The following is a 115,343-nucleotide window of genomic DNA, read 5'->3' as shown; positions in this document are numbered from 1 at the left end:
GTCGACGTAGATCTCGCGGCGGCGGATTGCCTCCCGCAGCGCCACCAGGACGCACAGCTCGTACGGGATCCGCTCGACCTTGCCCTTCTCGTCGACGACGGTCTCGCGCCAGTCCTTGCGTACGACGCCGTCCATCGGCACCACGTCGCCGGCGTCGTAGAAGCGCGTCTTGCCGTCGACGCCGGCGTACTTCTCCAGCAGCGCGAGCGCGTCCATCACCGGCCGGTAGGCGGTGTTATTGCACTTGAAGCCCAGCGTCTTCAGCAGCGGCGGCAGCATCTGCCGGTAGTACGAGCTGTAGGAGGAGCGCAGGGTGGTGCGGACCTTGGCCTTGAAGACCTTCTTCGCCTTGGCCTCCGCCACCAGGTCGCGCAGCGTCTTCTCCCCGATCACCGGGTACAGCGCCGTACGCACGATCTCGTCCGGCTTACCGATCGCCGCGTCGGCAAGCCTGAAGAGGATGCCCTCCTTGCCCCGCACCTTCTTCAGCTCCGCCGTCAGCTGCCTCTCCACCCGCCGCTCGGCACGCCCGTTGCGGGGCGCCCGTTTCACCGGGGCCCCGCGAGGTGTGGCGTCCTCGGACGCCGTGACACACGTCGACCGGGAGCACACACCGAGGCACCACCGCCCCGAACACCGGGGAATCCGCGCCGCGTCGGGGGACCGGGCCACCGCTCACCGGGCGCGTCCGGGGCCGGGCAAACTCACCCGGCCCCGGACGCGCCCGGCCCGCGGCAGCGGGCGGTCACCGCCCGGTCAGCCGGCAACGGCCGACCGGGCGGGAGCGGGTTGCGGTCCGCCCGGCGCGGCGACCTGTCCGGCCTTTGCGAACACGGCGGCCGGCATCTCCTCGACCAGGAGGCGCGGCGGGCGTCCCGCGGCGGGCGGCGCGGTGGCGACGGGGAGGGAGAACCACACGACCTTGCCGGACTCACCGTCCGGCCGGGCGCCCCAGCTCTCGCTCATCGCGGCCACCATGGACAGGCCGCGCCCGCAGGTCGCGAGCGGCTCGGCGTCGTCCACGACGGGCAGATGCGGATCGTGGTCGCGCACCGAGACCGTGAGACGGTCCAGGAGCAGCTCCAGCTCCACGGTGCACGTCTTGTCGGGTGTGGCGTGCAGATGGACGTTGGTCAGCAACTCCGTCACGCCGAGCGCCGCCCGGTCGATCAGGGAGTCCATATGCCAGTAGCGCAATTGCGCAGATACGATTCTGCGGACCTGGCCGATCCGCGACGGCAGGGCTTGGAGCTCCACCGCGCAGTGTCTGCTTGGGTGACTGATCACGGCTGCGACTCCCCGACATAGAGGTCCGGAAGAACACGGAGTTCGGATCCAGCAGGGCGCACGCGGCGCATCGCCGCCTGCTGTCATGGCCGGCGGGCTGGTTCGCAGCGTTATCGCCGGTAAACCCAGAGTGACGTGAGACCAGAGTGGCGCAAGGGGTGGAGTGACGCAAGTCACGGACATCTCAGCCGCTGCGCCCCGCCGCCCTGCGCACCGCTTCGACGAAACGGCGTGCCGCGGACGGGCCCGGCTCGCCGGGAGCGGTGTCGCCCCCGCCGAGGGTCAGCAGATACCGCGTGCCGTCGAGGTCGGCGAGCGCCCGGCCCCCGGACACGAACCAGGGGCGGGAGGCGCGCACCACCTGTACCGGCGCGCTGTCTATCTCGGTGCCGTGACTGGTGAGCAACTCCAGCCGGCCGCCGCTGATCCGGACCTGACCGGCCCGGGTGAGCGACCGCAGCCGTCTGCCGATCCGCACCCCCGTGGCCCTGAACTCCGGCTCCGCCATGCCGTCGCCCCCTCGTGCGCGTCGGTGAGCCGGATCATGGCACCGCGAAGAGCCCGGTACCGGCTCGTGTCGTGCTCCAGTGTGCGCCCCGGCGGGGACCTGGGGTCCCGCCGGGTGAAGTCTGCCCGCACCCGGCGCCGAGCACCAGTACGCGCCGTCCCTTTCCCGGGCCGCCCGGAGCACTCGCGCGAATGCGCCCCCACGGGTCCACAACCCGCCCCCCAGGGCGGCTTTGAGGCGGCCAAAGACGTGTTTATGCAGGTGAGAAGCGTGCGGCAGGTGCTTATGATCGGTGTTGCCGACCGCGCCGGGCGCCGTCGGCGCGCAGCCTAAGGAGCCCCTTTCGTGAGCAGCCCCCAGCAGGACCGGACCGGCGTCACCCTCGACGTCGACCACAGCGACGCCGACTACCGGGCCTGGCTGAAAGAAGCCGTGCGCAAGGTCCAGGCCGACGCCAACCGGTCCGCCGACACCCACCTGCTCCTCTTCCCGCTGCCCGAGCGGTGGGGCATCGACCTCTATCTGAAGGACGAGTCGACCCACCCGACCGGCAGCCTCAAGCACCGGCTCGCCCGTTCGCTGTTCCTCTACGGCCTGTGCAACGGCTGGATCAGGCCGGACAGGCCCGTGATCGAGGCGTCCAGCGGCTCGACGGCCGTCTCCGAGGCGTACTTCGCGAAGCTGATCGGCGTCCCCTTCATCGCCGTGATGCCGCGCACGACCAGCGCCGAGAAGATCCGCCTGATCGAGTTCCACGGCGGACGCTGTCACTTCGTGGACGACCCGCGCACCATGTACGAGGAGTCGGCCCGCCTCGCGGCCGAGACCGGCGGCCACTACATGGACCAGTTCACCTACGCGGAACGGGCCACCGACTGGCGCGGCAACAACAACATCGCCGAGTCGATCTTCCGGCAGCTGCGGCTGGAGCGCTTCCCCGAGCCCGCGTGGATCGTCGCCACCGCCGGCACCGGCGGCACCTCGGCGACCCTCGCGCGCTACGTGCACTACATGCAGTACGACACCCGGATCTGCGTCGCCGACCCGGAGAACTCCTGCTTCTTCGACGGCTGGACCACCGGCGACCCGGACGTCACCTGCGACTGCGGATCCCGCATCGAGGGCATCGGCCGGCCCCGCATGGAACCGAGCTTCGTGCCCGGCGCGATCGACCGCATGATGAAGGTGCCCGACGCGGCGAGCGTCGCGGCCGTACGCGCCCTGGAGCGGGCCATCGGCCGCAAGGCCGGCGGCTCCACGGGCACCGGACTGTGGAGCGCCCTGAAGATCGTCGCCGAGATGGTGGCCGAGGGACGCCAGGGCAGCGTGGTGACGCTGCTGTGCGACCCGGGCGACCGCTACCTCGACAAGTACTACTCGGACACGTGGCTCGCCGGACAGGGCCTGGACATCGCGCCGTACACCGCGGCGATCGACACCCTGCTGCGCACCGGCGCCTGGCCCGGCTGACCGGCGACGGGGGCCGGGTCACGTCCCGGCCGGCCGCCGGTCCGGCGACAGGACCGCGCCGGGGAAGGCCCGCCCCCGGCCCCGGGCGGGCCGGGCGCACGGTGTCGCACCGTCAGTCGGTGCCCTCCGGCTCGCCCGCCACCACCAGCCGCAGATGCTCCGCGATCTCCGCCCGCGCCTCCTCCGGCAGACCGCCGTCGGTCACCAGCGTGTCGACCTGCTCCAGCGTCGCGAACGAACTCAGGCCCACCACACCCCACTTGGTGTGGTCGGCGATCACCACGACACGCCGCGCCGACTGCACCAGCCGCCGGTTGGTCTCGGCCTCCGCGAGATTCGGTGTCGACAGCCCCGCCTCGGCCGATATGCCGTGCACACCGAGGAACAGCACGTCGAAGTGGAGCTCCGAGATCGCCCGGTCGGCGACGGGCCCCACCAGTGAGTCGGAGGGAGTGCGCACACCCCCGGTCAGTACCACCGTGGCCGCGCCCTGCCGCACGCCCGAAGTGCGCTGCGCCACGTGGAACACGTCGGCCACCCGCACCGAGTTGGTCACCACGGTGAGGTCCGGCACGTCCACCAGCCGGTGCGCCAGCGCGTACGTCGTCGTACCGCCCGACAGCGCGATCGCCGCGCCCGGCGCGACCAGTTCGGCCGCGGCCCGCGCGATGTCCTCCTTGGCGGTCGGCTCCAGCCCCGACTTGGCCTCGAACCCCGGTTCGTGCGTGCTCGCCTCGACCACCGGCACGGCCCCGCCGTGCACCTTCTCCAGCACGCCCTGCCGGGCCAGCGCGTCGAGGTCGCGGCGGACCGTCATGTCCGACACGCCGAGCTTGCGCGTCAGCTCGTTGACCCGGACACCGCCCCGCCGGCGCACCTCGTCGAGGATCAGGGCGCGCCGCTGCTCCGCGAGGAGGTTCGCGTTCTCACTCACGTACGCCTCGGTCCTTTCGCCGCAAAACCGTCCGACACGCCCCGCCCAGCCGCTCCGACCTGGGACTCTCGCCGTCACCGCGCAGGGCGTCCCATCCTCGCACGCCCCGCCGCGCGACGCGCCACCGCCCGCGGAACGCGCACCCCGCCCCGGCTCCGGGGCCCCGCGTCACACGGTTCGGGGAGATTCCGTACCGAGGGGTGTGCGCCGCCCGCGAAGCGGCGATCCTGGTGCTCGCACGGTCACAGCGGACGACGCGTCACGGGGGAGCACGGACAGTGGAACAGGCGCAGGAACGGACCGGAGCCGACGACGGTCCCGGTGCCCGCGGCCCCGCGGGCCGGGAGACCGGGACCGCTCTGGAACTCCTGGTGCACGGCGTGGGCGGCACGACCCCCGCCGAGATGCTGGACGACCCGCGCACCGTGCGGATCACCGGCGACCACGTCGCGGCCGTCTTCCGGCGCGCCGAGGACGCCGACGCGGAGTCCCGGCCCGAGGACTACCGGGGCCGCCCGGTGCCCGAGGCCTACGTCTGGTGCAACCTCACCTCCGGCAACGGCACCCGTGCCCTGTGGCTGCTGCTCCTGCCGTTCATGGTGGTCAACCTCGCGCACTGGATGCGGCCCGGCGCGCGGGGCCGCGTCCGGACGGTCAGGTTCTACGGGCTGCTGGTCCGGCTCACGGGACTGTCCCTCACCGTGCTGCTGACCGCCGCGGCCTGCGAGGTCGCCCTCGACCTCGTGGCCTGGCAGTGCGCCGGCACCCCCGCGTGCGCCGCGCGGCACTCCTGGCTGGACTTCCTGTCACCGGCGGAACCCGACGCCGGCTGGTGGAGCCGGCCCGGCCGCAGACTCGCCCTCGCCGCCGCCCTGCCCGCGGCCCTCACCGGCCTGCTCTGGTACCTGTCCCTGCGCACCTGGCGGGCGTACGAGTCGCAGCAGCCGATGGACCGCGGCACCGACCCGGCCGAGGACACCGGACGCGCCCCCCTGAACCGCCCCGGATTCTGGTACGGGCGGCGCCTGGTGGCCCGGCTGCGCGCCGCGCACACCGCCGCGGGCCTGCTGACCGTCGCCGCCGCCGTCACCGTGCCCGCGGCCCGCTTCGACCGGGCGCCCGGCGGCCCCGTGCTCCTCGACGTGCTCGGCCGGCTCCTGGAGGCCGCGCTCGCCGCCCTCGCGGTCACGGCGGTGGCCGTGACCTGCCGCCGGGGACGCAGCGAGAACCGCCTCGACCGCGAACTGGACGAGCACGTCGTACGCCGTCTCCCGCTCGCCGCCCTCGGCCTGCTCGCCCTCGCCCTGGTGCACGCCGGCTGGTCGCGTCCCGGCTGGACGTCGGCCGGACGGCTGCCCGGCGACCTGACCTTCGGCGGCATCACCCTGGTCCAGGGCCTGCTGGTCGTCGCCCTCGGCGTGGCCGCCCACACGCTGCACCGCACTCTGCCCGTCCCGCGCACCGCGGTCCGCGGCCTCGGCGGGCCCGCCGTCGCCATGCTGGCCTGCGCCCTGGGCGGCGTGATGTCCGGCGGGGTCGCCCAGCGCGTCTCCGACTGGCTGGACGGCACCGGAACGTCCATCGACGGCCCGCCCGTCCTGCTGACCTGGCAGGCGTCCGTCATCCCGCCGCTGCTGGCGGCCGTCCTGCTGCTGTGCGCCGCGCTCGCCCGGCACACCTGGCGCCTGGCACGGGCCGAACGCGCCGCCGTGGAGGCCGAGTACCTGGGGGAGCCGGGGGACGAGGCCCGCACCCGCCGCATCGCCCTCACCCGCGCGATGGCCGCCCTCACCGACCGGGCGCCCCTCGTCGTCGCCCTCGTCTCCGCCGCCACCCTGCTGCTGGGCGCGGTCGCCCTGGTGGGCGCCCTGACCACCGGCCGGACACCGGCCGAGGCCACGCGCGGCACGTACGCCGTGGTGCACGGCGCCGCCCAGACCGCGCAGGCACTCGGCTCCTGGCTGATCGGTCTCGGCTTCCTCCTCTTCGTCACCTGGGGCCGGCGCGCCTACAAGGACGCCTCCGCGCGCCGCACCATCGGCATCCTGTGGGACGTCGGCACCTTCTGGCCGCGCGCTGCCCACCCCTTCGCGCCGCCCTGCTACGCGGAGCGCGCGGTGCCCGACCTGACCTGGCGCATGGCGACCTGGACCCGTGCCACCGGCGGACGGCTGGTCATCTCGGGGCATTCGCAGGGCAGCGTGCTGGCCGCCGCCGCGGCCTGGCAACTGGCGCCCTCCGCCCGCAGACGGGTCGCCCTGCTGACCTACGGCTCCCCGCTGGAACGCCTCTACGGCCGCTGGTTCCCCGCCCACTTCGGCCCCGACGCGCTCGCCTCCCTGCACCGGGACGTCGACTGCTGGCGCAACCTCCACCGGCGCACCGACCCCATCGGCGGCCCGGTGCGCCTGCCCGGCGACCGCGGCCCCGCCGTGGACCGCGAACCCCTCAAGGACCCGCTGACGTACGGCCGCACCGAACCGCACCCGCTGCCCGCGCCGATCCTCGGCCACTCCGACTACCAGGCCGACCCGGCCTTCGCCGAGGAACGCCGGCGGCTGCTGGACCGGCTGCGCCCGGAGGTGCCCGCACCGCGCCGGACCGGCCAGGAACCGCCCGTCCCGAGCGCCGACGGGGGCCGTGCCGACTGCTGACGCCGGCCCGGCCTCACCGGGGCTGCTCGGGGAGGTCCTCCACGAAGAGCAGGGTCAGGTCGTCCGTGTCCGGGTCCGCCAGCTGGGCGACGCGGCTCGCGTGCCGCTCCACCATCGCCTCGAAGGTCTGGCGCGCGGTGCGGCCGTTGCCGAAGGCCGGACCCTTGGGGAGCCGGGCGAAGTACCGCGTCAGCGCCTCGGGCACGCCCGGCGCCAGCCGGTACTCGTGCTCCTCGGCCTGCTGCTCCACGATCCGCAGCAGCTCCTCGGGCCCGTAGTCGCCGAAGGTGATGACCCGTGAGAAGCGGGACGCCACGCCGGGGTTGACCGACAGGAACCGCTCCATCTCCGCGGTGTAGCCCGCGACGATCACCACCACCGCGTCCCGCTGGTCCTCCATCAGCTTCACCAGCGTGTCGATGGCCTCCTTGCCGAAGTCCCGGCCCGCGTCCTCGGGGGACAGCGCGTACGCCTCGTCGATGAACAGCACACCCCCGTGCGCCCGCTGGAAGGCCTCCTGGGTGCGGATCGCGGTCGAGCCGATGTGCTCGCCGACCAGGTCGACGCGGGAGACCTCGACGAGGTGGCCCTTCTCCAGGACGCCCAGCGAGGCGAGGATCTCGCCGTAGAGCCGGGCGACCGTCGTCTTGCCGGTGCCGGGAGAGCCGGTGAAGACGAGGTGCCGCTTGACCGACGCCGCCTTCAGCCCCGCCCGCTGCCGGCGCCGCCCCACCTCGATCATGTCGGTCAGGGCCCGGACCTCGCGCTTGACGCTCTCCAGGCCGACCAGCGCGTCCAGTTCGCCGAGGACCTCCTTCGCCGACCGCGCCGGCCCCTCGGGTCCGGGGCCGGCTCCGGGACCGGCGATCAGCGGTTCCTGCTCGACGCCGCGCCGGCCGGGGATCGAGCCCAGCAGGCCGCCGGAGGAGCGGCCCGCCGTCTGCACGGCGGGCTCCCGCGCCGGGGGCGGCGCCAGACCGCCACCGCTCTCGTCGCTGGCGCAGTCCTCGACGAGCGGTCCCGCGCCGGACGCGTCCGGGCCGCCGTCCGCGAATGCGAAACCGCCGCGCGCGCACCGCTCCGTGCGGCACTTGCGCAGCGTCGTCCGGCAGCCGTCGATCACGTGGAAGCCGTAGCCGGCGCTGTCCGTCACCCGGCAGTCCAGGAAGCTGCCGCGGCCGCCCGCCGACACGTACACCCCGGCCTCCGAGGGGGAGTCGACCGTGCAGCGTTCGATGGTGGGGTCGGCGCCCTTGGTGACGATCACGCCGGTGCGGTTGCCGTCCAGGGCGCAGTTGTTCAGGGTGCCGCCGCTGCCGTGGTCGCGGAACCAGGCGCCCGTCGCCGCGTCCCGGATGCGGCAGTCGTCGAGCTGCGCGGTGGCGCCGTCGCTCACCGACACCGCCGTGTTGCGCACCTGGGACAGGTCGCTGTCGACGACGTCCACGCGTGAGCCGCGGTCCAGCACGAACAGCGCGTCCGGCACGTCGTGCACCCGGCAGGAGTCGAGGACGGCGGTGGCGCCGTCGCTGACCCAGACCGCCGGGTAGTCGCCCGTGCTGTCGAAGATCTCGCACTGGTTGGCGTCCACCCGGGTACCCGGGTCCCACACCGACAGGCCGTTGCGCCCGAACTGCCGCACGCTGGTGCGGGTCAGGGTGAGCACGGAGCGGGAGCGCAGGTCGACCGCGTTCTCCGGGATGTCGTGGATGCGGCAGTCGGCCAGGGTGAGCACGGCGTCGGTGTCGAGGGTGATCCCGTCGGCGGTGGTGCGGTGCACGTCGCAGTCGGTCAGATGCGCGGTGGCCCGGCCCGAGACCTGGACGCCGCTGCCCCGCACCTCGTAGACCTCGCAGCCCACCGCCTCCAGCGCCGAGTGCTCGCCGGTCGCCGTCAGGCCCGAGCCCGCCGCGTGGTGGACGCGGCAGCGCTCCAGCCGGGGGTGTGCGCCGGAGCGCACGGCGACCCCGGCCTGGCCGGCCGAGACGACCTCGCACTCCTCGAACACCCCGCCCCCGCCGTCGAGGACCGCGATGCCGACGCCCGCCGGATTGTCGACGGTGCAGCGCCGCACCGTCGGCCGCGCGCCGCCGCGCACCTCGATGCCGGACGCGGACCGTGTGACCACGCGTATGTCGAGCAGCTCCGGGGTGCCCTCCTCGACGAGGACGGCGGGCGCCGCCGCGTCCTGCCCCTCTATGTACAGGTCCTGGACGACGGCCGGGGCGCGCACCGTCAGCGGCACCCCGTCGACGGGCGCGATCCGCACCGAGCCCAGGGCCCCCTCGGGCCCGCGCAGGGTCACCGCCCGCCGGACGACGAGGTTCTCCCGGTAGGTCCCGGGGGCGACGGTGAGGACGTCACCGTCGGCCGCGGCCTCCAGGGCGGCGGCGAGCGATGCGTACTCACCCGTGCGGCGCCGCCACCGCGAGGTGCCGGTGTGCGTCACCTGGACCGTGCCCTGTGCCATGGCGTTGCTCTGCCCCCACCTCGTCGTACTGATCGCCCGGTCACCGCCGGACGCGGCGGCCGGGGCCGGGAGAACGGCCGTGCCGGTCCCGCGGACCCGCACGCAGGCGTTCCGTCCCCGCACCGGCGCGTGCCTGCGGTTTCCTCGCGCGCGGGTTGTCGCCGATCGGTTCGGCCGGTCCACCGTAGCGTGCGTGCGCGGGGTGGGTTGACCAGAGGCGGAAGCCGGCCGCATGCCGGCGCCGGTCCGGGCCCGGCCGTTCCCCTCCCCGCTCCCGGCGGTCGTGGTGGCGGCCTGGAGGGGGAAGGGGAACGGCCTCGGACCATGCCTGTGCACACCCGGGCGGGGAGGAGCGCCGGCGTCCCTCGGCCTTCGTCCTACGGTGTCCAACGCCCGCGCCACGGACCGGGTTCCCGGCCGCGGACCCGGACGCGCGGGCCCGTGGGCGCGGACTTACGGGTGCGGGCACGTCACCCGACGACCGTCACCGGGTCGCCGACCCGGACCGTGCCCGGTCCGAGCGGCACCAGATTCTGTCCGAAGACCAGCTTGCGGCCGATGCGGCGGTGCCGTCCGAGCGTGTGCAGAGGTTCCCGGCCGCGCTCGGCGGAGTGCTGGTCGGTGGTCGTCACCACGCAGCGCCCGGACGGCTTGGCGACCCGGAAGCGGACCTCTCCCACGGTGACGTGCGACCAGCCGTCCTCGGCCCACGCGCCGGTGCCGGCGACGACGAGGTTCGGCCGGAAACGGTTCATGGGCAGCGGCCCCTCCACCGCGTGCTCCCCTTCGGCGATCAGGGAGTTGAGGGCGTCCAGCGAGCCCGTCGTCGTGAGCAGCAGCGGGTAGCCGTCGGCGAAGGAGACGGTCTCGCCCGGCAGCGCGTACGCGGGGTCGACGGGCCGGCGCGTGGCGGGATCGTCCAGGTGCACCATCCGTACGTCCGCCCCGAGGAAGGCGCTGCACCAGGCGTGCGCGGCGTCGTCGGCCAAGGCCGCCTCGGTCCTGTCGCGGAAGATCCGCACCGGGACCGTGTCCGCCGGGTGCGGCACCGGCACCGTGAGCGGCGGGCGGTCGGGCGCGGACAGCCGGACGCCGCCGGGCAGGAGCTCGGCGGCGGCCAGGGCCAGGCGCGGCTGTTCCCGCTGGGTGACGACCTTTCCCCCGTCGTCGATCAGCATCCAGCGGCGGTCTCCGGCCAGCCCCCAGGGCTCCACGACGGCCTCCCGGGGCGCGAGGCCCCGGAACGCCTTGACCGGATGGACGTGTATCGACTGCAGTCGCGCGTTCCCCATGGGGTCATGGTGCCAGGCGGCACCGGTACCCCGGCGAACGGCTCAGTAGCCGCGGTACTGCTGGTTGTTGTACGGGTCCTGGTAGGGCGCCGGAGCGGGCCGCGGGGCCGCGGGCCGCATCGCCTCGTACCCCGCGGGGCCGGGAGCGGCCGGACGCGGCGGCTGCGGCTGCTGCTGGGGCCCGGGGTACCCGCGCGGGGCGCTCGCCTGCTGCGGGATGTACGCGGTGGGCGCCTGCTGCAGCGGCGCGGGCTGCTGCATCTGCTGCACCGGCTGCATCTGCTGCGGGTAGCCGCCGTAGGCGGGCTGGGCGGGGGCTGCCGGGAGGGCGGGCAGGGCCGACGGGAGCGCCGGAAGGTGGCCGGACGGGGCGTCGTACGCGGCCGGGACCCGGATCGGGGCGATCTGCGGGGTGCCCCGCTCGGCGACGAGCGAGTCGTAGATCGGGGTGTCCGGGAAGGAGGCGGAGTAGTAGCCGCCGCCATAACTGGAGCGGGGGGAGGTCATGGCCATAAGTTAAGCCCACGATGTGCTGGTTGGGGAGACCGATAAGAGGGTTGTTTTCCGTGCCTGCGGTGACGGGGGATCACCAATCCGAGCGAACTTGGTGAAAAAGGGCGGCGCGGAACAAGATTTTCATGTAAGTGCCGACTTCTGGTCAGGTTACCGGTGGTCCACCGGCCGTGTCCGCGCTCTTCCGAAGGCGGCCGGACCGCAGCGGACCCCGGCCGCGCCCCCGGCCGGGGCGTGACCGGGGGACCGGGCCCCAAACGCGGCTCCGTGACCGGACGTTGTCAGCCCTCGTCGGGCACGGCACCGGGCCGGGCGTAGGTGCGGCCCTTCCACGCGGCGCCCCGCCCCCGGTAGTGCTGCACCGCCGAGTCGACCGTCATCAGCAGGTACAGGAACGCGGTGAACGGCAGCAGCGGGGCGAGCCACAGCGGCTGCCGGTAGTACCGCAGCATCGGCACGTACGTCCCCGCCATCACCAGCCACGCGGCGCCCGCGCACCCCGCGGCCGCCGCGTTCCCGGCGGCCGCGCCCGCCACCGCCGCCACCGGCGGCACCAGATACACCAGCGCCAGCCCGGCGACCGTGCCGGCGAGCAGCAGCGGACTGTGCCGCAACTGGGCGTAGGCGCTGCGCGAGACCATCCGCCACAGATCGCGCAGCCGCGGGTAGGGACGCACACTGTCCACCCCGTCGGCGAGCCCCAGCCACACCCGGCCGCCGCTGCCCTTGACCGCGCGGGCGAGGGCCACGTCGTCGATGACCGCGTGCCGGATCGCGTCCGGGATCCGCGCCCGCGCGGCGGCGTCCGCGCGCAGCAGCACACAGCCCCCCGCGGCGGCGGCCGTCCCCTTCCTCCCGGCCCGCCTCCCGCCGATCCACCGGAACGGGTAGAGCTGCGCGAAGAAGTAGACGAACGCCGGCACCACGAGCCGTTCCCAGACGCTCTCGGCCCGCAGCCGGGCCATCTGGGAGACCACGTCGAAACCACCGGTGCGGGCCGCCGCCACCAGCCGCCGCAGACTGTCCGGCGCGTGCGCGATGTCGGCGTCCGTCAGCAGCAGGTACTCGGGATCCCGCGCGCGTGCCAGCGCGATGCCGTGCCGCACCGCCCAGAGCTTGCCCGTCCACCCGGCCGGCGGCTCACCGGGCGAGGCCACGGTGAGCGGCAGTCCCGCCCGGCGCCGGCCCAGCTCGCGCGCCAGGTCACCGGTGCCGTCCGTACTTCCGTCGTCGACCAGGAAGACCTCCGCCCGCCCCGGATAGTCCTGGGCCAGCAGCGAGGGCAGACTCGCCGGCAGGACCGCCGCCTCGTCGCGCGCCGGCACGACGACGCACACGTGCGGCCAGCTCTCCGGTTCCCGGCGGCCGGGCAGTCCTACGTCCGTACGCCAGAAGAAACCCCGGGCGAGCAGCAGCCACAGCCAGGCGGCCAGTGACAGGGCGGATACGACGGTCGGGGCGGACGTCCACACATCGGCGCTCACCTGCGCAGTGTGCCCCACGACGCGGCACGCGGCGGCCCATCGACTATCGTGGCCGGGTGAAGATCGCGCTCATGGACTCCGGAATCGGTCTGCTGGCGGCCACCGCAGCGGTACGGCGCCTGCGACCGGACGCCGATCTCATCCTCTCCCTGGACCCCGACGGCATGCCCTGGGGACCGCGGACCCCCGAGGACCTGACCCGGCGGGCCCTGGCCGTCGCCGAGGCGGCCGCCGCCCACCGGCCGGACGCCCTGATCGTCGGCTGCAACACCGCCTCCGTCCACGCGCTGCCCACGCTGCGCGCCCGCTTCGAACCGGACCTGCCGGTCATCGGCACCGTCCCGGCGATCAAGCCCGCCGCGGCCGGCGGCGGACCGGTGGCCATCTGGGCGACGCCCGCCACCACCGGCAGCCCCTACCAGCGTGGGCTCATCGAGCGGTTCGCCGCCGGCGCGAGGGTCACCGAGGTCCCCTGCCACGGTCTCGCCGAGGCGGTCGAGCACGCGGACGAGAGCGCGATCACCGCCGCCGTGTCCGCCGCGGCCGCGCTGACGCCCGAGGACGTGACGACCGTCGTCCTGGGCTGTACCCACTACGAGCTCGTCGCCGAACGCATCCGCGCCGCCGTGCAGCGCCCCGGCGCCCCGCGCCTGGCCCTGCACGGCTCCGCCGGCGCCGTCGCCGCCCAGGCACTGCGCCGGATCGGCGCGCCCCCCGAGCCGGGAGCCCCGGCCGAGGGCACGCTCACCGTGCTGCTGAGCGGACGCGAGGGCTCCCTGCCGGCGCCGGCGCTGGCCTACGAGGAGGGCCGCCTGCTGCGGACGGCCACGCCCGCCCGCTGAGCGGCCCGCCGTCCACTCGGACCGGTCACCCTGCGCGACGAGGTAGCCGCGCAGCGAAACGTGAGTAACCTCATATCCATGAGGCATCGCCCCGGCGAGAGCACCCCCGTACCGGACGTCTGGACGGGCCGTGCCACCAACCGCGTCCAGTGGCTGCTGGCGCTCATCGGTGTCGCCTGCGTGGCACTCGGCATCGCGCTGGCCGTCGATCCGGCCTGGGAGTCCGGCATCGCCCCGCTCACCATGGCCGTCGTCGGCTGCATCACGGCCGGGCTGCTCGTGCTCTTCGGCACGCTGGCCTTCGTGCACGTCGCGCTCAGAGTCGACGAGGAGTGCCTCGAGGTGCGCTGCGGCCACATCGGCCTGCCTCGCCGCCGCATCCCGCTGTCGCACGTCGCCGGCGCCGAGTTCACCCCGCACGTCACCCCCCGGCACTGGGGCGGCTGGGGCTACCGCTGGCGGCCGGAGAAGGGCACCGCCGTCGTCGTACGGCGCGGCGAGGGCGTCGTCCTGCGGCTGTGGGACGGCCACACGTTCACCGTCACCGTGGACGACGCGGAGGCGGCCGTCCAGGTGATCAGGGACCGTCTGCGGCCGAAGGCACCCGGCCCGGCGCACTGAGGGCCGGAGCGCGGCAGCCCTCCGCGGCCGCCCGGAGGACCGCGGAGGGACGCGCCGTACACTCCGGGGGTGACCGTCACCGCAACCCCCGTAGGCGAGCCGGACCGGCTGAAGTCGCAGGCCACACCCGCCTCGCGCCTGGCCGCACGGCTCACGCGCCTGTTCCCGGCCGCCGCTGCCGCGCTCTGCGGCGTGCTGCTCTACGTCAGCTTCCCGCCGCGCACCCTGTGGTGGCTGGCGCTGCCCGCCTTCGCCGTCCTCGGCGGGGTGCTGCGCGGCCGTTCCTGGAAGGCGGGCCTCGGCCTCGGCTACCTCTTCGGCCTCGGCTTCCTGCTGCCCCTGCTGGTGTGGACCGGTGTGGAGGTCGGCCCCGGCCCCTGGCTCGCCCTGGCCGCCGTCGAGGCGGTCTTCGTCGCTCTGGCCGGGGCGGGCATCGCCGCGGTGTCGCGGCTGCCGGCCTGGCCGGTGTGGGCGGCGGCGGTGTGGATCGCCGCGGAGGCGGCACGCGCGCGTGTGCCCTTCCACGGCTTCCCCTGGGGCAAGATCGCCTTCGGGCAGGCGGACGGCGTCTTCCTCCCGCTCGCCGCGGCCGGCGGCACGCCGGTGGTGGGCTTCGCGGTCGTCCTGTGCGGCTTCGGCCTGTACGAGGCCGCACGCCTGGCCGTCCGGGCCCGCCGCACCGGCACCCTCCGGCGGGGCGCGGCAGCGGCGGCCCTGCTCACGGTGGCCGTCCCCGTCGCCGGCGCCGTGGCCGCACGGCCGCTGGTCAGCGACGACGCCGAGGACGGCACGGCCACCGTCGCCGTCGTCCAGGGCAACGTGCCGCGCGCCGGCCTCGACTTCAACGCCCAGCGCCGGGCCGTGCTCGACCACCACGCGCGGGAGACGCGACGCCTGGCCGCCGAGGTGAGGGCCGGCCGGATCGCCCGGCCCGACTTCGTGCTCTGGCCGGAGAACTCCTCCGACATCGACCCTTTCACCAACCCCGACGCGCGCGAGGTCATCGACCGGGCCGTCGAGGCGATCGGTGTGCCCGTCTCCGTCGGCGGCGTCGTGGACCGCGACGGCAGACTGCTCAACGAGCAGATCCTGTGGGACCCCGACAAGGGACCGGTGGACACCTACGACAAGCGGCAGATCCAGCCCTTCGGCGAGTACCTGCCGCTGCGCTCGCTCGTCGGGGCGATCAACGAGGACTGGACCGCCATGGTCGCCCGGGACTTCAGCCGCGGCACCGAGCCCGGCGTCTTCACCATGGCCGGCACCCGGGTCGGCCTCGTCACCTGCTACGAGGCGGCCTTCGACTGGGCGGTGCGCTCCGAGGTCGCCGACGGCGCCCAGATGATCTCCGTGCCCAGCAACAACGCGACGTTCGGCCGCAGTGAGATGACCTACCAGCAGCTCGCCATGTCCCGCATCCGCGCCGTCGAGCACAGCCGGACGGTCACGGTGCCGGTGACCAGCGGCGTCAGTGCGATCATCATGCCGGACGGCCGGGTCACCCAGAAGACCGGCATGTTCGTGGCGGACTCGCTCGTCCAGGAGGTGCCGCTGCGGTCCTCCGAGACGCCCGCCACCCGGCTCGGCGTATGGCCCGAGGCGGCCCTGGTGCTGGTCGCGGCCGGCGGGATCGGCTGGGCCGTCGGCGCCGGAGTGCGCGGCCGACGCGCCCGCAGCGCGTAGATCCCGTACGCCGGGCGCGCTCCGCGGTGCGGGTCCGTACGCCGGGTGTACGCCCCACGCTGCGATTCTGCGCGCCGGGCGCGCGCCCCGTGCTGTGGTCCCGTACGCCGGGGGCATGCTTCGCGATGACGTCGGGAGGGGCCCGGCCGGCCGGTTAGGGTCGGGCGCATGGCTACTCCCGACTTCATCCGCGACCTGCGCGTTTCCGCCGGACACCAGCTCCTGTGGCTCCCCGGAGTCACCGCCGTCGTCTTCGACGAGGAGGGGAGGGTGCTGCTGGGCCGGCGGGCCGACAACCGGCGCTGGTCCCTGATCGGCGGCATCCCGGAACCGGGTGAGCAGCCCGCCGCCTGCGCCGTGCGCGAGGTGGAGGAGGAGACCGCGGTGCGGTGCGTCGTCGAGCGGCTCGTCGTCGTCCAGGCACTGGACCCGGTCACCTACGAGAACGGCGACGTCTGCCAGTTCATGGACATCACCTTCCGCTGCCGGGCAGTGGGCGGCGAGGCCCGCGTCAACGACGACGAGTCGCTGGACGTGGGCTGGTTCGAGGTGGACGCCCTGCCGGACCTGAAGGAGTGGGGACGGTTCCGGATCAAGCAGGCGATGTCCGACGGCCCCACATGGTTCGACCCCACTGAACCCGCCTGAACTGTATGGCGTGCCCACATGGGGCATGGGACGGGCGCTGCCTAGGGTCGCAGACATGACCTCGCCCAGCGTCCTCCCGCCCCCGCACGCCGCGCCGCTCGACCTCGGCGGCCGCACCGCCCTCGTCACCGGCGCCGCAGGCGGCATCGGCAGCGCCTGCGCGCTGCGGCTGGCCGCCGCGGGAGCCGAGGTCAGAGCGGTCGACCGGGACGCCGCGGGGCTCGACGCGCTCGCCGAACGGGCCGCGGACCTCGCGGGCGGCGTCACACCGCACGTCCTGGACCTGACCGACCTGGACGCCGCCGAGGAGGCGGCCGCCGGCACCGACGTCCTGGTCAACAACGCCGGACTGCAGATGGTGCGGCCCCTGGAGGAGTTCCCGCCGGACGTCTTCCACACGGTCCTCACCGTCATGCTGGAGGCGCCCTTCCGCCTCATCCGCGGCGCCCTGCCCCACATGTACGGACAGGGCTGGGGCCGCATCGTCAACATCTCCTCCGTGCACGGCCTGCGCGCCTCCGCCTACAAGGCGGCCTACGTGTCCGCCAAGCACGGGCTGGAGGGACTGTCCAAGACCGCCGCCCTCGAGGGGGCCGCCCACGGCGTCACCTCCAACTGCGTGAACCCCGCCTACGTACGCACCCCGCTGGTGGAGAAGCAGATCGCCGACCAGGCCCGCGCGCACGGCATCAGCGAGGAGCGGGTCCTCTCCGAGGTGCTGCTGCGGGACAGCGCGGTACGCCGGCTCATCGAACCGGACGAGGTCGCGGAGGCCGTGGCGTACCTGTGCGCCCCGCAGGCGTCCTTCGTCACGGGAACCTCCCTCGTCCTGGACGGCGGCTGGACCGCCCACTGACCGCGGTGGCGTCCCGCGGACCGGCGGGGAGGACCCTGTGCACCGGCAAGGAGCCGACGAGGACAGCTCCGCATCCTGATCCTGGCAAGGAAAGGACACGCGCAGCCGCCGGGCGCCGGTGCCTCCGGTGGCCCGGGTCGTCCACAGGGCTGCCGCGACGACCGGACGATGGGTGATCCTGTGAGCATGTCCCGCGATCACGCGCAGTCCGCCGAACACCTCGCCCACGACGCCGGGGCGCCGGTCCGGCACGCCGCGGCCGAGACGCCCTTCCTGGAACTGCTGGCCCGGGACGCCTCCGCCGACGCCTACGAGCAGCCCGTGCTGCTCGCCCGCGCGGCGGGCGCACCGGCCGAGCGGATCGCCGCGCTGGAGCGGGCCAAGCTCCTCGCCCTGCGCGTGCGCTCCGAGCTGGAGGGCCGGCGCCGCCGCGAGGCCGAGCTGTCCGCCCTGTTCGAGACGGCCCACGACCTCGCCGGGCTGCGCGACCTGGACGCCGTACTGCGCGCGATCGTGCAGCGGGCCCGCTCCCTCCTCGGGACGGACGTGGCCTACCTCAGCCTCAACGACCCCGTCCGGGGCGACACCTACATGCGCGTCACCGAGGGCTCGGTCGCGGCCCGCTTCCAGCAGCTGCGGCTCGGCATGGGGGAGGGGCTCGGCGGACTCGTCGCCCAGACCGCCCGGCCCTACGTCACCGAGGACTACTTCGAGGACGACCGTTTCCGGCACACCCGCGCCATCGACACGGGCGTCCGGGACGAGGGCCTCGTCGCCATCCTCGGCGTACCCCTGATGCTCGGGCCCCACGTCATCGGCGTGCTCTTCGCGGCGGACCGGCGGGCCCGGGTCTTCGAACGGGAGCAGATCGCCCTGCTCGGCTCCTTCGCCGCCCTCGCCGCGGCGGCCATCGACACCGCCAACCTCCTCGCGGAGACCCGCTCGGCCCTCGCCGGACTGGAACGGGCCAACGAGATCATCCGGGACCGCAGCGCCGTCATCGAACGCGCCTCCGACGTCCACGACCGGCTCACCGAACTGGTCCTGCGCGGCGGCGGAGTCCACGACGTGGCCGCCGCCGTCTCCCAGGTCCTGGACGGCACCGTCGAGTTCACCGAGGCCGGCACGGCACCCGCGAAGGCCCTCCAGTCCTCCCGCGCGGAAGGACACGCGGTCCGGCACGAGGACGACTGGATCGCCGCGGTCGCCGCCGGCGGCGAACTGCTCGGCGCACTCGTCCTGCGCGGCCACCCCGGACTCGACCCCGTCGACCAGCTCACCCTGGAACGCGCCGCGATGGTCACCTCCCTGCTGCTGCTCGCCCGGCGCTCCGCCGCCGAGGCCGAACAGCGCGTGCGCGGCGAACTGCTGGACGACCTGCTCGACGCCCGCGACCGCGACCCGCGCCTGCTGCGCGACCGTGCCCGGCGGCTGCACGCCGACCTCGACGCCACACACGTCGTCCTCGTCGCCCGCCTCGACGCCACCGCGCAGGACGCCGACCGGGAGGCGGACGCCCGCCGGCGCCTGTGGGCCGCCGCCTCCCACCTCGCCGCGACCCGGCACGGCCTGGCCGCCGCCCGCGACGGCGGCACCGTCCTGCTGCTGCCCCTCGCCACCCCCGACGGCGCCACGGACCTGGCCCGCCGCACCGCACGGGACCTCGCCTCGGCCGTCCACGAGGCCGTCACCGTCGGCGCCTCGGCCCCGGTCGAAGATCTCGCCGCCCGGCCCGAGAGCGTGGCCGCCGCCTACACCGAGGCCGGACGCTGCCTGGACGCGCTGCGGCTGCTGGGCCGCTCCGGGGACGGCGCCGCCGCCGACGACTTCGGCTTCCTCGGCCTGCTCCTGGCCGGCGACCGGGACGTCGCCGGCTTCGTCGACCGCACCATCGGCCGGGTCGTCGCCTACGACGAGCGGCGCGGCACCGAGCTGCTGCGCACCCTCGACGCCTACTTCGCCTGCGGCATGAGCCCCGCCCGCACCAAGGACGCCCTCCACGTGCACGTGAACACGGTCGCCCAGCGACTGGAGCGCGTCGGCCGCCTCCTCGGTGACGACTGGCAGAGCCCCTCCCGCGCACTGGAGATACAACTGGCCCTCCGGCTCCGCCGGTTGTCGGCCCCCGCGCAACGCTGACCCCCGCACGCGGGGAGCGTACGGGGGCAGGGGCGCGCTGCGGGTCAGGCGGTACGGCGGGTCAGGCGGTGCGCGCTTCCGCGGCGGGGGAACCGCCCGGCTCCGCAGAGTCCCGGCCTGTGGGCGTGACCTCGGAGAGGTCCCGGTGCCGGGTCTCCTTGGCCATCCACACGGCGACGAGCGTCAGCAGAGCCGCGGCGATGACGTAGAGGGAGATCGGCGTCGAGCTGTCGTACTCGGACAGCAGCGCCGTCGCGATCAGCGGTGCCGGGGCGCCCGCCGCGACCGACGCGAACTGGGCGCCGATGGAAGCGCCGGAGTAGCGCATCCGGGTCGCGAACATCTCGGAGAAGAAGGCCGCCTGGGGCGCGTACATCGCGCCGTGCAGCACCAGGCCGACGGTCACCGCGAGAAGGAGGCTGCCGAAGTCCCCCGTGTCGATCAGCATGAAGAAGGGGAACATCCACAGCCCGACCCCGGCGGCCCCCAGCAGGTACACGGGGCGGCGGCCGATCCGGTCCGACAGCGCGCCCCATACCGGGATGACCGCGAAGTGCACGGCCGAGGCGATCAGCACCGCGTTGAGCGCGGTCTGCTTGGACACGTCCGCCGCGGTGGTGGCGTACACGAGGATGAACGCCGTGATGACGTAGTAGCTGATGTTCTCCGCCATCCGCGCGCCCATGGCGATCAGCACGTCGCGCCAGTGGTGCCGCAGCACGGAGACCAGCGGCAGCGCCTCGGCCTCCGTGCCGCGCGCCTCCGCCTCGCGGGCCTCGGCCTTGCGCGCCTCGGCCTGTGCCAACGCCTGCTTGAAGACGGGGGATTCATCGACGGACAGACGGATCCACAGACCGACGATCACCAGAACTCCGGAGAGCAGGAACGGGATCCGCCACCCCCAGCCGGTGAACGCGGCGTCCGGCAGCACGGCCGTCAGCAGCGACAGCACCCCGGTCGCCAGCAACTGCCCCGCCGGCGCGCCGGTCTGCGGCCACGATGCCCAGAACCCACGGCGCCGCGCGTCCCCGTGCTCGGACACCAGCAGCACGGCACCGCCCCACTCGCCGCCGAGCGCGAAGCCCTGCACGAGCCGCAGCACGGTCAGCAGCACGGGAGCGGCCGTGCCGATGGTCGCGTGCGTGGGCAGCAGCCCGATCGCGAAGGTCGCCCCGCCCATCAGCAGCAGGCTCAGCACCAGCAGCTTCTTGCGCCCGAGCCGGTCCCCGTAGTGCCCGAAGACCAGCGCGCCCAGCGGACGCGCGGCGAATCCGACGGCGTAGGTCAGGAAGGACAGCAGGGTGCCGACCAGGGGGTCGGAGTCCGGGAAGAACAGCTCGTTGAAGACGAGGGCGGCGGCGGAACCGTAGAGGAAGAAGTCGTACCACTCGATGGTGGTGCCGATGAGGGACGCGGCGACGATGCGCTTGAGATTGTCCGGAGCGGGCGGAGCGGCTGCGGGTGACGACATCGGCACCACTTCCTGAGGTGTGACGGGGACGTTTGCGTGTCGCCACACCGTAGGAATCCGCAGGTCAGGCGCACATGTGGCGGGGCAACACAGTTCGGGGGCCGGCTATGCGCGCGGCCACCATGCCGGCTCATGGAAAGACGTCTCAGGGGATCGACGGTGGCCGGAACGAGTGCCGTCCGGGACGCGTATTTCAGGGTGATTTGACGGTGCCGTGCTGACTCCCGTGCTGGTTTGGTGCTGACTAAAATCCCACGTCATCCCCCGTCCTCACCTGTCCCGTGCTGACTTGGTGCTGACTACGCTCCGTTGAACTCGGGCATCAGGGATTGATCGACTCAGAGTCGTTGCGCGGCAGGTGACCGGACTGAGAGACCGAGTCCGGCCTTGCCGCTCAGCCGCCGTCGGCACGGGCAAAGCAGTGTGTCTGGGCGTGGTGCACGTTGGTCCCAGGAGGTTCTTCGTCTGCTGGTGGTACATCATGAGCAGCAGCGTGAAAAGACCGAACTGGCTACTTTCCGCGAGCACGCCGACAACCTGATCGTTGCCATCGCCGACGTTGGAGCCTCCACAGACCTCAATCACCGTCTGTGGGATCGCCCATGGGAGAAGGCGCGGCGGCTTTTTCTGTTCGTCTTCGCTGCGGCCGGAGAAGGCGCCCGGATGCACGTCCGAGGTGGCTCTGAGTGGCAGACCTTCGCCGCCGGCGTGGCCCGGCCTGCGTGAAGATCACGCCAGCAAGACAGTCCTCGCAACACTACGTGAGCCCATAATGCGAGTCCACGCAGCAGCTTCGTTCCGGTGCCACCCAGACGAGCGCATCGTCGAGACGACGAACGAACTGCTTGCGGCCGTCGGTGACATCAAGAACACCACCCGGCTCGAGGCGGCCCTCGAAGCATTCGGGCAAGCCGGCGTAGCGGTATTCCAGCCCCGCCCATCCATATGGGCGCGCCTCCGCGGTCGGGCCCGACGAGGTGGGCGAAAGGGCCCGGTACCGACGGGGGATGCAGTACCGGGCTCCTCGACTACCGTAGCCGCGCGGAGGGCACGGGGCGGCCGTTCCTGCGTACTACTCCTCGGCCGCGACCGTCGGATCGTGCACCGGAACCCGCTGGAAGACATCCCGGTTGGCGTCCCGGGCCGGGCGTACGTACCGCTCACGGGGGGGATGGGTGAGCCCTTCTTCCACCGGCCGGCCTCCCAGAGTTCCTCGTCTGTCGCGCCGCTCGCTCCGAGGCCGGTGGCGCCGCCGGCGCGAAGGCCGTGGGAGGAGACGGGGCGGCCATCGCTCTTGAGGCCGGCTGCCGTGAACCACAGCTTCACCCGGTCGTTGACCGTCTGCGGGCGTAGGTAGTTGCCGCGCTTTGTGGCCCCACCCCCTTTCGTGGCCCGGGTCTCCGGTGTCGCGACCTTCCCGCTCCGCAGAACCTCCCGGAACAGAGGGCCGGTTGTGACGCCCTGCTGCTCTAGGTAGCCGACCCAACGGCGGAGCCGGAACACCAGGTTGAGGTCCGGTCGGTCATGCCGAGGGATCGTCTGTTCCTCGCCCTTGTGGGTCTTATCCTCGGCGAGCCACACCAGCACCCGGTCGTCGAGGATCGTCACGTCCTCCAGGTCCAAGCCGACGTCCTCGGCGCTGCATCGAGAGCCACCAGAAGGCACAGGAGGTCGAGCGGAACCACGAGGAACTCGACTCGACGCGGACCTGAGCCGTGGGCGCGGGCGGCCGGGCACGCCGGTGACCAGCCGGTCCGCAACTGTGGGATCGACCGGGCCGCGCCCCGGGACGGCCCGGCGGAGACCCCCGTTCTTCCGCGGCACCCTCAGGCGCCGGGGCCCGGGTGGCCGAGGGGCCATCCGGTGTACGCCTCGGCGAGGTAGGCGCGGCCGGCCTCCGACTCGACGACCGTGCGCAGTTCGCCGATCTGACGCAGCCGGTCGAAGTCGCTCGCCCCGGGCTGGACGTGCAGCATGCGCGTCATCCACCAGGAGAAGTGCTGCGCCTTCCAGATGCGCTTGCGGGCGGTGTCGGGGAAGGCGTCGAGCAGGGTCTCGTCCCGCTCGGCGAACAGCGCGCGCAGGGCGTCGGCCAGCAGGACGACATCGGCGACGGCCAGGTTCATGCCCTTGGCGCCGGTGGGCGGCACGGTGTGGGCGGCGTCGCCGACGATGACCACCCGGCCGCGGCGCATCTCGTGGGCGACGAAACTCCGGAAGCGCAGCACGTCGCGCTGGAAGATCGGACCCTCCACGAGGGTCGTGCCGGGGACCCGGGACTGCAGGATGTCCCACAGCTGCGCCTCGGAGTACGCCCCGGGGTCCGCTTCCGGAGGGCACTGGAAGTACATCCGCTGCACGTCGGGGCTGCGCCGGCTGATGAGGGCGAAGCCGTCGGGCGAGTGGCTGTAGATGAGTTCCTCCGCGCTGGGCGGCGCCTCGCACAGGATGCCGAACCAGGCGAAGGGGTACTCCCGGAAGTAGCCGCCGTAGGTACCGGTGACGGCCTCACGGGCCACGCTGCGCGAGCCGTCGGCGCCGACCACGACCTCGGCCTCGATCTCGATCCGGTGACCGTCGGCGTCCTTGGCGATGATCCGCGGCCGGTCGGTCCCGGCGTCCTCGACGCGTTCGGCGGTCACCTGGAAACGCAGGTCCTGGCCGGCGGCGAGGCGGGCGGCGACCAGGTCCTTGAGGACCTCGTGCTGGGGGTAGAGCCACACGGCCCGGCCGACGGAGCCGGTGAAGTCGACGCGGTGCCCCTCGCCCTCGAAGCGCAGCTCGATGCCCTCGTGCTTCTGCCCGACCGTGCCCACCCGGTCGGAGGCGCCGGTCTCGGTGAGGATCTCGACGGTGCCCTGCTCCAGGATGCCGGCCCGGATGGTGGTCTCGATCTCCTCGCGGCTGCGGGAGTCGATGACGACCGACTCGATGCCCTGCAGATCGAGCAGGTGGGACAGGAGCAGGCCGGCGGGGCCTGCGCCGATGACGGCGACGCGAGTGCGTACGGACATGTCGTCTCCTTCGACGGCCGCGGGAATGGCCAGGAGTCTGGCGCCGACCGGAGGACTTGACGACGGGGGTTCCCATTGAACGGGAATCGGGTTCCGGCCGGGCTCAGGGGCGCCGGTCGCCGAGCACCGCAGAGATGCCAGCCGCCGCGGCACGCAGTTCCTTCACCGCGCTCCCGGTGGGCCTGTCACGGGGGAGGACGACCGACAGCGCGGCGATCACCTCGCCACGGCCCTCGCGCACCGGTACGGCCACCCCCGTGGAGACCGCCTCGACCGTCCCCGGGGCCACGACGGCACCGTCGCGGCGGATGCCGGCCAGGAGGCGCCGCAGCCGCGCCGGGTCGGTCACGGTCCCCGGCGACACCGCGTCGAGCGGCCCGGCCAGGATCCGTTCCCGCAGCTGCTCGGGAGCGTGGGCGAGCAGCACCAGACCCGACGAGGAGGCGTGCAGGGGCAGCCGTCCGGCGATCCGGGTGATGTTGGCGCCCGCGTGCGGGTGGGACAGCCGCTCGATGAAGAGCGTCTCGTCGTTCTCCAGCACCGCGAGCTGGGTGTGCTCCCGGACCCGGGCCTGCACGCGTTCCATGAAGGGCAGCGCCGCCTGCCGCAGCCGCAGGGCACGGGAGCCGCGCAGCGCCAGCTCCCACAACCGCATGCCCAGACGCACCCGGTGCTCCTCGTCCCGCTCCAGCAGCCCGCACTCCACCAGTTCGGCCACCATCCGGTGCGCCGTGGACGACGGGAGATCCGCCCGCCGTCCGATCTCGGCGGCCGTCTGCACCGTGCGGTCGGTGCCGAACGTCTCCAGGACACGGACGATCCGCTCGGTGACCGTCTCCCCGGACCGTGAGTTCGCCATCGCACGCCTTTCGCTCCGTGGGCCGCGTGGAGGACCGCCCGGCGGTCGCCCGGCCGGCCCGGGGGCCGCGTCCGCCGTGTCCGGGCGGCTGCCCGCCGCTCGCCCGAAGGCACGCTCCGCCCCACCGGCCTCACCGGAGCACCCTTTCAGGCAGCGTTTCGTCCCGGCAAGGCCGTGTGGCTCCGAGCGCGCGGGCCGGACCGGTACGGGGCCCTCCGGACGGACGGGGCCCTCCGGACGGACGGGGCGGACGCGTCTGACGCGGGCGAGGGGTTCGTGTCGTCGTCCGGAGACCCGCTTCGCTCCGCTCGCTTCCGGCCGATGCCGATTCGCCTCCGTCCGTCGCACGGCTGATGGCCCTCCACGGGATGCGCGTCCGCTCGTGCGGGCGGCGCACGCATCAGTTCGCCGTTCTTCGCGAGCGCGACGGTTTCCCGCCGGCGTGGAGAACGGGCATGCGAGAAGTGACCGGCATGTGCGGGAGGGCAGGGGCGGAGACCGGCACCCGGAAGCCTTCCGCAGCCTCGGGAAGAACCGCAGATCAGAAGGTCGGGTGACCCGCGAGGGCAACGTCGGGTCGGTGCGGGCCCCTTGTGGCGGAGGTGTTGACACTCGTGGCGCGAGGGTCGACCATCGCGTCTACGAATGCCCGACTGAATCGATTCAAGCACTTCGTCCACCGTTCGATGCCGGACGCTGCCCCCTTCCGCCCCGCACAGCGAAAGCAGGAGCCCGCATGAACCGTGTAACGCGCCGAACCGCCCTGCGTTCGGCCATAGCCGTGGCCCTCGCCCCCACCCTGGGTTCCCTCGCCCTTCCCGGGCTCGCCCCGGCGGCGTCCGCCGCGGTGCCCTGGTCCGCGAAGTGGATCTGGGCACCGACCGGTACGGCGAACCAGTGGGTGGCGTTCCGCAGATCGTTCACCCTGGGTTCGGCTCCGGCGAAGGCGGTCACGCGGATCGCCGTGGACTCGAAGTACTGGCTGTGGGTGAACGGCACGCTGGTGGTCTTCGAGGGCGGGCTCAAACGGGGCCCCAACCGTACGGACACCTACTACGACGAGATCGACCTCGCCCCCTACCTGCGCGGCGGCGGCAACACGGTGGTGCTGCTGGTGTGGTACTTCGGCAAGCAGGGCTTCTCGCACCACGGCAGCGGCAAGGGCGGGCTGCTCTTCCAGGCCGACATCACGACCGGCTCCACCACGGCCCGGATCGTCAGCGACGCCGGCTGGAAGCACACCGTCCACCCGGGCTACTCGAACGACACGAGCGGCACCCAGGCCAACTTCCGCCTGCCGGAGTCGAACGTCCACTACGACGCCCGTGACGCCACCGGTATGGCCGGCTGGCGCTCCCCCGGCTTCGACGACAGTTCCTGGAGCGCACCGGCCGAACTCGGAACCGCGGGCGCGGCGCCCTGGAACGCCCTGGTCGTGCGACCGATCCCGCAGTTCCGCCACTCAGCTCTGAAGTCCTACACGAATGCCTCCTCGCTCCCGTCCACGGGTCAGGGGGCGGTGGCCGTCCAGGCCGCTCTGCCCTCCAACCTCCAGGTCACCCCGTACCTGAAGGTGGACGCCCCCGCCGGCGCGGTGATCGATGTCCGGACCGACCACTACGACGACGGCGCGAACCTGACCGGGATCGAACCCGGGACCGGCTACAACGTGCGCGCCACCTACGTCTGCACGGGCGGGGTGCAGGAGTTCGAGTGCCTGGCGTGGATGAGCGGCACCGCGGTCCGCTACACGATCCCCGCAGGGGTCAGGATCCTGGACCTGAAGTACCGCGAGTCCGGTTACGACACCGACTTCGCGGGATCGTTCGCCAGCAGCGACGCCTTCCTCGACACGCTGTGGACCAAGGCGGCCCGCACGATGTACGTCAACATGCGGGACAACTACATGGACTGCCCCACCCGCGAGCGTGCCCAGTGGTGGGGCGACGTGGTGAACCAGCTCAAGGAGGGCTTCTACACCTTCGACACCCGCTCGCACGCCCTGGGCAAGAAGGCCATCGCCCAGCTGACGTCCTGGCAGGAGCAGGGGGGCGTGCTGTACTCACCGATGCCGAGCGTGATCTGGACCAGCGAGCTTCCCCTGCAGATGCTGGCCTCGGTGTGGTCGTTCTGGACGTACTACCTCTACACGGGCGACGCGAGCACCGTCATCGGCGCCTACCCGGCGGTGAGGAAGTACCTGGAACTGTGGAGCCTGGACGGCGACGGTCTCGTCGGCCACCGGAGGGGGGACTGGGACTGGGCGGACTGGGGCGGCAACATCGACGTCCGGGTCCTGGACAACTGCTGGTACCACCTGGCCCTGGGCACCGCCGCCAGGCTCGCCGCCCTCAGCGGGAACACCGCCGACGTGGCGGACTGGGAGGCCCGGCGCGCGAGCATCGGGGCCAACTTCGACCGCGTCCTGTGGAACTCCTCGAAGAACGAGTACCGCTCGCCCGGCTACACCAAGGACACCGACGACCGCGCCAACGCCCTCGCCGTCGTCGCGGGCCTGGCCCCGGCCTCCCGCCACCGGGCGGTCACGGAGGTGCTGCGCACCCATCTCAACGCCAGTCCCTACATGGAGTTCTACGTGCTCGAGGCGCTGTACCTCATGGGCGCGGCCACCGTCGCCGAGGAACGGATGCGCAACCGCTTCGCCGCCCAGGTCGCCGATCCCGTCTGCCACACCCTGTGGGAGCTGTGGACCAAGGCCGACGGCACCGACAACCACGCCTGGAACGGCGGCCCGCTGTACGCCCTGTCCGCCTACGCCGCCGGGATCCGCCCCACGGAACCGGGCTGGAGGACGTACGAGGTGATCCCGCAGACCGGCACCCTCACGAAGATCGACGCTGTGACGCCGACCGGCCGGGGGGACATCCGCTTCGGCATCGTCCGCGACGGAACGAGGGTCACGCTGACGCTCACGTCACCGGGCGGCACGACGGCCCGGGTCGGCGTGCCCACGTACGGCAGCGCGCGGCCCGTCGTCAGGGCGAACGGCACCACCGTCTTCACCGGAGGCGCGCCCGCCGGCGGCGTCGGCGGTCTGAGATACGACGGCAAGGACGCCGCGTACCTGTACTTCGTCGTGGGGCCGGGCAGGTGGACGTTCACCGCCACCGGCGTGGGCCGTCTGGACGACCTGGCCCTGGGACGGCCGGTCACCAGCAACAACAGCCTGGAGAACGGCGACTGGGGCCGCGACAGGATCACCGACGGCACGCTCACCGGCGCGCCCGGCGCCAAGGGCTACACCAGCAACGACTTCCCCTCCGCCGGCATCGGCGCGAACCCCGTCTGGGTGGAGATCGACCTCGGCGCAGACACCGACATCGACGCCGTACGCCTCTTCCCCCGCACCGACACCCCCGCGGCCGGTGGCGGCACGGCGGGCTTCCCGGTCGACTTCACCCTGCAGGCCCGCGCCGACGGCGCCGCCTCCCACACCACCGTCCGCACCGTCACCGGCGAGCCCGACCCGGGCGGCCTCGTCCAGACATACGGGTTCAGGACCACCACCGCCCGTTACCTGCGCCTGCAGGCCACCAGGCTCGGCAAGTCCGCTTCCGACGAGCCCGCCAGGCACCGGCTCCAGCTCGCCGAACTCACCGTCCCGACCGCCGGGACCACCGTCACCGCCAACTACACGCTGGAGAACGGCGACTGGGGCAAGACCCGCCTCCTGGACGGTGTCCTCACCGGCGTGCCCGGTGCCAAGGGCTTCACCAGCATCGACTTCCCCTCCGCAGATGTCGGCGGCACGCCCGTCCGGATCGAGATCGACCTCGGCGCGGACCGGCCCATCGGGTCGGTCAGCCTCTTCCCCCGCACCGACACCCCCGCGGCCGGCGGCGGCACGGCGGGCTTCCCGGTCGACTTCTCGTTCCAGACCCGGGCCGACGGCTCCACGGCCTGGACGACGGTGCGTACCGTCACCGGCCAGGCCGATCCCCGAGGAGCGGCCCAGACCTACAGCCTCGCCTCCGCAACCGGACGTCACCTCCGGCTGAGCGCGACCAGGCTCGGCGCGCCGGCTTCTGACGAGGCCGGCAGGTACCGCCTGCAGTTGGCGGAGATCCGCGTCAGGTGACGTCCGCGCGGCGGCGCGAGAAAGGCCGAAGAGGTGGGGGAGTGATTGTGAATCGATTCAATATCTTGCGGAAGATAGTGGCTCGTCGTATTCACGTCAAGCGTTGGCGCAACCCCCGCGTCCGGCGTTATCCAATCGTGCCGTAAGGCGGGTAATGGGTCGCCTTCTTGCCTCTTCCTGCACTCCAGCGGCATGTTGTGAGGGACGGACGGGTGCGGGATGTCGTCTGCGGATTGATTTCCGTCCGCCCCCTTGACCTGGGTGATGGGCGGGGCTAGCTTCCCGTCAGCTCATTGAAACAATTCATCACAGGTCGGCAGTGCGGACAGCGCCCATGCGCCCGGTTCCTTTCTCGGCGCACACCTTCGGCACACCATGGAGACACGCAATGACGCACCCTGAACCGGAGTCCCCTCCGGTGCTCGCACTGGAGGGGGTGAGCAAGTCCTTCGGTGCCGTGCGCGCGCTTCGCGACGTCAGCCTGCGCCTGTACGCCGGGGAGGCACACGCTCTGGCCGGTGAGAACGGCGCGGGCAAGTCGACCCTGATCAAGATCCTCGCCGGCGTGCACCGCCCCGACACGGGCCGGATCCTGCTGGACGGCGCCCCGGTCGTCCTCCACGGTCCCGCCGACGCCCGGAACGCCGGCGTCGCCGTCATCTACCAGGAGCCCACGCTCTTCCCGGACCTGTCGGTGGCCGAGAACATCTTCGTGGGCCGCCAGCCGACCCGCTCCCTGGGCCGGGTCGATCACCGAGCGGTCGAGCAGGCCGCCGCGGACCTGTTCCGGCGTCTCGGCGTCGCCCTCGACCCCGGGCAGCCGGCCCGCGGCCTGTCCATCGCCGACCAGCAGCTCGTCGAGATCGCCAAGGCGCTCTCCTTCGACGCCCGCGTGCTGATCATGGACGAGCCGACCGCCGCCCTGACCGGCAGCGAGGTCGCCCGCCTGTTCGGCGTCGTACGCGCCCTGCGCGACCAGGGCGCGGCCGTCCTCTTCATCTCCCACCGCCTGGAGGAGATCTTCGAGCTGTGCCGGCGCGTCACCACGCTGCGCGACGGCGCCCTGATCGGCAGCGAGCCCCTGGAGGGACTCACCGAGGACGACCTGGTGCGCCGGATGGTCGGCCGGGACCTGGAGGAGCTCTACCCCAAGCAGACCACGCGGATCGGGGACGTCGCCCTCGGCGTGCGGCGGCTGACCCGCGAGGGCGTCTTCACGGACGTCTCCTTCGAGGTGCGGCACGGTGAGATCGTCGGCCTGGCCGGACTGGTCGGGGCGGGCCGCAGCGAGGTCGCGCGCGCCGTGTTCGGCGTCGACCGCTTCGACGGCGGCGAGGTCGAGGTCCTCGGCAGGAAGCTCAGGCCCGGAGCGCCCAGCGTGGCCATGAGGGCGGGCCTCGCCCTGGTCCCGGAGGACCGCAGGGCCCAGGGACTGGTGATGGACATGTCCATCGAACGCAACATCAACCTGACGGGCTTCGGCGACACCGTCCGCGGCGGACTGATGAGCCGCAGGGCCGAGCGCAGCCGTGCCGTCGACTGGTCCGTCAGGCTCCAGGTGAAGTACGCCCGTCTCGCCGACCTCGTCGGCACCCTGTCCGGCGGCAACCAGCAGAAGGTCGTCCTCGCCAAGTGGCTCGCCACCCGGCCGCAGGTGCTGATCGTGGACGAGCCCACCCGCGGCATCGACGTCGGCACCAAGGCCGAGGTGCACCGGCTGCTGTCGTCGCTGGCCGCGGAGGGGGTCGCGGTCCTGATGATCTCCTCCGACCTGCCCGAGATCCTCGGCATGGCCGACCGCGTGCTCGTCATGCACGAGGGCCGGCTGACCGCGGAACTCACCCGCGCCGAGGCGACCGAGGAAACCGTGATGGCGGCGGCCACCGGCCGGACGGACCGAGGGGGGAAGGCGGCATGAGCGTGACCGCTCCGCCGGTGCGCGAAGAGGCACCGACCGGCCCCGCCGCGGGACGGCGTCTGATCGACAAGGTGTTCAAGGCCCGTGAGCTGGCCGTGGCCGCCGTGCTCGTGCTGATGCTCCTGGCGACGCAGGTGTCCAACTCCGCGTTCCTGTCCGAGCAGGGCGTCAAGGACCTGCTGCTCAACGCCACCATCCTGGTACTGGTGGCCACCGGCCAGGCCGTCGTCGTGATCACCCGCAACGTCGACCTCTCCGTCGGCTCCGTCCTCGGCATCAGCGCCTTCGCCGCCGGCGACCACCTGCAGCACGGCGGCGGCCCGCTGACCGCCGTACTGCTCGCCGTCGCCCTCGGCGCCCTCTTCGGCCTCCTCAACGGTTCCCTGGTCAGCTTCGGCAAGGTCCCGGCACTGGTCGTCACCCTCGGCACCCTGTACGTCGTCCGCGGCATCGACTCCCTCTGGGTCGGCTCCCGGCAGATCACCGCCGACGCCCTGCCCGACGGCTTCGTCGACTTCGGCTCCGGCGGCATCCTGTTCGTCCCCCATCTCGCGCTGCTCGCCGCGGCCGTCCTCCTCGCCGTCGGCTACTACCTGCGCAGTTACCGCAGCGGCCGTGACATGTACGCCCTCGGCTCCAGCCCCGAGGCGGCCGCACTCGCCGGCATCCCCGTCCGCAGGAGGATCATGACGGCGTACGTGCTGTGCGGCGCCCTCGCCGGGCTGGCCGGAGCGCTCTACCTGGCCCGCTTCGGCAACGTCGACTCCGCCACGGGCAGCGGCTACGAACTGACCGTCGTCAGCGCCGTCGTGGTCGGCGGCGTCGCCTTCACCGGAGGCTCCGGCAGCGTCTACGGCGCCGCGCTCGGCGCGCTGCTGCTGACCTCCGTCAACAGCGTCCTGCCCGCCCTCGGCGTCAGCTCCGTCTGGGTCACCGCCATCAACGGGACCCTCCTGCTGCTGGCCATCGCCGTCGACCGGATCCTCGCCCTGCGCGTCGCCTCGGTGCTGCGCAGGCAGGCCGCACAGTTGAGGAGCGCCCGCCATGCCTGACCCCACGACCGCCAAGGCCGCCCCCCTGGCACGGCTGAGCGGCGCGCTCCGCTGGGACACCGTGGTCGGCGCGCTGCTCCTGACCCTGCTGATCTGCTCCTTCTCCTTCATCGACAACTTCGGCAACACGCTGAACCTGTCGTTCCTCATCGGCAACACCCTCCCCATCGCGCTGATCGCCCTGCCGATGACCATGCTGGTCGTCTCCGGCGAGGTCGACCTGTCGGTGGGCTCCACCGCGGGACTCTCCGGCGCGGTGATGGGCGCGCTGTGGAACCAGGGCATGGCGATCGAGACGATCATCGTGCTGTGCGCGCTGCTGGGCGTGGTCTGCGGACTCGTCAACGGCCTGCTGGTCACCCGCCTCGGACTGTCCTCCCTCGCCGTGACCATCGGCACCATGGCCGCCTACCGCGGCATCGCCCAGATCGTCCTGGGCTCCGACTCGGTCACCGACTTCCCGATGCGGTACCTGGACTTCGGCGCCGGCCGCATCGGCGACTCGTTCGTGCCCAAGGCCGCGATCCCCTTCGTCGTCCTGTTCGCGATCGCCGCCGTGCTCCTGCACGCCACGTCCGTCGGCCGCTGCCTGTTCGCCGTCGGCGCGAACGAGGAGGCGGCGCGGTTCGCCGGCATCCGCGTCAAGCGGCTCAAGCTGGCCATGTTCGTCGGCACCGGCGTCCTGTCGTCCCTCACCGGCGTCTTCTGGGTCCTGCACTACGCCAGCGCCCGCTACGACAACGCCCTGGGGCTGGAACTGTCCGTCATCGCCGCCGTGCTGCTGGGCGGCATCGACTTCGACGGCGGCAAGGGCACCCTCGGCGGCGCGATCGCCGGCGTCTTCCTGCTCGGCACGCTGCAGAACGTGATGAGCCTGCAGGACGTCTCCGCGCAGTCGCAGATCGTCGTCACCGGCGTGCTGCTCGTCCTGTCCGTGCTCGCCCCGCGCACCGGCCGGGAGATCGCGCGCTCCAGGGCACGCAGGAAGGCTGCCGCCGCCCCCTCGGCACCACCGACCGTCACCCCCTGACCCCCGCCCCACGCCCCAGTGCCCGCCCTCCCGTACCGAAGGAACCAGGACTCGCCATGTCTCTTGCCCCGTCCGGAGCCCGCCGGCTGACCGCCGCCCTCTCCGTCACCGTCGCCCTGGCCCTCGGCGCCACCGCCTGCGGCGGCACCACCAAGGAGGACGCCGCGAAGGAGGGCGCCGGCAACGCCGCGGCGGGCAAGGCGGACCCGAACGCCGCGACCAGGAAGGGCCTGACCGTCGGCTTCCTGCCGAAGCAGGTCAACAACCCGTACTTCACCATCGCCGACAAGGGCGGGGAGAAGGCCCTGAAGGAACTGGGCTCCGACTACAAGGAGGTCGGCCCCTCCAGCGGCACCGACACCTCCGGCCAGGTCTCCTACGTCAACACCCTCACCCAGCAGCAGGTCGACGCCATCGCGGTCTCCGCACAGGATCCCGGCGCCCTGTGCACCGCCCTCAAGCAGGCCATGACCAACGGCATCAGCGTCGTCACCTACGACTCGGACACCAGGCCCGAGTGCCGCAACGTCTTCGTCTCCCAGGCCTCCGGCGAGGACCTCGGCCGCACCGAGGTGCAGCTGCTCGCCGAACAGATCGGCTACAAGGGCGAGATCGCGATCCTGTCCGCCGCGCAGACCGCGACCAACCAGAACGCCTGGATCGAGTACATGAAGGAGGAGCTGAAGGACCCGAAGTACAAGGACATCGAGCTGGTCGAGATCGCCTACGGGGACGACGACGCCCAGAAGTCCTTCCAGCAGACCCAGGGACTGCTCCAGGAGTACCCGGACCTGAAGGGGATCATCTCCCCGACCACCGTCGGCATCAAGGCCGCCGCCCAGTACCTGTCCGGCTCCAAGTACAAGGGCAAGGTCAAGCTGACCGGCCTCGGCACCCCCAACGACATGCGCAAGTACGTCAAGAACGGCACCGTCGAGGCGTTCGAGCTGTGGGACCCGGCCAAGCTCGGCGAACTCGCCGCGCGCACCGCCGTCGCCCTGGAGTCGGGCCAGATCACCGGCAAGGAGGGCGAGACCTTCAAGGCCGACGCCATGGGCGAATACACCATCGGCAAGGACGGCGTGATCACCCTCGGCAAGCCGACCGTGTTCAACGCCGGGAACATCGACCAGTTCGATTTCTAGACCGGGAAGCACCGATGCGGTGCTTCTGTGTCCCGCCTCGCGGTCAGGCTCGGCCAGGCCCGGTCCGCTCGCAGGGCGACAGGAGGCGCACGCGGTCCACCTGTCGCCCCTCGATCCTGGAGGTCTCTGCCCGATGGTCCCTTCGGTGGGTATCAAGGACGTCGCCCGTGCGGCCGGAGTATCCGTGGGCACGGTCTCCAACGTCATCAACCGTCCGGAGACGGTCGCGGCCGGGACGCGGGCGCGGGTGCTGGCCGCGATCGACCGGCTGGGGTATGTGCGCAGCGAGTCCGCGCGTCAGCTGCGGGCGGGCCGCAGCCGGATCATGGGGCTGCTCGTGCTGGACATGGGCAATCCCTTCTTCGTGGACGTGGCGCGGGGTGCCGAGCGGGCGGCGCGGGAGGCGGGGCTGGGAGTGATGGTGTGCAACAGCGCGCAGAGTGCGGCGGAGGAGGCGGAGTATCTTGCGCTCTTCGCCGAGCAGCGGGTGCGGGGGGTGCTGCTGACCCCGGCCGACGCCACCGGCCGCAACATCGAGGGGTTCCGGCGGCACGGTATTCCCTTCGTGCTGGTGGACCGGGTCGCCGAGGGGGCCGCCGAGTGCTCGGTCTCGGTGGACGACGTGGCGGGGGGTGCGCTGGCGGTGCGGCATCTGCTGGACGCCGGGCACCGCTGTCTGGCCTATGTCAGTGGTCCGCCGGGTCTGCATCAGGTCCGTGACCGGCGTACGGGGGCGTTGGGTGCGCTGGTGGAGGCGGGGCTGGGGGCGGGAGCGCTGCGGGAGCTGCCCACCGAGCGTCTGGACGTGGCCGCGGGGCGTGACGCGGGTGCGCGTCTGCTGGGTCTGGCCGACCGGCCCACCGCGGTCTTCTGTGCCAACGACCTGCTGGCGCTGGGGCTGTTGCAGGCCATGTACGCGGCGGGTGTCCGGGTGCCGGAGGATCTGGCCATCGTGGGGTACGACGACATCGAGTTCGCCGCCGCGGCGGCCGTCCCGCTCACCTCGGTCCGCCAGCCCGCCGTCACCATGGGCGCACTCGCCGCCGAACTCCTGCTGGAGGACACCGAGTCGCAGGACCGAGGGCAGACCCATGACCACCGGCAGGTCGTGCTCCAGCCCGAACTGGTCGTCAGGCGTTCCAGCCTGCCCGGGCACTGAGGAGTTCCCTCCGCCCGGAACGGTGATCACGGCTGTCTCCGGTCACCGTGAAGACCACCTCGCCGAAGGCGTCAGCCCGGCACCGTGCGGGCCGGCAGGGACCTCACGTCTCAGGCCGGCCCGCGGGACCGGGTCCAGGACCTGCGCCGGCCGCACCGCATTGTCCGACTGCGGCCGGACGGGCGTGCGGCCGGGCCGACGGAAGGGGGCTTCCGGAATAGCTACTTTGACATACCTATAGTCCTATAGGTAGATTCTCGGTCATGCCCGAGAACAGTCCGTCCGCGCAGGACATCGACCATGTGGCCGCAGGGCTCGTGGCGTGTCTGCCGGCGCTGTCCCGGGCTCTGGACCGGCGGGTCGGTCAGGACTTCCCGTACCCCAAGCCCCCCGAGGCCCAGCTCGCACTGCTCCGGCACGTGCACACCCACGACGGGACCACCGTGCGTGCGGCGGCGGACGCGCTGCTCATGAAGCCGAACAACGTCAGCGCCCTGGTGACCCAGCTCACCGAGCAGGGACTGCTGGAGCGACGGCCCGACCCCGCCGACAAGCGGGTCGTGCATCTGCACCTCACGCCGACCGCACGGCAGCGGCTGACCGAGGCCGAGCGCGTGATGGCCGCCCAGATCGCCCGCGCGCTGCGCGCGATGACCGACGGTGAGCGTGCGGCGCTCGGCTCGGCGCTGGGCGCGCTCTCGGCGCTCGGCCGGCACCTCCACGACCGCGACTGACCCCGGACCCTCCGACAGGCCGGGGTCCTGTTACGGCGGGGCCGGAAGAGCCCCTCCGTACCCTTTCCGCGCTCCGCCCCTCCAGGGGGCGGCAGCCGTTTCCCCCCTCCGCGCGGAGGGGGAGCCGCCGCTGTGCCGCTGCTCCTTCCCGCCCGTGACCCCCACCCCCGAAACGTGAAAGAGGACCGGCACACCCATGCCTTCCGCCATCTCCGACCCCTCCACCGCGCGCACCCACGCCCCGCCCGCCGAGCGGCCGGGCGGCCGGCGCGCGAACCCCTGGCTGACGCTGATCGCCGTCGCCTTCGGGCTGTTCATGGTCGGCCTCGACGGCTCCGTCGTCTCCATCGCCAACCCGGAGATCGGCCGGGACCTGAACGCCTCCACCACCGATCTCCAGTGGGTCACCAACGCCTACCTGCTGGCCCTGGCCGCCGCGCTCATCCTCGGCGGCAAGCTCGGCGACCGGTTCGGACGCCGCACCTTCTACCTGATCGGCGTCGCGGGCTTCACCGTCGCGTCCGTCGCCATCGGCCTCGCCGGATCCATCGAGGGCGTCATCGCCTTCCGCGCGGTACAGGGATTCTTCGGTGCGCTGCTGATGCCCAACACCCTCGGCATGCTGCGGGCCGTCTTCCCGCCGAAGAAGTTCGGCATGGCGGTCGGCATCTGGGCCATGGTCTCCTCGGTCTCCACCGCGCTGGGCCCCATCGTCGGCGGACTGCTCGTGCAGCACGTCAACTGGGAGTCCGTCTTCTACATCAACGCCCCGATCGGCGTCCTGGCCCTGGTCTTCAGCACGATCGTGCTGCCGCAGACCAGGAGCGGCGGCGCGGCGGACGAGAAGTTCGACCTGCCCGGGGTCATCCTGCTGGCGCTCGGTCTGCTCGCCGTCGTCTTCGGCGTCGTCAAGGGCGAGACCTGGGGCTGGACCTCGGGCGGCACCCTCGGCGCCATCGGGGCCGGCCTGGTGATCCTGCTCGCCTTCGGCTTCCACGAGACGCGGGTGGCGGCCCCGCTGCTGCCCATGCGCCTGTTCCGCAACCCGGCACTCACCATCGGCACGGTCATCACCGCGCTGAACTTCTTCGTACTGCTCGGCGTGATCTTCTTCGTCATGCTCTACCTCCAGAACGTGCGCGGCTTCACGCCCGTGGAGGCCGGCGTGCGCACGCTGCCGCTGAGCCTGGCCTCGGTCCTCGCCTCCCCGCTCGGCGCGGCGCTCACCGACCGGTTCGGGCCGCGGCTCACCATGCCGCTCGGCATGGCCCTCCAGGGCGTCGCCTGCTTCGCCATGCTCGGCTGGAGCGTCGACTCGTCGTACGCCACGATGTGGCCGCCGTTCATCGCGCTCGGCCTGGGCGTGGGCATGGTGATGTCGTCCTCCTCCGACGCCATCGTCGGCAACGCGCCCGTCAAGGACGGCGGCGTGGCGGGCGGCCTGCAGGCGACCGCCCTGCAGATCGGCGGCGCCCTCGGCACGTCCGTGCTCGTCTCGCTCATCAGCAGCCGCGTCGGTTCCACTCTCACCGGCGAACTGACCTCCGCCGGTGCGCCCGCCCAGGCCGCCGCCGGTCTGAGCGAGGCCAAGGACGCCGTGGCGATGGGCGTCGCACCCGTCTCCGACGCGATGCCCGCCCAGCTCAAGGCCGCCGTCATCGACGGCAGCCACCAGGCGTTCATGAACGGCGTGCACACCGCCGCCCTGGTCGCCGGAGTGCTGTGCGTCCTCGGCGCCGTGACGGCCGCCGCCGGTGTGCGCCGCAGGCCCGACACGGCCGGCCACTGACGCCGGAGGCGATCCGTCACCGACGCGCGCAGACCCCGGGGCCCGGCCGGACCGAGCGGGACCTCCGTGAGAACGGGGGTTCCCGCACCGGCCGGACCCGGGGCCTCGCCCGTACCACGAACGGGAATCCGGCGGCACGAGGAGCGCCCCTGCGGCCAGCGCTCCGGTAGGTATGCGCCTCGCCGTGAACGGGAGCGTACGAACGATCACCAGGGCGCCAACTCCCCGTGCGTGGAGTCGAGTCCAAGGCGGAAGCACCCGGCCCGCGCGGGCCGGGTGCTTCCGCCTTCCGCGTCAGCCGGGTGTGAACCGCACCGGTGTCCCGGCCGGCGCCTGGGCCGCCGCCGCGAGGGCGGATTCGGCGACGACGGCGATCACCGGGTAGCCGCCGGTCGTCGGATGGTCGTGGAGGAACACCACGGGACGCCCGTCCGGCGGGACCTGGACCGCGCCCAGCACCATGCCCTCGCTGGGCAGTTCGGCCGTCGACGCGTGTGCGAGCGCGGGCCCCTCGGTGCGCAGGCCGACGCGGTTGCTGTGCGGGGAGACGCGGTACGCCGCCGAGGTGAAGGTGCGCAGCGCGGCCGGGGTGAACCGGTCGGCCCGGGGGCCGGGGCTGACCGGGAGGACCAGCTCGGCGGGCGGTCCCGGCCAGGGAACGGCGACCGCCGGCGCCGCCCGCCCCGCCGGGGCGCCCAGCGGAAGGACGTCCCCGTCGCGCAGGGGTTTTGGGCCGAGCCCGGAGAGCAGGTCGGTGGAGCGGCTGCCGAGGACCGGCTCGACGGCGATGCCTCCGGCGACCGCGACGTACGTGCGCACACCCGCACTCACCGCCCCCACGTCCAGGACGGCACCCGCGGGCACCCGCACGGGGGCGCCCCAGGGCGCCGGACGCCCGTCCACCGTCACCGGGCACGGCGCGCCGCCGGCCACCACGGTGACGGCGCGGTCGGGCCGCAGGGCGCAGCCGGTCAGGGTGGTCTCCAGGACGGCGGCACCGGGATCGTTGCCGAGCAGGCGGTTGGCGAGCCGCATCGCCCCCGCGTCCAGGGCGCCGGAGCGGGGGACGCCCAGGTGGGCGTGGCCGCGCCGGCCCGCGTCCTGCACCGTGGTGAGGGCACCGGCCCGCACCGTCGTCAGCGCGCCGCTCACACCCCACCGTCCGTACCGTCCGCCGGGACGAAACGCACCCGGGTGCCCGGGGTGAGGAGCGCCGCCGGCTCCCGCGCGGGGTCCCACAGACGGCCTGGGTCCGGCATGCTGCCGATCAGCCGCCAGCCGCCCGGGGTGGAGCGCGGATAGACGGCGCTGTAGGGGCCGGCCACCGCGACCGCCCCGGCCGGGACCCGCGTGCGGGGCGTGGCGCGGCGAGGCACGTGCAGATGCGGCGGGAGCCCGGTGAGATAGCCGAAGCCCGGCGCGAAACCGCAGAACGCGACGCGGTGCACGAAGGAGGAGTGGAGCCCGGCGACCTCCCCGGGCGCCACCCGCCACAGGGCCGCCACCTCCGCGAGGTCCGGCCCGTCGTAGCGCACGGCGATGTCCACGGCCTCCCCGTCGTCCGCCTCCCCGGGCGTGACCTCCCAGCCGGCGAGCAGACGGGCCAGCGCGTCCGGGTCCCGCACCCCGTCCAGGAGCACGGTCCGCGCCCCCGGCACGATCTCCTCGACCGGCGGCAGCGCCCCGGCCGCGCGCCGCCGCAGCAGCTCGGCGTGGAAGGCCGCGGTGTGCTCGGCGTCGGGCAGCTCGACGAGGAGGGCGTGCCGCCCGGCGGGGCGGACCGTCGGGAGCGGGGCCGGGCTCATGCGAACGCCCCGACCCCGACCCCCGCCGTCTCCAGCGCCTCACGCACCCGCGCCGCGGTCCGGGCCGCGCCCGGGGTGTCGCCGTGCACGCACAGGGAACGGGCGGCGACCGCGACCGTCGTACCGTCCACCGCCTCGACCGCGCCGTCCACCGCGAACGCCACCGCGCGCCGTACGACCGCGTCCCCGTCCGTCACCACCGAGCCCGGCTCGCGGCGCGGGACGAGGGTGCCCTCGGGGGTGTAGGCGCGGTCGGCGAAGGCCTCCGGCACGGCGGCGAGACCGGCCTCCCGCGCGGCGGCCAGGAGCCGCGACCCGGGCAGGCCCAGCACCGGCAGGCCCCCGCCCGCGAGCCGCACGCCCGCCACCACGGCACCGGCCTGCCCGGCGTCGTGGACGGTGCGGTTGTAGAGCGCGCCGTGCGGCTTCACATAGGCCACCCGGGCCCCGGCCGCCTCCGCGAAGACCCTGAGCGCGCCGATCTGGTAGGCCACCTCGGCCGCGAGCTCACCGGCGGGCACGTCCATCGCCCGCCGCCCGAAACCGGCCAGGTCCCGGTAGGACACCTGGGCGCCGATGCGCACCCCGCGCTCGGCGGCGAGGTCGCAGACGCGCCGCATCACGGAAGGGTCGCCGGCGTGGAAACCGCAGGCGACGTTGGCACTGGTGACGACGGAGAGCAGGGCGTCGTCGTCGGTGAGGGTCCAGCGGCCGAAACCTTCACCGAGGTCCGCGTTGAGGTCGATCACCTTCTTCACCTCCCGAACGTAAGGGATCATCGAGCGGTCCGACAAGGTTTCCCCGGCACGGCCGGAATGCGCCACAACGACGGACAGTTGAAATCGAAAACACGATGACGACGGGAAGTGCCTCTCCGTGAGCAATGCCGAGAAGAACCCCGGGGAAGTCCGCTGCGCGGCGGCGGACGACGCCGAGCGGCCGGACGCGCCGCGGGTCGAGGTGCTCACCCCGCGCGACGTGCCGCTGGGCGGCCCCCGCGCCATGACGGTCCGGCGCACGCTGCCGCAGCGCACCCGGTCCATGATCGGAGCCTGGTGCTTCGCCGACCACTACGGCCCCGACGACGTCACCCTCACCGGGGGCATGGACGTCGCCCCGCACCCGCACACCGGACTGCAGACGGTGAGCTGGCTGTTCAGCGGCGAGATCGAGCACCGGGACAGCCTCGGCACCCACGCCCTGGTACGCCCCGGCGAGCTGAACCTCATGACCGGCGGGCACGGCATCAGCCACTCGGAGGTCTCCACCCCGCGGACCACGGTCCTGCACGGCGTACAGCTGTGGGTGGCCCTCCCGGACGAACACCGGCACACCGCGAGCGACTTCCGGCACCACGTGCCCGAGCCCGTACGGACCGACGGCGCCGAGACCAGGGTCTTCCTGGGCCGGCTGGCCGGCTCCGTCTCACCCGTGCCGACCTTCACCCCCCTCCTCGGCGCGGAGATCACCCTCGCCCCGCACGCCTCGCTCACCCTGACCGTGGACCCCCGCTTCGAACACGGCCTCCTCGTGGACCGCGGGGACGTCCGCCTGGCCGGCACCCTGCTGCGCCCGGCGGAACTGGGCTGCACACGCCCCGGCGCCGGCACCCTGACGCTCCGCAACGAGTCCGACGGGCCGGCACGCGCGGTGCTGCTCGGCGGGACCCCGTTCGACGAGGAGATCGTCATGTGGTGGAACTTCGTCTGCCGGACGCACGAGGAGATCGCGCGGGCCCGCGAGGACTGGGCGAAGGGGGACCGCTTCGGCGAGGTGCACGGCTACGACGGCGCCCCCCTGCCCGCGCCCGAACTGCCGAACACACCCCTGAAGCCACGGCGAAACCCACGCTGAACCGCGGAAACACGAGCCCGGACAGGGCGTCCTGCCCGGTCGGCGAGGCCTTTGCCGGCCGTGGACGGAGACGGGCGCCGGAGACGGGGGACGCCTCGGCGAAGGACCCGTACCGGCTCGGTGGAGCCGGCTTCCCGGTGCGCCGCCACAAGAGCGGCCGACCGCTCGGCCTTGTCGTCCCTCACCGCAACGGACACCCCCCCGGGGCCAGGGAGTGCAGAGGCGGGAGACGGCCGCCCACGACGAACTCGGCGCCCGCGGCACCGCCGGAGCGCGGCGACGCCGGCGGCACGACGGCGTCGGCCACCCCCCACGGCTCGGTGAAGCGGCCCGTGGCCAGGTCCGGCATCCCGGTCACGACACTGTCCCTGCCGCCGCGCTTCCTTCGGACGCGCCCTCCGCGTACCTGCGAAAGCCTTTCGTAACCGAGGGATTTCCCTTCCTTGTCCCGGTCGTGAAATCCGTGCCAGTCTCCCGGTTCATCAGGCGGACCGCCCGCACCGAGCGCTTCCGAAAGCCTTTCGTGCCGCCCGGTCGCCGGCCTGGCGCACGGACAGAGCAATCCGAACAGAAGAGAGACTGAACATGCACGGGTTCCCGGGACTTGGCAGCAGAGAAAACCGCCCGGCGAAGGCACGGCGCGTGAGCGTCCCCGTGGTCGCCGCCGCGGCGGCGCTGAGCCTCACCGCGTGCGGATCGTCCGGCCCCTCCACGACCGCCTCGGGAGAGGGCCTGACGATGTGGGCGCTGACGGACCAGACGATCCTCAAGGAGTCCGTGGACGCCTACAACAAGGACCACCCGGACGAGAAGATCACCCTGCGGCTGTTCGCCAACGACGACTACAAGCAGAAGCTGCGCGTCGCCTTCGGCGCGAACCAGGCCCCCGACCTCTTCTTCAACTGGGGCGGCGGCGCCCTGAACGACTACGTCGAGGCCGGCAAGGTCGACCCCGTCGACGACAGCCAGGTCAACCTGCTGCGCTTCATGCCGAGCGTGCTGAAGAGCGCGGAGTTCCAGGGCAAGGTCTACGGCGTCCCGGCCAACGGACTCGCCCCGGTCGTCCTCTTCTACAACAAGAAGGTCCTCGCGGACGCCGGCGTCCAGCCGCCGAAGACCTACGACGAGCTGCTCACCGCCGTGAAGAAGCTCAAGGACGCCGAGGTCACCCCGATATCCCTCGCCGCGAACTCCAAGTGGCCGACGCTGATGCACCTGGAGTACCTCCTGGACCGCGAGGGCGGCTCCGAGGTGTTCCACAGGATCGCCTCCGGGGACACGGCGGCCTGGAAGGACCCGGCGGTCACCGAGGCCAACTCCCGCCTCCGGGAACTCGCCGAGGCCGGCGCCTTCGGCGACAACGCCTCCTCCGTCAACTACGACCAGGGCGCCTCCACGGCCCTGCTCTACACCGGCAAGGCCGGCATGGAGCTGATGGGCACCTGGGAGTACGCCAACATGGTCAAGGCGGCACCGGACTTCGTGAAGAAGGACCTCGGCTACCTCCCCTTCCCGGCACTGCCCGGCGGCGCGGGCGACCCGAAGAACATCGTCGGCAACCCGTCGAACTTCCTGTCGCTGAACTCGGCGAGCAAGAACAAGGACGCGGCGCTGACGTATCTGAAGGACTACGTCATGAACGAGGACCAGATCGGCGCCTACCTCGCCGCCGGCAGCGTGCCCCCCGTCACCAGGCTGGACTCCCGGCTGGCGGAGGTGAAGTCGGCCGACGACAGGAAGTGGCTGGCCTTCGTCCACGGCCTGGTGTCGGAAGCCCCGAACTTCCAGCTCTCCTGGGACCAGGACCTGCCCTCGGACCAGGCGGACCCGCTGCTGACCAACGTGGACAAGTCGTTCCTGGGGCAGATCGAGCCCGAGCGGTTCGGCGTGAACATGAGCGAGGCGGCGAAGTAATGGCGTCGGTCGCGCGTACGCCGTCCCCGGCCGCGCCCCGCACGGCGCGGCCGGGCACGGCCCGTGGCGGGCGGCGCGGCGTCGGCGGCCTGCTGATGGCCGCGCCCGCCCTGGTCCTGTTCGGCCTGTTCGGCCTGGTCCCGCTCGGCGGTGTGCTGGTGCTCAGCCTCACCGACTGGGACGGCCTGGGCGCCGTCGGCTGGAACGGGCTCGGCAACTGGAGCGCCGTCCTGACCGACACCGCCACCTGGCAGGCGCTGTGGCTCACCGTCAAGGTGATGCTGGTCAGCTGGGTGGTCCAGACACCGCTGGCGCTGGCGCTCGGCCTCTTCCAGGCCCCCCGCGGCCGGACACGCGCCTTCCTCGCCGTGCTGTGGTTCCTCCCGCTCCTGCTGTCCGCGGTGGCGATCGGCCTGACCTGGCAGGCCCTGCTCGACCCGTCCTTCGGCATCGGCTCCACCCCCGGACTCCACTGGCTGGCCCGGCCGCTGCTCGGCTCGCCCGACCTGGCCCTCTACACGGTGATCTTCGTGATCGCCTGGCAGTTCGTGCCGTTCCACGCCCTGCTGTACCAGGCCGGCGTCCGGCAGATCCCCGTCTCCCTGTACGAGGCCGCCGCCATCGACGGCGCCGGGCCGCTGACCCGTCTGCTGCGGATCACGCTGCCGCAGCTGAAGTACACCTTCGTCACGTCGAGCACGCTCATGCTGGTGGGCTCGCTGACCTACTTCGACCTGATCTTCGTCCTGTCCGGCGGCACCGGCGGGCCGGGTGACGCGACCCGCGTACTGCCCCTGGCCATGTACATCACCGGCTTCCAGGCGCACGACATGGGCCGGGCCAGCGCGCTCGCCACGCTCCTGGTGGTGTTCGGCCTCGGACTGTCGCTGCTCACCACCCGCCTGTCCGGCTTCACCCGGATGGAAAGCCAGCAGGAGGGCCTGTGAGCACCACCCTGACCAAGACACGCGGCGCACACGGGCCGCAGCACGCCACCCGGACCCCGGTGCGGTCCGCCGCCGCACGCCCGCGACGCGCCCGCACCCCCCTGCGCCGCGCGCTCTCCGGCGCCGCCGCCCTGCTGTGGACCGCGGTCGTCCTCGTCCCCGTGTACTGGCTGGTCGTGACCAGCCTGCGCACCCGCACCGACTTCACCACCGACAGCCCGCTGGCCCCGCCCGGCCACCCGACCCTGGAGAACTACCGGACCGTCCTCGACGGCGACTTCACCACCTACCTGCTCAACAGCGCCGTCGTCACCGCCGGGGCCGTCGCGCTCACCGTGGCCACCGCCCTGATGGCCGCCTTCAGCATCGTCCGGTACTCCACCCCCTGGTCCCGCCTGTCCTTCCGGCTGTACCTGCTGGGCCTGGCCATCCCGCTGCAGGCGGTCATCATCCCGGTCTACCTGCTGATCATCCGCATGCAGATGTACGACAGCCTGCTCGCGATCGTGCTGCCCTCGGCGGCGTTCGCGCTGCCGGTCACGGTGATGATCCTCGTCAGCTTCCTGCGGGACATCCCCCGCTCGCTGTTCGAGGCGATGATCGTCGACGGCGCCGGCGACTGGCGCATGCTGTTCTCGCTCGTCGCGCCGATGGCCCGCCCCGCCCTGATGACGGTCGCCGTCTACGACGGCCTCCAGGTGTGGAACGGCTTCCTGTTCCCGCTGATCCTCACCCAGAGCGGCGACAAGGCCGTGCTGCCGCTCGCCCTGACCCTCTTCCGCGGCCAGTTCGGCATCGACGTGCCCGCGACCATGGCCGCGGTGGTGCTGTCCACCCTTCCCATGCTGGTGGTGTTCGTCCTGGCCAGGCGGCAGCTGGTCGCCGGACTGACCGCCGGATTCTCCAAGTAACGCATCCCGGAGGAAACGGCCGGGCCGTCCGCCCGGCCGGCCCCGGCATGCCCAGAAACGCCCACGAGGAGCACTTGCATGAGCACCACCACGCCGGAACACGACGCGCCGCACCGCGAACACCCCGGGCGGACGGCGGACGACCGGCCCTGGGCCGACCCCACGCTGCCGACGGCCGAACGAGTCGAGGCACTGCTCGCCCGCCTCACTCTCGAGGAGAAGGCCGCCCAGCTCAGCAGCGGCTGGGAGGACGTCGAGCCCGCCGGCCCCGAGGTCGCCCCCGGCACCAGTCTCTTCGCCCCGGCCGGCCCGCTCACCGAGACCGCCCGCCACGGCCTGGGCCAGCTCACCCGCCCCTACGGCACCGTGCCCCGCCCCGCCCTGGAGCACTCCCGCCTCCTGGCGGAACGCCAGCGGCAGATCATGGCGCAGAGCCGCTTCGGCATCCCGGCCATGGCACACGACGAGTGCCTGACCGGCTTCACCGCCTACGGCGCCACCATCTACCCCACCTCCCTCGCCATGGCCGCCACCTTCGACCCGGACCTGATCCGCCGGGTCGGCGCGGCCATCGGCGCCGACATGGCCGAGGCCGGCGTCCACCAGGGCCTCGCCCCGGTCGTCGACGTCGTCCGCGACTACCGCTGGGGCCGCTGCGAGGAGACCTACGGCGAGGACCCGTACCTGGTCGGCGAGATGGGCGAGGCCTACGTCCTCGGCCTGCAGAGCGCCGGGGTGCACGCCACGCTCAAGCACTTCGCCGGGTACTCCGTCTCCATGGGCGGCCGCAACCACGCGCCCGCCCGCATCGGACGCCGCGAACTGGCCGACGTCGTCCTCCCGCCCTTCGAGCGGATCGTCGCCGCCGGCGTGGGATCCGTCATGAACTCCTACGCCGAGATCGACGGTGAGGCCCCCGCCGCCAGCCGGTGGCTGCTGACGACCGTCCTGCGCGAACAGTGGGGCTTCGAGGGCACCGTCGTCTCCGACTACTGGTCCCTGCCCTTCCTCGTGAACGCCCACCGGGTGGCGGCCGACCTCCCCGGCGCCGGGGCGCTCGCCCTCGCGGCGGGGATGGACGTCGAACTGCCGGACCAGCGCGGCTTCGGCGCCGCCCTGGTCGAGGCCGTACGACGCGGGGACGCCGACGAGGCCGACGTCGACCGGGCGGTGCGCCGGGTACTGCGGCAGAAGATCGAACTGGGGCTCCTCGACCCGGACTGGGACCCGGAACCCACCGCGCTGCGCGCCGGCGGACTCGACCTGGACAAGCCGGCGAGCCGCGCCCTCGCACACGCCGTCGCACAGTCCAGTGCCGTCCTGCTGGCGAACGACGGCACCCTGCCCCTGCCGTCCACGGGACGGATCGCGCTGATCGGCCCCTGCGCCGACGACGTACGCACGATGTTCGGCTGCTACAGCTTCCCCAACCACGTCCTCTCCGACCGCGACGACCTCGGCGACGGCGTCGACGCCGTGTCCCTGCGCGCGGCGCTCGCCACCGAACTCCCCGGGGTGGACTGGGTGTACGCGCAGGGCTGCCCGGTCCGGGAGGAGGACCGCTCCGGCATCGGGGCCGCGGTCGGGGCGAGTGCCGCGGCCGACCTCACCGTCCTGGTCGTCGGCGACCGGCCCGGCATGTTCGGCATCGGCACCTCCGGCGAGGGGTGCGACGTCGAGGACCTGCGCCTGCCCGGCGTCCAGGAGGAACTCGTCGAGGCCGTGCTCGCCGCCGGGAAGCCGGTCGTCCTGGTCGTCAACAGCGGCCGCCCGTACGCGGTGGGACGGTTCGCGCCGGACGCCGCGGCCCTCGTGCAGGTCTTCCTGCCCGGCGAGGAAGGCGGCCGCGCCGTCGCCGAACTCCTCTCCGGCGCCGCCAACTTCAGCGGCAGACTGCCCGTCCAGATCCCGAACTCGCCCGCCGGGCAGCCGTACACCTATCTGCACCCGCCGCTCGGCGACCGGCAGAGCTTCCTGTCCAACCTCGACCCCACACCCGCCTTCCCCTTCGGACACGGCCTGGCGTACACCACGTTCGCGGTCGAAGGGCTGGAGACCGACCGCCGCCGGACCACCACGGACGGCGCCTTCACGGCCTCGGTGCGGGTGCGCAACACCGGGCCGCTCCCCGGCGCGGAGACGGTCCAGCTGTACTTCACCGACCCGCTCGCCCAGGTCACCCGGCCGGTACGGGCACTGCTGGGGTTCGCCAAGGTGCACCTGGAGCCCGGCGAGGAGGTGACCGTGGCCTTCGACGTCCACACCGACCGCCTCGCCTTCACGGGCCTGGACGGCCGGCGGATCGTCGAGCCCGGCGACATCCTCCTGCACGCCGGCTCCTCCAGCGCCGACACCCCGGCCGAGGCGGTGGTGACCCTGGTGGGAGGGGTGCGTGACGCGTCGGTCCTGCGGCACCACGCGGTGCCGGTGACGGTCACGCGCGGCTGAACGGCACGCGCCCGCGGGAAGGGGCGGCCGGTCCCCGGGGCCGGCCGCCCCTTCCCGCGGGCTCAGGCGCCGCCCGGGGCGGCCGTCGAGGCCCTCAGCACCAGCCGCGTCGCCAGTTCCACCCGCGGCGACGCGGGCGGCCGGCCGTCCGCCACGTCGAGCAGCACCCGGGTCGCCTCACGGCCCAGTTCCTCGAACGGCTGGCGCACCGCGCTCAGCGGCGGACTCGCCATGGCCGCCACCAGCGTGTCGTCGAACGACATGACCGCCACGTCGTCCGGCACGCGCAGCCCCAGCTGCCGGGCGGCCTCCAGCACCCCGAGCGCCTGCGCGTCACTGGCCGCGAACACGGCCGTGGGCCGCCGCCCGGCGCCGAGCAGGTGCCGGGCGGCGGCCAGCGCCTCCTCGTAGTCGAAGTCCGTCGAGCGCACCAGGGCCGCGTCGTAGCCGATCCCCGCCTCCTCCAGCGCGGCCCGGTAGCCGTGCACCCGGGCCGCGCCCGCCAGCGAGTGGGACCGCCCCGCGACCATGCCGATCCGCGTGTGCCCGAGACCGATCAGGTGGCGCACCGCGTCCCTGGCGCCGCTCCAGTTCGTCACCCCGATGCTCGGGATGTCCTCGGTGGGAGCGCTCAGCGGGTCGACCAGCACCACCGGCAGCCGCTGTTCGACGATGCGCCGCTGGTCCTCCTCCGTCACCATCGAGATCACGACGATCAGCCCGGCCGCGTCCAGCGCCACGCACTCCTGGAGCCACTGCGAGAGGGAACGTCTGCCGGTGGTGCCGGTCAGCACGTGCACACCCAGCTCACCGGCCGCGTCGACGATCCCGCGGACCACCTCCAGGGTGTAGGGCCCCGACAGGTCCCGGAAGACCGCGATGATCTGACGCGGCGCCTCCGGGTCCCGCTCCCACGGCCGGACGTAGCCGTGGCGGGCCAGCAGCTCCTCGACCCGTTCCCTGGTCGCCCGGCCGACGTCCCGCCGCCGGTGCACCACCTTGGAGACGGTGCTGAGGGACACGCCCGCCTCCTGGGCGATGCCCGTCAGCATCCCGTACTGCGCCTCCCGCTGTCCCTTGCCCTGAACGGTCACTTTCCCGCTTTCTCCACCGGTCCGGCACCGGTCTGCTCCGCCGCCAGCCAACAGCAGCGGGCACCGGCGGACAAGCCTCCGGCGCCCGCCGCCTGTGCACCTACCCTCTGCTCCGCTTCCGGGCGGCGTCACCGGACCGGGGTTCGCGGACCAGGCGCCACTCCTGCGCGGCGTCGGCGGTGGCCGTCTCCACGGTGACGGCGCCGCCCGGGGCCCCGGCCGTGAGGTACAGGTCGCCGTTCCGGGCCGAGCGGATCCTGTAGTGACCGTCGGTGGTGGGGACGAGGGTCCACTGTTTGTCGGTGGCGCCGTCGTCGACCCACTGGGCGAGCCTCTGCCCGGGGGTCGCGGCGCCGGTCCAGATGCCGGTGGCGCGGCCGCCGGCCTTGTTGAGCAGGGTGACCCTGTCCCCCTTCTCCGTCAGGTGCCAGCGCTGGGTGTCGTCGCTCGCGGACACCGGGAGGGTGACGAGGTCGGGGACGTCGCCGGTGAGGTTCGCGTCCTGGGTCTTGCCGTTCTCGGGACCGAGGGCCTGGCCGGTGCGGCGGTTGACCAGGGTGTGGTAGTCGCCGTCGGAGTGCCCGAGGTCGACCTCGCCGTACCTGACGGGCCCGATGCTTCCGCCCGCCCAGGACGCCTGGAGGATCAGCATCCGGCCGGTGCCCTCCACGTACTGGAGGGTGCGGCTGTACCCGGCGGGGACGGGGGTCTGGTACTCCTTCCACGTGCCGGTGGCGGCACCGGACTCGTTGACCCAGACGCTGCCGCTGCCGGACGCGTTGTAGACGATCCGCCCGTCGGGCATCGCCGCGAGGACCGGACTGCCGCCCGCCGCCGGCGCGCGGCCCCCGCCGGGTACGGGCAGCGCGTCGATCGGCGCGTCACCGCCCGAGCGGAAGTTCTGCGGATCGTCGGCGACGCGGTGGCGGACGGTGGAGCCGCCGCCCCAGTACTCGTAGGTCAGCAGCCACTTGCCGTCGGTGGTCGGGACGACGGTGGTCATGCCGGGGCGCCCGCCGCCGATGAGGTTCCTGCCGCCGGACCGCACGGTGGTGCCCGGGACATCGACCACCGGGGCGCTCCAGGACGCGCTGGTGCCGTCCCAGGTCCTGTGGACGAGGATCTGGGTGCCCGGGTCGGCCGCGGTGGCGTTGTCCGGGTCGGGGACGGGGATCCCGGTGGTGGTGTCGTGGCCGGTGAACTCGTTCTCGTCGGAGTAGTAGGCGATGAGCCTGCCGTCCCGGGCGATCAGGTGGGGTTCCCAGACGGGGTCCTGCTGCCCGGCCGTGTTGGCGGCCGAGCGGTTCGTCCCGCCGCCGCCCTGCCAGCCGCCGGCGGCGACGATGTTCTCGAAGCCCCAGGTGACGCCGTCGTCGGTGCTGGAGTACAGGGCGATGGAGACGTCCCTGCGGTCGCCGTCGCCGGAGGGCTGCCAGTCCGGATCGGCGGCCTTCCGCTCGCGGTAGTAGGCGTCGTCGCCGGAGACGACGCTCGCCAGGAGCAGGGTGCCGGCCTTCATGCGGCCCACGTCGTGGGGGAGGACGTAGAGGTACGGGTTGGTCCAGTTGCTGGTGTACTTCGCGTACCGCGGGTCGCCGGACAGGCGGGCGGGGGCCTCGACGTCGGTGAGCTTCTGCCAGGTCGTGCCGTGGTCGTCGCTCTTGTACAGGGGCATGGTCTGGCCGACCGGGTCGCCCTGGCTGTTCTCGAACGCCGCCACGATCCGGCCGCTCGGCAGCTGGGCCGACTTCGGGTACAGGACGCAGGGCCGTTTGTTGCAGGCCGGGTTCTGGGCCGTGTACAGGTCCGACGGGCCGGGCCGGTAGGCCGACGCGTCCGGCGCGAGGGCCAGCACGAGTGCCGCCCCGGCCGCCGCGGCGGTCACCGTCGCGAGACTCTTCCGTATCGATGCGTGCTTCAACTGCGGCTCCTCCAGGGGATGTGCGCACCGGGGCAGCCCCGACCCGCCGGCCGTGACGCACAGGGGGAAACGCCTCCGGGGCGGGCTTCGGGGCGAGGCGGAACGGCACCAGCGGTCGCATGGAGGTGCCCGTGCACTCCTGGGCCGTGTGCCGGCTGCTGGAAAGTATCGGGACACGGCATCGCCGTGTCACCGGTCCGCTCACGAAAGGGTTTCGCCGCGCGCCTCGCCCGCCGGCCCCCGCCGCAGGGGCCGGAACGCGCCGAGGCGAGGCACCGGGATGCCGGTGCCTCGCCTCGGTCGGTTCTCCGCGACGGCCCGGGGGGGGGGGGGGGGGGGGGGGGGGGGCGGGGGGGGGGGGGGGGGCGGCGGGCGGGGCGGGGGGGGGCGCGGGGCGGGGCGGGCGGGCGGGGGGGGCGGGGGGGGGGGGCGGGCGGGCCGCCCGGCCGGGCGGCCGCGCGCCCGGGCGGGGGGGGGGGGCGGCGGCCCCCCCCACGACGGGGTCTCACATGCCGAGCGCCAGACGGTGGTACGCCTGGTTCCACCGCAGGTCGCGCTGGAACTGCCGGGCGGTGGTCGTCGCGTCGATGAGCGCGAGCTCCACCTTCAGCATCTCGGCGAGGTCGTCCAGGTGCTCGGAGGTGAGCGCCGTGCTCAGGACGGTGTGGTGGGGGCCGCCGGCCATCAGCCAGGACTCCGTGGAGGTACGGAGGTCGGGCCGCGGCCGCCAGACGGCGCGGGCCACCGGCAGCGCCGGCAGCGGGTGGGGCGGCGTCACCACGTCGATCTCGTTGGCCACCATGCGGAAGCGGTCGCCGAGGTCGCTCAGACCGATGACGACGGCCGGGCCGGGCGCCGCGTCGAACACCAGGCGGACGGGGTCCTCACGGCCGCCGATGCCCAGCGGGTGGATCTCGCAGCTGGGCGTGTCCGCGGCGATCGACGGGCACACCTCCAGCATGTGGGCGCCCAGGATGAGCTCGTTGCCCGGCGTCAGGTCGTAGGTGTAGTCCTCCATGAACGAGGTGCCGCCGGGCAGCCCCTCGGCGGCGACCTTCAGGGCGCGCAGCAGGACGGCGGTCTTCCAGTCGCCCTCGCCGCCGAACCCGTGGCCCTGCGCCATGAGGCGCTGCACGGCGAGGCCCGGGAGCTGGCGCAGACCGCCGAGGTCCTCGAAGTTGGTGGTGAAGGCCTTGAAGCCGCCCTCGGTGAGGAAGGAGCGCAGACCCACCTCGATCCGCGCGGCGTAGCGCAGGGAGTCGTGGCGGTCGCCGCCCGCGCGCAGCTCCGGCGCCAGCCGGTAGAGCTCCTCGTACTCCTCGACCAGAGCGGTGACCTCGCTCTCGTCCGCCGAGTCGACCACCGCGACCAGGTCGTTGACGCCGTAGGTGTTGACGGAGACGCCGAAGCGGAGCTGCGCCGCGACCTTGTCGCCCTCGGTGACGGCGACGTCGCGCATGTTGTCCCCGAAGCGGGCGACCTTGAGCGTGGCCAGTTCGGCGCGGGCGGTGGCGGCACGGGCCCACGTCACGATGCGCGCGACCGTCGTCGGGTCGGAGATGTGGCCGGCCACGGTCTTGCGCGGCACGCCGACGCGGCCCTGGATGTGGCCGAACTCGCGGTCGCCGTGCGCCGCCTGGTTGAGGTTCATGAAGTCCATGTCGATGGTGTCCCAGGGCAGGGCGACATTGGACTGGGTGTGCAGGTGCAGCAGCGGCTTGCGCAGGGCGTCCAGGCCCGCGATCCACATCTTCGCGGGCGAGAAGGTGTGCATCCAGGCGATCAGGCCCACACACCGGTCGTCGCTGTTGGCGTCCAGACAGACGCGGCGGATGGCGGCGGCGTCGGTGAGCACCGGCTTCTGCACGACACGGACGGGAAGACCGGCCGTGTCCGCCAGCGCCTCGGCTATCTGCGCGGACTGCTCCGCGACCTGCTTCAGCGTCTCCTCCCCGTACAGCCCTTGGCTGCCGGTGAGGAACCAGACTTCACGGACGGGGGTTTTGTGGCTGGACACGTCGTCTCCTGAGAGGAAAAGGCGGGACTGCCGCCGGCCGCGGTGCTGCGGCCGGCGGGGGATGTCATTCGGCGGTGAGCGAGGTGTTGCGGATGGCCCTCAGACGGTGCAGCAGGCCGTCGGACCCGAAGCGGTCGTGCAGCAGCCGGTACTCCGCGAACAGCGCGTCGTAGGCGTCGGCGCGCGCGGGGTCGGGCACGTAGACGGCGCGCTCCAGCCGTCCCATGGCGGCGGTGGCGGTACGCACGTCGGGGTGCGCGCCGGCGGCGACGGCGGCGTGGATGGCCGAGCCGAGGGCGGGGCCCTGCTTCGACGCCGCGAGCGACACCGGGCGGCGCAGGACGTCCGCGTAGATCTGCATGAGCAGCTCGTTCTTGGCCAGGCCGCCGGCGACGATGAACTCGGTCACCGGCACCCCGCCGTTCTCGAGGGCCTCGACGATGACGCGGGTGCCGTAGGCCGTGGCCTCGAGCATCGCGCGGTAGACGTCCTCGGGACGGGTGGCGAGGGTGAGGCCGGCGATGACGCCGGAGAGGTGGTGGTCGACCAGGACGGAACGGTTGCCGTTCAGCCAGTCCAGGGCGACCAGGCCGTGACCGCCGACCGGCTGGTCCGCGGCCTTGCGGGTGAGCAGGGTGTGCAGGTCCTCGCCCCGCTCGGCGGCCTCGGCGTAGTACTCCTCGGGGACGCCCTGGCGCAGCACCCAGGCGAAGATGTCGCCGACCGCGCTCTGCCCGGCCTCGTAGCCGTACGCGCCCTCCACGATGCCGCCGTTGACGACACCGCAGATGCCGGGGACGTCGGCGAGGACGGAGGAGTTGACGACGTGGCAGGTGGAGGTGCCCATGATGGCCAGCAGCCGTCCGTCCTCCACCGCCTGGGCGGCCGCCGCGGTGACGTGGGCGTCGACGTTGCCGGCCGCCACCGCGATGCCGGGCCGCAGTCCGGTCCACGCGGCCGCCTGCTCGCTGAGGGAGCCGACGCGGGAGCCGAGCGGGGACAGCGGGAACTCGAGCCGGGTGCGGGCGAAGTCGGCGAACCGCGGGTTCAGCGCGGCCAGGTAGTCCTCGCCGGGGTAACTGCCGTCCTGGTATATGCCCTTGTAGCCGGCGGTGCAGGTGTTGCGGGACTCGGCGCCGGTGAGCTGCCAGACGATCCAGTCGGCCGCCTCGATCCAGCGCGCGCAGGCGTCGTAGACCTCGGAGTCCTCCTCCAGGACCTGCAGGGCCTTCGCGAACTGCCACTCGGCGGAGATCTTGCCGCCGTACCGGCCGATCCACTTCTCGCCCCGCGCGTGCGCGAGGTCGTTGATGCGGTCGGCCTGGGCCTGGGCGGCGTGGTGCTTCCAGAGCTTGGGCCAGGCGTGCGGGCGGTCCGCGAGGGGCGTCTCGGCCAGGGGCGTGCCGTCCGCCAGCGTGGGCAGGACGGTGCAGGCGGTGAAGTCGGTGGCGATGCCGATGATGTCGGCGGGGTCGACACCGGCCTCGGCCACGGCCGCCGGCACGGCCCGGCGCAGCACCTCGCGCCAGTCGTCCGGGTGCTGGAGCGCCCAGTCCGGGGGCAGCTTCGCGCCGGTGCCCGGGAGGCGGTCGTCGATGACCGCGTGCGCGTACTCGTGGACGGCGGAGGACAGTTCCAGGCCGTCGCGGACCCGCACCACCACGGCGCGGCCCGACAGGGTGCCGAAGTCGACGCCCACGGTGTACTGCTCACGTGTGTCGGGGGAGTGGGCGGCGGAGGCCGAGGGGGGCGAGGGGGAGGTCACCGGATTGCCTTTCGAGAAGCCGTACGGCGGCGGACGGCTCCAGTTCCGGCAGGTCCGCTGGCCGACGGGCACGGTCGGTTACGCATTCGAAGTGTGAGCGCTAACAGCAGGGAAATCAAGATGCGTACGCCAACCTCTTCCGGGATCGCGAGACGCCGTCGGCGGACCGACGCGGAAATCCTGTGGGACACGGGGTTTTTCTCGCGAACTCCTCCGGCGCTACGGGCCGGAGGAGGGGAGGGTGCCGGCCGCGCGCGCCGAGGCGCTACGGGGGTGTGTCGCACCCGGAGGGAGGGGGAATCGCTTTGTGAGCGCTAACAAAAGATGGGGCTCACTCGTCACGGAGGGTGGCCATTCCCTCGGGCGGCCCACTTCTGTGGCCCGTCCCGGCGATGCGCTCCCGCCGGTCGGCCGGCAGGCCCGGCCCGGGGCGGGGGCCTGGGTACGCCCGACGCACGGCACGCGCACGCCCGTTGACGCGACTTCCGGGAGCACCCTAACGTATTGGCAGCATCTCGAACAGTATTCGATATGTCGAACGTGCGGAGGTGCGGTGATGCGGAGAACGGTGCCGTTCCGGGGCGAGGGCGGCACCGCCTGCCGTACCGCGGGGGCGCGGCGGCACCGCCCGGCCGACGGGCCGCGGGCTGGGCCGGCGTCCCTCAGGAACCGCCGGCCGCGGCCCGGATCACGGCTTCTCCGTCGCGGCCGCGGGTCACTCCCCGGCCGTGGAACGGCGGGCGGTGCTGGCCCGGACGATGAGTTCGGGGGCGATGGTGAGGTGTTCGGCCTCGGTCGCGGTGCCCTCGATGTGCTTGAGGAGCAGCTCGATACTGCTGCGCCCCAGGGAGCCGAAGTCCTGGCGGACCGTGGTGAGCGGGGGAGGGAAGAACTCCGCCTGCGGCGTGTCGTCGAAGCCGGCGACGGCCACGTCCGCCGGGGTGCGCAGCCCCGCCTCGCGGAACGCCCGCAGCACCCCCAGGGCCATGTGGTCGTTCGCGACGAACACCGCGGTGAGCCCGCTGCCGTGCCCGGCGGAGGCGAGCGCCCGGCCGGCGAGCTGCTGGCCGGCCCGGTACCCCGACAGCGGGCTCCAGTCGCCCCGCAGCACCGGCGGCATCTCGGCTCCGGCGTCCCGCAGCGCGCTCTCCCAGCCGGCTGTGCGCGCCTCGCTCTCCAGCCAGTCTGCGGGCCCCGACACGTGCCACACGGTGGAGTGCCCCGCGGCGAGGAGGTGTTCCGTGACCATGCGGGCCCCGAGGTGCTGGTCGACCGAGACGCCGGGCAGTTCGAGGGCGTGACCGCCCTCGACGGTGACCACGGGGCACGGGGCCTGCAGCGACGCCAGGGCCCGGACGGCGTCGCGCTGGGGGGTGATGGCGATCACCCCCTCCACCCCCCAGGCGGTGAGATGGTGCATCGCCTCGGTGAGCGAGGTCTCCGTGAGCGTGCGCAAAGTGACCGCGGAGGTCAGGTAACCGCGCTCCCGTGCCGCCTCCTGGACGCCGAAGAGCGTGCTGGCGGGCCCGTGGAGCGTGGTGTTCACGGCGATGACGCCCAGCGTGTGCGTCCTGCGGGTGGCGAGCGCGCGCGCCGCCGAGTTGCGGCGGTACCCCAGCCGCTCGACGACCTCCATCACCGCGGAGCGGGTCCCGGGCCTGACGTTCGGGTGACCGCTGAGCACGCGTGAGACGGTCTGGTGGGACACGCCGGCGACGCGTGCCACGTCCGCCATGGTGGGCGCCCTGGAGGCGTCTGGCAACTGGGTCAACCCTCTCCCCGCCTTGTTCGTTGGATGGCGACTGTTCAAAGTACCGCCTCGTCGTGGGGGCGCCCCGGCGGCCGGGTCCGGCGGTCGGGGGACCGCGGGCGACCGGTCACGGTGCACGTCCGCCGCAGTGCGCGTCGGCCGCAGCACGCGCCGACCGCCGAGCAGTCATGTTCGGGCTCACATTCTGGGCGGGTACGTGCGACAAGCGCGTCGGCAAATCGGCGCCAGCTCTTGAGTTACCCGCATGTTAGCGCGCACAATCTCCGGGGGCCTGCTGGACAGCCGTCGAGCGATCGGGCGGTCCCCATGTCCTTCGAGATGTCCTTCGGAACACACACGCGCGCGGTCGCGGCCTCCTGCCGGAGAGACGGCGGGGCGGGCGCGGCCGACGACGGAAAGACGGTGAGAGCGTAGTGAGCGAGTCCCTCTCCTTCGGGGATCTCCGCCGAGAGGTCCTGGCGGCCAACCTGCGGATACCGGCGGCCGGCCTGGCCACGCTCACCTGGGGGAACGTGAGCGGTGTCGACCGGGAGGCCGGCGTCTTCGTCATCAAGCCGTCCGGCGTCTCCTACGAGAACCTCCGGGAGGAGGACCTCGTCGTGGTCTCCCTGGAGGACGGCCGGGTGGTCGAGGGACACCTCAAGCCCTCCACCGACACCGAGACCCACAGGTGCCTGTACCGCGCCTTCCCCTCCATCGGAGGCGTCACCCACACGCACTCGACGCACGCGGTCGCCTTCGCCCAGGCACGCCGCCCGATCCCCGTCCTGGGAACCACCCACGCGGACACCTTCAACGGCCCGGTCCCGGTGACGGAGGACCTCACGGCCGAACAGTGCGCCCGTGACTACGAGTACAACACGGGCCAGGTGATCGTGGCCATGCTCGAGGACGACCCCCGCCGTGCCGAGGAGGTGCCCGCGGCGCTCGTCTCGCGGCACGGGCCGTTCACCTGGGGCGCCACCGCGACCGCCTCGCTCGAGAACGCCGTCATCTGCGAGGCGGTCGCCGAGATGGCGCTGCACACCATGGCGCTGAGCTCGCCCGCCGCGCTCCCCGAGCCTCCGCAGCACCTGCTCGACCGGCACTTCACCCGCAAGCACGGACCGGACGCGTACTACGGCAACGCCGTCGCCCCGGCCACCGCCCGCTGAGGGGAACGGCACCGTGCCGGTCGCCCGCCCCGCCCGTACCCGTCCGGCCCAGGCCGGACGGGTACGGGCGGGCAGGGAACGCCCCGTGACAGGGGCGTCGTCGCGGCGAGGACGTCGATGACACCCCTCGGACGCGCCCAGGACGCCACGAGGGTGCACGGCCTCGGCGAGGAACGCCGCACCCGGATCGCCGACATCGTCCGGCGCCAGAGCGAGGGAGCGGGCACCGGCGGCTCGGCGGGACGGGCCGCGGCGGAGGAACGCAGGGCGAGGATCGCCTCCGTCGTCCGGCAGCGGGGCCGCGTCCCGGTGACCGACCTCGCCGGCTTCCTCGGAGTCGGCGAGCCCACCCTGCTCAGGGACCTCACCGTGCTGGAACGGGCGAACGTGCTGCGCCGCACGAGCCAGGGAGCGGTCGTGGCGGTCACCGGCCTCACCCCCTTCCCGCGGCGCGGCCGCGAGGACCGCGGGGGAGTCCGCGCGGTGACGGCACGGCTGTGCCTGGACCTCGTCGACCAGGGACAGACGCTGTTCCTCGACTCCGGCACCGTCTCCCAGGCCGTCGCCGACGCCCTCGGGCCGCTGCGCGTCACGGTCCTGACCAACGCCCTCGGCGTCGCGGAGACCCTGGCCGGACGGCCCACCGCGCCGCACGTGCTCCTCGGCGGGGAACTGAGCCCGGCGAGCCGGTCGTTGGTGGGGCCGGTGGCCGCCGCCGCGCTGGAGCGGTTCACCGTCGACATCGCCTTCGTCGGCGCCGGCGGGCTCACCGAGTCGGGCGTCAGCGTCGCGGCCACGGAGGACGGACAGATCCAGCAGATCGCCATCGGCCGGGCCCGGCGGGTCGTCGTGACGGTGGAGGCGTCCGCGGTCGGAAACGCCGACTTCTTCGGCATCGCGGGACTCCGGGACGTCGACGACATCGTCTGCGACCGGCCGCAGCCGGACCTCGCCCGGTGGTGCCGGACACACGGCATCCGCCTGCACCACCCCGCACACGACACGTGAGGGCGAGGGAGCGGCCGGTGGCGGCCGGGGCGACGCGGTGACGCCGGCCCCGCACCGGCCGAGGCCAAGCGCTTAGAAAGCGCTTGGCCTCGGCCGGTCCAGGGCCCGAGAGGACGGACTGCCCGGCGACCGTTTCGCGGGGAAGCGCGGATCGTCCTCGAGCCGTTCGGCGTTCAGGTCGTCGACCGCGCCGCGGGCGTCCCCGATCGTGGCGTAGTCCACGGCGACGAAGTTGACCGGCCTGTTCCGGCGCCGCTCGCAGTCGTGGACCCGTTCCAGCACCGCCTGCCGGGAGTTGACCGTACCGGCGTCCAGCCGCCGCCCGCCGCCGGCCGTGACGAAGTGGTTGAGCAGGAACAGCCGCTTGTCCGTGCCGCCTCGGTTGGGCAGACAGGTCATCTCCCCGGGACTGCGGAAGGCGAACGGCGTCTCCATGCCGTACCGGTAGAAGTTCCGGTACCACGGCGCGGGCCCGTCCGCCTTCTCCGCGAAGACCACCAGGCGCTGGCCGTCGTCGATCATCTCCCCGAGCTTCGGCCACGGACGGTCCGGGTCCTCGTGCGGCACGTGCAGCAGGCCGGTGAGCCCGGCCCGCTCGAAGGCGTGCCGGGTCGCCGCGCCGTCCACCCCGTCCTGCACGATCAGGGTGACGATCTCCGTCGGGTGCGCGCGCAGCCAGTCGCCGATCTGGCGCAGCGTGGGCGTCAGTTCCAGCGCGCCGGCGCCGCAGACCGAGTGGCACAGCCACAGGCCGGGGTGGGGCGGATTCACCCGCTCCAGGATCCCGGTGAGCCGGCGGCGCAGTTCCGGGGAGAACTCGGAGGTGCTCAGCCGGTCCGCGACCTCCTCGGGCCGCTCCCAGCGGTGCGTGTCCAGGAGCAGGACGCGTACCCCGGCGTCCAGCTGGCCGACGATGTCCGGGTCCTGCAGGGGGCCGATGAAACGGTCCGCGGTCGTGGCCATCGCGTTGTGCGCGGCCAGCTGGGCGATCTCGTCGTAACGGACGTCGCACAGTTCGGCGCTGCCCTGGCAGATCCGCGGGGAGGGACCCGTCAGCGCGACGGGCACGAACACCGTGCCGGCCAGCGCGCACGCCGACACGACGGCGGTCAGCGCCGGGCCGTGCCGCGGGTCGGTGAGCACCGGCACCGACGGCCTGGTCTGCCAGATCCAGGCGACGGTGATCAGCAGCGCCCCGGCGGCGAGCAGGATCACGGCGACGACGGTGGCCGCGGTCAGCAGCCGGCCGAGCGCGGCGGCCTGCACGTCGGCGACGAGACGCGCGGCGCTGGGCGGCCACGAGGCGGGCGCGCTGAAGAGCGCGTCGCCCAGCACGAGCCGGAGCAGGAACACCGCCAGCGCCGTGAGCGAGGCGGCGGCGGTCAGCACCCAGCCGAGCGGCATCAGCCGCCGCTTGACGGGGAACGGCGCGGAGAACCACAGCAGGGCGAGCGCGGCCGCGCCCAGGACCGCGGCGACCGGCTCGACCACCTCCTGGAACAGGCGGGTGACCGCGCGCGCCCGGTGCACCGGGGCCAGCTCGTCACGGGACGCGTCGACGTGGACGGTGATGACCCAGGTGCCGTCGCGGGCCTCCCGCAGCAGCTCCGCGGCGGTCGCCCGCACCTGGTCCGTCAGGGCGACCGGGGCCAGCGCGGCCAGTGCCGCGGCCACGTCGCCCCGGTCGAGCGCCGACCGCAGCGTGGGCTCGAGCGTGGCCCGCTCGGACCCGGGGACCAGCCGCAGCAGCGCCTCGGTCGCCGCGGCCGCCTGGCCGGGGGAGAGCGGCAGCGTCGGCAGGTCCTCGAGCGGGGCCTCGCCCGCCACCAGCCGCGCCGCCACCTCGGACAGGCGGTTGACGAACGCCTGGAAGTCGGGTTCGGAACGCCGCTGCAGGGCGGCGACGGCGTCCCCGAAGTACGCCTGGCTGAGCCTCTCGACGTTCGCGACGACGGGTTCCAGGTCCACGGTGACGCGCAGCCCGTCGCGGTCGCCCTCCAGGTAGCGGATCACCTCGCCGATCTGCCGGTCGCCCATCTCCCGCAGCGTCTCGGGCGGGACGACGACCTTGATGTTGGAGGTGAGGGTGGACTGCGGGACCGGCAGCCGGTCCAGCAGTTCCTGCGTCAGCGGCGTGCTGTGCGGATCGACCAGCACCTCGTCGTAGAACCGCTGGTAGGCGTGCTCGTCCTCGAGCACGCGGCTGTAGAAGGCGGGGTCGAGCACGGTGCTGCGCACCACGGCGGCCGCGGCCAGGACGGTCAGGCTCAGCACGGCCACGGCCCACACCAGCGCGTGCGCCCAGGCCGAACGGCCGACCAGTCCCTCCATGGTGCTCCTTCCCGTCCCGCCGGCCCCCGTGTACCTCCCTCATACCCCGGACGCGGGAAGCCCGAGGGGGCGGTGGGAGAGGTCCGCTCTCCCACCGCCCCCTCGGGCGTCCGGTGTGCCGCGGATCAGACCGCCGGGGACGGGTACGTCGGGTACTCCACCCCGGAGACGTGCTGGACGACGCGGACGACCTGGCAGGAGTAGCCGAACTCGTTGTCGTACCAGAGGTAGAGGATCGCGTTGTCACCCTCCACCTTCAGCGCGCCCGCGTCCACGATCGAGGCGTGGCGCGAGCCGATGAAGTCGCTGGAGACCGCGTCGGGGGCGCTGATGAAGTCGATCTGGCGCTTGAGCGGCGAGGTCAGCGACACCTCGCGCAGGTGGTCGAGCACGTCCTCGCGGGTGGTCTCGCGGGCGAGCTGGAGGTTGAGGATCGCGATCGAGACGTCCGGCACGGGCACCCGGATCGAGCTGCCGGTGATCTTCGCCTTGAGGTCGGGCAGCGCCTTGGCGACGGCGGAGGCGGCACCGGTCTCGGTGATGACCATGTTCAGCGGCGCCGAACGGCCGCGGCGGTCCGACTTGTGGTAATTGTCCAGCAGATTCTGGTCGTTGGTGAACGAGTGGACCGTCTCCACGTGGCCGCGCAGCACACCGTACTCGTCGGCCATCGCCTTCAGCGGCGGCACGATCGCGTTGGTGGTGCAGGAGGCGCAGGACAGGATCTGCTCGTCCGGCTTGATCGTGTCGTGGTTGACGCCGTGCACGATGTTGGGGACGTCGCCCTTGCCCGGCGCGGTCAGCACGACCTTGTCGATGCCGGGGCGCAGGTGCTTGGACAGGCCCTCGCGGTCGCGCCACTTGCCGGTGTTGTCGATGAGGATGGCGTTCTTGATGCCGTACGCCGTGTAGTCGACCTGGGCCGGGTCGTCGGCGTAGATCACCTTGATGGCGTTGCCGTTGGCGAGGATCGTGCTGTCGTCCTCGTCGACGGTGATCGTGCCCTGGAACTGTCCGTGCACCGAGTCGCGGCGCAGCAGCGAGGCGCGCTTGACGAGATCCTGCTCGCCGCCGCCGCGGACGACGATGGCGCGCAGGCGCAGGCCGTTGCCCGAGCCCGCCTTCTCGATGAGCAGGCGGGCGACCAGCCGGCCGATGCGGCCGAAGCCGTAGAGGACGACGTCGCGCGGCTCACGGCGGTCGATCTTGTTCGCGCCGGTGGCGCCGGCGACGGCCTCGGCGGTGAACTCCGCCACCGACAGACCGCGGTCGTCCTCCTTGTACGTCGAGGCCAGCATGCCGACGTCGATCTGGGACGGCCCGAGGTCGAGCGTGGTGAGCGCCTGGACGAAGGGGAGCGTCTCGGTGACCGACAGTTCGGCACCGGCGATCTGCCGGGCGAAGCGGTGCGTCTTCAGGATGCTGACCACCGACTTGTTCACCAGGGAGCGGCTGTGCAGCAGGACGGTGACGTCCCGCTCGCGGTGCAGCTTCCCGATCATCGGGATCATCGACTCCGCGATCTCCTCGCGGTTCTTCCAGTTGGTGAACGAGTCCTCGTTGACAGTCACGTCTCTATCTTTCGAGCTAGGCGGCGCTCATATGCTAACCCCATCGATTCTGTGATCGATCAAGTGGGCCCACCTTCGATCAGATGAGTGCCCCAGCCTTCGCCTTCGCCCCGCCCCGGCACCCGTCCTCGCCCCCGCCCCCGCCCGGCCCCGTCCGCGGCCCTCGCCCGTCCCCGTCCGCGGCCCTCGCACAGGATTGCGCCGCCCCCGACCGGGTACGCGAGGCTGGACCGCGCCCGTGCCGATCACCGGCACCGGCCTTGCAACACCGCCGCTACCAGGGGATCTGTCATGGAGACACCCGCGAACGACCACCCCGTCACGCCCGCCCAGCAGGCGCTGGACGCGCTCGCCGAGAACACCGAGGACACGGCGGCGCTCGACACGCTCGCGAGCAGCGACGTGCTCGTCCCGGTGCCCGACGACGCGGACGACCAGGACGCCGCCGACCCCGGCACGCTGGCCCTGCCCGTGCTGGAGCAGCAGGGCGGAGGCCAGGTGGTGCCCGTGTTCACCTCCGAGACGGAGATGGCCGGCCTGCTGCCGTACGTCTCGCGCTACCGCATGGTGCCGCTCGGCGCCCTCGCCGCACAGTGGCCGGCCGACGATCTGTCCCTGTCCATCGACGCCGGCTCGGAGCACCGCCTCACCCTCACGTCGAACGGCGTACGCACCCTGCTCGCGCGCTCCTAGCGAGCCGTCGGCGGCTTCGCCGGGGGGTCTCGTCGGAGGTCTGTTCACCCGGGGCCGCGCCCGGGTCCGTGTCGACGGCGCCGGCGGTTCCGTGGACCACCGCGGGGCGCGGCCCCGCCGTACGCGTCAGGCCAGCAGCGCGGCGGCGTGCTGTCGTGCCTGACGCAACCAGGTCGCGCGGGTCTCCCCGGAGGAGGCGGTGACCGTCCGGAAGACGACCCGGCGGACGTCGGTCACTCCCACGTACGGCAGGACGCACGCCGACCAGATCCTGTGCAGGGGGTCCCCGAACTCGCTCTCCTCGCGATCGGCGGGGGTGTCGGAGGTGTTCAGGACGAGGGCGCGGCCGGCCTTCAGCAGCCCTTCGGGCTCCCCCTCCGCCGTCCCCAGTTTGTAGGCGACGCCGGGCACGAGTACCCGCTGCACCCAGCCCGCCAGGACCGCGGGCGGCATGCCCCACCAGTTGGGGTGGACGAACACCATGGCGTCGAGCGTGGCCACCTCCGACCGGTGCAGCGCCACCTGCGGGTCGTGGGCATCCGTGGCGGCCCGGACCGTCTCCGTCTCGTCGGCGGACAGCCCGGGCGCGAACCCCTCGGCACAGAGGTCGTGCGCGAGGACTTCGCACCCGAGATCGCGCAACTGCTGCACGACGGCGTCGAACACCGCGTGATTGAAGCTGCCGGGCCGTGGGTGCGCGAGGTAGACCCCTACGCGTGGCATTCGTTCCCCCAGGGGTATCGGTGGTCGTCGTCCGCGGGACTCCGCAGCCGACCCGTTCGAACGATCATCATGCCGGTGAGGTACTGCTCGCGGGACCGATCGCCGAGATCCGGACGGGACCACCGGCCGTGGTGTCCCGGCTCCCGCCCGGACACCGGCCGGCCGGCCGCCACGGGGCAGCCCTCAGGCCGACTCCCGGCGCACCAGTTCCGTCGGCAGGATGACGGTCGCCGGGTCCTCGCCGCCGATCTGGGCCAGCAGCACCCGCACCATCTCGGCGCTGATCCGGTCCCAGGGCTGGCGGATGGTCGTCAGCTCCGGGCTGGCGGCGACCGCGGCGGGGGAGTCGTCGAAGCCGCCCACCGCCACGTCCTGCGGCACCCGCCGTCCGGCCCGCCGCAGGGCCGCCAGCACCCCCTGCGCCATCAGGTCGGAGGCCACGAACACGGCGTCCACGTCCGGAGCCCGCGCCAGCAGCCGCTCCGCCCCCGCCTCACCGCTCGCCCTGCTGTAGTCACCGGACACGACGAGCCGCTCGTCGACCTCGATGCCCGCCTCGGTGAGCACCTCCTCGTACCCGGCGAGACGCTCCACACCGCCCGGGGTGTCCAGCGGACCGGTGACCACGCCGATCCGCCGCCGCCCCAGCGACAGCAGGTGCCGGACCATGTCCCGGGCGCCGTCGCGGTCGTCGGCGGCCACGTAACTCACCTTGGAACCCAGCCCGATCGGCTTGCCGCACGCCACCAGCGGCACCCCCGCCGCGCGCAGCTCCTCGGCGACCGGGTCCCCGGAGTGGCTGGAGACCAGCAGCACCCCGTCGACGTGCCCGGCCGTGATGTACCGCGTTATGCGCCGCCGTTCGTCCTTCGTCCCCGCCAGCATCAGCAGCAGCGGCACGTCGTGCGCGGCCAGCGCCTGCGTGCAACCGCGCAGCAGGACGTTGAAGTTGGGGTCCTCGAAGAACCGCTCCTGCGGCTCGGTGAGCAGGAAGCCCACCGAGTCCGAACGCCCGGTGATCAGCGACCGGGCGTGCCGGTTGACGACGTAACCGGTCTTGCGGATCGCGGCGTTGACGGCCTCCTGCGCGGCCGGGCTGACGTAGTGCCCGCCGTTGAGCACCCGTGACACCGTGCCGCGCGACACCCCCGCCTCGCGCGCCACGTCGTGGATCGTCGGCGGTCGGCGCCGTCCCCCCGTGTTGCCCATGGTCACGACTTTACGGCCCCGGAGAGCAGGTCGAGGCTCCAGAACCGCTGGACGACCAGGAACAGGGCGACCAGCGGGATCACCGCGAGGAACGCGCCCGTGATCACCAGCGTGTAGAGCGCCGGGGTGTTGGCCCCCTGCTCCAGCAGTGTGTGCAGGCCGAGCGTGATCGGGAACTTCTCGTCGTCGCTGAGCATGATGTACGGCAGCAGGAAGTTGTTCCACACGGCCACGAACTGGAACAGGAACACCGTCACCAGTCCCGGCACCATCATCGGCAGCCCGATGCGGGTGAAGATCCGCCACTCGCCGGCCCCGTCCATCCGCCCGGCCTCCACCACGTCGGCGGGCACGGCCGCCGAGGCGTAGATGCGCGCCAGGTAGACGCCGTAGGGGGAGAGGATCTGGGGGAGCAGCACCGACAGGTACGAGTCCGTGAGGTCCGCCTGAGCCAGCAGCAGGTACTGCGGGACGGCGAGGATCACGGGCGGCATCAGCACGCCGGCGAGCAGCACGTTGAACAGGGCCTCGCGGCCCCGGAAGCGGTAGACGGCCAGCGCGTAGCCGCTGACCGCCGACACGGCCGTCGACAGGAGGGCGCCGAGGACGGCGTAGAGGGCCGAGTTGGCCATCCACCGCCAGTACACGCCGTCGCGGTAGGCGCTCAGGTCGCTCACGTTGTCGGCGAAACCGGTGCCCGGCAGGAAGGTGAAGGTGGAGAACAGCTCGCTGCCCGACTTGGTGGCCGCGACGACCACCCAGGCCACCGGCAGCAGGCAGTAGACCGCGCCGAGCAGCAGCGTGAGCGTCGGCACCGGGGCGATGCGGCGGCGCGGCGGCCCCTGTGCGGTGCCGGGTGTGGTGCCCGCCGCCGGCTGCGCCTTGCGCACGGCGAGAGAACTCATCGGGCCTCCTCCTGCTTGTTGCGCCGGTTCGCCGCCCGCAGGAACCCGAAGGACAGCAGCAGGGTGACGAGCGCGATGATCGTCGCCTGTGCGGCGGCGGCGTGGACGTCACCCTTGCCGAAGGCGTCCTGGTACACCTTCATCAGCGGACTCCAGGTGGTGGGAACGGCGTTGGTGAGGGGCTTGAGGGTGGTCGGTTCGCTGAACACCTGGAGCGTGGCGATGATCGAGAAGAAGAACGTCAGCACCAGCGAGGGCGCCACCATCGGGATCTTGATCCGCAGCGCGATCTGCAGCGGGGAGGCGCCGTCCAGCTTCGCCGCCTCGTACACCTCGGCCGGGATCGACCGCAGCGAGGTGTAGATGACGATCATGTTGAAGCCGGTGCCGCCCCAGACCGCGATGTTCGACAGGGCGAAGTAGAGCGGGCCGCCGTCCAGCAGGTCCGGCTGCGGCAGGCCGAGCCGGTCCAGCGCGAAGTGGAAGGGGCTGACGTCCGGCAGGTACAGGAAGCCCCACAGCAGCGCCGCCACCACACCGGGGATGGCGTACGGCAGGAAGATCGCGAGCCGGGTGAAGGAGGTGAGGCGGACCCTGTCGGAGTCCAGCATCAGCGCGAACAGCAGGGCGAGGCCCAGCATCACGGGCACGACGATGCAGCCGTAGCCGAGGACGCGCAGCGCGCCGTTCAGCAGCTCGCTGTCGCCGAGCGCGTCGGCGTAGTTGCGGAAGCCGGCCCAGACCTCCTTCCGTGCCCCGGAGCCGAGGCCCAGCCCGGACACCTTCACCTTGCGGAAGCTGAGCCACACCGCGTACCCGATGGGCAGCGCGAAGAAGAGCAGGAACAGGAGGGCCGCGGGGAACAGGAAGAAGTAGGGGGCGCGAAGCGCTCCTCTGAGGGCGGTGGTGGGAGACGGGTGGGCGTACGGGGCGCTCCGGACCCCGTACGGCCTCCGGCGTGCGGTCGTGCTGGTCACCGGGCGACCTCGAAGCCCTGCTTCTCCAGGTCGGCGACCGTCTCCTTCTGCATGGTGGCGAGGGCGGCGGAGAAGTCCGACCTGTTCTTGGCGGCGGCGGCGAAGGCGTCCTTGAAGGCCGTGTAGGCGACGTTGACGTTCGGGCCCCAGGCCGCGGGGGCCGTCGTCTTCGCGATGTCGGCGGCCCGGGAGTAGAAGTCGGGCTGGTTGGAGAAGTACGCGGGCGGGTTGGTGAAGGCGCCGCTGAGCTGGGCCGAGGTGGAGGCGGGGTAGATGCCGCCCTCCTTGGCGAGGGCGTTGAGGGCGTCGCCGTCGGTGTTCAGCCAGGCGGCGAATTTGGCGGCCGCGTCCTTGTGCTTGGAGTCGGTGGTCACGGCGGTGGAGGATCCGCCCCAGCTGCCGGTGCGGTTCTCCTCGGCCGTCCACTGGGGGAGCGGGGCCATGGCCCACTTGCCCTTGGTGTCCGGCGCGGCGGTGGTCAGCGTGCCGGGCGCCCACACGGCGCTGACCCAGGCGATCTGCTTGCCGGTGTTGAGCGCCTTGTTCCAGGCCGGGGTGTACATCGGCTGGTTGTCGATGGCGCCCTCCTCGACGAGGCCGCCCCAGAAGTCGGCGACCTTCTTCGTCGCCGCGTCGTCGATGCCGACCTTCCACTTCTCGCCCTCGGTCGTCCACCACTTGGCGCCGGCCTGCTGGGCGAGGCCCGCGAAGAGGCCGGAGTCGTTGGCGGAGAAGGTGGTCAGGGCCTTGTCGGGGGCTTCCTTCTTCAGCTTGCGCGCGGTCTCGGCGAACTGGTCCCAGGTGGAGGGGACCTTCAGGCCGTACTCCTTGAACAGGTCCTCGCGGTAGTAGAACATCATCGGCCCGATGTCCTGCGGGACGGCGTAGACGGCGTCCGTGCCGAGCGTGGTCTGCTGCCACACGCCCTCGGCGAACTTGCCCTTCACGTCGTCGACCTCGCCCGATATGTCGGCGAGCGCGTCGTTGCTGACCAGTGTGGGCAGCGCCTGGTACTCGGCCTGCACGAGGTCGGGCGCCTGGCCGGCCTTGTGCGCGGTGAGGATCTTGGTGACGAGCGTGTCGCCGGACGCCTGCTTCTTCACCGTGACGGTGATCTGCTCCTTCTTGCCGGGCCCCTTGTTCCACAGGTCGGCGACCTTGTCCATGCCGGGCGTCCACGTCCAGTACGTGAGCGAGACGGGCCCCGACTGGGCCTCGCCGCCGTCGTCGGACGAGCCGCAGGCGGCGAGGGCGGTGGCGGCGAGCGCGACGGCGACGGCGGACGTCACCAGGCGGCGGCGCTTGGTGTGCGGCATGGATCTCTCCCCTGACCTGGGGTCCCCGCCTCTTGCGGGGACCTGCCATGCTTCTGTGAGCGTTCACAGTAGAGAAACATCCTGGACACTTGTCAATGGTTGTTGCTGTGCGGTTATGTTGAGTGCGTGCCGCCGATCATGTGTGTGCACGTTCCCATCTGATCGATCACATCGGGAGAGCAGCCATGCCGGAGACCACCCCCAGGGGCCTGACCGGGCTCGCCTTCGGCGGGGACTACAACCCCGAGCAGTGGCCCGAGAGCGTCTGGTCCGAGGACGTCCGGCTGATGCGCGAGGCAGGCGTCACCATGGTGAGCGTCGGGATCTTCTCCTGGGCGCTGCTGGAGCCCGCCCCCGGCACCTACGACTTCGGCTGGCTCGACCGCCTCCTGGACCTGCTGCACGACAACGGCATCCGCGTCGACCTCGGCACGCCCACCGTCGCACCGCCCGCCTGGTTCTACCGGGCCCACCCCGAGGCCCTCCCGGTCACCGCCGAGGGACTGCGCCACGAGTTCGGCTCCCGCGGCGCCATCTGCCACAGCAACGCCGACTACCGGGCCGCCGCGGCGGACATCACCACGAAGCTCGCCGAGCGCTACGGCTCCCACCCGGCCCTCGCGCTCTGGCACGTCCACAACGAGTACGGCGTCCCCGTCTCCGCCTGCTACTGCGACTCCTGCGCCGCCCACTTCCGCCGCTGGCTCGCGACCACCTACGGCACGGTCGACGCCGTCAACGAGGCCTGGGGAACCGCCTTCTGGGGCCAGCGCTACGCGGACCTCGACCAGATCAACCCGCCGCGCATGACGCCCACCGTGGGCAACCCGGCCCAGGCGCTGGACTACAAGCGCTTCGCCGACGCCACCCTGCGCGAGAACTTCCGCGCCGAGCGCGACATCCTGCACCGCCTGTCACCCGGCGTCCCCGTCACCACCAACTTCATGACCGCCCTCAGCCAGTGCGACTCCGTCGACTACTGGGCCTGGGGCCGCGAGGTCGACCTCGTCACCAACGACCACTACCTGATCACCGACGGCCGCCGCACCCACGTCAACCTCGCCATGGCCGCCGACCTCACCCGCTCCGTCGCCGGCGGCGCCCCCTGGCTGCTGCTCGAGCACTCCACCTCGGGCGTGAACTGGCAGCCCCGCAACCCCGCCAAGGCCCCCGGCCAGATGGCCCGCAACTCCCTCGCCCACGTGGCCCGCGGCTCCGAGGGCGCCATGTTCTTCCAGTGGCGCCAGTCCCGGCGCGGCGCCGAGAAGTTCCACTCGGCGATGCTCCCGCACGGCGGTACGGACACCCGGGTCTGGCGCGAGGTGGTCGAACTCGGCGCCTCGATCGACTCGCTGAACCCGGTCCGCGGCACCCGCACCGAGGCGGACGTCGCGATGGTCTGGGACTGGCACTCCTGGTGGGCGCAGACCCTGCAGTGGCGCCCCAGCGAGGACCACGATCCCCGCGAACGCGCCGACGCCTTCTACGAGGTCCTCTACGACCGTCACCTCACCGTCGACTTCGCCCACCCGGAGGCCGACCTGTCGGCCTACCCCCTCGTCGTCGTCCCCGCCCTGTACCTGACGACACAGGCGGCCGGGAAGAACCTGCGGGAGTACGTGGAGCGGGGCGGCACCCTGGTCGTCTCCTACTTCTCCGGCATCGTCGACGAGCACGACGCCGTCCACGAGGGCCCCTACCCGGGCGCGCTCAGGGACGTGCTGGGCCTCACCGTCGAGGAGTTCTCGCCGCTGCTGGCGGAGGAGCGGATCCGGATCACCGGCCCCGACGGCACGGAGCTCGACGGCGACGTGTGGACGGAGTTCGTCGTGCCGCGCGGCGCCGAGACGGTGTGGACGTACGCCGACGGCCTGGCCGCCGGCCGGCCCGCCGTCACCCGCCACCGCCTGGGCGAGGGCACCGCCTGGTACGTCTCCACCCGGCTCGGCGCCGAGGGCCTGGACGCCGTCCTCGGCCGGGCCGCGGCGGACGCCCGCATCACCCCGCGCGACGGCCTGCCCCGCGACGTGGAGGTCGTGCGCCGCACCGGCGGGACGGGCACCTACCTGTTCGCCGTCAACCACACCGCGTCCGACGTCCGGATCCCCCTGGAGGCCCCCGGCACCGAGCTGCTGACCGGGGAACGCGCCGCCGACCGTCTCGCGGTGCCGGCGGGAGCCGTACGGGTCGTACGACTGGACGGCTAGGCACCCGGTCTCCCCGTCCCCCTCGTCGCGCCCCGGCGGCGCGACGGGGCCGCACCCGGCGTGCCCCGGGCGGCACCCCGGCGTTAGGCTGACCGGCGGCCGCGGCCGGTGCGCGCGGCGCGGCGGTGGGGCCCGCCGTCCCCGGACCGCGGCACACCCGCCGCCGACGGTCCCTGCTTGCGAACGGGGCACCCCACGCCCGGGCGAGTAGGAGACGTACGACCATGACAGCCCCGGAACCCCGCGGCCCCGGCGCCGCCCCGCGACAGCCGGACCGGCGCGGCCAGGCACCCGTCGTCGCCGCCGTGGCCCTCGGCGGCGGCGCCGGTGCCGCCGCCCGCTACGCGGCCTTCCTGGCCTGGCCCGCGCACCCCGGCGGCTTCCCCTGGGCGACCTTCTGGGTGAATCTCGCCGGCTGCGCCGTGATCGGCGTGTTCATGATCGCCGTCACCGAGGTGTGGAACGTCCACCGCCTGGTCAGGCCCTTCTTCGGCACCGGCGTGCTCGGTGGCTTCACCACCTTCTCCACCTACGCCGTCGACGTCCGGCAGCTGCTCGCCGGCGGCCACGTCCGCACGGGCCTGGCGTACCTCGCCGCGACCCCGCTCGCGTCCCTGGCGGCGGTGGCCCTCGCCGCGTGGGCGACCCGCCGCGTCCTGGGGCGGAGGCCCGCATGAACCGTCCCGCCCGCGACGCCCCGGAGGGCGGGGTGCCGTCGTGAACTGGCTGCTGGTCGTCGCGGGCGCCATGGTCGGCGCACCGCTGCGCCACCTCACCGACCGCGCGGTGCGGTCCCGGCACGACCCGGTCTTCCCCTGGGGCACCTTCGCCGTCAACGTCGTCGGCTGCCTCGTCCTCGGCGTGCTGACCGGCGCGGTGCTCGCCGGGGCCGCCGGCCCCCGCCTCCAGCTGTTCCTCGGCACCGGCCTGTGCGGTGCCCTGACGACGTACTCGACCTTCTCCTACGAGACGCTGAAGCTGGCCGGGACCGGGGCCCGCCCGCTCGCCGTCGTCAACGTGACGGCGAGCGTGGCGGCCGGTCTCGGCGCGGCCTTCGCGGGGGTGGCGCTCGCAGGCGCGCTGTGGAACTGAGCGGGCCGCCCCTCCCGGAGACCGGAAGGGGCGGCCCGGCGCGTGTCCCCGCCTCCGTGGCTCAGCGGGCGTCGCGCAGCGGCTCCCCGACGTGCCTCAGGTGCCGCAGGGCCTCGCGGTGCGAAGCGATCAGCCCGGTCTGGTGGTAGGGGACGCCCAGTTCGGCGCAGTACCGCTCGGTGATGACCTGGGCGTCGGCGAGCGCGGGGGTCGGCATGCTCGGGAACAGGTGGTGCTCGATCTGGTAGTTGAGGCCGCCCATGAGGACGTCGACGAACGCCCCGCCGCGCACGTTGCGGGAGGTGAGCACCTGCCGGCGCAGGAAGTCCAGCCGCGTGCCCTCCTCGATCATCGGCATGCCCTTGTGGTTGGGCGCGAAGACCGAGCCGAGGTAGACGCCGAACAGGCCCTGGTGCACGGCGACGAAGGCTATCGCCCTGCCGGGGGAGAGGACGGTGAAAAGGCCGCCGAAGTACACGGCGAAATGGGCGACGAGCAGCGTCCCCTCGAGCACCGGCCGTTTCATCGACGGCCCGCGCAGCGCCTTGAAGCTGTTGAAACTCAGATTGAGTCCCTCCAGCGTCAGCAGCGGGAAGAAAAGAGCGGCCTGGTGCTTTCCGACGAACCGGGGAATTCCCCGGGCCCCGCGCGCCTGGCGCTGCGACCAGACCAGGATGTCGGGGGAGACGTCCGGGTCCTTCTCCTCGTGGTTCGGGTTGGCGTGGTGGCGGGTGTGCTTGTTCATCCACCAGCCGTAGCTCATGCCCAGCAGGAGGTTGGCCACCAGCAGCCCGCCCGCCTCGCTGGGCCGCCGGCGCGAGAAGACCTGCCGGTGGGCCAGGTCGTGGGCGGCGAGTGCCAGCTGGCCGAAGACGAGGGCCATCACCGCGGCGACGATCAGCTGGCTCCAGCCGTCCCCCAGGGCGACGAAGGCCGCCACCCCGCCCGCGAGCGCGAGGGCGACGGCACCGAAACGCACCGTGTAGTACAGCGGGCGGCGCCGCAGCAGACCCGCTTCGGTCATACGCCGTGACAGTTCGGAGAAATCGCTTCCCCTTTCCCGTCCCTCTTTCCGCTCGCGGGCGGCTGGAATTTCGCTGAGCACCATGGAATCGGCCATGTGCTCCAGTATGTGAACGGCCGCCCGCCCGCAGAATGACGCCCGCCCCCGGGAAGAGGGTGCGGCCAGCCCCACCCCCGCACGCCGGGACACCCCCGGGCAGGATGGTGACCATGAGTACGCCGACGACCTTCCAGCCGGTCCTGGAGCGCATCGCCGAGGAGATCGAGCGGACGCCCGGCAGGGGCCGGCCCGCCGACTACATCCCGGCGCTCGCCGCCTGCGACCCCCGCCGCTTCGGCATGGCCGTCGCCGAGCCGGACGGCACGGTGTACGGCGTGGGGGAGTGGCGGGAGCCCTTCTCCGTGCAGTCCATCACCAAGGTCTTCACCCTCGCCCTCGACCTGGCCCTGGAGGGCGACGCCCTGTGGGAGCGCGTGGGCCGTGAACCGTCCGGCAACCCGTTCAACTCCCTGGTGCAGCTGGAGTACGAGAACGGCATCCCGCGCAACCCGTTCATCAACGCGGGCGCCCTGGTCGTCACCGACCGGCTGCACACCCGGACCGGCGACGCCGCGGGCGGACTCCTCGCCTTCCTGCGCGCCGAGAGCGGCAACCCGGACCTGACCTTCGACGAGGAGGTCGCCGCCTCCGAGACGGCGCACGGCGACCGGAACGCCGCCCTGGCCCACTTCATGGCGTCCTACGGCAACATCGACAACCCGGTGCCGGTCCTGCTGGAGCAGTACTTCCGTCAGTGCTCCGTCACCGCGTCCTGCGCCGACCTCGCCCTCGCCACCGGGTTCCTCGCCCGGCACGGCGTCCGCGCCGACGGCACCCGGCTGCTCAGCCGCAGCCAGGCCAAGCAGGTCAACGCGGTCATGCTGACCTGCGGGACGTACGACGCGGCCGGCGACTTCGCCTACCGGGTGGGTCTGCCGGGCAAGAGCGGGGTCGGCGGCGGCATCATCGCGGTCGTGCCGGGCCGCTGCACGCTGTGCGTCTGGAGCCCCGGCCTGGACGAGCGGGGCAACTCGGTCGCCGGGGTCGCCGCCCTGGACCGCTTCACGACGCTCACGGGCCTGTCGGTGTTCTGACCCGGGCCCGCACCCGGCCCCGGCTGGTCAGCCCTGCTCCACCCGTCCCGTCCTGAGCCGCAGCGCCAGTGCCACGGCGCCCGCGCCGAGCCCCGCGGCGCCCAGGATCGCCCCCGCGTCCGGCCAGCCCGGCCGTCCCGGCCCGTCCGCCGCCGGCCGTGCCTGCGCCGCCGGCGCGCGCACCGCCTCGGCACCCGGCCGGGGCCGGGCGCCCGCGGGCTCCAGCGAGCCCACCGGCTCGACCCGCCCGGCCGCCTCGAACCCCCAGTCGAGCAGCGAGCGTGCCTCCTCGTACACGGCGTGGCCGCCGCCCTCCTGGGGGTTCATCACGGTCACCACCAGCGTCCGCCCCTCGCGGCGGGCCGCGGCGACGAGCGTGTTGCCGGCGCCGCTGGTGTAGCCGTTCTTGATGCCGATCAGCCCCGGGTACGGCTCCACCCCGTCCGCGCCCGTCAGCAGCCGGTTGGTGTTCATGATCCCGTACTCCCCGTCCCGGCCGGGGAACATCGCGTCCACCTTGGCGCAGTACCGGGCGAAGTCCGGGTTGCGCAGTCCTGCCCGGCCGAAGACCGCCAGGTCGAACGCCGAGGAGACCTGGCCCGGCGCGTCGTAGCCGTCGGGCGAGCGCACCTGGGTGTCGCGGGCGCCCAGGGCGCGGGCCTCGGCCTGCATCCGCTCGGCCGTGGCCTCCCAGCCGCCGATGAGCGAGGCCAGGACGCGCACGGCGTCGTTCCCGGAGTTGAGGAACACCCCGTTCCACAGGTCGGAGACGCGGTACGTGTGGTCCTCCACGACACCGACGAGGCTGCTGCCCGGCCCGATTCCCGACAGTTCCCCGGCGCTCACCCGGTGCCGGATGCCGCCCGGCAGGACCGGCAGCACCGTCAGCGCGAACAGCGTCTTGAGGGTGCTGGCCGGCGGGAGTCTGCGGTGCGCGTCGTGCGCGGCCAGCACCTCGCCGCTGCCGGCGTCGGCCACCACCCAGGACAGGGCGGAGACATCGGGGACCTCCGGTGCGCCGGGGCGGAGCCGGACCTGTGTGCCGGAGCGGTACAGCAGGGAGGGCTGCGGTGCCACCGCCCGGGGCCCGCCGGGCGGGGCGGGGTCCGGGCGTGCCGGACGCGCGGCCGCGGCGGCCGGCATGAGCGTCAGCAGGCCCGCCACGCAGAGCACACAGGTGGATCGCGTCGCCCGGGATGAGAATCCGATAGTCATACCGCAAACGTAGGAAGGGGTCCCCGAAACGCCACACTGCCCGGGCCGGACGGCCCCCGTGAACACCCGGATGCCGTAGCGGACCCTGCGGGGTGACGGGCGAACAGGTGACGAGCGGACAGGTGACGAGCGGACAGGCGGCCGGCGGCCGGCGGCCGGCCGGCGGCCGGCCGTCAGCCGGTGGGCAGCGTCGGCTGGACGCGCCGCAGGAACGTGGCGTTGTCCGGCGTCTGCCGCATGTGCTCGAGCAGCGTCTCCGTGCCCGACTGCCCGTCCCGGCCTCCGAGGGCCCTGCGCAGCCCCCGTACGGCCGCCGACTCGGCCGCGGAGAGGAGGAGTTCCTCGCGGCGCGTGCCGGAGCCGGTCAGGTCGACGGCCGGGAAGACGCGGCGGGAGGCGAGTTCCCGGCTCAGCCGCAGCTCCATGTTGCCGGTGCCCTTCAGCTCCTCGAAGTAGAAGTCGTCCGCGCGCGACCCGGTCTCCACCAGCACGGTGGCGAGGACGGTGAGCGAGCCGCCCTCCTCGGTCTCGCGGGCGGCTCCGAAGAACCGCTTCGGTCCGAGCAGCGCCCCGGCGTCGACCCCGCCGCTGAGCGTGCGGCCGCCGGCGGACGCGGCGTTGTTGTGCGCCCGGCACAGGCGGGTGAGGGAGTCGAGGAGGATCACGACGTCCTCGCCGGCCTCGACGAGCCGCTTGGCCCGCTCGATCACCAGCTCGGCCAGCGCGATGTGTTCCCTGGCGCTCTGGTCGAACGTCGAGGCGTACACGTCGCCCCGGACGGAGCGCCGCATGTCGGTGACCTCCTCGGGCCGCTCGTCGAGCAGCACCACCATCAGGTGGGCCTCGGGGTGGTTGCCGGCGACGGCGGCGGCGATCTGCTGGACCAGGACGGTCTTGCCGGTCTTGGGCGGGGCCACGATCAGGCCGCGCTGGCCCTTCCCGACCGGGGCGAGCAGATCGGTCACGCGCCCGGCCAGTGCGGACGCCGGATGTTCCAGGCGCAGCCGCTCGTGCGGGTGGAGCGGGGTCAGGTCCCGGAAGTGCCGTCGCCCGCGCTGCGCCTCGGGCGTGCGTCCGTTGACCCGGACGACGTCGGTCAGGGCGCCGCGGTCGCCGCGCACGGCCTCGACCAGGTCGCCCCTGCGCAGGCCGTGACGGCGGATCAGCGCGGGGGAGAGGAGCGGGTCGGCCGGTCCGGGGCGCAGGCCCGGGCCGCGCAGGTGGCCCCTGTCTCCCGCGTCGATGTCGAGGACACCGGAGGCGATCCCGGCCGGGGACTGCCGCACGGGGGGATGTTCGAGTGTGGTGGTCAAGGTGATCGGTCCTTTCACGGACGCGGGCATGAGACGTGGGACATGACGTGGAACATGCGGAAGGAAGGAGCGGGAGAAGCCGCGGGGAGGGGCCGGACGGCGCCCTGCGGGCGGCGGGAACGGCGGCTCGGAGGCCAGGGTGGAACCCTGCTCACGAGGTCGTGCCGGGAAGCGGACACGCTGGTCGCGTCGCGACGGACGTGCCGGCGAACGGAGAGAGGAAAACGCGCCGACGCCCCTCGACAAGAAACGGGGGACATGCACAGGCGCTGACCGCACTGTACCACCACGACCGGTGGACGGCGGAGGGGCGGGACGGTCGTTCCGTCCCACCCCTGTCAACACGGGCGGCGCCGCATCTGTTCCCGGGCCCTCGGCCGGGGCCCGGGGCGCCGCGTCCCGGAGGGATCAGGCGTAGGAGCGCAGCCAGCGCAGCTTCGCGGCCTCCTGGTAGGGGCCGCCGCCCTCGTGGTCGTTGAAGTCGTACACCTCGATCGTCTTGTCGTCGTGCGCCCAGGCGTTGAACGCGGCGAAGACCGTCGACGGCGGGCAGGTCTGGTCCTCCAGGGCCACCGAGAACAGTGCCGGGGCCCGGCCGCGGGCCGCGAAGTGCACCCCGTCGAAGTACGAGAGCGTGCGCAGCGCGTCCCCAGTCCGGCCGCGGTGCGTCTTCAGGTACGAGCCGATCTCCCGGTAGGGGTGCCGGTCGGTGAGCGTCGTGGCGCGGGGGAAGTCGCAGAGGAACGGCACGTCCGGCGCCACGGCCGACAGGTCGGGCACCAGGCCGCCGACCGCGATCGTGATGCCGCCGCCCTGGCTGCCGCCGAGCGCCACCGTGCGCGCCGGGTCGGTCAGCGGGTGCGAGCGGGCCGCCTCGACCGCGCGCACCGCGTCGGTGTACACGCGGCGGTAGTAGTAGTTGTCCGGGGCGTCTATGCCGCGGGTCATGAACCCGGGGTACGCCGGCGTGCCGCCGACCGGGTCCGCGGTCCCGCCACCGCCGCCCCAGGCGCTGCCCTGGCCGCGGGTGTCCATCACGAAGTGCGCCCGGCCGGTGGAGGCCCACAGCAGGTGCTCGTGCGGCAGTCCGCGCCCGCCGCCGTAGCCGACGAACTCCACGACCAGCGGCAGCGGTTCCTCGGCCGCGGCGGGCAGGGTCAGCCAGCCCTTGACCGGGTGACCGCCGAACCCGGCGAACGTCACGTCGTACACCCGCACCGTGGACAGCCCCGTGTCGACCGGTTCGAAACGGGCGTCGAGGTCGTGTGCGCGGGCCTCCTGGAGGGTCTTGTCCCAGAACACGTCGAAGTCCTCGGGCTCGGTGGACTTGCTGCGGTACGCGCGCAGTTCGTCGAGCGGAAGGTCGAACAGGGCCATCGATGACCGCCTTTGCCGGATTCGGTGCCATGCCGTACGGGTGAGCACACCGTATGCGAGTGGTCGGAGGACTCGCCAGATCCCCAAGGTGAGTTCGTTCGGCACCGATGCGGCACGAAGGCGCGCGGGACCCGCTGGAGCACTGGTCAAGGGGTGTGCCCGGGAGCGTGCGGACGGCCGCCGGGGGCGGGCCGGGGGAGTCGTGCGCGGTCCGGGTGGTCGGGTCACCGGACGAGGGCCGGCCCCCTCCGGCCCCCGGCCGCGCGGATCAGCCGAAGCGTTCGATGCGGATCCGGTCCACCGGCTGTCCCGCCGCCACCAGCAGCCGCGAGGCGTGTTCGGCGAAGGAGTTCGAGCCGCACACGTACGCCTCCCAGCCCCCGGCGGGCGGGTCGGCGAGCAGCGGGGCCAGGTGCGCGGCCGACAGCCGGCCCACCGGCGTACCGGCGGGAGCGCTGCGGGTGAACACGGGCGTCGTCTCCGCGCCGTACTCCCGCGCGTAGATCAGCTCCTCGCGGCTGCGCGCCGACACCAGCAGCCGCAGCGGCACCGTCAGCCCCATGGCCCGGTGGTGGCGCACCATCGACATCAGCGGCACCACCCCGGAGCCGGCTCCGAGCAGCAGCGCGGGCCGGTCGCCGGGCCAGGCGAAGAAGCCGCTCAGCGGGCCGCGCACCTCGATCCGGTCGCCGGGCCGGGCCACCTCGTGGAACCAGCCGGACACCTCGCCGCCGGCGACGTGGTCCAGGGTCAGCTCGATGTGCCCCGAGCCGTCCGGGGCGGACGCCAGCGAGTAGTGGCGCTGGGCCGTGTACCCGTCGGGCGCGGTCAGCCGCAGCATCAGGTGCTGGCCGGGCAGATGGCCCGCCCAGCCGGGCACCGCCAGCCGGAAGGTGGCCGCGCGCGGCGTCTCGCGGCGGATCTCCGTGAGCGTGGCCGTCCGCCACTTCCCCGCCACCTGCCCGGACACCTCGATGCGCCCGGGCACCGCGAATTGCGTCGGGGGCGTGAAGCCGCGTGCGTCACGTGTCGTCGTCATCGTCTCAGTCACCGGAGTACCGCTGCTCCTGCCAGGGGTTGCCGCGCGCGTGGTAGCCGTTCTTCTCCCAGAAGCCGGGTTCGTCGTGGTCGAGGAGCTCCAGGCCCGCGATCCACTTGACGCTCTTCCAGAAGTACAGGTGCGGCACCACCAGCCGCGCCGGGCCGCCGTGCTCGGGGGTCAGCGGACGGCCGTCGTACTCCCGGACGATCCAGGCGCGCCCGCCGGTCAGGTCCGCGAGCGGCAGGTTCGCGGTGTAGCCGGTGTGCGCGTAGGCGACGGCGTGCGTGGCGGACGGCAGCGGCCCGGCCGCGTCCAGGAAGGCGTCCAGGGACACGCCCCCGAAGCGCACCCCGAACTTCGACCAGCCGGTGACGCAGTGGATGTCGCCCGTGTACACCGAGGGCGGCAGCCGGTCGACGTCCGCCCGGTTCCAGGTGCGGGGCTCGGCCACCAGACCGCCGACGCGGAAGGTCCAGTCGTCGGACGACAGGTCGGGGGTGACCTCGGCGGACAGCACGGGCCAGTCGTCGCCCGCGTCGTACTGGCCGGGCGGCAGGCCCGGCCGGGCGGTGCGCGGGCGCCCGGTGAAGCCTCGGGTGGTGTTCATGCGGGGGCCTTTCGGACCGGCGGGGCGGGAGGGTCCCCGGCGGGGTGATCGGTGTGTACGCGGTCGCGTGGGCCGCGTGTACGGGATCAACCGTACGTGGCCGCCGGACCGCTCCGGTCCGCGTCCCCGCCGCTCTCCGGCTCCCGCCACGCGTTGTAGCGCTCCAGATACGCGGCGAAGCGGAGCAGGTCCTCCTCGGGCCAGTGCGCGAGCCGCTCCCGGAAGGCCGTCCGGCGGCTCTCCGTGACCTGGGCCAGGATGCGCCGCCCGGCGTCCGTCAGATGCAGCACCTGGACCCGGTGGTCGTCCGGGTCGACGCGGCGCTCGACCAGACGGGCACGCTCCAGGGCGGCCACCTGGCGGCTGACGGTGGACTTGTCCAGCGCGTAGTGCGCGGCCAGGTCGGTGGCCCGGCAGCCGTCCCGCTCCTCCAGGTGCCCGAGCAGCGTGTACGACACCAGCGACAGCTCGGGGTGCATGCGGCCCGCCGTGGCGCGGGCGCGGCGGGCGAAGGCCGTCATCTCCCGCTGGATCGTCTCCACGGCCGCGTCCGCCGCACCGCGGGCACCGGTGGTGACGGTCGTCTCGTCGGGCATCTCGGCTGCCGTCACGGATTCCTCCTCGCGCTCTTGGTTGTATAGTACAACTGAAAGAAGAGTTGTATAAGCCAACCATTGGAGGATGTGAGCCGATGAGGTCGCACGCCCTGCGCCACGTGCTCACGCACCTGCTCACCCCGCTGCTGATGTGCATCGGGATGGGCCTCGCGTACATGGGGGCCTTCGTCCACCCCGAGCCCAACCACCTGCCGGTCGCCGTCGTCGGCTCGGGTCCCGAGGCCAAGGTCATCGCCCAGACGGTCAAGGACAAGGCCGGCGACGCCCTGGACGTCCGGACCGTCCCCACCCGCGACGAGGCCGTCGACCTGCTCCGGCACCGCGACATCACCGGCGCCTTCGTCCCCGGCGACAAGTCACCCGAGGTCGTCGTGGCGACCGCCGGCTCCGACATGGGCGCCATGGCCGTGGAGAAGGTCTTCACGCCCCTCGCCGAGGGCAAGGGCGTCCCGCTGAAGGTGACCGACGTCGCCACCCCGGTCGACGACGACCCGACGGGACAGGGCCTGTTCTTCCTGCTGGTCGCCGTCAGCATCGGCTCCTACGCCTCCGTGGCCGCCATCGGCGCCGCCGGGGCCGCGCTGCCGATGCGCGTCCGCGCCCTGCTGACGCTCGGCGTCTCGGTCGTCGTCAGCGCCATCGGCGCCCTGCTCGCCGGGCCCGTCTTCCATCTCGCGCACCACGACCTGGCCGGCCTGTGGGGCATGACCTGGCTCTACGCCGCCGGCATCCTGTTCGTCGGCGTGGGCCTGCACACCTTCCTGAAGCGGTGGACCACCCTCGCCATGATGGTGCTGTTCGTGATGCTGAACTTCACCACCTCCGGCGGCCTGTTCCGGCCCGAGCTGCAGAACGGCTTCTTCGGCGCCCTGCACTCCTTCTGGAACGGCGCCGGCTTCGTCGAGGGCGCCCGCAGCCTGCTCTACTTCGACAGCGACGGGCTGGGCCGCAACCTGTGGACCCTGGCCGCCTGGCTGCTGCTCGGCCTCGTGGTGACGGGCGTCGCCGCCCTGCGCGAACGGGCCACCGCGTCCGCCCCGGTGCCCGCCCACCCGGCCCACCCGAAGCACGCGCGGCCGGAGGGGAAGAAGGCGGAGCACGACGCCGAGCAGGAGGCGGAAGAGGAGATGGAGGAATCCGTCGGCGTCTGATCGTCCGGGGTAGTAATGTGACCGGCGGCCGCGGGACGACCCGGCCGCCGTACACCTGGGAGGTGAGACCCATTACCGCTGTGTCGGCCCGGGTGCTCTCCTCCCCCGGCGGTGCGGTCACCGGCGACGGATGACCACGAGAGCGCCCTTCGGTTCCCGAAAGGCTCTCGCCCCATGTCTCCACCGACCCCCGCGTCCCCTTCTTCCTCTTCCTCTTCTCCCTCCGCCTTCCCCTCCCGTGACTCGGTCGTGGCCGCGCTCCGCGCCGCGGGCTGCGTCTTCGCCGAGGACGAGGCGGAACTGATCCTCGCCACCGCCCGCACCCCCGGGGAGGCCGCCGCTCTGGTCGAGCGCCGCGTCACCGGCCTGCCCCTCGAACTCGTCCTCGGCTGGGCCGGGTTCCACGGACTGCGCATCGCCGTGTCCCCCGGGGTCTTCGTCCCCCGGCGCCGTACCGAGTTCCTGGTGGACCAGGCCCTCGCCCACGCGCCCGACGCGGCCGTCGTCGTCGACCTGTGCTGCGGCACGGGCGCCGTCGGCGCAGCCCTGGCCGCGGCCCTCGGCCGTCCCGAGGTGCACGCCGCCGACATCGACCCCGCCGCCGTGCGCTGCGCCCGCGGCAACCTCGCCGCCGCCGGCGGCCACGTGCACACCGGCGACCTCTTCGAGGCGCTGCCCGGCACCCTGCGCGGCCGCGTCGGCATACTCGCCGCCAACGTGCCCTACGTCCCCACCGGCGAGGTCCCCCTGCTGCCCGCCGAGGCCCGTGACCACGAGCCGCTCGCCGCCCTCGACGGCGGCGCCGACGGACTCGACGTACTGCGCCGGGTCGCCGCCGAGGCGCCCGCCTGGCTCGCCCCCGGCGGCTGCCTGCTGACCGAGACGAGCGAACGCCAGGCCCCCGCGGCCGTCGCCGCCTTCACCCGCGCCGGCCTGACGACCCGCCTCGCGGTCTGCGAGGAGCTGTACGCCCACGTGGTGATCGGCGTACGGGAGCACGGACGGACCGGCTGACGGGACGGGACGGGACGATGCCGGACCGTTCCGCTCTGTCCCTCTCCGTTCCGGCCTGCTCCGGTCTGTTCCGGTACGCGCCGGTAGTGCTTCGCCCGATGTGGTGCTTTTCTGGTGATACGAGCACGGCCGGAGTGGGACGTCCGTGCCGGGAACGGCCTGCGGCGGCGCAGTGCCGGCCAGGAGAGGAGCGATCACGATGGACGGTGAGCGACTGCACCCGGAGTCCGTCTCGGTGGAGCTGAGCGGTTGCAGCAAGGAGGACGCCCGGACCGTGTTCGACGCCCTGTGCGCCTGCTTCGCCTCCGACCGGCACGCGGGCGACGTGACACGGGACTGCCACGAGGTCCGCCCGACCGTGTGGCTCGGCACCTTCGACGTGGCCGACGCCCACCAGGGCCAGTGCGACCCCGCCCGGCTCGGGGCGTCCGTCGACGCCGACGTGCAGGGCGGTTACTGGGCGGTCGAACGGTTCCGCACCACCCTCGACTCCCTGTTCACCGTGCAGGACCTGAGCATGGCCTCCGGTGACCAGGAGCGCGAGCTGCACGTGCGGCTGGAGAGCCGCTGACACGGGCCCGCAGGGCCCCGACTGTGTGCGACGCCACCTTATGCAACTAGTTGCATAAGGTGGCGGCCGTCCTCTACAACAGAGGCACGACACCGCGCACGGAGGGCCCGATGAGCCGTTACCCCCACCTGCTGAGCCCGCTCGACCTGGGCTTCACCACCTTGCCCAACCGGGTCCTCATGGGCTCCATGCACGTGGGCCTGGAGGAGGCCGAGCGCGGTTTCGAGCGCATGGCCGCCTTCTACGCCGCCCGCGCCCGCGGGGGAGTGGGCCTGATAGTCACCGGCGGCATCGCCCCCAACGACGAGGGCCGGCCCTACGAGGGCGGAGCCAAGCTCACCACCGAGGAGGAGGCCGGACGGCACCGGACCGTCACCGACGCCGTGCACCGCGAGGGCGGCCGGATCGCCCTGCAGATCCTGCACTCCGGCCGCTACGCCTACCACGCCCGCCTGGTCGCGCCGAGCCCCCTCCAGGCACCGATCAGCCCCCACGTGCCCCGCGAGCTGACCGACGCCGAGGTCGAGCGCACGATCGACGACTACGCCCGCACCGCCCGCCTCGCCCGCGGGGCCGGCTACGACGGCGTCGAGATCATGGGCTCCGAGGGCTACCTCATCAACGAGTTCGTCGCCGCGCGCACCAACCACCGCACCGACCGCTGGGGCGGCTCCTACGAGAACCGGATGCGCTTCCCCGTCGAGATCGTCCGCCGGGTGCGCGAGGCGGTCGGCGAGGACTTCATCCTCGTCTACCGCCTGTCCATGCTCGACCTCGTCCCCGGCGGCTCCACGCTGGACGAGGTGATCACCCTCGCCAAAGCCGTCGAGGCCGCCGGGGCGACGATCATCAACACCGGCATCGGCTGGCACGAGGCCCGCATCCCCACCATCGCCACCTCCGTGCCCCGCGGCGCCTACACCTGGGTCACCAGGCGGCTGATGGGCGAGGTGTCCGTGCCGCTCGTCACCACCAACCGCATCAACACCCCCGACCTGGCCGAGCAGCTGCTCGCCGAGGGCACCGCCGACATGGTGTCGATGGCCCGCCCGATGCTCGCCGACCCCGACTTCGTCGCCAAGGCGGCGGCGGGCCGCCCCGAGGCCATCAACACCTGCATCGGCTGCAACCAGGCCTGCCTGGACCACACGTTCAGCGGGAAGCTCACCTCCTGCCTGGTCAACCCGCGCGCCTGCCACGAGACCGAACTGGTCCTCTCCCCGACGCGGCTGCGCAAGCGCGTCGCCGTCGTCGGCGCCGGCCCCGCCGGACTGTCCTGCGCGGTGAGCGCCGCCGAACGCGGCCACGAGGTCACCCTCTTCGACGCCGCGAGCGGGATCGGCGGCCAGCTCGACGTCGCCCGCCGAGTCCCCGGCAAGCAGGAGTTCGACGAGACGCTGCGCTACTTCCGCACCCAGCTGGACGCGCACGGCGTCGACGTACGGCTGAACACCCGGGTGACCGCGGACGACCTCACCGCCTACGACGAGGTCGTCGTCGCCACCGGCGTCACCCCGCGCACACCGGACATCCCCGGCGTCGACCACCCGAGCGTCCTCGGCTACCTGGACGTCCTGCGCGACGGCGCCCCCGTCGGCGACCGCGTCGCGATCCTCGGCGCCGGCGGCATCGGCTTCGACGTCGCCGAGTTCCTCACCGACGGCGGCGACAAGGCCCACGAGGACCCGCAGACGTACTTCCGTCTCTGGGGCGTCGACACGGACTACCGGACCGCCGGCGGCCTCGCCGCGCCCGAGCGCCCGGCACCGCCGCGCACCGTCCACCTGCTCCAGCGCAGGACCACCAAGGTCGGCGCCGGACTCGGGAGGACCACCGGCTGGATCCACCGCGCCGAGCTCAAGCACCGCGGCGTCACCATGGTCCCGGGCGTGCGCTACGACCGCATCGACGACGCCGGCCTGCACATCACCGTCGACGGCGAGTCCACCGTACTGGAGGTCGACACGATCGTCCTGTGCACCGGCCAGGAGCCGCGCCGCGACCTGTACGACGAGCTGGTCGCCGCCGGGCGCAAGGCCCACCTCATCGGCGGCGCCGACGTGGCCGCCGAACTGGACGCCAAGCGCGCCATCAAGCAGGGCACCGAACTGGCGGCGGCGCTGTAGGCGAGAGCGCGGGGAGCCGGCGGGGCCCGTCCCTAGGATGAGCCCATGTCACTCCCGCACGCGATCCTCACCGCCCTGGCCGAAAAGCCGTCGTCGGGGCTGGAGCTGACCCGCCGGTTCGACAGGTCGATCGGCTACTTCTGGTCGGCGACGCACCAGCAGATCTACCGGGAGCTGGGCCGGCTCGAGGCACAGGGGCTGATCCGCGCACTGCCGTCGGAGCAGCCCGCCCGCGGGCAGAGGAAGAGCTACGAGGTCCTGCCCGCGGGCCGCGCCGAACTGGCCCGCTGGACCGCCACCGCCCAGGACCCGCGGCCCCTGCGGGACACCATGCTGCTGCGGCTGCGGGCCGCCGCCGTGGTCGGCACCACCGGCATCGAGGCCGACCTGCGGCGCCATCTGGAGACGCACGAACGGCAGTTGGCCGAGTACCAGGAGATCGAGAAGCGCGACTTCCCGCCGGGCCGGGACAGCGCCGAGGACCGGCTGCGGCACCTGGTGCTGCGGGCCGGCATCGACCTGGAGACCTTCTGGACCCAGTGGCTCAGGCACGCGCTGGCCGAGTTCGCCGAGCTGCCCGGCGACGACCCGGCCCGATGACGTCCGGCGCGGCTCAGAACCGGTAGGGCTTCGAACGGCGCCGCAGGAACCAGGCCGCCGCGATGACCCCCGCGCCGACCAGCGCGCCGCCCGCCGCGAGGGTGACCGTGCCGTAGTCCTTGACGGCCCCGCCGACCCCGCCCAGGACCCCGCGGGGCGACACCGACGGCGACGGCGAGGCGGCGGTCCGGCTCGGCGAGGGCGAGGCGGAGACGGAGGCGGAGGGGGAGGGGGAGGGTGCCGAGGAGACGATGACCGCCTGGGTGCCGGCGGTGCTGTTGTTCGAGCACACGACGACGACCGTGTAGGTGCCCGGCGCGATGCCGTTCCAGGTGGCGGACTGGCCGGCGGCGGTCCCCGTCAGCGCCACCTGGCGCCCCTCGGCGAAGCTGCCCTGGACGCTGGTGAGCAGCGACGCCGTGCCCCAGCTCCCGTTCAGCCGGGCGCAGGCGGTGGTCGTGACCGACACGGTGTCCCCGGTGGTGCTCACGGAGATCCCCGGCCCCGCGGCTGCCGGCCCGGCGGCCAGGGCGGGCAGTACGGCGGCGGCCGCCACGATCGGGCCGCGGCGGAGGAGTGGCGGTGAGATGCGCATGTGGACTGCCCTCCGGCGGCACGGTTGGCGGTACATCCCTGGTGCCGCCGAGATTCGGATCGCCCGTGCCCCCCTCAGGGGCAGCCAACAGGGCCCCGGCGGGACCCGCATGCCGGGCGCGACCGGCCAGGTGACACACCCGTCGGCCCCCGTCGGCCCCCGCACGCCGGTGCGTCACCTGGCCGGGCCCGTCGTCACCGTCCGTTCCTCCGAGAAACCGCCCCACGTACCGTCGGGCAGCTTCGCCCGGACCCGCACCCGGTGCGTGACGCCGGCCTCCTGTCCCGCGTAGAAGCTGTACTCGGCCCGGTCGCGGGGCGCGTCACCGCCGTACACCAGCGAGGTGGCCCTGTTGCCGTCCAGGTGGATCTCGTACTCGGTGACCACGCCGTCCGTACGCGGCGGGATCCAGTCGAGGTCGATGTGGTAGCCGCCGTCGGCGCGGTGAGCCGCCGCGCGCAGACCGGACGGCGCGGTGGCGCGGCCGTCGTCGGTGCCGGGGGTGGTGAGGCGGACGGGCGTGCTGGCGGGGGAGAGGTTGTCGGCGGCGTCCCGCGCCCGGACCGTGAAGGTGTAGCGGGTGCCCGGACGCAGGCCCGTCACGACGGCGGCCGTCTGCGCCCCGCCGACGCTGTGGATCTTGGTGTTCCCCTGGTAGACGTCGTACGAGACGACGCCCCGGTCGTCCGTCGCGGCGGTCCAGGCGAGCTGTACGGCCCGGCTGCCCGCCGCCCGGCCGTGCGCACCCGGCGGGCGGGTGGGGGCGGCGCGGTCGGCGGACGCCGCGGCCGGGGTCGTCGCGCGGACCTCCTCGCTGCCGGGCCCGAGCCGCCCGTCGGCGCCGCGGGCCCGCACGGTGAAGACGTAGGCGGTCGAGGGGCGCAGACGGGTCACGTCCACCATGCGTGCGGACGCCGGGACCTCCTTCACCTTGGCGGCGTCGCGGTACACCTCGTAGACCTCCGCCTCGTCGACGGCGTTCCACATCACGTGCACGCTGGTCGCGCTGCCCGCGGCCGCGGTGACGCCCGTCGGAGCGCCCGGCGGCCCGCCGTCACCGCCGTCACCGCCCGTGCCCCGGCCGCAGGACGTGACCAGGACGAGGGCGCCGCAGAACAGGACGCAGCGGCGAAGGAGGGTACGGCGCGGGACGTGGTGGGGAGGGGGAACGGGAACGCCTCGCACGGCTCTGCCTCCCGGGACGGCCAGACGGCAATGGTCCGGACCAATATGCCGTCGTGACGCGATCACATCAAGAGGGCGTGGTGCCCGGCCGCCCCGGGGCATTCCGTATGCTGAGTCCCCTCACGGCCGAAGTCCCTCCGCAGGACGGGACGTTGCGGCCGACGGCGCGGACCGCTGTCGTCGCTGATGCCGCGCCGGCACGGGCGGCCGGGCGGGGCCGGGAAGACGCAGCACCGGCCCCGCCCGCCCCCGGGTCGCCCACCCGGGTGTGCACCGTCTGGCCCTGTGCTGGTGGTGTCCGCGGCCGGACCGGGGACAGATGGGGCCGAACGACCCCCATGCCCCCCAGGAGAGGCCACAACGTGCGTGTCCAGTCCCTGACACTGGTCGCGGCCGGCGCCGCCCTGCTCGCCCCCACGACGTTCCCCGCCCCGCCGGCCCCGCCCCGGACCGCAGCCCAGCAGCCCCCGGCGCGGCCGGTGCCCGAGGCGGGCCCCCGGACCCCGGAGCGGTCCGCGCCCGGCACCGCGCTCCGCCGGCGGCCCGCGCGCGAGGCCGGCTCCCGCTCCGGCACGCGGCCCCGTCCCCCGGCGGGCCCCGGCACCCGGGCGGCGGACGGCGCGGACCGCGGACCCGTCCGCGCCGCCGACCTGCTGGCCCGGACCCGGGACTGCGCGGCCGTCTCGCGGGGCCGGTACCGCAGCGACGCCGGGACCCCGGCGGACATCCCCGTCTGCGGCACCCGGGACGCCGTCTACTGGAAGGCCGACCTGGACGTCGACTGCGACGGCCGGCCCGGCGACCGGTGCAACTCCCGCACCGACCCGCACTTCACCGCCGCCACCGCCTACACACGGTCCGACGGCCGCCCGCTGGACGCCGAGAAACTGCCCTACGTGGTCGTGCCCCAGCCGAGCGGCATCTGGAACCCGCGCGAGGACGGCGTACGCGGCGGGTCCGTCGTGGCCGTCGTCCACGGGGACCGGGTGGGATACGCCGTCGTCGGCGACGTCGGACCGAGCGGCATCATCGGCGAGGCGTCCTACGCCGCCGCGAAGTCGCTCGGCGTCCCCGCCGACCCGAGCAGCGGCGGCACCCCCTCCGGGGTGACGTACATCGTCTTCAAGGACAGCGGGACCGGACGCATCGAGGACACGGCCGCCACCGAACGGGCGGGGGAACGGCTGGCCCGGAAGTTCGCGGCCGGGGGCCGGACCGCCCGGTGACGCGTGGGCGGCCGTCCGGACGGCGGGGGACGACACGCGTACCGTCCCCCGCCGTCCCCCGCTACACCTTGCGGTAGGAGTACGCCTCGGCCGCGGCGGCCTCCACCGCCGCGATGCCGGCACCCGTCGCCGCCGTGACGACCGCGGCGACCGCGCCCTCGACGAACGGGGCGTCCAGCAGACGGGTGTCCTGCGGCAGTTCGTCGCCCTCGGCGAGCAGCGCCTTCACGGTGAGCACCGCGCTGCCCAGATCGGCGAGGACGGCGACCCCCGCCCCGCGGTCCACGGACGCGGCGGCCGCGGAGACCCGCTCGTAGCTGGTGCCGAAGCCGCCGTCCGCGGTGCCGCCCGCCGCCGCGACGGGAACCTCCGCACCACCGCCGGACAGCGCCTTCGCCAGCTCGGCCACGGACGCCGCGACCTGCGCGCTGTGCGACACCAGCACGATCCCGACCAGCTTCCCGTCACTCACCGGACGCCTCCTGGAGTCCCGCGATCAGCAGCGCCGCCGACGTGGCCCCCGGATCCTGGTGCCCGATGCTGCGCTCACCCAGATAACTCGCCCTGCCCTTGCGGGCCTGCAGCGGCGTGGTCGCCCGCGCGCCCTCCTCGGCGGCGGCACGGGCCGCGGCGAACGAGTCGCCGAGGGCCTCGACGGCCGGCACCAGCGCGTCGACCATGGTCTTGTCGCCCGGCGCCGCGCCCCCGAGCGTCCGGACCGCGTCCACCCCCGCCCGCAACGCCTCCGCCAGCTGCTCCACGCTCACCTCGGCGGCGTCCCCGAGCGCCTTGCCGGTGCGGCGCAGCAGCGTCCCGTACAACGGCCCGGAGGCGCCGCCGACCGTCGAGATCAGCTGACGTCCCGCCAGCGTCAGGACCGCGCCGGGCGTGCCGGGGGCCTCCTTCTCCAGCGTGGCCGTCACCGCAGTGAACCCGCGCTGGAGGTTGCTGCCGTGGTCCGCGTCGCCGATGGGCGAGTCGAGGGCGGTGAGCCGCTGCGCCTCGCGGTCGACCGACGCGGCGGTCGCCGTCATCCAGCGGCGGAAGAAATCGGCGTCGAGCACTGGATCTCCTTGCCTGGTAGGTACGGTGCCATCCTTTCCCGCGTCCGCGCTCAGATCCCCCACCTCAGCCCCGGCGTCCGCACCGGCGCGTCCCACAGGCCTAGCAGCTCCTCGTCGATCTCGCACAGGGTGACCGAGGCGCCGGCCATGTCGAGGGAGGTCACGTAGTTGCCGACGAGCGTGCGGGCGACGGCGACACCGCGCTCGCCGAGCACGCGCTGCACCTCGGCGTTGAAGCCGTACAGCTCCAGCAGCGGCGTCGCGCCCATGCCGTTGACGAGGACCAGTACAGGATTGCGGGGAGCGAGGTCGGACAGCACCGCCTCCACCGCGGCCTCGGCGATCTCGCCGGAGGTCATCATCGGCCGTCGCTCCCGCCCGGGCTCCCCGTGGATGCCGATGCCGAGCTCCAGCTCACCGTCGGGCAGGTCGAAGGTCGGGCTGCCCTTGGCCGGCGTGGTGCAGGCGCTCAGCGCGACGCCGAAGCTGCGGGAGCTCTCGTTGACCCGGCGGGCGATCGCCTCCACCTGCTCCAGCGGACGTCCCTCCTCGGCGGCGGCGCCCGCGATCTTCTCCACGAACAGCGTCGCGCCGGTACCGCGCCGCCCCGCCGTGTACAGGCTGTCCGTGACGGCCACGTCGTCGTCGACCAGCACCTTCGCGACCCGGATGCCCTCGTCCTCGGCCAGCTCCGCGGCCATGTCGAAGTTCAGGACGTCACCGGTGTAGTTCTTCACGACGAACAGCACCCCGGCACCACCGTCCACGGCCGCCGCGGCACGCACCATCTGGTCCGGCACCGGCGAGGTGAACACCTCGCCCGGGCAGGCCGCCGACAGCATCCCCGGCCCCACGAACCCGCCGTGCAGCGGCTCGTGCCCCGACCCGCCCCCGGACACCAGGGCGACCTTCCCGGCCACGGGGGCGTCCCGCCGCACGATCACCCGGTTCTCGACATCCACGGTCAGCTCGGGATGGGCGGCCGCCATCCCCCGCAGCGCGTCCGCGACCACGGTCTCGGCGACGTTGATGAGCATCTTCACTAATACCTCCAGGGAGGGCGGTGGGCGAGTCTTCGACTGGCGTTCTGGCTGGTGAGAGTGGCTGTGGGCAGGTGTCGACCTAGGTGGCCCGCAGCGGTCGTGAGCGGAGCCGGCGGTAAGTGGTGCCGACTTCGTGCCGACTACGGTGTCGGGCCGTCCCGTCTGCTGGGCGTGCGGACGGGGGACGACGGGAGACCCCCTGCCGGAAGTATCGGCCTTGCGGGAGCGAAGGTCACGTGCACGGGCGTTCGGACGTGCCGGAGAGGCGGGAGGCCCGTCGCCTGCACCGTACGGCGTGGCGGGCGCGCCCTTCGGCGGTCGGCCGCAGGAGGCGCGAGCACCGGTCGGCCGGGCCGGGGGTGCGGTCGATCCGGTCCAGCGCGGTGGGGCGGGCGGTGTGACGGCCGGTGGCGGACGGGGCGGCACCGCGTGGTTCGGTGAGCCTGCTGACGTGCATGACACCGTGGCGGCCCAGGACGGCCGGCACGGTGGCGGGGCCGGAAGGGTCAGGGTGCCTGGTCGGTGGTGCCGGCGAGGGAGGGGGGAGGGGCGGACCCGGTCACCGAGCCGACGCGGGCCAGGAGGAGTCCGTCGACGCCCTTCAGGAAGGTGGCGGAGACCAGTTCGGGGTCGAAGAGGCAGCCGGCCGCCATGGCGCCGTCCCTGAGCATGACGAGGTGGCGGGCGGCCGGCCCGGGGGGTGCGTCGCCGATCGGTGCCAGCAACTCCGTGATGGTGTCCAGGAACCATTGCCGGTGGCCCAGGACGGCTTGGTGGATCGGATGGGCGGGGTCGGGGTATTCGGCTGCCGCGTTGAGGAAGGCGCAGCCGCGGAAGCCGGGCTGCAGGATGCCGTGGGTGAGGGACTCGGTGACGGCCTGCACCCTGCCGACGTCTGACGGGCTGCTCGCCCGGGCGGCGGCGATCCGGGCGCGGATTCCCCGGTCGGCCCGATCGAGGTAGGCGAGGACGAGTTCTTCCTTGCCCGCGAAGTGCCGATACAGCGTGGCCCGGGTCACCTTCGCTTCCATGGTGATCCGGTCGATGCCGACGGAGTGGATCCCCTCCGCGTAGAAAATCCTGGTCGCCGTGGTGAGCAGCCGCGCTCGCGCTTCGGAGGCGCTTCCGCTTTCCGGGGTCGGGTGCATGGCGTCAGGCTAGCAAAAGCGAGATAGAACGTTCGGTCTTGACAAGTTCTGTTCGGCACGCTTCCCTTGCTGCCACCGAACGTTCTCCTTCGGTGGGCGGGCCTGGTGTCACTAGGCCTGTCACAGGACGGGTGGGTGGGGTGGTTCGCCGCTGCCCGGCCGGCGGATCTGCGGCCGGCTGCGGTCCGTGTCTGTGCAGCGCCCGCCTTCTGTGTCCGGGTCCGCGCGCAGTGGGTCCGTCGTCGATTTCGAGAGGTCACATCATGGGTTTCCGTGTTCCGCGTCGTATCGCGCTCGCCGCCGGTGCTCTGACGCTGTTGGGTGTCACGACCGCTCCGGGGGCGGCGCTGGCGACCGGTCGAGGGCCTTCCGAGGCGTCGGCGCCGGTGAAGCCGACGGTGGTTCTGGTACATGGGGCGTGGGCGGATTCCTCGAGTTGGTCGCGGGTGCTGGAGCGGCTGCGCAAGGACGGTTATCCGGTGCGGGCCATCGCCAATCCGCTGCAGGGACTGACCAGCGACACGGCCTACGTGTCCAGCTACCTGTCCACGATCAAGGGCCCGGTAGTGCTGGTGGGGCATTCCTACGGGGGTGCGGTGATCACCAACTCGGCCGCCTCGGACCCGGATGTGAAGGCCCTGGTCTACATCGCCGGTTTCATTCCGGTGAAGGGTGAGACGGTGGGGGACCTGGCCGCCCGGTCCTCGACGTCCATCCCGCTGGTGTCGACGGCGGTTCCGGACGGAACGGACGTGTCCATCGATCCGGACCACTTCAGGGAGGTCTTCGCGGGGGACGTCGACAAGACCACGGCTGCGGTGCTGGCGGCCACCCAGCGGCCCGCCAACACCAAGGCCGTCACCGATGCCAGCGCCCGGGAAGCCTTCCGCACCATTCCCGCCTGGAGTCTGATCACCCGCCAGGATCGCGCCATCGCTCCCGCGGTCCAGCGCTCGATGTCCCAGCGTGCCGGCGCACACATCGAAGAGGTCGACGCCTCCCACGCCGTGATGATCAGCCGCCCCGCCACCGTCACCCGGATCATCGAAGAGGCTGCCCGCAACGCCGAGTGACACACCCTCACACGACCGCCTCACCGGCCGGGCTGCCGCGTCCGGGCCGCACCACGGCCTCCGTCCGGCCACCCCGCGGCCCCGTCCGGCCATGGCTCACGACGCGACGCCGCTCCCCACGGATTCTGCCAAGTTCACCAGGACTGAGGTGCCACGACCATGACCACACACCCGCAACTCGGCCGCCTGACCGACACCCTGCGGCGGACCATCCCCGTAGGTTCGGTGATGACCACCGGGGCGCAGTACGACACGGGCCGGCACATCTGGAACGGCGCCGTCTCCGCCCGCCCGGGCGTGATCGTCCGGTGCGCCGATCCGGCCGAGGTGGCGACCGCCGTACTGGCAGCGCGCGAGTTCGGCGTCCCTCTCACCGTGCGCGGTGGCGGACACGACTGGGCCGGGAGGGCCCTGGCCGACGGAGGCCTGACCATCGATCTCTCAGGGATGCGCCAGGTGTCGGTGGATCCGGGGGCAAGGGCCGCCGAGGTGGCGGGAGGGGCAACGGCCGCCGACCTCGTCGCCGCGGCCCAGCCCTTCGGGCTGACGGCGGCGACCGGCACCGCCGGTTCCGTCGGCATGGCGGGCCTGACTCTCGGCGGCGGCTACGGGCCGCTCAGCGGCCGCTTCGGTCTCGCCCTGGACAACCTGCTGTCCGCCGAGGTCGTGCTGGCCGACGGCTCGGTCGTCACGGCCGACGCGGAGCGGGAGCCGGATCTGTTCTGGGCCCTGCGAGGCGGTGGCGGGAACTTCGGTGTCGTCACCTCCATGCGCGTACGTCTTCACCCCGTGCCGACGCTGCTCTCCGGCATGGTGCTGTACCCCTGGGAGCAGGCCGGGCCCGTCCTGGCCGGCCTGGCGGACGTGCTGGAGGAGTGCCCGGACGAGCTGACCGTGCAGTCCGGCGTCCTGCCCGGCTCCGACGGCAAGCCCGTGGTCTTCCTCTCGCCGACCTGGAGCGGCGACGATGAGGAAGCGGGGGAACACGCGCTGGCGCGGGTGGACGGCCTGGGCAAGCCTCTCGTCTCCCAGGTCGCCCGCGTCACCGTGCCCGCGATGCTCGCGGCCATCGACGCGCAGTTCCCCTTCGGCCGGCACGTCGAGATCCGCACGCGTTCCGTTGCGTCCCTGACCTCCGGAGTGCGGGACGTGCTGAGCCTCGCGGGTGCCACCCTGACCTCGCCCCGTTCGGCGGTGTCCGTGCACAGCCTGCACGGTGCCGCGACCCGGGTGCCCGTGAGGGACACGGCGTTCGGCAACCGCGACCCGCACCTGATGATCGAGATCATCGCCCGGTGGGAGCCTGACGACTCCCGGGCGCAGGAGCACCGAGCCTGGGCCGGCGACCTGGCCCACGCCCTCGAACCCGATGCGTTGCCGGGCGGCTATCCCAACCTGCTCGGCCCGGACGCGGCCGACCAGATCGCACACGCCTACGGCCCCAACACCGAGCGGCTGCTCACCGCCAAGCACCGGTACGACCCGTGCGGCATCTTCAAGGCCATCCCCCTGCCCGGCCCGTCCCGAGCCCGGTGACGGCCCGGTGAAGCAGACGGACCACTTCCGCCGCACGCGGGCGGCTTCGCCCCTGCGCGGCCCGCTTCCCCAGTCCATCGAGAACCGAGGCAGATCGTTGAACCTGCGCAACCACATGGCCCGCTACGCCGCGATCACCGGCTTTCTGGGGGCCGCTACCGTGCTGACCGTCCCTCAGGCCGTGGCCGCCGACGCCCCTGCGAACGCCGACGCACCCGTCAGCAGCACGGTGCGTACGGCCAAGCCCCTCGGTCCGCTGGGTCCGCTGACGGACCTCGTCATCCAGCGCCTCCTCGTGAGCGATGACGTGGCGGCGTCCAAGTTCGGCACCGGCTCGCCCATCGAGGACCCGGTGCGCGAGGCACGGGTACTCGAGCAGGTCCGGACTCAGGCCGAGGCTTCCGGGGTGAACCCCGACGACGCGGTGGCTTTCTTCCAGGACCAGATCACCGCGAGCAAGGCCGTGCAGAAGGGCCTGTTCGCCCGCTGGAGTGCTCACCCGGACCAGGCGCCCACGACGCGCCCCGAACTGGGCCCGATCCGCGAGCAGCTCGACCGGCTGACCACGGCCCTGCTCCAGGAACTGAAGGACACGCAGGCACTGCGCGAGAAGCCCCTCGCATGCACGGTGCAGTCGGCCCTGGCCACCGGGTCGGGAGCCGTGCTGGAGCACCTGGACCCGCTCCATCGTCAGGCGCTCGGGACGGCGACACACTCCGTGTGCCGCCCCGGCGAATGACAGGACGGCATCGAGTACGGAGAGCCTCACTCCGGAACAGGCGCGCCGCGCGGACGTCCTGGTCGCCCTGCGCATGCAGGACATGGGCGTGTGCGTCCTCGATCCTCGGGGGCGTGCTCGCCGGCCGCATCGGCATGGCCGTGGGCGGCCCGGAGGCCCGCCGGGGGCATGCGCACCGGTCCGGTCACGCGCGAATGGGCGCAGCGGGAACACCCGCTCCGGCTGCGGGAACCCGAGTCGTCACGCCGGCCGGCACGTCCGGTACGGGATCCGGAGGTACGGGATCCCGCAGGTGGGCCGAGGGACCCGGTCGCGGAGGACCAGGAGCGGCTGGCCCGATGGGGGCCTGACGGCCGCGGCGAGCGGCGCGGCCGTCAGGCGGCGCGGGCCCGGAGAATCTCCTCGACGCCCTGGAGGAAGGTCTCGCAGACCATGTCGGGGTCGGCGAGGCAGCCGGAGGCCATGGCACCGTCCCGCAGCATGACGAGATGCCGGCCGGCGGGACCGGCGGGTGCGGAGCCGGTCTGGGACAGCAGCTGTGTGACGGTCTCCTGGAACCACTGCCGGTGAGCCAGGACGGCCCGGTGAACCGGGTGCTCCGGGTCGGGGTACTCGGCCGCCGCGTTGAGGAACGCGCATCCGCGGAAGCCCGGGGAACGGATTCCCGCGGTGATGGCCCGGCACACGGCGCGGACCTTGCCGGCCCCCGACTCCTCGGCCGCCTGGGCCGCCTCGATCTGTGCCCGGAGGTCCCGGTCGGCCTGCTGGAGGTAGGCGAGGACGAGATCCTCCTTGCCGGCGAAGTGGCGGTACAGCGTGGCACGGGTGACCTGTGCCTCCGACACGATCCGGTCGACGCCTACGGAGTGGATCCCCTCGGCGTAGAAGATCCTGGTCGCTGTGTTGAGCAGTCGTGCTCGCGCTTCCGACGTGCCGGCTTCTTTGGTCCTCTGGCTCATGCGTCAAGGCTATCGAAGAGCGAGAGAGAACGATCGGCCTCATCGGATGGCGGCCAAGCCCTCGTAGTCCTTGACCGGCCTGACCGCCCTGACCGGCCTGAGCGGCTGGGCGGCTGGGCGGGACAAACGCACCGGCATCTCCGCCCGCCGACAGCGGCAGGCGCTGCCAGGTGTGGCACCGGCGCGCGGGCCCGCACTCGCCGGCACCGGCCGTTCTCCCTCAAGGGGACGTCGAGTGAAAGTGAAAGGGCTGGTCGACTGCCGCGACGTGGTTGACGTCGGGGCTTTCTTCGTGCAGGCTTCGCGGGAGAACGAACGTTCTGCCTTCTTCGTGCTCCACGAGTCCGGGCGGCCCTCCTGCCGCCAGGCCTGTGGCCTCTCCTGGTGGGTCGCACAGGATCTCGGTATCGATCAGTGCGCACCGGCGCCGGAGAAGGCGCTCTCATCACACGCTCCGACATCGGGGCCCGTGCCGTGCGGTAGCGGCGCCCCCCGTCGAAGCCCGTCACAGAAGGACGTATCACCCATGGACGCGCTCTACACCGCGGTCGCGACCGCCACCCACGGCCGCGACGGCCGTGCCGTTCTCTCGGACGGCTCTCTGGACCTGCAGCTCGCGCCCCCGAAGGAACTGGGCGGTAGCGGTAAGGGCAACAACCCCGAGCAGCTCTTCGCCGCCGGATTCGCGGCGTGCTTCGCCAGTGCCCTCGGCGTGGTGGGCCGCCGGGCCGGCGTGGACCTCTCCCGCGCCACCGTGACCGGGGAGGTGTCGATCGGCAAGCAGGGCGAAGGCTTCGGACTCGCCGTCGTCCTGCGGATAGCGATGCCCGGCGGCGTCGACCGCGCAGTCGGCGGAGGCCTCGTCGACCAGGCCCACCAGGTCTGCCCGTACTCCAACGCCATTCGCGGCAACGTCCCCGTCCGGCTCGTCGTCGAGTGATTTCCCGATCGGCCAACGGGGACGGTTCGGCCCGGTGGCCGGGGTCCGGCTGTCCCCGTACGGGCAAAACCGGCCGGGCGGCGCTCCCGGGACGCGCCGACGGATGGGGAGGTAGAACGTTCGGTCTTGACAGGGGGTCGGCGCCTTGCCAGTCTTGGTGAACAGAACGTTCGTCCTCCCTGGAGGCGTTCATGTGCCGGCCGAATCCGGCGGCTGCTTGAGACCCCCTCAGCCCTCACTGTCCGGACCGGGCGATCGTGCCGTTCCGGGAGAGGGACAACCGGCCTGATCGATGAGGCCGACCGCAGGAACCTCTGACTTGCCCTTCTTCTCCGTACACCACTGAAAGGGACCATCGTGAGCGCCACCGTTGCTCCGTCCGACACCACCGGGACCGCCCTCGCCCTGCGGCGGCTCTACTTCGTCCGGTTCGCGTTCGCCATCGTCTGGGCCCTCGTGATGTTCACGATGGCCAAGGAGATCACTCCGGCCGGGGCCGTGCTCCTGGTGCTGTACCCGCTGTTCGACGTGGGTGCGGCCATCTACGACGCGAAGGTCTCGCGCAACACGGGATCGCCCGCGCTGCTGTACGTGAACGTCGCGGTCAGCCTTGTCACGGCTGTCGGCCTGGCCGTCGCCTGCGCGTCGGGTGTTCCGGCCGTGCTGCGCGTGTGGGGTGCCTGGGCAGTAGTGGCCGGCCTGGTCCAGCTGATCGTGGCCATCCCCCGCCGCAAGATGGGCGGCCAGTGGCCGATGATCCTGAGCGGTGGCATATCGGCCCTGGCCGGAGGGTCGTTCATCGCGTCAGCCAGTGCGGATGATCCCACGCTGACCAGTGCCATCGGCTACGCCGTCCCGGGCGGCATCTTCTTCCTCCTCTCGGCCCTGCGCCTCAAGCGCGCCACCCAGGAGAGCTGACGAGAGTGACCGCACGTACGACGCCATCGTGATCGGCCCGGGTCCGGTCGGGGAGAACATCGCCGACCGGGTGGTGCAGGGCGGGCTCGGCACCGCCGCTGTCGAGCGGGAACTGGTCGGGGGGCGAACGCTCCTGCCATGCCCGCATGCCGGCCAAGGCACTGCTGCGGAGCACGGCGGCACTTCGGGCGACCCGGCAGGTTCCGGGACCGCGTGAAGCGTTGTCCGGGCGGCCTTGAGGTCAACTGCCAGGACGGAAGGCGCTCAAAGCTGTTCGGCAGACCCTTCGAGGGGCGACAGCCCGGCGCACGGGGTCTCCCCGCAAGCCTTCGTGACCGCAGCACATGGTCCGCAGACCATCCGACGGAACAGGAGCGAGTTCATGGAATCGGGTTCTACGGGGCGGCACGAGGATTGCAGCCCGCCGCCCACAGCGGGGAGTCGCGCTGCCGACAGCAGCGACGGAGGCTCTGAAGACCGAGGATGCGAGTCGCTGCGCCTGAAGGACGGTCGTGTTCTCGAGTACGCCGTTCGGGACCCGAACGTGGGCCGGTTGTTCTCTTTCACCATGGCATGCCGGGCTCCGCGGTCCCCATGGACTCCGTCCTCGGCTCGGCCACCGACCGCGGGTACCGTGTTGTCACCTGCTCCCGTGCCGGCTACGGCGCGGACAACGCCGCGCACATGAACCACGGGCTGGCGGCTGGAGAAGACGGATGGCTCGGAGACCTCCGGGCACTGACGGCACCGTGGGGGTTCGACCCGGCCGGCATCGGCTCTCTTTGCCGTTGCAGCCCGTCTGCGCCGTCGCCTCCCGCACGAGCGGATCGTCGTCGACGAGGAGCAGCCCGACCGCGGTCAGACGCCCGCGTGGTCACGCCGGGCCGGGCGGGCACACGCCGGTGCTCTGTCAGTGTGACGGTCGGCCGGGGCCCGGCTGCGGACCGGGTGGGGGAGTCGTGCCCGGGGCCGGCTCGGCAGTGGCGGCGGCGGTGGCCAGTGCCGTTCGGGCCGCGGCGCGCAGGGCGTCGTCGTCGGACACGGCACGCCAGTGGTCGTGGCGTACGGGGCGTTCGTCGGTGTCGAGGAGGGTGCGCAGGGCCGGCACGGCCGGGGCGAGGGACGCCGGGTCCGAGGCCGCGGTTTCGGCGAGGAGACGCAGGGGCTCGAGGACGGTGGGGCGGGTGCCGCCGGGCGGTGGGCAGATGCGGACGAGGCCGGTCAGGAGCGGGGTGACCAGGTGGGGGTCCGAGGTGAGCTGCCACAGCGCCCGGACGATTCTCATCGCGTCGAAGGGGTTGTCGTGCCTGATCCGTGCTTCGGCGCCGGCACGCAGGCGTCGGGCGACGCGGTCCGCGACGGGTGGGTGGGCGGCGGCGACCTCGGCGAGCAGCTCCAGGGCCTCGACACCTCCCGGAGTCCGGTGGACCTCGTGTGTGCTGCGGGCGGTCAGTTCCAGCAGCGCCGGGAGCACCTCGTCCGCGTCGCCGGTGACGCGCCACAGGGCCCGGCCGCGTTCCACGGCACCTCTTGGCGCGTCGTCGGACCGTCGGTGCGGCTTTCCGCTCAGCGCCTCGTGGAACATGCCGCGCAGCCGGTCCGCCGCCGACGCCGCGAGCGGGCCGAGGGTGACGCAGACATGGAGCAGGGTGGGCTCGCTGAGCTGGGGGCCCGGCCCTGGCCCTGGACCGGGGAGGCCGCTGCCGTCGGGTGGGCGGAGCAGGGCCCGCAAGGGCTCGTCGTCTCCGGTGAGGGAGTGGTACCCGAAGGGGGAGAGGTGTGCGAGATCCTCGTCCCGTCGGGGGTACGAGAGGCCGAGCCGTTCCCGCAGCCGTTCGCGGTGGGCGGCGGCGACGGCGCCGACGTCCAGATGGCTCAGGACGTGTGCGGCGACCGGCATCCGGTCGTCGCTGTCCAGGAGCCGGAGCAGTCGCGGCACGACGTCCCCGCCGTCCTCGTGCCACCGGCGCACGACCGAGCAGTACGGGTGGAAGGGGCTCGTCGTCTCCTCGATCCGGGTCAGCAAGGGGTCGAGGAGGGTGTCCATGTGGGCGGCGAGGGGGGCGAGCGCCTCGGTGAGGCTGAGGTCGTCGTCGTCCCAGTCGCGGCGGCGCGGGCGGGCGGGGCCGGGGGTGAACGCCCCAGGGCCGGCGAGCAGTTCGGCAAGGGGCGGCACACAGCGCTCGTCGCCCATCCGGCTCAGCGCCCAGGCGGCGCGCTCCCGCACGGGTGCGTGGGGTTCGACGGCCTCGGCGAGGCGTGCGGCGACGAGCTCTGCCCAGGGACGCGCGGCGGCCCCGCACATGGCGAGGACCCGCAGTGCGAGGGCACGGTTCTCCGGCCGTGCGTCGTCCACGAGCCCGGCGACGGAGGGGAGGAGTTCCGGCACGGCGGAGCGCCTGCGGGACATCAGACCGGCGGCGACCCTGAGCCCGCCCTCGCGCTGCAGGGCGCCGGGGGCGCGCAGCAGCGCGTGGGCGAGGGCGAGCCGCCCGGGCAGGTCGGCCCCCAGCCGCCGATCGGCTTCGGTGATGACGTCGACGTCCCAGCAGTCGCCCCAGGACCGGCTCCCCACAGGGGGGTGGGCGAGCCCGAAGGAGGGGGCGAGCAGCGCGTCGGCGGTGACACGGGCGTAGGCGGGGTCGGAGTGCCCGGGCAGTGCGCGGCACAGTGCCTGCACGGCTTCCAGCCGGACGTCGTGGCGGACGTCGTCCGTCCACGCCGGCCAGGCGTCGACGTCCTCGTCGAGGTCGGGCTCCTCTCCCTTCCCCGCGTCGGTCATACGGTGCCGCAGCCACACGAGTGCCTCCTCGCGCCGCGTCGTGGCGTGGCGGGCGAGTTCCCCGACGCCCAGCACCAGTTGTCCCGCCGCCCAGGGGTCCGTCTCGGTCCCGAAGCAGTGCAGGAAGCGGGCGATCAGGGCGTCGGCGTGGGCCGTGGACCGCGAGAGCGCCGCGGCCGCGGCGCTCCGGACGGACACGTCACCGTCGTCGAGCAGCGGCAGCAACGCGTCGGCGGCGCGCTCCCAGACGGCCGGCCACGCGGGGTCGACCCACGCGTCCGGGGCGGTGTCGCCCACGGCCGCGATGTCGGCGATCGCCCGCAGGATCCCGGAGCGCACCGTCACGTCCGGGTCCCGGGCCGCTTCGACGAGGAACGGCAGCGTCTCGGCGGCGGCCGCCCGCACCGAGCCGCCGTCGCCGACGGCCGCGCAGCGCAGGTTCTCGCAGACCCGGCCGGCCGTGTCGCGGTCGGCCGACCAGAGCTCCTCCAGCACCTCGGGACCGTACCGCCCGGTGGTGTAAGGATCGACGACCTTCGACCAGTCGACCTGCGCGGCGAGCCGCGCCAGCCGCCGTGCTCTCGCGTCCTGTGGGGACATGCCGCCGCTCGCCGCCTTCCGTCAGGGCATGGAGGCAAGGCCCAGCAGGGGCAACTGCAAGGGGCGGTTCCTGCGCGTCCAGGCTTTGTAGACCAGGTCCTTCGGGCCGGTGATCCGCAGACCGTCGCGCAGCCCGGTCACCGTCATCGCCGCGAGCCGCCGGTAGGCGTCCGACGCCGACGGCCAGGGCAGCTCGGCCTGCCAGTTGTGGCCGTAGACGGTGTCCTCGGGGCGCTGCCAGCCGGCCTCGGCGATCAGCCGGCCGCCCTGTTCTCCGGCGCGTACCCCGGGCTCGAGGTAGTGATCGCCGACGAGTTCGGCCCCCAGCCGGTCGTCGTCCTGCATGAACTGCGCGTACCGGCCCGTCGGCGCGCTCTCCCTGAGGATCAGCACCGAACCGGTGGCCAGCGTGGAGAGCTGCTCGGCGAGCCCTTCGCCGAATTCGTCCCACCCCGTCACAGCAGCTCCTCCCCGTCCGTCTCTTCCAACCGCTCGAGTTCCTCGTCGAGGGCCAGCCGTTTGTTGGTCGCCCGCTCCAGGTACACCGAGCTTTCCGTCCGCTCGAGGAGCAGGGTGGTGTCGTCGCCGATCCAGTGGATCCCGGCCCACCTGCCCGGCTTCCGGTACGTCGGATCGCCGAATGCGCCGCGAAGCGCGGAGAACATCCGCGCGAACGCGTCCAGGCTCTGGTCCCATTGCTCCGCGTAGTCGGTCAGGCGCAACCGGACACGCTCGACCAGCTCCTCTTCCCCTACGGTGAACGTCTCATGGCGGTCCCTCTCGAACCCGGTGCCGAGCACGTCCCACCGCGGCCGGATCAGCAGCGCCTTCCGAGGGAACCTCGACGACCGCCTCGCACTCGGTGTGGCGCCCAACTCCCAGGTGCAGTCCAGCGACTGCAACCGTGTCGCGAGTGCGACGACCTCGGTGTCGCTCAACGCACGCCATTGCGTCATACGCAGTCAGGGACACGGTGTCCTCACGGACCCGCCCCCCTGCCCTCCTCCCCCTCGATGCGGCTGTCCCGCACATCGCCGACTCTCCGACCGATCCTGGCACACCGCCGACCCTGCCGTCGTACCGCAAGCCGCTTGCAGTCCCGGCAGCAGTGGAACCGCACGGCCCGTGGGCACCGTCCGGGGCGGTGCGGGGCGACAGGCGTGACCACCGGGGCGGCGCGATGGCCGGCCCCCGTGAAGGGGGGCGCAGGGGAATGGAGCAGGTCCGGAGCTGGGCCGGTGAGTCGGGAAGATGACAGGTCGGCGATGTGATCGACGGCCAGTACACGGTGTGGGGGGCACGAGCAGGGCGGGATGGGGCTCGTCTACCAGGTCCTGCACCGGCGGTGGGACGTCTTTCTGGCGGCCGGTACCCTCTCGCCCGCACGTGCTCGACGAAATCCGCCGGGATCTCCAGCGGCTGGTGCGCCAGGTACTCGATGGAGCCAGTCCGCCACACCCATACGCCGTCGGAATGCAGGGAGGGACCACCGGGGATCGTCCGCCGTGCGTCGAACACCCCGGGGCTGTCACGGAGGTACCGGACCAGCCCGTCCCTGCCGGGCAACGCCCGCGTGGCCACGGACCCGTAGATCGACGGCAGTTGGCCGTGCTCGCCTCCGTACATCTCCCGGTACAACCCGACGGTTCCCAACTCCACCGCGCTGCCCTCCACTTCGGTGACCGCACTCCTGGACGACCCGCTTCGCGCCGGCCTTACCCGTCGGGGGACACAGCCGTCGCGACGAGCCGCGACGGGGCAACGGACGAACGCCTCGTCATCGGCGGCGGGCCGGAACGGCACGGGTCGGGCCGGCAGCGCACGACGGGTCTTCAGAGTCTGGCAGCGCCGCCTTCGGCTCTGCCGGTCAGCCAGTACCCTTCTCATGCCGTACGGGGGTGAGGGATCGCCGTGCCGAGCGGTCCTCGAGGGACCGCAGGAGACCGAGGGGGTACGAGAGTCATGGCCGAGGCAGACGTCCTGGTGGTGGGGGCCGGTGTGGTGGGGGCCTCGGTGGCGTATCACCTCACCCGGCTCGGGCATGACCGGGTGATGGTGGTCGACGCCCGTGACCGCGGTGTGCTGCCCGGATCGACCGGCCTGGCGCCCGGCTTCGTCGGCCAGCTCAGCGCCACGCCGGAACTGGCCGTGCTGGCCAAGGACAGTGTCACCACCTATCGCGCGCTCTCTCGGACCGCCCCGGCGCCAGTGTTCTGGCAGGTCGGCTGCCTGGAGATCGCCACCGGCCCCGCTCGCCTGGAACAGGCCCACCACGACGTCGAGCACGGGCGCCGCCTGGGCATCGAGGCCCGGGTGCTCGATGCGGACGAAGCCGTCGCGCTGGCCCCCGCGCTGGTGGACGCCGAACGGGCGCTGGGCGCGCTGCACATCCCCTCCGACGGTGCCGCCGATCCGGCCGCCCTGACGCACGCTCTGGTCGACGCCGCCGAGACGCGCGGCGCCAGGTTCCGCTGGAACACGCCCGTGCGCGCGTTGGAGGGCGACCGGGGCCGGATCGTCGGTGTCCGCGTGGGCAGGGACGCCGAACTGCTCAAGGCCGGACGGGTCGTGCTGGCCACGGGCATCTGGGGCCCGGTGCTGGCGGCGGACGCCGGGGTGCGGCTGCCCATGGTGGATGTCCAGCACCCCTACCTGTTCACCACCGAGGTGGACGGTCTTGACGACACCCCCATCGACACCCCGATCGTGCGCTACCCCGACCAGGCGGTCTACACCCGCCGCCACGGCCGCCGCTACGGGCTGGGTACCTACTCGCACGCCCCGGTGCCGCTGACCCCCACTTCCACGCTCACGTCAGCCGAACGCCCCTTCCTGGAGGCCGACTTCGGCGCCGCCCTCGCACAGGCCACCGCCCTCGTTCCGGCGTTCCGGAGGGCAGGCCGGGGACGTCGGCTCAACGGGGTGTTCGCCCTGACTCCCGACGAACTCCCGCTCGTCGGCCCCGCTGCCACGATGCCCGGCCTGTGGTTCGCGGAAGCGTCCTGGGTGACCCATGCCGGAGGTGTCGGCCGGCAGCTCGCGAACATGCTTCTGGAGACCGGCGACCTCGTCGTCGCACCGGAGCGGCTGGCCCCCGGCCGCTTCGCCCACTGGAGCGACGAGAAGATCCGCGAGACCGCGTTGAGCCACTACCGGGGCATCTACGACGCGCACTGACCAGCACCGGCACCGGCACCGGCTCCGAGGGGGGAAGCGGTTCATGGAAAGGTTCGAGACGGGGAGCCTGGCGCTCATGCCCGGCCAGAAGGTCCGGGCCACGGTTCTCGGCCATCACCCCTGGGGTGTGGTCGTCGAGATCGCCGGTCACGAGAACGCCGGTCTGTCGGCCTCCGTCGACATGATCGAGCACTTCTCCCGGACCACGGGCAGCCATGAGGAACTGCTCGCCCTCTTCCCTCCCGTCGGTTCGCGGATCGAAGCGGTGATCGAGCAGATCCACCGCTGGCATCCGCCGGTGTCGGTGCGGCTCAGCATCCGGCCCGCCGACCTGGAGTCGCTGACCTGGAGCTGCGACTTCTGCGGTGAACGGGTCACGTTGAGCCCAGGGGGAGACGCCCTCGTCCTGGACTCGCGGAGCAACGACGGTCCGGGAAGCCACACCCTCGTCTCCCACCGGCACTGCCTGGCCGAGCGGATCCACCCGGAGAACGCCGGAGAGCGGGCGCGAGCACTGCACATCGGGAAGATGTGCTGAGGCTCGTCGGGCCCGTGCCCACCGGCACGGTCGGGCTCGCCACCACACCGCCTCGGGCGTGCGTCGGCGTGGGGCTGTGCCGTCCGGCCCCGGCGGGCGAGCAGGACCGCCCGTCTCCGCGTCCGGGGAACGCCGTGGCCGGTGACGTCGTGGAGCCCGTACCCGGCCGAGAACCCCCGGCCGTGCAGGACGGCCGCGTGCCGCCTCCGCGACGGCGGCACGTCGGGAACCTCCTCGTTCCCGCTCATGGACGGGCGGGCATCGCCTAACCTGCTCCGCATGCCCGACGACACCACGCACGTGAGGCGTGACGACCGGCCCGAGGAAACCCGGCGAGTACGGCTGAGCCGGACGTTCGACGAGGACGCGGAGCTGTACGACCGGGCCAGGCCCGGCTACCCGCCGGCGCTGTACGACGACCTCGCGGAGGTCGCCGGTGCCCGCCCGGGCAGCCGGGTGCTGGAGATCGGCTGCGGGACCGGCCAGGCCACGGTGCCACTGGCCGGGCGAGGCTGCCGGATCACGGCCGTCGAGGCAGGACCGGGCATGGCCGCGATCGCCCGCCGCAACCTGGACGGGGCCGCGGGGGCGGAGATCGTCACGGCGGACTTCGAGAGCTGGCCGCTGCCGGAGGAACCGTTCGACGTGGTCCTCGCGGCGACCGCCTTCCACTGGATCGACCCGGCGGTGAGGACGGCGAAGGCCGCCGAGGCGCTGCGTCCGGGCGGGGCGCTCGCCGTGGTGCGCACCCAGCACGTGCGGGGCGGCACCGAGGAGTTCTTCGTCGAGGTCCAGCGCTGCTACGAGCGCTTCGACCCGGACACGCCGCCCGGGACGCGGCCTCCGGAAGCCGCCGCCGTCGACGGCTCGGACCACGCCCGGGAGGTCGCGCGCAGCGGTGCGTTCGGTCCCACGGTCTTCCGCCGCCACGAGCAGGACCTGACGTACACCACGCCGGAGTACCTGGAGCTGCTGCGCACCTACTCCGGCCACCGGGCTCTGCCGGAAGCCGCCAGGAACGGCCTGCTGAGGTGCATCGCGGACCTGATCGACGGGCGGTACGGCGGCCGGGTGACCAAGCGGTACCTCATCGAGCTGGCGGTGTCGCACCGCCGGTGACGCCGGCCGGCGTCACCGCGACGCTCGCCGGCGGCCACGGGGGAGGAGACCACCGGCCGCGCGGGGCCGGCCGTCAGGACGGTGGCTGGGTCACCTCGCACCAGACCGTCTTGCCGTTGCCCCGCGACTCGACCCCCCAGGAGGCGGCCAGTTCCTCGATCAGCATCATGCCGCGCCCGGACGTCGAGCGTTCCGTCGCCGCACGGCGCCGGGGAGAGACCGGGGACGCGTCGGCGACGGCCAGCCGCACGGCCGGGCGGCCGCCCCGGTCGGGGACCTGGGAGACGGTCAGGGTGGCGCCGCCGCGGGCGTGCAGCAGGGCGTTGGTGGCCAGCTCGCAGGCGAGCAGTTCCGCCGTCTCGGTCAGCGGTGCCAGCGACCACTCGGACAGCGCCGACCGCAGGGCCCGCCGCGCGGCGTGCAGGGAGTCGGGGTCGCCGGACCGGATCGGCACCTGGATCCGCCGGCCGGCCTCGCCGTCGTGCCGGCCGCGCCGCATCACCAGCAGCGCCACGTCGTCCTCCTCCCCGGTGTAGGCGCTCATGGAACCGAGCACATGGTCCGCGAGGCCGTCCGGGTCCGCCGGCCCCCCGGCGACCGCGCCCAGCAGCCGCTCGCAGCCGTGCCCGATGTCCGTGGCGCGTGCCTCGACGAGTCCGTCCGTGCACAGCAGCAGTGTGGAACCGGACCGCAGCACCGTCTCCGAAGCGGGGTAACCGGGCTGCGAGCCGGGCGACGACAGGCCGAGCGGAAGCCCGCCCGGAACCTCCAGCCAGGCGCAGGTGCCGTCCGGGTGCCGCAGCACCGGCTCCAGATGACCGGCGCGGACGATCACCGTGTGCCCGGTGCGCGGGTCCGTCTGCACGAGGAGGCAGGTGGCGAAGCGGTCGGTGTCCATCTCCGTGAGGAAGGCGGAGGCCCGCGCGACGACCGTCGTGGCGGGGTGCCCCTCGGCCGCGTAGGCGCGCAGCGCGATGCGCAGCTGGCCCATCACCGCCGCCGCCGTCACGTCGTGGCCCTGCACGTCCCCGACGACGGCGACCACCCGCCCGTCCGGCAGCGTCAGCACGTCGTACCAGTCGCCGCCGATACCGCCCCGCGCGCTCGCCGGACGGTACCGGGTCGCGAAGGCCAGACCCGGGGTGCGCGGCGTGTGACCGGGCAGCATCGCGTTCTGCAGCCCGGCCGCCAGCTCGTGCTCCCGGTCGTACAGCAGCGCCCGCTGCAACGACTGCGCGACGACCTTGGCCAGGGCGTTGAGCACCGTCTGCTCGTCGTGCGTGAACGACGTCCTGCCGTCGTAGACGAGACCGAGCGCGCCGATGGGGGTGTCGTGGGCGATCAGCGGCTGGTACACGGCGGCCGAGGCGCGGGAGAGCTCCGGCAGGTACGGCAGCAGCGCCGGGTAGCGCCGGGCCATTTCCTCACGGTCGGTGAGGAACACCGGCTCGCGGGTCCGCACCGCCTCGGCCAGGGGCAGCGCCCGGTCCAGCGGCGACAGGTGGAAGTCCCGCACGAGCGCACGGCTCAGCCCGTTCGAGCCGATCAGATGCATCCGCCCGTTGTCGACCAGCCCCAGGACGACGCCCGACGCGCCCAGCCGCTGCAGCAGCCGGTCCGAGGTCAGCGCCTCGGCGACGTCGTCCACCGTGATGGTGGGCACGAGCACGTCGCTGAGATACGCGACGATGTCGGCCTGCCGGCGCCGGTCCTGCAGTGCCCGCCGCAGCTGCTCGGTCTGGTCGATGGCCCGCAGTTCCTGGCTGGCGTCCCGCACGATGCCGATGACCTGCACCGGACGCCGCCGGTCGTCGCAGACGACGTGCCCCTGGGTGTGCGTCCAGCGCAGCCGGCCGCCCGGGTGCCGGACCCGGAAGTACAGACTGAACGCGGAGCGCTCCCGCAGCGCCCGCTCCACCTGCTCCTCGACCGCGGGCAGCTCGGCCGGCAGCATGCGCGCGCCGAGCGCGCCGAGACTGCCGTCGAACTCGCCCGGCCCGAAACCCATCACGGCGAGGGCGGCGTCGTCGTAGTGCATCACACCGCTGGGCACGTCCCAGGTGAAGCTGCCCATGCCGTTGACGGCGAGGGCCACGTGCGCGGCGGCCCTTCGGCCCTCCCGCCCGGCGGGGCGGCCCCCGGAATGCTCCATCGCTGCCTCCCGGCAGGTCGCGCGCGCCTCGGTGCGCCCCTGCCGGGACGGCCGGGCGCCACCGGACCGGCGTGTTCTCCTCCCATTCTGCGCGTGAGCCGCCCCGCGCGCAGATCGCCCCCTTCACAGGAGCGCGATGCCCGGTGGTACGGCCGGCCGGGCGCTCCCGGAGGACACGCGACCGCCGCCGTCGTGCCCCCCGGGCGGGCGCCGGTCCCCGCCCGTGTCTCCGGGCGGGCGCCGGGTACCCGCCCGGCAGCCCCGACGGGAGGATCCCCCATGGCCGGACACATCACCTACCGCAGGATCTACGAGGAGCCGTCGCCGCAGGACGGCAAGCGGGTGCTCGTGGACCGCCTGTGGCCGCGCGGCGTGAGCAAGGAACGGGCCCGCCTGGACAGGTGGCTGAAGGAGGTCGCCCCCTCGACCGGTCTGCGCCACTGGTACCACCACGACCCCGGACGCTTCGCCGAGTTCCGCCGCCGCTACGTCGCCGAACTGGAGGACCCGCAGCACGAGGAGGCGGCCGAGGAACTGCGCGCCCTGGCGTCCGACGGCACGGTCACCCTGCTGACCGCCACCAAGGACGCCGACCACAGCGAGGCGGCCGTACTCGCCCAGTGGCTGGACGACCACGCGCACCGGACGTGACGTGCCCCGGTCGTGACGTGTTCCCGGACGTGACGCGCCCCGGTCCCGGCGGACCGGGGCCGGCCGGACGCCGTCGGCCGCTCAGGCCGGCTTCCTGACGGTGCAGTGCAGGGAGTCGTCGCGCACGTCGGCGACGATCGTGTCCCCGGGCTCCGCCTCGCCGCCGAGCAGCAGGTCGGCGACGCGGTTGTCCAGCTCCGTCTGGATGGTGCGGCGCAACGGACGGGCACCGAACTCCGGCTGGTGCCCGTGGGCGGTCAGCAGCTTTTTGGCGGCCTCGGTGACCTCCAGCCTCATGCCCTGCGCGTGCACCCGGTGCTCGCTCCGGTCCAGCAGATGATCGACGATCTTGCCCAGGTCGTCCTCGGACAGGCCGTGGAAGACGACGATGTCGTCGATGCGGTTGAGGAACTCCGGCAGGAACCTGCTCCGCAGTTCGTCCATCAGCTCGTCCTTGAGGCCGGACACGTCGCCCTGGTGGTCGAGGATGCGGCGCGCCCCGATGTTGGACGTCATGACGACGACACAGTGCCGGAAGTCGACGGTGCGGCCCTGCCCGTCGGTGAGGCGCCCGTCGTCGAGGATCTGCAGCAGCGTGTTGAAGACGTCGGGGTGCGCCTTCTCCACCTCGTCGAACAGGACGACGCTGTACGGCTGCCGGCGGACCTTCTCGGTGAGCTGCCCCGCCTCCTCGTAGCCGACGTACCCGGGAGGGGCGCCGACCAGGCGGGCGACGGTGTGCTTCTCCTGGAACTCGCTCATGTCGAACCGGATCATGCGGTCCTCCTCGCCGAACAGCAGCTCGGCGAGGGTCTTGGCCAGCTCCGTCTTGCCCACACCGGTGGGGCCGAGGAAGAGGAAGGAGCCCACGGGACGGTTCGGGTCGCCCATGCCGGCCCGGTTGCGGCGCACGGCCCGCGAGACGGCGGTGACCGCCTCGTCCTGGCCGACGATGCGCTCGTGCATCTCCTCCTCCAGCCTGAGGAGCCGCTCCTTCTCACTGGCGGTGAGCTGGGAGACCGGGATGCCCGTGCGACGGGAGACGACGTCCGCGACGTCGGCGGCGGTGACGGACACGACACCCTCACGGCGCTCCTCGACGCCCGCCAGCTCGCCCTCCGCCTCGGCGATCCGGCCCTTGAGCTCCGCGGCCCGCTCGTAGTCCTGCGCGGCCACGGCCTGGTCCTGCTCCCGCCGCAGCCGGGCGATCCGGTCCTCCAGACCGGCCACCTCGGTGGACCGGCCGGCACTGCGCAGCCGCACCCGCGCGCCCGCCTGGTCCATCACGTCGATCGCCTTGTCCGGCAGGAACCGGTCGGAGACGTAGCGGTCGGACAGCTCCGCCGCGGCCGCCAGCGCGCCGTCCGCGAACCGCACCTGGTGGTGGGCCTCGTACGTGTCGCGCAGCCCCTCCAGGATCTGCACCGTCTCCTCGACCGTCGGCTCGGGCACCGTCACCGGCTGGAACCGGCGCTCCAGCGCCGCGTCCTTCTCGACGTACTTGCGGTACTCGTCGATGGTCGTCGCGCCGACCACGTGCAACTCGCCGCGGGCGAGGGCCGGTTTGAGCATGTTTCCCGCGTCCATCGCCCCCTCGCCCGTGGCGCCGGCGCCCACCACGGTGTGCAGCTCGTCGATGAACAGGATGATCTCGCCCCGTGCCCGCTGGACGTCCTCGATGACCTTCTTCAGCCGCTCCTCGAACTGCCCCCGGTACTGCGCGCCCGCCACCATCCCGGACAGGTCCAGGGCGACGACCCGCTTGTCCTTCAGCGTGCCGGGGACCTCGCCGGCCACGATGCGCTGCGCCAGCCCCTCCACGATCGCCGTCTTGCCCACGCCGGGCTCCCCGATGAGCACGGGGTTGTTCTTGGACCGCCGCGACAGGATCTCGACGGTCTCCTCGATCTCCTCGGCGCGTCCGACGACGGGGTCGAGCCTCCCCGCCCTCGCCTCCTCGGTCAGGTCCCGGCCGAACTCGTCCAGCGTCGTCGCGGGCTGCTTCGGCTCGGCCGGCCGTCCCTCGGCGCGGGCCGCCCGCTCGGTGAGGCCGGCCAGCCTCCGCACGTCCTCGCCCCCGGCCTTCAGCAGCCGGGCGGCCCCCGTGTCGGCGCCGTCCAGCAGCGCGCCGAGGATGTGCTCCGGCCCGATGTAGGACACCCCGGCCGCCTGGGAGCGGGCGTAGGCGGTGGTGAGGGTGCGCTTGGCGGCCGGGGTGAGGCCCGGCTCGGCGGACGGCTCGCCCGACTCGCGGGGCAGCACCGCCGCGATCCGGGAGGCGAGCGCGTCGGGGTCCGCGCCCGCCTGCGCGAGCAGCCCCCGCGCCGGGTCGACCTTCGTGGCCGCCCACAGCAGGTGCTCGGTGTCCAGGTCGGACGTCCCGTCCTCCAGTGCGCGCCGGGCCGCCAGATCGAGGAGTTCCTGCGCGGACTCGGTCAGCAGCCGTCCGATCGGCACCCGCTGCACCGCCGGCGGCGACGACGCGGGCGACATGCCGAAGAACCGGTTGAAGAGCTCACTGAACGGGTCGGGCGAGCCGAAATCGAAGGACGACATCGACATGACAGCTCCAGACGCGGCGAAGGGGGACTCCCACCGAAACGCGTCCCCCGAGACCCCGCAAGCGGAGCGGCCCGCGGGCCCCGCCGTGCCGTCCCCGCCAGCCGCGACCGGGGCGGCACCCGGCCGGCGGTCACCCGATGGCCCAGGCCCGGACGACCGGGCACCGTCCGGAACGGTATACATCGACCATATGGCGTTCTCGCCATGTTCCAGGTGCCCCGGGGGCCGGGCACCGGCATCGCGATCGTTCCCGGAAGCGCTCTCCGGCGGCACACGACGGACCACCGGGACGGCGACCGGCCCCCTCCGTGGGCGGAAGACGAGGAGAAGTACGGATGACGGTGAAGAAGGACGCGAAAGGGTCCTCGTCGAAGCGGGACGGAGGGAAGGGAAAGGGGAAGGAGAAGGCGGCGAAGTCCTCGGACGGAGGAGGGGCGGTCCGCAGCGCGTCGGCCCCGGGCACCGAGACCTGGCTCTCCTCCCTGATGCTCTCCCCGCGCGAGACCGAGAAACTGGTCGTCTACCAGGTCGCCGAGCTGGCCCGGCGGCGACTGAGCCGGGGCACCAGGCTGAACTTCCCCGAGGCGATCGCGCTGATCTGCGAGGCGCTGATGGAGGCCGCCCGGGACGGCAGGACCGTCGCCGAGGCGATCGAGGCGGGCAAACAGGTCCTGACCCGGGACGACGTCATGCCCGAGGTGCCCGACATGGTCACCCTGGTGCAGGTCGAGGCCACCTTCAAGACGGGGACCCAGCTGGTCTCGGTACCCCACCCCATCCCGTGACACCCCGATCCCGCACACCCTCTCCCGCGCCCCGTCGTCCCGTGGCCCCCGGCCCCGTGACACCCCGCCCACCGGGCGCACCCGCCTGTACCGAGGCCGGATCCCCAGCCGGGCCGGCGACCCCTTTGTGGAGGCCCTTGTGAACGTCCCTGGCGAATGGCTGCTCTCCGACGAGCCCGTGGAGATCAACACCGGCCGGCGCACCGTGCGGACGAAGGTCCGCAACACCGGGGACCGCCCCGTACAGGTCGGTTCCCACTTCCACTTCTTCGAAGTCAACCGGGCGCTGGAGTTCGACCGGACGCAGGCGCTGGGGATGCGGCTGAACGTGCCCGCCGGCCAGGCGATCCGCTTCGAGCCGGGGGACGAACGGGACGTCGAACTCGTCGAGTTCGGCGGCACGCGACGGGTGACCGGCTTCAACGGACTGGTCGACGGGGCGGTCACGGCCCGCCGGACCGTCGAGCGGGCACAGGCGCGCGCGGCGGAACACGGGTTCACCGGTGAGGGCGGCCCGGGGGCGAAGCGCTCCGGAACCGTTTCCGACGAGGTGGCGGAGGGCGGGCGATGACCTCGATCCCGAGGCGGACCTACGCCTCCCTGTACGGGCCGACCACCGGCGACCGGTTCCGCCTGGCCGACACCGACCTCATCGCCCAGGTGGAGCGCAGCCTGCTGGTGCCGGGGGAGGAGGTCGTCTACGGCGGGGGCAAGACGGCCCGGGACGGCATGGGCCAGGCCCCGGGCCTGCGCAACGCCGACGGCGTCCTGGACATGGTGATCACCGCGGCGGTCGTCATGGACCCCGTGCTGGGCATCGTCAAGGCCGACATCGGCATCAGGGACGGCCGGATCGCGGGGATCGGCAAGGCCGGCAACCCCGGTGTGCAGGACGGTGTGGACCCCGCTCTGGTGGTCGGCCCGGGCACCGAGGTGATCTCCGGCGAGGGACTGGTGGCCACCGCCGGCGCGATCGACGCGCACGTGCACTTCCTCACCCCGGCACAGGTACCGCACGCGCTGTCCAACGGGATCACCACGCTCATCGGCGGAGGCACCGGCCCGGCGGACGGGTCCCGGGGCACGACCTGCACCCCGGGGCCGTGGAACATCGCCCGGATGCTGGAGTCCACCGCGACGCTGCCGGTGAACATCGGCCTGCTCGCCAAGGGCAACAGCAGCGGACCGCCGGCGCTGCGCGAACAACTGGAAGCGGGCACCTGCGGGTTGAAGGTGCACGAGGACTGGGGCGCCACCGCCTCGGTCATCGACTGCGCGCTGGGCGTCGCCGACGAGTACGACGTGCAGGTCGCCATCCACACCGACTCCCTCAACGAGTGCGGCTACCTCGCCGACACCATCGACGCGATCGACGGACGGACGATCCACACGTACCACACCGAAGGGGCCGGCGGCGGGCACGCGCCGGACATCATGGCGATCGCCGCGCTGCCCCACGTGCTGCCGTCCTCCACGAACCCGACCCGGCCGTACACCGTCGACACCAGCGACAACCTCTTCTACATGACGATGGTGACCCACCACCTCAACCCGCAGAACCCCGAGGACGTGGCCTTCGCCCAGTCCCGCATCCGCGGGGAGACCCAGGCGGCCGAGGACGTCCTGCAGGACAGGGGAGTGCTGTCCATGTTCTCCTCGGACTCGCAGGCCATGGGGCGCATCGGGGACACCGTGACCACGGCATGGCGCACCGCGGACAAGATGAAACGCCAGACCGGCAAGCTCGAGGGCGACCCCGCGGAACACGACAACAACCGGATCCTGCGGTACCTGGCCAAGTACACGATCAACCCCGCCCTCACCCACGGCGTCGGGCACCTGATCGGCTCCCTGGAGCCCGGCAAGGTCGCCGACATCGTCCTGTGGCCGACCAACACCTTCGGGGTCAAGCCGAAGTACGTCATCAAGGGCGGCATGGTCGCCTGGGGCACCATGGGCGACCCGAACGCCTCCATCCCCACCCCGGAGCCGGTCATGCTGCGCCCCATGTTCGGCGCCGAGGGCAAGGCCGTCGGACGCACCTCGATGACGTTCATGTCCAAGGCGGCGGTCGACGCGGGCGTCCCCGACCGGCTCGGCCTGGACCGGTGGGTGGAACCGGTGCGCGGCTGCCGCACCGTGGGCAAGCAGCACATGGTCCGCAACGACGCGACACCGGAGATCCGCATCGACCCCGAGACCTACCAGGTGTACGTCGACGGGCAGTTGGCCACGGTGGACCCGGCCGACCGGGTGGCGATGTCCCAGCTCTACTACATCGTCTGATGACCGGCCCGCAGACCCCTTCGTCCGGGACGGCCCCGGTACGCGCCGCGCCCGGCCGCCGCCCGCACGACGACGGGCTGCGGGCGTTCCTCGGCAGCCTCCAACTGGCCGACTCCGCCTTCCCCAGCGGCCGTTACACCCTCTCCCACGGACTGGAGGCGTTCGTCCAGGCCGGACTGGTCGACCGCTCGACCCCGCCGCAGACGCTGGCGGACCTGCTGGCCGACCAGGTCCGCCACGGGATCGGCCCCTCCGACGGGACGGCACTGGCCTGCGCGCACCGCGCCGCAGGCGAGGCGGACGCGACGGCGCGGGCCGGACGGGTGGACACCCGGCTGAGCGAGGTCAAACTGCCGCGGGAGGTACGGGAGAGCTCGGTGCGCACCGGCCGGGCACTGCTGGCCACCGCCACCGCGGCCTTCGGTGACGGGACGGTCGCCGCGTACGCCCGACAGGTGCGGTCCGGCCGCCGGCCCGGCAACGCCGCGGTCGTGCTCGGCCTGGTCACCGCCTCCCTCGGCATCAGCCGCGAACACGCCGTCGCCGGGGAGCTGTACTCCTTCGCCTCCGGCTGGCTCACCGCCGCGGTCCGCCTCGCCGTCATCGACCACCGCGCCGCCCAGGCCCTGCTCCACAGGGTCGCACCCGTCCTGGCGGAGACGGCCCGCGCCTCGTGCACGGCGGGCGTCGACGACATCACCGCCTGCACCCCGTTGATCGACATCATGAGCATGCGCCACGAACGCGCGTCCCTGCGCCTCTTCATGAGCTGACCGGACACCTGCCGCGAACCCGCCAGGAGGAACTCCATGGGGCACTCCCACCCCCACCCCCACCCTCACGACGACGCTTTTGCCGCCGGGCAGGACATGCCCCGGCTGGGCGGCAGCGTGCCGAGGGTCGGCATCGGCGGCCCGGTCGGATCGGGGAAGACCGCGCTCATCGAAGCGCTCGTCCCCAAGCTCCTCGCGAAGGGCCGTTCCCCCGTCGTGGTCACCAACGACATCTTCACCCAGGAGGACGCCGAGCACGTCCGCTCGACGCTGGCCGGCGTCCTGGACCCCGCCCGGGTGGTGGGAGTGGAGACGGGCTCCTGCCCGCACACCGCGGTACGCGACGACCCGACCATGAACCTCGACGCCACCGAGGAGCTCACCGCGCGTTTCCCCGA

The 115,343-nt window shown here is 73.1% G+C and carries 95 protein-coding genes and 1 pseudogene (1 of these 96 only partly in view); 50 read left to right on the top strand and 46 right to left on the bottom strand.

Features of this window, described 5'->3' with window-relative positions:
- Positions 1-756: 756 nt before the first annotated feature.
- Both ACFYOJ_RS01020 and ACFYOJ_RS01015 read right to left on the bottom strand, forming a co-directional pair.
- The gene (locus tag ACFYOJ_RS01020; protein ID WP_356552248.1) at positions 757-1,287 is read right to left on the bottom strand and encodes an ATP-binding protein; all 531 of its coding nucleotides are present in this window, start codon (positions 1,285-1,287) and stop codon (positions 757-759) included.
- A gap of 184 nt (positions 1,288-1,471) precedes the next feature.
- Positions 1,472-1,795: a hypothetical protein gene (locus ACFYOJ_RS01015; RefSeq protein WP_356552250.1), complete on the bottom strand. Its 324-nt coding sequence runs from the start codon at positions 1,793-1,795 to the stop codon at positions 1,472-1,474.
- Between the two features lie 345 nt (positions 1,796-2,140).
- Here ACFYOJ_RS01015 and ACFYOJ_RS01010 point away from each other — a divergent pair, with 345 nt between their 5' ends.
- Complete coding sequence (locus ACFYOJ_RS01010; protein WP_356552252.1) at positions 2,141-3,265, top strand: PLP-dependent cysteine synthase family protein; 1,125 nt, start codon at positions 2,141-2,143, stop codon at positions 3,263-3,265.
- Positions 3,266-3,377: 112 nt separating this feature from the next.
- Here the strand turns inward: ACFYOJ_RS01010 and ACFYOJ_RS01005 are convergent, their stop codons facing one another.
- Positions 3,378-4,199, bottom strand: a complete 822-nt coding sequence (locus ACFYOJ_RS01005) for a DeoR/GlpR family DNA-binding transcription regulator (protein WP_356552254.1) — start codon at positions 4,197-4,199, stop codon at positions 3,378-3,380.
- Positions 4,200-4,477: 278 nt separating this feature from the next.
- On the opposite strand from ACFYOJ_RS01005, the gene ACFYOJ_RS01000 reads away from it, so the two are divergent.
- Positions 4,478-6,853, top strand: a complete 2,376-nt coding sequence (locus ACFYOJ_RS01000) for a hypothetical protein (RefSeq protein ID WP_356552256.1) — start codon at positions 4,478-4,480, stop codon at positions 6,851-6,853.
- A 13-nt stretch (positions 6,854-6,866) separates the two neighbouring features.
- Here the strand turns inward: ACFYOJ_RS01000 and ACFYOJ_RS00995 are convergent, their stop codons facing one another.
- The 4 genes from ACFYOJ_RS00995 to ACFYOJ_RS00980 all read right to left on the bottom strand — a co-directional run bounded on the left by ACFYOJ_RS00995 (position 6,867) and on the right by ACFYOJ_RS00980 (position 12,630).
- Positions 6,867-9,323 (bottom strand): right-handed parallel beta-helix repeat-containing protein, encoded by a 2,457-nt coding sequence (locus ACFYOJ_RS00995; protein ID WP_356552258.1) that lies wholly within the window; start codon positions 9,321-9,323, stop codon positions 6,867-6,869.
- A 470-nt stretch (positions 9,324-9,793) separates the two neighbouring features.
- Entirely contained in the window at positions 9,794-10,615 is an 822-nt protein-coding gene (locus tag ACFYOJ_RS00990; RefSeq protein ID WP_356552259.1) for an MOSC N-terminal beta barrel domain-containing protein, read from the bottom strand.
- Positions 10,616-10,657: 42 nt separating this feature from the next.
- On the bottom strand, positions 10,658-11,122 hold the full coding sequence (locus tag ACFYOJ_RS00985; RefSeq protein WP_356552260.1) for a DUF6643 family protein: 465 nt from the start codon (positions 11,120-11,122) through the stop codon (positions 10,658-10,660).
- Positions 11,123-11,409: 287 nt separating this feature from the next.
- A complete protein-coding gene (locus ACFYOJ_RS00980) occupies positions 11,410-12,630 on the bottom strand; it encodes a glycosyltransferase (RefSeq protein WP_388596077.1) in 1,221 nt (406 codons plus the stop codon).
- Positions 12,631-12,668: 38 nt separating this feature from the next.
- On the opposite strand from ACFYOJ_RS00980, the gene ACFYOJ_RS00975 reads away from it, so the two are divergent.
- The 6 genes from ACFYOJ_RS00975 (at position 12,669) to ACFYOJ_RS00950 (ending at position 19,401) form a co-directional block, all read left to right on the top strand.
- A complete protein-coding gene (locus tag ACFYOJ_RS00975) occupies positions 12,669-13,454 on the top strand; it encodes an aspartate/glutamate racemase family protein (RefSeq protein WP_356552264.1) in 786 nt (261 codons plus the stop codon).
- Positions 13,455-13,532: 78 nt separating this feature from the next.
- On the top strand, positions 13,533-14,075 hold the full coding sequence (locus ACFYOJ_RS00970; protein ID WP_356552266.1) for a hypothetical protein: 543 nt from the start codon (positions 13,533-13,535) through the stop codon (positions 14,073-14,075).
- Positions 14,076-14,144: 69 nt separating this feature from the next.
- Positions 14,145-15,758, top strand: coding sequence for an apolipoprotein N-acyltransferase (lnt, locus tag ACFYOJ_RS00965; RefSeq protein WP_356552267.1), 1,614 nt, complete (start codon positions 14,145-14,147; stop codon positions 15,756-15,758).
- Between the two features lie 168 nt (positions 15,759-15,926).
- Complete coding sequence (locus ACFYOJ_RS00960; protein ID WP_356552269.1) at positions 15,927-16,406, top strand: NUDIX domain-containing protein; 480 nt, start codon at positions 15,927-15,929, stop codon at positions 16,404-16,406.
- 55 nt (positions 16,407-16,461) lie between these two features.
- Positions 16,462-17,262 carry a 3-hydroxybutyrate dehydrogenase gene (locus ACFYOJ_RS00955; RefSeq protein WP_356552271.1) on the top strand — a complete coding sequence of 267 codons (801 nt, stop codon included), beginning with the start codon at positions 16,462-16,464 and terminating at the stop codon, positions 17,260-17,262.
- 186 nt (positions 17,263-17,448) lie between these two features.
- Positions 17,449-19,401: a GAF domain-containing protein gene (locus tag ACFYOJ_RS00950; RefSeq protein ID WP_356552273.1), complete on the top strand. Its 1,953-nt coding sequence runs from the start codon at positions 17,449-17,451 to the stop codon at positions 19,399-19,401.
- Between the two features lie 61 nt (positions 19,402-19,462).
- On the opposite strand, the gene ACFYOJ_RS00945 is transcribed toward ACFYOJ_RS00950, so the two are convergent.
- Positions 19,463-20,872: an MFS transporter gene (locus ACFYOJ_RS00945; protein ID WP_356552275.1), complete on the bottom strand. Its 1,410-nt coding sequence runs from the start codon at positions 20,870-20,872 to the stop codon at positions 19,463-19,465.
- Positions 20,873-21,343: 471 nt separating this feature from the next.
- Here ACFYOJ_RS00945 and ACFYOJ_RS00940 point away from each other — a divergent pair, with 471 nt between their 5' ends.
- Complete coding sequence (locus ACFYOJ_RS00940) at positions 21,344-21,598, top strand: hypothetical protein (RefSeq protein WP_356552277.1); 255 nt, start codon at positions 21,344-21,346, stop codon at positions 21,596-21,598.
- A 1,100-nt stretch (positions 21,599-22,698) separates the two neighbouring features.
- Here ACFYOJ_RS00940 and ACFYOJ_RS00935 read toward each other — a convergent pair.
- Both ACFYOJ_RS00935 and ACFYOJ_RS00930 read right to left on the bottom strand, forming a co-directional pair.
- Positions 22,699-23,886, bottom strand: a complete 1,188-nt coding sequence (locus tag ACFYOJ_RS00935) for a 4-hydroxybenzoate 3-monooxygenase (RefSeq protein WP_356552279.1) — start codon at positions 23,884-23,886, stop codon at positions 22,699-22,701.
- A 103-nt stretch (positions 23,887-23,989) separates the two neighbouring features.
- Positions 23,990-24,745, bottom strand: coding sequence for an IclR family transcriptional regulator (locus ACFYOJ_RS00930; protein ID WP_356552281.1), 756 nt, complete (start codon positions 24,743-24,745; stop codon positions 23,990-23,992).
- Positions 24,746-25,481: 736 nt separating this feature from the next.
- Here ACFYOJ_RS00930 and ACFYOJ_RS00925 point away from each other — a divergent pair.
- From ACFYOJ_RS00925 to ACFYOJ_RS00890, 8 genes are all read left to right on the top strand, one after another.
- Complete coding sequence (locus ACFYOJ_RS00925) at positions 25,482-28,844, top strand: discoidin domain-containing protein (RefSeq protein WP_356552283.1); 3,363 nt, start codon at positions 25,482-25,484, stop codon at positions 28,842-28,844.
- Between the two features lie 388 nt (positions 28,845-29,232).
- Positions 29,233-30,762 carry a sugar ABC transporter ATP-binding protein gene (locus ACFYOJ_RS00920; RefSeq protein ID WP_356552285.1) on the top strand — a complete coding sequence of 510 codons (1,530 nt, stop codon included), beginning with the start codon at positions 29,233-29,235 and terminating at the stop codon, positions 30,760-30,762.
- The gene (locus ACFYOJ_RS00915; RefSeq protein ID WP_356552287.1) at positions 30,759-31,814 is read left to right on the top strand and encodes an ABC transporter permease; all 1,056 of its coding nucleotides are present in this window, start codon (positions 30,759-30,761) and stop codon (positions 31,812-31,814) included. The genes ACFYOJ_RS00920 and ACFYOJ_RS00915 overlap by 4 nt, the downstream gene beginning before the upstream one ends.
- Complete coding sequence (locus ACFYOJ_RS00910; protein ID WP_356552289.1) at positions 31,807-32,844, top strand: ABC transporter permease; 1,038 nt, start codon at positions 31,807-31,809, stop codon at positions 32,842-32,844. The genes ACFYOJ_RS00915 and ACFYOJ_RS00910 overlap by 8 nt, the downstream gene beginning before the upstream one ends.
- Before the next feature lie 56 nt (positions 32,845-32,900).
- Positions 32,901-33,989, top strand: coding sequence for a rhamnose ABC transporter substrate-binding protein (gene rhaS / locus ACFYOJ_RS00905; protein ID WP_356552291.1), 1,089 nt, complete (start codon positions 32,901-32,903; stop codon positions 33,987-33,989).
- A 133-nt stretch (positions 33,990-34,122) separates the two neighbouring features.
- Positions 34,123-35,148, top strand: coding sequence for a LacI family DNA-binding transcriptional regulator (locus ACFYOJ_RS00900; RefSeq protein WP_356552293.1), 1,026 nt, complete (start codon positions 34,123-34,125; stop codon positions 35,146-35,148).
- Positions 35,149-35,411: 263 nt separating this feature from the next.
- Positions 35,412-35,882 (top strand): MarR family transcriptional regulator, encoded by a 471-nt coding sequence (locus tag ACFYOJ_RS00895; RefSeq protein ID WP_356552294.1) that lies wholly within the window; start codon positions 35,412-35,414, stop codon positions 35,880-35,882.
- 196 nt (positions 35,883-36,078) lie between these two features.
- Positions 36,079-37,671 (top strand): MFS transporter, encoded by a 1,593-nt coding sequence (locus ACFYOJ_RS00890; RefSeq protein ID WP_356552296.1) that lies wholly within the window; start codon positions 36,079-36,081, stop codon positions 37,669-37,671.
- Between the two features lie 294 nt (positions 37,672-37,965).
- Here the strand turns inward: ACFYOJ_RS00890 and ACFYOJ_RS00885 are convergent, their stop codons facing one another.
- The 3 genes from ACFYOJ_RS00885 to ACFYOJ_RS00875 are packed head-to-tail and all read right to left on the bottom strand — an operon-like array spanning position 37,966 to position 40,225.
- Positions 37,966-38,823 (bottom strand): biotin-dependent carboxyltransferase family protein, encoded by an 858-nt coding sequence (locus ACFYOJ_RS00885; RefSeq protein ID WP_356552298.1) that lies wholly within the window; start codon positions 38,821-38,823, stop codon positions 37,966-37,968.
- Complete coding sequence (locus ACFYOJ_RS00880; RefSeq protein WP_356552300.1) at positions 38,820-39,476, bottom strand: allophanate hydrolase subunit 1; 657 nt, start codon at positions 39,474-39,476, stop codon at positions 38,820-38,822. Before ACFYOJ_RS00880 ends, ACFYOJ_RS00885 begins: the two co-directional genes overlap by 4 nt.
- Complete coding sequence (locus ACFYOJ_RS00875; protein ID WP_356552565.1) at positions 39,473-40,225, bottom strand: 5-oxoprolinase subunit PxpA; 753 nt, start codon at positions 40,223-40,225, stop codon at positions 39,473-39,475. The genes ACFYOJ_RS00880 and ACFYOJ_RS00875 overlap by 4 nt, the downstream gene beginning before the upstream one ends.
- A 127-nt stretch (positions 40,226-40,352) precedes the next feature.
- Between ACFYOJ_RS00875 and ACFYOJ_RS00870 the strand changes: the two genes are divergently transcribed.
- Complete coding sequence (locus ACFYOJ_RS00870; RefSeq protein ID WP_356552302.1) at positions 40,353-41,330, top strand: pirin family protein; 978 nt, start codon at positions 40,353-40,355, stop codon at positions 41,328-41,330.
- 181 nt (positions 41,331-41,511) lie between these two features.
- Here ACFYOJ_RS00870 and ACFYOJ_RS00865 read toward each other — a convergent pair whose 3' ends face one another.
- Positions 41,512-41,688, bottom strand: coding sequence for a hypothetical protein (locus tag ACFYOJ_RS00865; protein ID WP_356552304.1), 177 nt, complete (start codon positions 41,686-41,688; stop codon positions 41,512-41,514).
- A 284-nt stretch (positions 41,689-41,972) separates the two neighbouring features.
- Between ACFYOJ_RS00865 and ACFYOJ_RS00860 the strand changes: the two genes are divergently transcribed.
- From ACFYOJ_RS00860 to ACFYOJ_RS00845, 4 genes are all read left to right on the top strand, one after another.
- Positions 41,973-43,244 carry an extracellular solute-binding protein gene (locus ACFYOJ_RS00860; RefSeq protein ID WP_356552306.1) on the top strand — a complete coding sequence of 424 codons (1,272 nt, stop codon included), beginning with the start codon at positions 41,973-41,975 and terminating at the stop codon, positions 43,242-43,244.
- 95 nt (positions 43,245-43,339) lie between these two features.
- Positions 43,340-44,191, top strand: a complete 852-nt coding sequence (locus ACFYOJ_RS00855; RefSeq protein ID WP_356552566.1) for a sugar ABC transporter permease — start codon at positions 43,340-43,342, stop codon at positions 44,189-44,191.
- Complete coding sequence (locus tag ACFYOJ_RS00850; protein WP_356552308.1) at positions 44,188-45,102, top strand: carbohydrate ABC transporter permease; 915 nt, start codon at positions 44,188-44,190, stop codon at positions 45,100-45,102. Before ACFYOJ_RS00855 ends, ACFYOJ_RS00850 begins: the two co-directional genes overlap by 4 nt.
- Positions 45,103-45,180: 78 nt before the next feature.
- Positions 45,181-47,550, top strand: coding sequence for a glycoside hydrolase family 3 N-terminal domain-containing protein (locus ACFYOJ_RS00845; protein ID WP_356552310.1), 2,370 nt, complete (start codon positions 45,181-45,183; stop codon positions 47,548-47,550).
- Between the two features lie 62 nt (positions 47,551-47,612).
- Here the strand turns inward: ACFYOJ_RS00845 and ACFYOJ_RS00840 are convergent, their stop codons facing one another.
- From ACFYOJ_RS00840 to ACFYOJ_RS00820, 5 genes are all read right to left on the bottom strand, one after another.
- Positions 47,613-48,644 carry a LacI family DNA-binding transcriptional regulator gene (locus ACFYOJ_RS00840; protein WP_356552312.1) on the bottom strand — a complete coding sequence of 344 codons (1,032 nt, stop codon included), beginning with the start codon at positions 48,642-48,644 and terminating at the stop codon, positions 47,613-47,615.
- A gap of 100 nt (positions 48,645-48,744) precedes the next feature.
- Positions 48,745-50,565, bottom strand: a complete 1,821-nt coding sequence (locus ACFYOJ_RS00835) for an RICIN domain-containing protein (protein ID WP_388596071.1) — start codon at positions 50,563-50,565, stop codon at positions 48,745-48,747.
- A gap of 505 nt (positions 50,566-51,070) precedes the next feature.
- Positions 51,071-52,582, bottom strand: coding sequence for an L-arabinose isomerase (araA, locus tag ACFYOJ_RS00830; RefSeq protein ID WP_356552314.1), 1,512 nt, complete (start codon positions 52,580-52,582; stop codon positions 51,071-51,073).
- 64 nt (positions 52,583-52,646) lie between these two features.
- A complete protein-coding gene (gene araB / locus ACFYOJ_RS00825; RefSeq protein WP_388596069.1) occupies positions 52,647-54,347 on the bottom strand; it encodes a ribulokinase in 1,701 nt (566 codons plus the stop codon).
- Between the two features lie 715 nt (positions 54,348-55,062).
- Complete coding sequence (locus ACFYOJ_RS00820; RefSeq protein ID WP_356552316.1) at positions 55,063-56,118, bottom strand: LacI family DNA-binding transcriptional regulator; 1,056 nt, start codon at positions 56,116-56,118, stop codon at positions 55,063-55,065.
- Between the two features lie 413 nt (positions 56,119-56,531).
- Between ACFYOJ_RS00820 and araD the strand changes: the two genes are divergently transcribed.
- Together araD and ACFYOJ_RS00810 are read left to right on the top strand one after the other, a co-directional pair.
- Complete coding sequence (gene araD / locus ACFYOJ_RS00815) at positions 56,532-57,272, top strand: L-ribulose-5-phosphate 4-epimerase AraD (RefSeq protein WP_356552318.1); 741 nt, start codon at positions 56,532-56,534, stop codon at positions 57,270-57,272.
- A gap of 117 nt (positions 57,273-57,389) precedes the next feature.
- Positions 57,390-58,280, top strand: a complete 891-nt coding sequence (locus tag ACFYOJ_RS00810) for a DeoR/GlpR family DNA-binding transcription regulator (RefSeq protein WP_356552319.1) — start codon at positions 57,390-57,392, stop codon at positions 58,278-58,280.
- A gap of 72 nt (positions 58,281-58,352) precedes the next feature.
- Here ACFYOJ_RS00810 and ACFYOJ_RS00805 read toward each other — a convergent pair whose 3' ends face one another.
- Complete coding sequence (locus ACFYOJ_RS00805; RefSeq protein WP_356552321.1) at positions 58,353-60,611, bottom strand: PI-PLC domain-containing protein; 2,259 nt, start codon at positions 60,609-60,611, stop codon at positions 58,353-58,355.
- A 125-nt stretch (positions 60,612-60,736) separates the two neighbouring features.
- Positions 60,737-62,182, bottom strand: coding sequence for a glyceraldehyde-3-phosphate dehydrogenase (locus ACFYOJ_RS00800; protein ID WP_356552322.1), 1,446 nt, complete (start codon positions 62,180-62,182; stop codon positions 60,737-60,739).
- Positions 62,183-62,473: 291 nt separating this feature from the next.
- Between ACFYOJ_RS00800 and ACFYOJ_RS00795 the strand changes: the two genes are divergently transcribed.
- The gene (locus tag ACFYOJ_RS00795) at positions 62,474-62,875 is read left to right on the top strand and encodes an SseB family protein (protein WP_356552324.1); all 402 of its coding nucleotides are present in this window, start codon (positions 62,474-62,476) and stop codon (positions 62,873-62,875) included.
- 126 nt (positions 62,876-63,001) lie between these two features.
- Here the strand turns inward: ACFYOJ_RS00795 and ACFYOJ_RS00790 are convergent, their stop codons facing one another.
- The 5 genes from ACFYOJ_RS00790 to ACFYOJ_RS00770 form a co-directional block, all read right to left on the bottom strand.
- Positions 63,002-63,598, bottom strand: coding sequence for an NAD(P)H-dependent oxidoreductase (locus ACFYOJ_RS00790; protein ID WP_356552326.1), 597 nt, complete (start codon positions 63,596-63,598; stop codon positions 63,002-63,004).
- Positions 63,599-63,781: 183 nt separating this feature from the next.
- On the bottom strand, positions 63,782-64,813 hold the full coding sequence (locus ACFYOJ_RS00785) for a LacI family DNA-binding transcriptional regulator (protein WP_356552328.1): 1,032 nt from the start codon (positions 64,811-64,813) through the stop codon (positions 63,782-63,784).
- Positions 64,810-65,712, bottom strand: a complete 903-nt coding sequence (locus ACFYOJ_RS00780) for a carbohydrate ABC transporter permease (protein WP_356552330.1) — start codon at positions 65,710-65,712, stop codon at positions 64,810-64,812. The genes ACFYOJ_RS00785 and ACFYOJ_RS00780 overlap by 4 nt, the downstream gene beginning before the upstream one ends.
- Positions 65,709-66,689 carry a sugar ABC transporter permease gene (locus ACFYOJ_RS00775; protein ID WP_356552332.1) on the bottom strand — a complete coding sequence of 327 codons (981 nt, stop codon included), beginning with the start codon at positions 66,687-66,689 and terminating at the stop codon, positions 65,709-65,711. Before ACFYOJ_RS00775 ends, ACFYOJ_RS00780 begins: the two co-directional genes overlap by 4 nt.
- Entirely contained in the window at positions 66,686-68,005 is a 1,320-nt protein-coding gene (locus ACFYOJ_RS00770) for an extracellular solute-binding protein (protein WP_356552334.1), read from the bottom strand. Before ACFYOJ_RS00770 ends, ACFYOJ_RS00775 begins: the two co-directional genes overlap by 4 nt.
- 185 nt (positions 68,006-68,190) lie before the next feature.
- Here ACFYOJ_RS00770 and ACFYOJ_RS00765 point away from each other — a divergent pair, with 185 nt between their 5' ends.
- The 3 genes from ACFYOJ_RS00765 (at position 68,191) to crcB (ACFYOJ_RS00755) (ending at position 71,304) form a co-directional block, all read left to right on the top strand.
- Positions 68,191-70,212 carry a beta-galactosidase gene (locus ACFYOJ_RS00765; protein WP_356552336.1) on the top strand — a complete coding sequence of 674 codons (2,022 nt, stop codon included), beginning with the start codon at positions 68,191-68,193 and terminating at the stop codon, positions 70,210-70,212.
- Positions 70,213-70,436: 224 nt separating this feature from the next.
- Positions 70,437-70,889 carry a fluoride efflux transporter CrcB gene (gene crcB, locus ACFYOJ_RS00760; protein WP_356552337.1) on the top strand — a complete coding sequence of 151 codons (453 nt, stop codon included), beginning with the start codon at positions 70,437-70,439 and terminating at the stop codon, positions 70,887-70,889.
- 40 nt (positions 70,890-70,929) lie between these two features.
- Positions 70,930-71,304, top strand: coding sequence for a fluoride efflux transporter CrcB (gene crcB / locus ACFYOJ_RS00755; RefSeq protein WP_356552338.1), 375 nt, complete (start codon positions 70,930-70,932; stop codon positions 71,302-71,304).
- A 61-nt stretch (positions 71,305-71,365) separates the two neighbouring features.
- On the opposite strand, the gene ACFYOJ_RS00750 is transcribed toward crcB (ACFYOJ_RS00755), so the two are convergent.
- Complete coding sequence (locus ACFYOJ_RS00750) at positions 71,366-72,424, bottom strand: fatty acid desaturase family protein (protein WP_388596066.1); 1,059 nt, start codon at positions 72,422-72,424, stop codon at positions 71,366-71,368.
- 104 nt (positions 72,425-72,528) lie between these two features.
- On the opposite strand from ACFYOJ_RS00750, the gene ACFYOJ_RS00745 reads away from it, so the two are divergent.
- The gene (locus tag ACFYOJ_RS00745) at positions 72,529-73,461 is read left to right on the top strand and encodes a glutaminase (RefSeq protein ID WP_356552340.1); all 933 of its coding nucleotides are present in this window, start codon (positions 72,529-72,531) and stop codon (positions 73,459-73,461) included.
- A gap of 27 nt (positions 73,462-73,488) precedes the next feature.
- Here ACFYOJ_RS00745 and ACFYOJ_RS00740 read toward each other — a convergent pair whose 3' ends face one another.
- From ACFYOJ_RS00740 to ACFYOJ_RS00715, 6 genes are all read right to left on the bottom strand, one after another.
- Positions 73,489-74,676 carry a serine hydrolase gene (locus ACFYOJ_RS00740; RefSeq protein WP_356552341.1) on the bottom strand — a complete coding sequence of 396 codons (1,188 nt, stop codon included), beginning with the start codon at positions 74,674-74,676 and terminating at the stop codon, positions 73,489-73,491.
- A 173-nt stretch (positions 74,677-74,849) separates the two neighbouring features.
- Positions 74,850-75,989, bottom strand: a complete 1,140-nt coding sequence (gene rho, locus ACFYOJ_RS00735) for a transcription termination factor Rho (protein WP_356552342.1) — start codon at positions 75,987-75,989, stop codon at positions 74,850-74,852.
- Between the two features lie 408 nt (positions 75,990-76,397).
- On the bottom strand, positions 76,398-77,366 hold the full coding sequence (locus ACFYOJ_RS00730) for an acetylxylan esterase (RefSeq protein ID WP_356552344.1): 969 nt from the start codon (positions 77,364-77,366) through the stop codon (positions 76,398-76,400).
- A 268-nt stretch (positions 77,367-77,634) separates the two neighbouring features.
- Entirely contained in the window at positions 77,635-78,405 is a 771-nt protein-coding gene (locus ACFYOJ_RS00725; RefSeq protein ID WP_356552346.1) for a ferredoxin reductase, read from the bottom strand.
- Between the two features lie 4 nt (positions 78,406-78,409).
- A complete protein-coding gene (locus ACFYOJ_RS00720) occupies positions 78,410-79,015 on the bottom strand; it encodes a sulfite oxidase-like oxidoreductase (protein WP_356552347.1) in 606 nt (201 codons plus the stop codon).
- Positions 79,016-79,101: 86 nt separating this feature from the next.
- Entirely contained in the window at positions 79,102-79,611 is a 510-nt protein-coding gene (locus tag ACFYOJ_RS00715) for a MarR family winged helix-turn-helix transcriptional regulator (protein WP_356552573.1), read from the bottom strand.
- A 95-nt stretch (positions 79,612-79,706) separates the two neighbouring features.
- Between ACFYOJ_RS00715 and ACFYOJ_RS00710 the strand changes: the two genes are divergently transcribed.
- The 5 genes from ACFYOJ_RS00710 (at position 79,707) to ACFYOJ_RS00690 (ending at position 85,094) form a co-directional block, all read left to right on the top strand.
- On the top strand, positions 79,707-80,783 hold the full coding sequence (locus ACFYOJ_RS00710) for a hypothetical protein (protein ID WP_356552349.1): 1,077 nt from the start codon (positions 79,707-79,709) through the stop codon (positions 80,781-80,783).
- Between the two features lie 174 nt (positions 80,784-80,957).
- Positions 80,958-81,797, top strand: a complete 840-nt coding sequence (locus tag ACFYOJ_RS00705) for a putative protein N(5)-glutamine methyltransferase (RefSeq protein ID WP_356552351.1) — start codon at positions 80,958-80,960, stop codon at positions 81,795-81,797.
- A gap of 199 nt (positions 81,798-81,996) precedes the next feature.
- A complete protein-coding gene (locus tag ACFYOJ_RS00700) occupies positions 81,997-82,368 on the top strand; it encodes a hypothetical protein (RefSeq protein WP_356552352.1) in 372 nt (123 codons plus the stop codon).
- Positions 82,369-82,478: 110 nt separating this feature from the next.
- Positions 82,479-84,494, top strand: a complete 2,016-nt coding sequence (locus ACFYOJ_RS00695; RefSeq protein WP_356552353.1) for an NADPH-dependent 2,4-dienoyl-CoA reductase — start codon at positions 82,479-82,481, stop codon at positions 84,492-84,494.
- Positions 84,495-84,539: 45 nt separating this feature from the next.
- Positions 84,540-85,094 carry a PadR family transcriptional regulator gene (locus ACFYOJ_RS00690; protein ID WP_356552355.1) on the top strand — a complete coding sequence of 185 codons (555 nt, stop codon included), beginning with the start codon at positions 84,540-84,542 and terminating at the stop codon, positions 85,092-85,094.
- 13 nt (positions 85,095-85,107) lie between these two features.
- Here ACFYOJ_RS00690 and ACFYOJ_RS00685 read toward each other — a convergent pair whose 3' ends face one another.
- Positions 85,108-85,689, bottom strand: a complete 582-nt coding sequence (locus ACFYOJ_RS00685) for a hypothetical protein (protein ID WP_356552356.1) — start codon at positions 85,687-85,689, stop codon at positions 85,108-85,110.
- 174 nt (positions 85,690-85,863) lie between these two features.
- Positions 85,864-86,874 carry a fibronectin type III domain-containing protein gene (locus ACFYOJ_RS00680; RefSeq protein ID WP_388596061.1) on the bottom strand — a complete coding sequence of 337 codons (1,011 nt, stop codon included), beginning with the start codon at positions 86,872-86,874 and terminating at the stop codon, positions 85,864-85,866.
- Between the two features lie 362 nt (positions 86,875-87,236).
- Here ACFYOJ_RS00680 and ACFYOJ_RS00675 point away from each other — a divergent pair, with 362 nt between their 5' ends.
- Positions 87,237-88,100 carry a glycoside hydrolase family 75 protein gene (locus ACFYOJ_RS00675; protein WP_356552358.1) on the top strand — a complete coding sequence of 288 codons (864 nt, stop codon included), beginning with the start codon at positions 87,237-87,239 and terminating at the stop codon, positions 88,098-88,100.
- A 61-nt stretch (positions 88,101-88,161) separates the two neighbouring features.
- Here the strand turns inward: ACFYOJ_RS00675 and ACFYOJ_RS00670 are convergent, their stop codons facing one another.
- The 5 genes from ACFYOJ_RS00670 to ACFYOJ_RS00650 all read right to left on the bottom strand — a co-directional run bounded on the left by ACFYOJ_RS00670 (position 88,162) and on the right by ACFYOJ_RS00650 (position 91,355).
- Positions 88,162-88,572: a PTS fructose transporter subunit IIA gene (locus ACFYOJ_RS00670; protein ID WP_356552360.1), complete on the bottom strand. Its 411-nt coding sequence runs from the start codon at positions 88,570-88,572 to the stop codon at positions 88,162-88,164.
- Positions 88,565-89,164 (bottom strand): dihydroxyacetone kinase subunit DhaL, encoded by a 600-nt coding sequence (dhaL, locus tag ACFYOJ_RS00665; RefSeq protein WP_356552361.1) that lies wholly within the window; start codon positions 89,162-89,164, stop codon positions 88,565-88,567. Before dhaL ends, ACFYOJ_RS00670 begins: the two co-directional genes overlap by 8 nt.
- 50 nt (positions 89,165-89,214) lie before the next feature.
- Positions 89,215-90,207, bottom strand: a complete 993-nt coding sequence (gene dhaK / locus ACFYOJ_RS00660; protein ID WP_356552363.1) for a dihydroxyacetone kinase subunit DhaK — start codon at positions 90,205-90,207, stop codon at positions 89,215-89,217.
- 232 nt (positions 90,208-90,439) lie between these two features.
- Entirely contained in the window at positions 90,440-90,664 is a 225-nt protein-coding gene (locus tag ACFYOJ_RS00655; RefSeq protein WP_356552365.1) for a hypothetical protein, read from the bottom strand.
- Between the two features lie 49 nt (positions 90,665-90,713).
- The gene (locus ACFYOJ_RS00650; protein ID WP_356552367.1) at positions 90,714-91,355 is read right to left on the bottom strand and encodes a TetR/AcrR family transcriptional regulator; all 642 of its coding nucleotides are present in this window, start codon (positions 91,353-91,355) and stop codon (positions 90,714-90,716) included.
- A 263-nt stretch (positions 91,356-91,618) separates the two neighbouring features.
- Between ACFYOJ_RS00650 and ACFYOJ_RS00645 the strand changes: the two genes are divergently transcribed.
- The 4 genes and pseudogenes from ACFYOJ_RS00645 to ACFYOJ_RS00630 form a co-directional block, all read left to right on the top strand.
- Positions 91,619-92,428 carry an alpha/beta hydrolase gene (locus tag ACFYOJ_RS00645; protein ID WP_356552368.1) on the top strand — a complete coding sequence of 270 codons (810 nt, stop codon included), beginning with the start codon at positions 91,619-91,621 and terminating at the stop codon, positions 92,426-92,428.
- 159 nt (positions 92,429-92,587) lie between these two features.
- Positions 92,588-93,964 (top strand): FAD-binding oxidoreductase, encoded by a 1,377-nt coding sequence (locus tag ACFYOJ_RS00640; protein WP_356552370.1) that lies wholly within the window; start codon positions 92,588-92,590, stop codon positions 93,962-93,964.
- A gap of 7 nt (positions 93,965-93,971) precedes the next feature.
- Positions 93,972-94,703, top strand: a complete 732-nt coding sequence (locus ACFYOJ_RS00635) for a chorismate mutase (RefSeq protein ID WP_356552372.1) — start codon at positions 93,972-93,974, stop codon at positions 94,701-94,703.
- 13 nt (positions 94,704-94,716) lie between these two features.
- Positions 94,717-94,785: pseudogene (locus ACFYOJ_RS00630) on the top strand (oxidoreductase); the annotation flags it as partial.
- Between the two features lie 292 nt (positions 94,786-95,077).
- Here ACFYOJ_RS00630 and ACFYOJ_RS00625 read toward each other — a convergent pair.
- Positions 95,078-95,662 carry a TetR/AcrR family transcriptional regulator gene (locus tag ACFYOJ_RS00625; RefSeq protein WP_356552374.1) on the bottom strand — a complete coding sequence of 195 codons (585 nt, stop codon included), beginning with the start codon at positions 95,660-95,662 and terminating at the stop codon, positions 95,078-95,080.
- A 526-nt stretch (positions 95,663-96,188) separates the two neighbouring features.
- On the opposite strand from ACFYOJ_RS00625, the gene ACFYOJ_RS00620 reads away from it, so the two are divergent.
- A complete protein-coding gene (locus ACFYOJ_RS00620; RefSeq protein WP_356552376.1) occupies positions 96,189-96,602 on the top strand; it encodes an Ohr family peroxiredoxin in 414 nt (137 codons plus the stop codon).
- A gap of 357 nt (positions 96,603-96,959) precedes the next feature.
- The gene (locus ACFYOJ_RS00615; RefSeq protein WP_356552378.1) at positions 96,960-97,520 is read left to right on the top strand and encodes a hypothetical protein; all 561 of its coding nucleotides are present in this window, start codon (positions 96,960-96,962) and stop codon (positions 97,518-97,520) included.
- 910 nt (positions 97,521-98,430) lie between these two features.
- Here the strand turns inward: ACFYOJ_RS00615 and ACFYOJ_RS00610 are convergent.
- Genes ACFYOJ_RS00610 through ACFYOJ_RS00600 form a run of 3 tightly spaced genes read right to left on the bottom strand, consistent with a single transcriptional unit; the run spans position 98,431 to position 101,840 of the window.
- Positions 98,431-100,902: a HEAT repeat domain-containing protein gene (locus ACFYOJ_RS00610; protein WP_356552380.1), complete on the bottom strand. Its 2,472-nt coding sequence runs from the start codon at positions 100,900-100,902 to the stop codon at positions 98,431-98,433.
- A gap of 21 nt (positions 100,903-100,923) precedes the next feature.
- The gene (locus ACFYOJ_RS00605) at positions 100,924-101,361 is read right to left on the bottom strand and encodes a hypothetical protein (RefSeq protein ID WP_356552381.1); all 438 of its coding nucleotides are present in this window, start codon (positions 101,359-101,361) and stop codon (positions 100,924-100,926) included.
- The gene (locus ACFYOJ_RS00600; protein WP_356552383.1) at positions 101,358-101,840 is read right to left on the bottom strand and encodes a DUF6301 family protein; all 483 of its coding nucleotides are present in this window, start codon (positions 101,838-101,840) and stop codon (positions 101,358-101,360) included. Before ACFYOJ_RS00600 ends, ACFYOJ_RS00605 begins: the two co-directional genes overlap by 4 nt.
- A gap of 1,024 nt (positions 101,841-102,864) precedes the next feature.
- On the opposite strand from ACFYOJ_RS00600, the gene ACFYOJ_RS00595 reads away from it, so the two are divergent.
- From ACFYOJ_RS00595 to ACFYOJ_RS00585, 3 genes are all read left to right on the top strand, one after another.
- Positions 102,865-104,079 carry an FAD-dependent oxidoreductase gene (locus ACFYOJ_RS00595; RefSeq protein ID WP_356552385.1) on the top strand — a complete coding sequence of 405 codons (1,215 nt, stop codon included), beginning with the start codon at positions 102,865-102,867 and terminating at the stop codon, positions 104,077-104,079.
- Positions 104,080-104,122: 43 nt separating this feature from the next.
- The gene (locus ACFYOJ_RS00590; protein ID WP_356552386.1) at positions 104,123-104,617 is read left to right on the top strand and encodes a hypothetical protein; all 495 of its coding nucleotides are present in this window, start codon (positions 104,123-104,125) and stop codon (positions 104,615-104,617) included.
- Between the two features lie 279 nt (positions 104,618-104,896).
- A complete protein-coding gene (locus ACFYOJ_RS00585) occupies positions 104,897-105,736 on the top strand; it encodes a class I SAM-dependent methyltransferase (RefSeq protein ID WP_356552387.1) in 840 nt (279 codons plus the stop codon).
- Between the two features lie 73 nt (positions 105,737-105,809).
- Here ACFYOJ_RS00585 and ACFYOJ_RS00580 read toward each other — a convergent pair whose 3' ends face one another.
- Complete coding sequence (locus ACFYOJ_RS00580; RefSeq protein ID WP_356552389.1) at positions 105,810-107,888, bottom strand: SpoIIE family protein phosphatase; 2,079 nt, start codon at positions 107,886-107,888, stop codon at positions 105,810-105,812.
- A 279-nt stretch (positions 107,889-108,167) separates the two neighbouring features.
- Between ACFYOJ_RS00580 and ACFYOJ_RS00575 the strand changes: the two genes are divergently transcribed.
- Positions 108,168-108,539, top strand: a complete 372-nt coding sequence (locus ACFYOJ_RS00575; RefSeq protein WP_356552390.1) for a DUF488 family protein — start codon at positions 108,168-108,170, stop codon at positions 108,537-108,539.
- Positions 108,540-108,620: 81 nt separating this feature from the next.
- Here the strand turns inward: ACFYOJ_RS00575 and ACFYOJ_RS00570 are convergent, their stop codons facing one another.
- Positions 108,621-111,101 (bottom strand): ATP-dependent Clp protease ATP-binding subunit, encoded by a 2,481-nt coding sequence (locus ACFYOJ_RS00570; RefSeq protein ID WP_356552392.1) that lies wholly within the window; start codon positions 111,099-111,101, stop codon positions 108,621-108,623.
- A 482-nt stretch (positions 111,102-111,583) separates the two neighbouring features.
- On the opposite strand from ACFYOJ_RS00570, the gene ACFYOJ_RS00565 reads away from it, so the two are divergent.
- From ACFYOJ_RS00565 to ureG, 5 genes are all read left to right on the top strand, one after another.
- The gene (locus ACFYOJ_RS00565; RefSeq protein WP_356552577.1) at positions 111,584-111,886 is read left to right on the top strand and encodes an urease subunit gamma; all 303 of its coding nucleotides are present in this window, start codon (positions 111,584-111,586) and stop codon (positions 111,884-111,886) included.
- A gap of 139 nt (positions 111,887-112,025) precedes the next feature.
- Positions 112,026-112,457, top strand: coding sequence for an urease subunit beta (locus ACFYOJ_RS00560; RefSeq protein WP_356552394.1), 432 nt, complete (start codon positions 112,026-112,028; stop codon positions 112,455-112,457).
- Positions 112,454-114,172 carry an urease subunit alpha gene (ureC, locus tag ACFYOJ_RS00555; protein ID WP_356552396.1) on the top strand — a complete coding sequence of 573 codons (1,719 nt, stop codon included), beginning with the start codon at positions 112,454-112,456 and terminating at the stop codon, positions 114,170-114,172. The genes ACFYOJ_RS00560 and ureC overlap by 4 nt, the downstream gene beginning before the upstream one ends.
- Positions 114,172-114,945, top strand: coding sequence for an urease accessory UreF family protein (locus tag ACFYOJ_RS00550; protein WP_356552397.1), 774 nt, complete (start codon positions 114,172-114,174; stop codon positions 114,943-114,945). Before ureC ends, ACFYOJ_RS00550 begins: the two co-directional genes overlap by 1 nt.
- 96 nt (positions 114,946-115,041) lie before the next feature.
- Positions 115,042-115,343, top strand: the beginning of a protein-coding gene (ureG, locus tag ACFYOJ_RS00545) for an urease accessory protein UreG (RefSeq protein WP_388596084.1). It continues 358 nt past the right edge of the window; the window shows 302 of its 660 coding nt (coding positions 1-302); its start codon is at positions 115,042-115,044; the stop codon falls past the right edge of the window.

Source organism: Streptomyces sp. NPDC006384 (assembly GCF_042870695.1).
Taxonomy (GTDB): domain Bacteria; phylum Actinomycetota; class Actinomycetes; order Streptomycetales; family Streptomycetaceae; genus Streptomyces.
The sequence above is the reverse complement of the archived record's forward strand: the minus strand, read 5'-3'. Positions and strand labels throughout refer to the sequence as shown.

Bases quoted from the DNA above. Each gene is read 5' to 3' on its own strand.
- ACFYOJ_RS01015 (WP_356552250.1), bottom strand. From the start codon at position 1,795: ATGGCGGAGCCGGAGTTCAGGGCCACGGGGGTGCGGATCGGCAGACGG.
- ACFYOJ_RS00995 (WP_356552258.1), bottom strand. From the start codon at position 9,323: ATGGCACAGGGCACGGTCCAGGTGACGCACACCGGCACCTCGCGGTGG.
- ACFYOJ_RS00990 (WP_356552259.1), bottom strand. From the start codon at position 10,615: ATGGGGAACGCGCGACTGCAGTCGATACACGTCCATCCGGTCAAGGCG.
- ACFYOJ_RS00985 (WP_356552260.1), bottom strand. From the start codon at position 11,122: ATGACCTCCCCCCGCTCCAGTTATGGCGGCGGCTACTACTCCGCCTCC.
- ACFYOJ_RS00970 (WP_356552266.1), top strand. From the start codon at position 13,533: ATGAGGCATCGCCCCGGCGAGAGCACCCCCGTACCGGACGTCTGGACG.
- ACFYOJ_RS00960 (WP_356552269.1), top strand. From the start codon at position 15,927: ATGGCTACTCCCGACTTCATCCGCGACCTGCGCGTTTCCGCCGGACAC.
- ACFYOJ_RS00955 (WP_356552271.1), top strand. From the start codon at position 16,462: ATGACCTCGCCCAGCGTCCTCCCGCCCCCGCACGCCGCGCCGCTCGAC.
- ACFYOJ_RS00950 (WP_356552273.1), top strand. From the start codon at position 17,449: ATGTCCCGCGATCACGCGCAGTCCGCCGAACACCTCGCCCACGACGCC.
- ACFYOJ_RS00945 (WP_356552275.1), bottom strand. From the start codon at position 20,872: ATGTCGTCACCCGCAGCCGCTCCGCCCGCTCCGGACAATCTCAAGCGC.
- ACFYOJ_RS00935 (WP_356552279.1), bottom strand. From the start codon at position 23,886: ATGTCCGTACGCACTCGCGTCGCCGTCATCGGCGCAGGCCCCGCCGGC.
- ACFYOJ_RS00930 (WP_356552281.1), bottom strand. From the start codon at position 24,745: ATGGCGAACTCACGGTCCGGGGAGACGGTCACCGAGCGGATCGTCCGT.
- ACFYOJ_RS00925 (WP_356552283.1), top strand. From the start codon at position 25,482: ATGAACCGTGTAACGCGCCGAACCGCCCTGCGTTCGGCCATAGCCGTG.
- ACFYOJ_RS00920 (WP_356552285.1), top strand. From the start codon at position 29,233: ATGACGCACCCTGAACCGGAGTCCCCTCCGGTGCTCGCACTGGAGGGG.
- ACFYOJ_RS00915 (WP_356552287.1), top strand. From the start codon at position 30,759: ATGAGCGTGACCGCTCCGCCGGTGCGCGAAGAGGCACCGACCGGCCCC.
- ACFYOJ_RS00910 (WP_356552289.1), top strand. From the start codon at position 31,807: ATGCCTGACCCCACGACCGCCAAGGCCGCCCCCCTGGCACGGCTGAGC.
- rhaS (WP_356552291.1), top strand. From the start codon at position 32,901: ATGTCTCTTGCCCCGTCCGGAGCCCGCCGGCTGACCGCCGCCCTCTCC.
- ACFYOJ_RS00900 (WP_356552293.1), top strand. From the start codon at position 34,123: ATGGTCCCTTCGGTGGGTATCAAGGACGTCGCCCGTGCGGCCGGAGTA.
- ACFYOJ_RS00895 (WP_356552294.1), top strand. From the start codon at position 35,412: ATGCCCGAGAACAGTCCGTCCGCGCAGGACATCGACCATGTGGCCGCA.
- ACFYOJ_RS00890 (WP_356552296.1), top strand. From the start codon at position 36,079: ATGCCTTCCGCCATCTCCGACCCCTCCACCGCGCGCACCCACGCCCCG.
- ACFYOJ_RS00880 (WP_356552300.1), bottom strand. From the start codon at position 39,476: ATGAGCCCGGCCCCGCTCCCGACGGTCCGCCCCGCCGGGCGGCACGCC.
- ACFYOJ_RS00855 (WP_356552566.1), top strand. From the start codon at position 43,340: ATGGCCGCGCCCGCCCTGGTCCTGTTCGGCCTGTTCGGCCTGGTCCCG.
- ACFYOJ_RS00845 (WP_356552310.1), top strand. From the start codon at position 45,181: ATGAGCACCACCACGCCGGAACACGACGCGCCGCACCGCGAACACCCC.
- ACFYOJ_RS00810 (WP_356552319.1), top strand. From the start codon at position 57,390: ATGACACCCCTCGGACGCGCCCAGGACGCCACGAGGGTGCACGGCCTC.
- ACFYOJ_RS00805 (WP_356552321.1), bottom strand. From the start codon at position 60,611: ATGGAGGGACTGGTCGGCCGTTCGGCCTGGGCGCACGCGCTGGTGTGG.
- ACFYOJ_RS00795 (WP_356552324.1), top strand. From the start codon at position 62,474: ATGGAGACACCCGCGAACGACCACCCCGTCACGCCCGCCCAGCAGGCG.
- ACFYOJ_RS00790 (WP_356552326.1), bottom strand. From the start codon at position 63,598: ATGCCACGCGTAGGGGTCTACCTCGCGCACCCACGGCCCGGCAGCTTC.
- ACFYOJ_RS00780 (WP_356552330.1), bottom strand. From the start codon at position 65,712: ATGAGTTCTCTCGCCGTGCGCAAGGCGCAGCCGGCGGCGGGCACCACA.
- ACFYOJ_RS00770 (WP_356552334.1), bottom strand. From the start codon at position 68,005: ATGCCGCACACCAAGCGCCGCCGCCTGGTGACGTCCGCCGTCGCCGTC.
- ACFYOJ_RS00765 (WP_356552336.1), top strand. From the start codon at position 68,191: ATGCCGGAGACCACCCCCAGGGGCCTGACCGGGCTCGCCTTCGGCGGG.
- crcB (WP_356552337.1), top strand. From the start codon at position 70,437: ATGACAGCCCCGGAACCCCGCGGCCCCGGCGCCGCCCCGCGACAGCCG.
- ACFYOJ_RS00750 (WP_388596066.1), bottom strand. From the start codon at position 72,424: ATGGCCGATTCCATGGTGCTCAGCGAAATTCCAGCCGCCCGCGAGCGG.
- ACFYOJ_RS00745 (WP_356552340.1), top strand. From the start codon at position 72,529: ATGGTGACCATGAGTACGCCGACGACCTTCCAGCCGGTCCTGGAGCGC.
- ACFYOJ_RS00740 (WP_356552341.1), bottom strand. From the start codon at position 74,676: ATGACTATCGGATTCTCATCCCGGGCGACGCGATCCACCTGTGTGCTC.
- ACFYOJ_RS00730 (WP_356552344.1), bottom strand. From the start codon at position 77,366: ATGGCCCTGTTCGACCTTCCGCTCGACGAACTGCGCGCGTACCGCAGC.
- ACFYOJ_RS00725 (WP_356552346.1), bottom strand. From the start codon at position 78,405: ATGACGACGACACGTGACGCACGCGGCTTCACGCCCCCGACGCAATTC.
- ACFYOJ_RS00720 (WP_356552347.1), bottom strand. From the start codon at position 79,015: ATGAACACCACCCGAGGCTTCACCGGGCGCCCGCGCACCGCCCGGCCG.
- ACFYOJ_RS00715 (WP_356552573.1), bottom strand. From the start codon at position 79,611: ATGCCCGACGAGACGACCGTCACCACCGGTGCCCGCGGTGCGGCGGAC.
- ACFYOJ_RS00710 (WP_356552349.1), top strand. From the start codon at position 79,707: ATGAGGTCGCACGCCCTGCGCCACGTGCTCACGCACCTGCTCACCCCG.
- ACFYOJ_RS00705 (WP_356552351.1), top strand. From the start codon at position 80,958: ATGTCTCCACCGACCCCCGCGTCCCCTTCTTCCTCTTCCTCTTCTCCC.
- ACFYOJ_RS00700 (WP_356552352.1), top strand. From the start codon at position 81,997: ATGGACGGTGAGCGACTGCACCCGGAGTCCGTCTCGGTGGAGCTGAGC.
- ACFYOJ_RS00695 (WP_356552353.1), top strand. From the start codon at position 82,479: ATGAGCCGTTACCCCCACCTGCTGAGCCCGCTCGACCTGGGCTTCACC.
- ACFYOJ_RS00690 (WP_356552355.1), top strand. From the start codon at position 84,540: ATGTCACTCCCGCACGCGATCCTCACCGCCCTGGCCGAAAAGCCGTCG.
- ACFYOJ_RS00685 (WP_356552356.1), bottom strand. From the start codon at position 85,689: ATGCGCATCTCACCGCCACTCCTCCGCCGCGGCCCGATCGTGGCGGCC.
- ACFYOJ_RS00655 (WP_356552365.1), bottom strand. From the start codon at position 90,664: ATGCACGTCAGCAGGCTCACCGAACCACGCGGTGCCGCCCCGTCCGCC.
- ACFYOJ_RS00650 (WP_356552367.1), bottom strand. From the start codon at position 91,355: ATGCACCCGACCCCGGAAAGCGGAAGCGCCTCCGAAGCGCGAGCGCGG.
- ACFYOJ_RS00645 (WP_356552368.1), top strand. From the start codon at position 91,619: ATGGGTTTCCGTGTTCCGCGTCGTATCGCGCTCGCCGCCGGTGCTCTG.
- ACFYOJ_RS00640 (WP_356552370.1), top strand. From the start codon at position 92,588: ATGACCACACACCCGCAACTCGGCCGCCTGACCGACACCCTGCGGCGG.
- ACFYOJ_RS00625 (WP_356552374.1), bottom strand. From the start codon at position 95,662: ATGAGCCAGAGGACCAAAGAAGCCGGCACGTCGGAAGCGCGAGCACGA.
- ACFYOJ_RS00620 (WP_356552376.1), top strand. From the start codon at position 96,189: ATGGACGCGCTCTACACCGCGGTCGCGACCGCCACCCACGGCCGCGAC.
- ACFYOJ_RS00610 (WP_356552380.1), bottom strand. From the start codon at position 100,902: ATGTCCCCACAGGACGCGAGAGCACGGCGGCTGGCGCGGCTCGCCGCG.
- ACFYOJ_RS00595 (WP_356552385.1), top strand. From the start codon at position 102,865: ATGGCCGAGGCAGACGTCCTGGTGGTGGGGGCCGGTGTGGTGGGGGCC.
- ACFYOJ_RS00590 (WP_356552386.1), top strand. From the start codon at position 104,123: ATGGAAAGGTTCGAGACGGGGAGCCTGGCGCTCATGCCCGGCCAGAAG.
- ACFYOJ_RS00585 (WP_356552387.1), top strand. From the start codon at position 104,897: ATGCCCGACGACACCACGCACGTGAGGCGTGACGACCGGCCCGAGGAA.
- ACFYOJ_RS00580 (WP_356552389.1), bottom strand. From the start codon at position 107,888: ATGGAGCATTCCGGGGGCCGCCCCGCCGGGCGGGAGGGCCGAAGGGCC.
- ACFYOJ_RS00575 (WP_356552390.1), top strand. From the start codon at position 108,168: ATGGCCGGACACATCACCTACCGCAGGATCTACGAGGAGCCGTCGCCG.
- ACFYOJ_RS00570 (WP_356552392.1), bottom strand. From the start codon at position 111,101: ATGTCGATGTCGTCCTTCGATTTCGGCTCGCCCGACCCGTTCAGTGAG.
- ureC (WP_356552396.1), top strand. From the start codon at position 112,454: ATGACCTCGATCCCGAGGCGGACCTACGCCTCCCTGTACGGGCCGACC.
- ACFYOJ_RS00550 (WP_356552397.1), top strand. From the start codon at position 114,172: ATGACCGGCCCGCAGACCCCTTCGTCCGGGACGGCCCCGGTACGCGCC.